Here is a 114,352-nt window from a genome sequence, read left to right as displayed (position 1 = left end):
GGCGATTCGTCATGCGCTGAACATCGCGGCGCTGCCGCAGTTCGAGGGGGACGACAGGCATGACCGGACTGACCAACTCCACCCGAGCGATCCTCAAAGCGACCTACACCCAACCCGTCCCGTCGGCCGTGCCGACCGAGCCCGCCGAACCCGGTGCGGCCATCGAGCGGGGAACATCGATGTCGGTGTTCGCGAAGCTGAACTTCATGCGGTCTCTGGGGCTGACGCGTTCCGAGACCGAAGCCTTGGGCGAACGGCTGCGCGGACGGAGCACCAGCGGCACAACCACCACCAGCGGCACCGAGCTGGCCGAGGCGTTCGAGACCGTCCTGCCCTCCCTGGTCGGCAACGACCCGGCCACCGCCGCGAACACCGCCCGGTTGTACGCCGGTGTCGCGCCCGGGACGCTGGCCGCCCTCGGCCGGGAGGTCGCGGCGCTGCGTACGCCGGACGGCACGGAGACGGCCGACGCGGGACCGGCAACCGTACGGCCCGGCGCGACCGACGTCACCCTGCTCGTCGACCGCTTCGTCGAGGAGGCCGACATCCAGCCGGTCGGCTGGCTGCACCTGGAGCGGATCGAGATGCAGCCGGTGGGCCTGGAGCGCGGCGAGCTCGTGTCGACCATCCCGATGGCCCCGGGCGAAACCGTGCGCGTGAGCCACAAGGAATGGTCGACACAGAGCGAGGAGCTGTCCCGCATCGTCACGGACGAACTGGAGACGTACGCGGAGAAGGGCGTGGCCGAGAAGACGGACGTGGCCATGTCCACCAGCAACGAATCCAAGCGCGACACCAACCTGAACTTCGGCGTCACCGCCAGCGGCAGCTACGGCACGGTGTCGGTCACGAGCACGTTCAACTACGGCGTCTCCACCTCCGACCACGAGTCGCGGCAGGCCAGCAACAAGCACGCCACGGAGATCACGTCGAAGGCATCCTCCCGCTCACGCAAGGAACACAAGGTCTCCTTCCGTACCGAGACCCGGCGCGGCGAGGAGGACGAGGCCGCTCGCGTGATCACCAACAATTCCCCCCGTGTCATGCGCGTCGACTACTACCGGATCATGCGCAAGTGGCGCGTGGACCTCATGCGTTACGGCCTGCGCATGACGTACGACCTGGTCGTCCCCGACCCCGGCGGCGCGCTGCGGCGCCAGCTCATGGAACTGGCCGAGATCGACAGGACCCTCGCCACCCCCTACGCGTTCGCCTTCGGCATCGACCAGATCGACCGGACCAACTGGATGACCCTCGCCGCCCGGTACGGCGCCTCGGTGACCGCACCACCGGAGGAATACCTCAGCCCGCCCGACTACACCTACGAGTTCCCCTCCATCATCAGTGAGGACGACGCCACGACCACCCGGTACCAGTCCTGGCAGATCGACCTGCCGGAGGGCTACGAACTCGTGCCGATCCTCTTCGAGGTCAACTACTACGGCTGGCGGCCCGCCGAGCTGGCCCGCTTCGACGTGATCGGTGACGAGGCCCTGGAGGTCACCGCGACGCCGGTCGGCGCGGAGATCAAGGGCCGGTACCAGTCCCAGCTCCTGCACCTGAACGGCAAGACCGGGCACCTCTCCATCCAGTACACGCACCGCAACATCAGCTGGGCCGGGTTCCGGCTCGCCGCCACCCTGCGCCTGGCGGACCAGGCGTACCTGGCCTGGCAGGTCGCCACCTGGCAGAAGCTGCGCGAGGCCGCCGAGCAGCAGTACTACACGCTCCAGCAGCGGGTGCGGGACCGGCGCGAACAACTCCTCGCCGAGCTGAACCGCGACGACACCCTCACACTGCGCCGCGCCGAGCGCGAGGAGCTGATGAAGAGGTCCTTGCAGTGGCTCTTCGGCACCGACTTCGACACGGCGCCCGACGAGATCGACACCTTGCTCGCCGCCCTGGGCACCGGCGGGACCCCGACCTGGACCGACGACATCGACCCCTCCACCCTTCCCGTCACCGCCGAGTCCTGGCTGCAGGTCCGGAAGTTCGGCGAGTTCGTCAAGTTCCTGCACCAGGCCGTCGAATGGGAGAACGTCCTCTACTTCTTCTATCCGTACTTCTGGGGGTCGGAGAGGCTCGCCGAGACCAAGCGGCTGTTGTGGCATCCCGACCCGCTGCGCCGCGAATTCCTGCGGGCGGGCGCCGCGCGCGTCGTCCTGCCCGTCCGACCGGGATTCGAGCGCGCGTTCTCCCGGCTGATGTCCACAGGACGCATCGGCGGCGGCGGGTCGCCGGACCCGAAGGACCCGCCGTACATGTCCATCGCCGAGGAGATCCAGGCGTACGCCCGGACCAACTACCCCGGCATCCCGCCCGCGAACCCCGACATCGCCGCCCGGGCCCGCCCGCTCCTGACGGTGAAGCAGCAGCAGGCATGGCGCGAGATCGAGGCCGTCGTGGACGCACTGGAGGAGTACGCCGAGAAGGCGAAGCAGCGGGTCGACCCGGCGTGGCGCGGCGCGCCGACCGAGCCGGAGTACTACCCCACCACCCGGCAGGGGCTGCGGGTACTGCTCGACACCCGTCCGGACCTGACCCTCACCGACCCCTGGAACCGGCCGTACCTCTACCAGAACCCGGGGCGCACCGCGCCGTTCGTCGTCACCAGCCAGGGCGCGGACGCGTCGGCGGGCGGCACGGACGAGGGACTGGACATCTCCACCGACGCGGAGGGCAATCTCGTGGGCACCTGGTTCGAGTACACGCCGTGCAGCGGCCTCGACATCGAGGTCGGCTCCGACTTCGCCGAGAACGGATAGCGGGAGCCGGGAGCGCCATGGCGGACATCCAACTCATCGACTCCTTCTGCTCGTTGCCGACGCGGAAGGTCGGTGCGGACGGCAACGGGAACGTCGACGGCAGGCGCCGGTACCTGGAGGCGCTCACCGCTGAGTACTACATGGTCGAGTGCTTCACGAAGTACTACACGCAGCGCTATCCGGACTCCGAGGTGATCAGCGAGATCAGCTACCTGAACACCAAACGGTTCCGCGGTGCCACGGAGATCCTCGCCAAGTGGATGCTCGCGGAATACCGCAACGTATTCGGCCGCGACGCCCTCAAGCGCGACATCAAGACGCAGACCTCCGGCCGGCAACTGCGTTCGGACATGCTCGGCGTCCGCACCGAGGGGACGACCATGCTCCTCGAACTGGTCGAGGTGACCACGGTCGACGAGGCCAAGGACGCCGAGGCCGAAGACCTCCAGCACAAGATGGACACCCTGCGGCGCTTCGTCATCGACCCGGCCCTGAAAGAGATGCTCACCCTCCAGCGCGCCGGACGGGTGAGCATCGGCGCCCCTACCCGAATCGAGGTGCGCCGCTCGACCTGGCGGCCGTACTGGAACGAGCTGTACTACCCACTCGTCCCCACCCGGCCCTCCACCGGGGCGCCCGGCAGCGTCACGTACGAGTGGATCTGCTACAAACCCACGTTCCGCCCCGACGGCATCGGCAAGGACGGGCTGGTGCTCTACGAGATCCATACCACCCCCCTTCCGCAGGGCGCCCCTCTTGAGGTGCTCAAAAGGGTCGCCCGCCGCCTGCGGGAACTGGAGAACCAGCATCAGCTCGTGCTGTTGCCCGCGATGCAGCAGTACTGGGACGAGAACACCGCCGACAGCAGGGAGCTGAAGAAGTGGATCGCCGTCGGACTCGGCGCCGCCCTGCTCGTCACGGTCGTGGTGCTGGCATGGCCGACGGCGCTGCCGCTCGCCGCGGCAGCCACCGAGACCGCGGGGGCGGCGGGAGCCGCAGGGGCCGCCGAGGTGGCGGCGGAGGCAGCGGCGGCGGCACGGGCCGCACAGTTGGCGAACGCCGCCCGGTACGCCCAGAGCGCGACGAAGGTCCCCGGCTACTTCGAGCGGGCGCAGGCGGCCTTGCGGCCGCTGGTGGCCGGCGGCCCGGGCCGAGGTCTTGTGGGCAGCCACTGACGCACCAGGAGCGGAGTCACCGCGACGTCACACGCTGAGCCACTCATGGGCGCCGCCGGGGCATGATGCCCACGTGATGTCAGAGAACGTCGAACACACAGAAGACGGCCACTTCGTCATCGTCAAAGGACGACGCTGGCGGGCCACCGACCCGGACCTGGCCGAGGACGTGAAGGAGCGGCTGGTCCATCACCTGATGGCGGCCCGCCGGGCAGTCGCCGCCGCTCGCGACGACGAAGCCGCGCGCAAGCCGGCCCGGGCCCGCGTACAGCTCGCGAAGACGGGGCTGGGGGAACGCGGCACGGCGTGGTGGGAGCTGACCCTCGCCGAACGAAGCGCGCGTGCGGATGACTGCCTGCGTCGACTGGAGGAAGCCTGACGGACGTCCACGACGGCGGAGGAACCTGGTCAAAGGGCTCGGGGCTCGTCGAGGTAGTGCTCGTCGATGCGCGCCCGGTAGCTGGGATCGGTGACGCGCAGGTCCCTGTCGAAGCGAGGGGCGGCCTTGACGCGGTCCTTCGTGCGGGGCACATGGACGGTGCGGTTCGTTTCGTCGACGTCCGCGATGACCCAGAGGGGCAGCAGGACCTTCTTGCTCAGCAGCGCCCCACCGGTGTCGATGACGATGTGGTCGGGCGCCACTTCTTCGGAGGTGACGTCGACCTGCCCGATCGGACCGTCGCTCGCCTCCACCGCGCAACCGATGAGACGGGTGGCGGTCACGCGCCCGTTCGGGTTTTCGGAGACCTGGAAGTCGTCGGACATGCGCTTGGATCCTCTCCCTCGTCGATGGGGTGAAAATCTGATGTCCGCGCCGACTCGGACGAAACGTGGCAGGAGCCGGGCGGCGAGCGACGGCGCGGCACGGCGGCATGGTGAGCGTGTCCTGGGGCGCCGTGCGCCCCAGGACACGCAGACTGGTCACGGTGGCACACGACGCCGGCCCGGCGGCGCCCCGACGAGCACCGCTCACCGAAGATTCCCGCCGAAAGAACCACCGGAGGCACGACGTGGACCACGGAGAACGCCCCATCGACCCGGCCCGCGACCGATGAGGTCGGTGAGGCCCGCGGGCACGGTACGCCGCATGCGTTTCGACGGCTGGATCGCGGGGCTGGGTACGAGCGCTGGCGTGCGCATCGTCGTCGGGTACTGGCCGTCGTCCCCGCTGGGGCCCTTCGCCGATGTCATGGTGGAGCGGGCCGACGGGCACCGGATGCTGCTGGCGCCCTCGGAGGAAGTGGCGCGCTTCGTCACCGCCACGTACCGGTTCGACGAGGTCGTCGTCTGCCCCGTCACCGTCGCTCCCGCGCGTGACCGGTGGGAGGTGACAGCCGGCCCGCTGCGGCTCACCTTTGCCCCCGGCCGGTCCACCGCGCTGGGGCGCCTGCTGCGGCTGGCGCCCGCCCGCCTCGCGGGCAGCCCGGTATGGGCCGCGCTGTGCGACGCTCCGGCCCGGGTGCTGATGCGTGGTGTGCGGACACGTGGCAGCGCGGTGGCGGGACGCCGTGAGTGGTACGCCGCCAGGGATCTGCGACTGATCACCGCGGCGGACGCGGCCTGGGACGGGCAGTGGCTGGGTGCGCTGAGCGACGTACGCCCTCCGGTCCGCTTCGGCTTCGGCTCCGTACCCCGCCGCCCTTCCCTGACCCGTGTCGTCACCACGGTGGAGGTCTCCGGCGGCGCGTGAGGTTCCCGGACGTGAAGGCGCGGCGGAGCTGCCACACCGGCCGGAGCCACGTTCCACGGGCCCCGGCGGCATGGCCGCCGTCGCGGCCTCGGCCACGCTCGTCGGCCGTCGCCACCGGTGCCGTCGCCCTGGCCGCGAGCGGCCGGCCCGTGCTGCTCCCCGGGTGACTCCTCGCTCGTCCGGACCGCTCCCGGGGGCAGGCCGGGGGCTAACCCCCCAGGGAGCCCGGCGGACAGCACCAGCGCGCCCCGCGGCCCGTTCGGGTCAAGATCATTCCACTGTCCCGGGGGACCACGAAGCGAGGAGAGATCCGGATGACCGTGCACAGGCAATCCGTGGGACGACGGAGGCTGCTGGCCACGACGGCCGGGTTCGCCGCCACCGCCCTCCTGGCCCCGGCGGCCCACGCGGCACCCGCCGCCGGCCCGATGCGTCCCGTCTCCTCCGGCGCGGCGGGGAGGAACGCACGGGCCGCCGCGGTCCGCGGGCTGGAGCGCGCCGCGCATCGCCTCAGGTCGACGGAGCCGGGCGGGCGTACCGCCGACCTGCGGGCGCTGGGCGCGATGATCGGTGCCGCGGAGGTGGTCGGCCTGGGGGAGGCCACCCACGGTTCGCACGAGTTCTTCACCATGAAGGAACGCGTCTTCCGGTACCTCGTCGAGGAGAAGGGCTTCACCACCTTCGCCCTGGAGATGAGCTGGACGGCCGGCCTGCGCATCGACGAGTACCTTCAGGGAGGCCCCGGCACCGCCCGCCAGGTGGCCAAGGAGGCGCTGGCCGGATCGCCGTGGGAACGCGCGGAGTTCGTCAGCCTCCTCGCCTGGATGCGGGGACACAACGACCGGCACCCCGGCCGCCGCGTCCACTTCATGGGCAACGACGTCGGCGCGCCCGAGCTCGGCGGCGCGATCTTCGAGCGGGTCCTCTCGTACATACGCGCACACCGACCCGAAGACCTCGACCGCCTCCGGACGCTGTACGCCCAGCTGCCGCCGCTAGACGACATCTTCGCCTACCTGGGCAGGCCCCTCGCCGAACGGCGCCGCAACGCCGCCACCGCCCAGCAGGCGTACGACCTCGTCGTCGCGGACGAGAGCGCGGGTAGCGGCGATGCCCACGAGTGGGCCGCACAGCACGCCCGCAACATCCAGCAGACCTTCGTGTTCGCCTCGCTCGACCTGGCCGACCCGCGGTCCGTCTCCGAGGCGGAGCACTTCCGGGACAAGGCCATGGCCGCCAACACCGCCTGGTGGCACCGCCGTACCGGCGACAAGATGCTGTTGTCGGCGCACAACGGGCACGTGGGCTACCTGTCCACCGACCCGGTGATGTACCCGACGACACAGGGCGTCCATCTGCGTGACGCCCTGGGCAGCCGCTACGCCGCCATCGGTTTCACCTTCAACCGGGGCTCCTTCCTCACCGCCACCACCCTCGGCAGCCCGTGGAACAAGGTCACTGTCCCCGCCGCCACCGCCGACATGCACGAGTACGTCCTCGACCGGGTCCACCACCGCGACTACTACGTCGACCTGCGCACGCTTCCGGCCGCGGCCCGCGACTGGCTCGACGCACCGCGTCCTGTGTACGACGCCGGCTCGTCCTTCAAGACCGACCCGCTCCCCGTCCTCGCCGTCAAGAAAGCCTATGACGTGCTCATCCACCTCCACCGCGTCCACGAGGCGGTTCCCGTCCGACCTGCCGGGCGCCGCCCGGCGGAGGGGGCGCCCGACGAGCCGCCGGCCGCGCTGACGGCGTTCCCGACCCGGTAGGGCGCCTCGGCCGGCAGGTGCGCCCGCGTCACGCCGGCTGCCAGATCCGGGCGAGGGCCGTCGGGGTGAGCACCTGGCCGGGCGAGCCCCGCCCCACCAGCCGTCCGTCGCCGAGGAGCAGGCAGGCGTCCGCCGAGCGGGCGGCCTCCAGGTCGTGCGTGGCCTGGACGACGGTCGTCCCGCCGGCGACCAGCTCCGTCAGCAGGGCCGAGATCCGGTCCCGGGCCTCGGGGTCGAGTCCCGTGGTCGGCTCGTCGAGGAGCAGGAGGTCGGACTCCTGGGCCAGGCCCTGGGCGATCAGGACGCGCTGGCGCTGCCCGCCCGACAACTCGCCGAGCTGGCGGGCGGCCAGGCCGGCGACGCCCAGTCGTTCCATGGCGGCATCGACCGCGGACCGGTCGTGCCGGTTCAGCCGCCGCCACGGCCCGCGCTCGCCCCAGCGCCCCATCTCCACGGTCTGCCGCACCGTGAGGGGGAGCGTGTCGCCGACGGCGCCGCGCTGCGGCACGAAAGCCGGCGGGCGCCCCGCGGAGAACCGCAGCTCTCCCGACGTCGCGTCGATCACACCGGCGAGCACGCCGAGCAGGGTGGACTTCCCGCTGCCGTTCGGTCCGACGAGCGCCGTCATGGCCAACGCGGGTATTCCCGCCGTGAGTTGGCGGAGCACCGGTCTGCCCGGATAGCCCGCGTGCAGGTCGGTGAATCGGACGCGCTGGTTCCCGGACTCGGCGGCGACGGGATGGGGGTGTTTGTTGAACATGATTGTCATTGTATGGTCATCGCATGGAGTGGTTGACGGCCCCCTTCGAGGCGGCCTTCGTGCAACGGGCCCTGTGGGCCGGGATTCTGGTGTCGGCGATATGCGCCCTCGCGGGGACCTGGGTGGTGCTCAGAGGGATGGCCTTCCTCGGCGACGCCATGTCCCACGGACTGCTGCCCGGCGTCGCGGTCGCCGCCCTGCTCGGAGGCAACCTGCTGGTGGGGGCGGTGGTCAGCGCGGCCGTCATGACGGCCGGAGTCACCGCGCTCGGCCGTACACCGAGGCTGTCCCAGGACACCGGTATCGGCCTGCTGTTCGTCGGGATGCTGTCGCTCGGCGTCATCATCGTGTCGCGCTCGCAGTCCTTCGCGGTGGACCTCACCGGGTTCCTCTTCGGCGACGTCCTCGCCGTACGGGAGAGTGACCTGCTCCTCCTGGGCGTGGCCCTGCTGCTGGCCCTGACCGTCTCGGCGCTCGGCCACCGGGCCTTCCTGGCCCTGGCGTTCGACGCGCGCAAGGCCCGTACGCTCGGACTGCGTCCCCGGCTCGCGCACGCCGTACTGCTCGGACTGCTGGCCCTGGCCATCGTCGCCTCCTTCCACATCGTGGGCACGCTGCTCGTCCTCGGCCTCCTCATCGCCCCGCCGGCGGCAGCCCTGCCCTGGGCGCGCGGCGTGCGCGGCGTCATGCTCCTCGCGGCGGCCCTCGGCGCGACGGCCACGTTCGGCGGGCTGCTGCTCTCCTGGCACCTCGGCACCGCGGCGGGCGCCACCGTCTCGGCCCTCGCGGTCAGCTTCTTCTTCCTCTCCCACCTGGCGTCCGGAATCCGCCACCGACGCCGTGCGCACCGCGCGGACCTCCCCGAGAAGACCCCCGCGTCCACCACGCACGCCCCCACGCCCCGACCGAACGAATCCTGAGGCGATCTCCTTGCTCGTCCGAAGAAACGCCCTGTCCCTGACACCCGCACTTCTGGCCGTGGCCCTGCTGACCACGGGCTGCGCGGGCCGGGACGACACCGGGCCCACCTCCCAGAAGCCTTCCTCACCCACCACCCCCCACGGATACGTCGAAGGAGCCGCCGAGGCCGCCGAGCAGCAGTCACGGCTCCTCCTCGGTGACCGCGCCACCGGAGACACCCGGGTGCTCGACCTGATCACCGGCAAGGTGCACGAGACCGCACGCCGAGCGGGCGTCACCGGACTCACCACGGACGGCCGCTTCGGCTACTTCCACGGCGCGGACGCCACCCACGTACTCGACAGCGGCACATGGACGGTCGACCACGGGGACCACGTGCACTACTACCGCGCGAAGATCCGGGACGTCGGCGCACTCCCGGCCGGCAGCGGGGCCGGCATCCGCAGCGACACGGGCGTGACCGTCGTGACGGACGCCGACGGCAAGGCGGACGTCCACTCCCGCGCCGAGTGGGAGAAGGGCACGATCGGTACGCCCGCCAGGCTTCCCGGCAGCTACACCGGCGCCGTGCTCCCGTACGCCGACCACCTGATAGCCCTCCGCCGGGACGGGGACGGCCCCGCGAGAGTCGTCGTGCTCGACCGCAAGGGCAAGCGCGTCGCCTCGCCCGAGGCCATGTGCGAGGACCCACGGGGCGACGCCGTCACCCGGCGGGGGACCGTCATCGGCTGCGCCGACGGCGCCCTGCTCGTCCACGAGGACGACGGGGCCTTCACCGTCCGGAGAATCCCCTACGGAGAGGACGTGCCGGCGGCGGAGCGGGCCGCCGAGTTCCGGCACCGCGCGGGCAGCACCACGCTGACCGCACGCGCAGGGAAGAACGCCGTCTGGGTCCTCGACGTGACCGAGCGCGCCTGGACCCGGGTGAAGACCGGCCCCGTCGTCGCCGCCAACACCGCGGGCGAGGGCTCACCCCTGGTCGTCCTGGAGACCGACGGAGCCCTGCACGCCTACGACACCACCGGCGGCAAGGAGACCACGGCCACCGAGCCCCTCCTGAAGGACGCCCCCGAGGCCGCGGCCGGCGGGACCGCGGCACCGGTGATCGAGATCGACCGGAGCCGGGCCTACCTCAACGACCCCGCGGGCAAGCGCGTGCACGAGATCGACTACAACGACGGCCTCCGCGTCGCCCGCACCTTCGATTTGGACATCCGGCCGTCCCTGATGGTGGAGACGGGACGATGAGCGTACGCGTACGGACGGCGCGGGCCCGCGCCCTGCTGCTGACCCTGGTCAGCTTCTGCGTCCTCGCCGGTACGGTGACCGCCTGCGCCGGCGGCGACGACCGGGCCCGGGTCGTCGTGACGACCAACATCCTCGGGGACATCACCCGGGAGATCGTCGGGGAGGAGGCCGACGTCAGTGTCCTGATGAAGCCCAACGCCGACCCGCACTCCTTCGGCCTGTCGGCCGTGCAGGCCGCCGAACTGGAGAACGCCGACCTGGTCGTCTACAACGGGCTCGGCCTCGAAGAGAACGTACTGCGGCACGTGGCCGCCGCCCGCGAGTCAGGGGTCGCCACCTTCGCGGCGGGCGAGGCGGCGGACCCGCTCACCTTCCACACCGGGGACGAGGGCGGCCCCGCCGACGAGGCCGGAGAGCCCGACCCGCACTTCTGGACCGACCCCGGCCGCGTCCGCGAGGCCGCGGGCCTCATCGCCGACCAGGTCGTGGAACACGTCGGGGGAGTGAGCGAGAAGGCCGTCCGGAACAACGCCGAACGCTACGACGGACAACTCGCCGACCTCACCACCTGGATGGAGAAGTCCTTCGCGGCCATCCCCGAGGACCGCCGCGCCCTGGTGACCAACCACCACGTCTTCGGCTACCTGGCCGACCGCTTCGGCTTCCGCGTGATCGGCGCGGTCATCCCCAGCGGCACCACCCTCGCCTCGCCAAGCTCCTCCGACCTGCGCTCCCTCACACGGGCCATGGAGGGCGCCGGGGTACGCACCGTCTTCGCCGACTCCTCACGGCCCACCCGGCTGGCCGAAGTCCTCCGCCAGGAGGTGGGCGGCGACGTGGACGTCGTGGCCCTGTACTCCGAGTCGCTGACCGAGAAGGGCAAGGGGGCCGGCACCTACCTGGAGATGATGCGCGCCAACACCTCGGCCATGGCCGACGGCCTCACCGGCGACTGACCAGGAGCCTTCCCGCCCTGCCCCGCGGTCCCCGGGCCCCTCACACACCGACCGCCCGAACCACCCCCATACCGCGCCCACCAGGGCCGGAGAGGAATCACAGGACGATGAACAAACCGACACGCGCCCGAACGCTCACCGGCACGGCCCTCGCCCTGGCGGCATCCATGGCGCTGACCGCCTGCGCCGGCAACGACGACGACGCGTTCGGCGCCAAGGCGAAGCAGGCGGCGGCCAGTGCGGCCACACCGGTCAAGGACCCGCTGGTCGCCTCCTTCGACGGGGGACTGTACGTCCTCGACGGCGAGAGCCTGAGGACGGCGAAGACCGTCGAGCTGCCCGGCTTCAACCGCGTCAACCCGGCGGGCGACAAGGACCACGTCGTCATCTCCACCGACAGCGGCTTCCGCCTGTTCGACGCGGCCCGGCAGACCTTCACCGGCGTCGAGTTCAAGGGGGCGAAGCCCGGACACGTCGTGCGGCACGCGGGCAAGACGGTCCTGTTCACCGACGGCACCGGCGAGGTCAACGTCTTCGACCCCGCCGAACTCGGTGACGGAGGCACCCCCCGTACCCGGAAGTACACCTCCGCCGAACCCCACCACGGCGTCGCCATCGAGCTGGCCGACGGCGAACTCCTCACCACCCTCGGCACCGAGGAGAAGCGGACCGGCGCCCTGGTCCTGGACAAGAACGACAAGGAGGTCGAGCGCGCCGAGAACTGCCCCGGCGTGCACGGCGAGGCCGCGGCGAAGGACGAGGCGGTCGCCGTCGGCTGCGAAGACGGCGTGCTGCTCCACAGGGACGGCAAGTTCACCAAGGTCGACGCCCCCGACGACTACGGACGCATCGGCAACCAGGCCGGCAGCGACGTCTCGCCGGTCCTCCTGGGCGACTACAAGACCGACCCCGACGCGGAACTGGAGCGGCCCACCCGCATATCCCTGATCGACACCCGGACGGCGAAGCTGCGCCTGGTCGACCTCGGCACCAGCTACTCCTTCCGCTCACTCGCCCGCGGCCCGCACGGCGAGGCGCTCGTGCTCGGCACCAACGGCATCCTCCACGTCATCGAACCGAAGACCGGAAAGGTGACGAAGAGGATCGACGCGGTGGGCGACTGGCAGGAGCCGCTGGACTGGCAGCAGCCCAGGCCCACCCTCTTCGTCCGCGACCACACGGCGTACGTCTCCGAGCCGGGCAAGCGCCGACTGCACTCCTTCGACCTGGACTCGGGCAAGAAGCTGACCTCCGTGACCCTGCCGAAGGCCACCAACGAACTGTCCGGAGTGGTGGCCGGCCACTGAGACCGACCGGTTCACGGAGAGGACGGGCGGATCTCCGGGTAGCGCACCGGCAAGGACAGCACGCCGCGGATGATCCCGGAGCCGATCCAGTCGAGTGCATCCGGCTCGGTGGCCAGTTCCAGTCCGGGGACGCGGTCGAGCAGGATGCACAGCGCGATCGTGGCTTCCAGGCGGGCCAGCGGGGCGCCGAGGCAGTAGTGGATGCCGTGGCCGAAGGCCAGGTGGCGCGCGCCGGACCGCGTCACGTCGAGTACGGCGCTACCGTCACCGTCCGGCTGCGGGGCGTCGTGCCCGGCGGAGCCGAGGGCGACGACGACCATGCTTCCGCGGGGGATCGGCACGCCGGCCAGTTCGAGGTCGCGTGCGGCGTAGCGGCTGGTGGAGCGCTCGACGGAGGTGTCGTGGCGCAGGAACTCCTCCACCGCGCCGGGCAGCAGCTCGGGCCGCCGGCGCAGGAGGGCGAGCTGGTCGGGATGGCGCAGCAGGGCCAGGACGGAGTTGCCCAGCAGATGCACGGTGCTCTCGTGTCCGGCCACGATGAGCATCATGGCGGTGCCGACCAGCTCCTCCTCGGAGAGCCGGCCGTCCTCCTGGTCGCGCACGGCCACCAGGGCGGTCAGCAGGTCGTCCTGGGGGTGGCGGCGCTTGTCCGCGATCAGCCGTGCCAGCAGCTCGTGGAGAGAGGCCAGGGCGGTGCGGTGTTCGGGCGAGGCCACGCGCAGGGCCTGGCCCGCCCAGCGGCGGAAGTCGTGGTGGTGCTGGTGCGGGATGCCGAGGAGTTCGGCGATGACGGTCGCGGGCAGCGGGGCGTTGAACGCCTCGACGAGGTCGATCTCACCGGTCGACGGCATGGCGTCGATGAGCTGGTGGGCGATCTGCTCGATGCGTGGCGCCATGTCGGTCGTGCGGCGCGGGGTGAACGCGGCGGCGGCCAGGCGGCGCAGTCGCGTGTGCTCGGGCGGATCGGCCTCCATCATCTGGGCGCCGAGGCCGACCGAGGGCTTGTTGAGGACGTAGCCGGCGGCTGCCAGGGCCTCGGCGGCCGGGGTCGAGTCCTTGAGCAGGTCGGGGTGGGTCAGTGCCTCACGGGCCAGGTCGTAGCCGACGACCAGCCAGCCCTTCAGGCCGAGGTGGAACTCGGCGGGGTGGATGGGGCCGAGCTGCCTCAGCTCGGCGTAGCGCGCGGGTGCGTCGGCCTTGAAGGCGGGATCGATGACCACCCTGGGCCTCTGCCCCGGGCACTGCTCGTGTGGGCTCATGGCGTGTCTCCCGTTTCCGCTGTCTCGGCCGTGCGCTCGTACCGACTATGCCCGACACCGGGGCGGAACAGGGGAGTTGACCTGACCGGGTCAGGACGCTCCCGGCCCGTGGGGCGTGCGCTGCGTACGTTGGCCGTTCCGGTCAGTTCCGGTCAGTTCGTGGTCAGTTCGCGTACATGAGGATCAGGCACAGAGCCGCGAACGGCACGATGGACGCGCCGAGCGACGTCAGCGCCGCGGGGACCGCCGCCGTCAGCCGCTCCTTGCCTCTGCGCCGGCCCGAACGGAACACCACGTGGGCCAGGACGAGCGGCAGGGCCACGAGGGCGAGGAAGATCAACGGAGCCAGGAACCGGCTGAACCCGGTGGTCCCGCTGTCGGTGAGCAGATGCCAGGAGGTCGTGGCGAAGACGACTGCCGTGCTGCCCAGCAGGCCGAACGAGAGAGCCGACGCCACGGCGACGGTCGCCCCTTCGGTCACCCGCTCGGCACGCGCGCGCTCCCGGCGCACTTCCGTTGTCCCGCTGTTCCCCATGCCCGCATCCCCTCAGCTGCCGCTGCGGAGACGATGATCTCACGGGCGTAACGGCTGCTGCGTCCTCACCCGCAGGGTCCGGTTCTGTGGCCCGGCGCTCGAAAGCGAGGTCGGCCCTGCTCGCTCGGAGAGGCTCCCTCTGAGGGTTAATCCTTTTGCGTATGCCGTCGGCCGGATGCTGAGGTGGCCCGGTGACCCATCACGATGGAGCAGAGGCTGTCCGACCGTTGACACTCGCCTGGGTGCACCGGCACCTCGAACCCGGCGAACGGATCGTCAGGGCCGACGCGCTGCACGGCGGCATCACCGCCGAAATGCGGAGGCTGACCATCGGCACGCGCGACGGAGACACCCGTGCCCTGGTCCTGCGGACCTTCGTCGACCCGTTCTACGTGGAGCACGCCGACGACTCGCTGAACAGGGAGGCCGGCGCCCTCACCCAGCTCGCGGACACCGACGTGCCCGCCCCTGAACTGGTCGCGTTCGATCCGACCGCCGCGCACTGCGAGTATCCGTCGCTCCTGATGACACATCTGACAGGTCGGACGGTCCTCGACGGCGAGGGACTGGAGACGCGCCTCCACCTGCTGGCCCGCCAACTCGTGGCGATCCACGCACGGCGACTGCGACCCGCCGAACGGCCCCCGAAGTACGTGACGCTGACGACCGCCGACACGGTCGTCACTCCGCAGGGTGCCGACGCGGCAGCCTGGGCCGCGGCGATCGACGTGATCCGCGGACCGGCGCCGCCTTACGTGGGGCGGTTTCTCCACCGGGACTTCCAGCCCGGGAACGTGCTGTTCACCGAGCCATCCCTCGGAGGGGCGGCAGCCCGTATCACGGGGGTCGTCGACTGGGCGGCGGCCTCCTGGGGCCCGGCGGACCTCGACGTGGCGCACTGCTCGACCAGCCTCGCGCTGCTGCATGGCCCGGAATGGGGTCTGCGTTTCCCCGCGGCGTACGAGGCGGCCGGCGGTGTGCTGGCCGCGACCGCGAGCGACCGGCTGTACTGGCAGGTGCGGGACGGGCTGGCGAGCTCGGAAGAGGTGCAGCCGGTGGCGCGGGCATGGCGGAATGCGGGCAGGACAGAGCTGACGACGCCGGTCGTGGAGGGGCGGCTGGATGCCTATGTCACCGCTCTGATGTCCGCGCTGGACTGACTCGGGCTCACCAGCACTGCTGCCGGCGCACGCGAGCTCGCGGGGGGCGGCGGAGGTCGCCGTACATCCGTCGAAATGTCGCAGGGTTTCTGTGGAACGCCTTCGCTCAACGGGGTCTCTCACTACCTGTACAGCTTGTACCCCCTGAGAGGAGTTGTTCTGCATGGTGCGTCGCGTTCGTGTATTGCTGCTGACCGCCTTGGCACTGGTCATGGCTTCGGTGATGTCGTCCGCTCCGGCCTCCGCCGTGATCGGCGGGTCGAAGGCCACGTACGGCCCGTGGGCGGTCCGCATGCTCGTCGACGGCAAACCGGCCTGCACGGGGACAGCGGTCGCCCGGCAGTGGATTCTCACGGCATCGCACTGCTTCTACGAGCAGGCGCAGCCGGTGGCCGACAGGCGGATCTCCTTCCGTGTGGGCGATCTCGACATGCGCAGGGGCACCAAGGTCCGCCCCATTCCCGGCAAGCGCGTGGGCAGCGCGCACGCCGACATGATGCTCGTCAAGGTCGACCCCATGCGGATCCGCTACGCGCGCCTGTCCAAGGCGGGCGTCCACCGCGGCCAGGCCGTGCGGCAGTACGGGTGGGGCGCCACCTGCACCACCGACGAGAGCGCCTGCCAGTCGCCCGTCCTCAAGCAGTCCGACCTGGAGGTCGTACGGCCGAACGACCCCCTGTGCGCCGGTCACACCGCGCCCGGCGGCCCTGACTTCTGCATGAAGAAGGTGCACGGGATTCCCGCCGGGGGCGACTCCGGAGGCCCCGTGATGACCGTCGGCCCGCGTGGCACCGAACAGCTCGTCGGCGTCTTCAACGGCTCCGACCGGGAGACGAGCGCCGAGGCCGGGGAGGTCTCCCAGCAGCTCTCCTGGATCCGCTCGGTCATCCGCCGCTAGGGCCCGGCCGCACTCACTCCGCGAGGCTCGATCAGCCGCGTCGCCGCCTCGGCTGAGCCTGCTCCGACCACGCTCGGGCGAACCGCTCGTGCACGGGTATCGGGACGGCTACCGCCCCGGTGCCGTCCGTGCCGGCCGCCGGGGCGGACGGCGTGGGGCGGGGGGCCTTCGCGGCGGTGAGCTCCTTGCGGACGGCGCGGTGGTGGTCGAGCGTCCAGGTGTTCCAGCGGCGGACGGTGCGATCGGCCGGGCGGTCGAGGGCGTGCAGTTGCAGGTGGAGGGCCGCCGCGTCACGGCCGACGCCGAGCGCCGCCGCGGCCTCCGCCACCAGGGCCGGGACGCTGAACAGCGGGTTCATCTCGTACTGCCCCGGCGGGACCGGGGTGACGGCGGACCGGTCCGCCAGCCGGCGCAGGGCGGTGACGAGTGCGGCGGGAGCGTCCGTGAGCCGGTCGATGAGGGCGCGTGCGCCTGCCGCGGCCGGATCGCCGACCGGGCGTTCGGCGAGGGCCCAGGCGGCGGCGGTCGCAGCGGCCCGCACCCCGTCCGCGTCCAGGGGCTCCGGGGCGCGACCGGTGAGCAGAGCGGTGGCCCAGGCCGCGGGCAGGCCGCGGTCCACGGCGAGGGCGGCGGCGTGGCTGCCGTCGTCGGTGTACGGGCCGGCACCCAGGATTCCGGCCCAGGCCGTGGCCATCCGGTCCGCGGCGGCGGTCGTACCGCCGGGTGCCCACAGTTCGGCCGGGTCCGGGGGCACGGCCGCCGCGAGCACGGTGCGCCGGCCGACGGGGCCGAGCCGCCCCTGGAGCTTCTGGTACTCCCGGACGACGTCCTGGCCCGCCTTGTACGGCTTGGTGCGGAGCATCTTGCGGTGCTCGTCGTAGTCGTCCCTGCCGGGGAAGCCGTCGAGGACCAGCGCGGCGATCGGGCGGGGCACCCCAGTGCGCCAGCGGAACAGGTCCACCGCCTCGTCCGGCACCGGCAACGGGCCGTGCTCGGCGATCAGGGCCAACAGGCCGGGCAGCCGGGTGGTGTCGTCGGTGGTGACGGTGTGGGTCTCGCACTCCTCGGCGTCGGCGGGCACCGGGTCGGCGGCGCGGTGGAGGAAGGGGACGAGGCCGCTGCGGACCGGACCGGAGGCGATCAGAGCGCCGTCCGCGCGGAGTTCGGCGATGCGCTGCTCGGGAGCGCGGCCGGTCCGCCATCCGCTGCCGGCGTCGGCGAACGGCTGTCGGCTCCACACGTCGAGCAGGGCGATGAGGGCCCGCCGTTCCTCGTCGGGGGTGACGGCCGTGGTGGCGCGCCAGGCAGCCGCGCCGATCCGGCCGGTCAGCACCGCCCACTCGGGCGGGGCGGCCGGCAGGGCGAGCACCCGGACCTCGTCCTCGATCTCGCCACGCAGATACCGGCCGTCGGCGGCGACCGCCGTGAGGAGCGCGGGCTGCGGCCGTGGCGGCTGCTCCTCGTAGGGCCGCGGTTGGGGCAGCAGGCCGCGCAGGGCGGAGGTGAGGCAGGTGTCGGGCACCGGGTCGGGCAGGTCGACGACCGGCCCGGACCGCATGACGGCGACCCGGCGGGAGACCTCCCGCCGGCGGCGCAGTACGTCGGCGGCGAGCCGGACGGCGCGCTCGACGCCGGCCCGCACCCGCGGGTCACTCACACCGGGCAGGGAGCGGGGAGCGTCGTCACCGCGCCCGGCGCCGGGGTGCAGCAGCCGGCACACGTCGCTGTCGGTGACGGTCCGCAGGGCTTCGGAGGACGCCTGGTCACGGGGGACGAGGAAGTGCCAGTAGGCGGGCGGCGGCATCGGCCCGGCCTGGTCACCGAGCGTGGCGCGGACCGGGGAGCGGTCACGGCTGCCGGGGAATCCCCGCACCTGCCAGAGCAGGGAGTTGTCCTCGGCGGCGTGGCCGCGGATGGTGGTCCCGCCGGTCATGACGGCGTCCTCCCCGCCGAGCGGCAGGGCGAGGATGCCCCAGGGGCGGCGCCCCCAGGTGCGGCTGCGGTAGGAGGCGGTGCGGCCGTCCATGGTTTCCAGCACGAATTCGCGGGGCGAAGGCCCGCCGTACGGTGTGCGGTAGTGGACCCGGCAGCCGGTGAGCCGCCCGTCCTGGCCCAGCGGAGAGGGTGGGGCGCCCGGCGGCAGCGCGGCGAGAATGCGGTGGTCGGGGAAGGGCTCGGTCCCGGGCGGGGGAGCGGTGGGACGGTGGAACGCGGGCAGCGTGCGGTCGTCGGTGAGGGTGCCCGTGTCCGGGTCGAAGCGGGCCCAGCCGTTCCTCCTCTCACCGAATACCGCGGAACTCCACAGGGCTCGGCCGTCGTTCATCTGGTAGTCGCGGTGGCCGATGCCCTCGTGGCCCCCGGGGCTCAGGACGCGTTCACCGTCGAAGCGCCCACCACCGTCCGGCGTTTCGAACTGATAGCCGAGGCCGCCCTGGATGCTGCCGCCGTAGGGGGCGAGTCCATACGTCTCCTCCGGCACGAAGGTCTCGTCGGGCCGCTCGGACCAGTAGGCGCTGTGGGGCCGCCAGTCGTTCTCATTCTCACTCCACGCGACGTGGAACTGACCGCCCACCCAGTGCACGGTGTGGGAACGGGCGGTGCCGGGGAGCTCCAGGGTGTGATCGCCGCGCCGGACGGCGTGGTCGACCGCGATGGCACGCGCTTCCCCGTACACGGTGAGCACCGGCCAGGTGCAGGTGACGTGCACGACCTCGTCCGGCCGGAACTCTGCGAGGGTCTGCTCAAGCGCGGGCCAGCCCAGCTCCTCGGGCAGTCCGGCGCGCAGGGCGCGGGCCAGCGGGCCGGTGAGGTCGAGGGCGTCGAGGGCTTCCTCGATGCCGTCCAGGGCGACGGCGGTGGGCCGGTCGAGGAGGTCGCGCAGTTCGTCGACGGCTTCGTCGGCGGCGGCGAGGCCACCGCCGCGCAGGGCGTCGAGCAGCTTCTCGACCCGGGAGTGCACCTCGGCGGCGACGCCCGGATTCCCCGGGAGCCGGCTGATGGCGGTGCCCGTACGAGGCCGGTGGGCAAGGGGTCCGAAGCGGGGCCCGGCGTGCACGGTGCCCTCCAGACGCGGCCCGAACACCGGGTCGGCGGCGAGCGCCTTGAGGTCCCGCCGTGAGCTCTCGTCCCAGAGTTCCAGGCCGACGGCGGCGCCAGGGTCCTCGACGGGGATGCTCTCGGCGAGGCAGAGGTCGAGCAGGTCCGCGTCCAGATGGGGCCAGCGGTAGCGGTCCTCGTGCAGCTGGACCGGGGTGCCGGCCGCCCGCAACAGCGGTGCGAACCGTGTGACCAGGTCGAGGAGTTCGGCCGGCATCTGCTGCCTGGTCACCCCGCCACCGGCGACAAGGCGGTGTGAGTAGCCGGCGGAATAGCGGCGCAGCCAGTCGCCGAGACCGCCCTCGGGGGCGATCCGGCCGGCCGCCGCGGCGTCGGCGGCCCCACAGCGGATGAGCAGCCGCAGCCAGGCAGCCGCGTCGCTCCTCGACTCGGGGAAAAGGTCGAGCAGCGCGGTGGCCTGGGCGTCCGTCGGAGGGTACGAGGCGAGCGGCCCGGCGGCGGCGTCGAACAGCCGGTCGGGCACGGCCTTGCCCCGGGCCGCGGCCAGCAGCTCGCCCAGCACGCGGGCCTCCTCCTCGGTGCCGAGCCCGGCGGCGCGAGCCGAGTCGCGGACCCGGCGGGCCAGGTCGGCGGGGAGCTCGCCGGGCGAGGCCACCCAGATGGCCAGCAGGCGGACGAACTCGCGGTGGGCCTCGCCGGATTCGAGAAACCCGGCCAACCAGGCGTGGTGACCGCTGAGTTCGACGGCGGGCAGGGCGCCGAACCGGGCGAAGAGCAGCACGTTCGCCCGTCGCCAGTCGGGGTCGACGGGCAACCGGTGATCGCGTTCGGCAGCACGCGCCCGGCCGTAGGCCCGGGTGGCCGAGCGGCGGTGCGTCTCCAGCAGCCAGTGGCCGATGGTGTCCCAGAACCAGGGCAGATGGTCCGCCGGCAGACCTCGGGCCAGCCGCTCCATGTCGTCCACGAACCGGCCGGGCTTCTCATGGACCCGATTCCGCTTCCGGCCGGCCTCGTCGAGCACGGCGCGCGCGGTGGACCCGGCATCCGCAGCCTGGGCGCGCGCCCAGTCGACGTAGGTCTCGGAGACGCGGTGGTTGGCGGGGAGTGGTACGGAGGTGCCGGTACGACTGGTCATACCCTGATCGTGCCAGTCGGCACTGACAACGCGGCTGCGGCCCGGTCTCCCGGCCTGGACCGTGGGAATTGTGGGGTGGCCGGCGGGGTTGCCCGACTGGGGGCCGACACCGCGGGGGAGTGCGCCAGTTGGTGAATCGATGCGTAGATCTCGTAGATCACGTAGACGTACAGAGCATATGGATACCGGATACCGCAGGAGGACTGTTTCATGACTGAACGTCGGCCGCTGACCCTGATGGCAGTGCACGCCCACCCCGACGACGAGGCGACCAGTACCGGAGGAGTCCTGGCCCGCTATGCGGCGGAAGGCATGCGCACGGTGCTCGTGACCTGTACCGACGGCGGTTGCGGTGACGGGCCGGGTGGCGTCAAGCCGGGCGACCCCGGACACGACCCGGCCGCGGTCGCCGTGCTGCGCCGCAAGGAACTCGAAGAGAGCTGCGAGGTCCTGAAGATCAGCGATCTGGAGACGCTCGACTACGCCGATTCAGGGATGATGGGCTGGCCCGGCAACAACGCCCCCGGCGCCTTCTGGCAGACCCCGGTGGAGGAAGGCGCGGCCCGCCTCGCCGCACTCATGCGGCGCTACCGGCCCGATGTCGTCGTCACCTACGACGAGAACGGCTTCTACGGCCACCCCGACCACATCCAGGCCAACCGCATCACGATGGCGGCACTGGAGATGACCGAGCTGACACCGAAGGTCTACTGGACCACGATGCCGCGCTCGGCGATGCGGCGGTTCGGTGAGGTCATGCGCGAATTCGGCGAAGAGATGCCGGAGCCGGACCCCGCCGAGGCCGCCGCACTGGCCGAGATCGGCCTTCCCGACGACGAGATCACCACGTGGGTGGACACCACCGCGTTCAGCGGTCAGAAGTACGACTCGTTGGCCGCGCACGCCAGTCAGGGCGAGAACATCTTCTTCCTCAAGATGGGCAAGGAGCGTTTCGGTGAGCTGATGGGGAGGGAGACGTTCGTACGCGTGAAGGACACCACCGGCGCGTCGCTGCCCGAGGACGACCTCTTCGCCGGCCTGCGCTGACCGCCCCCCCACGAGGGGAAACGCGGGGCCCGCCGCCGTCGCGCGGCGGGCCCCGCCGCGGTCGTGCCCCCGGCAGCCGGTTCGGCAGGCAGGCGGGCCGGTCAGGCGGGTGTGCGCCGGTCAGACGGGTGTGGGCCGGGCTCGGTCGAGCGTGGGTTCGAGGCGGACGACGATGCCCTTCGACGTCGGCTGGTTGCTGATGTCGGCGACGCTGTCCAGCGGCACCAGCACGTTCGTCTCCGGGTAGTAGGCGGCGGCCGAACCCTTCGCGGCGGGGTACGGCACGATCTCGAAGTCCTCGGCCCGGCGCTCGGTGCCGTCCGCCCAGACGCTCACCAGGTCGACCCGGTCACCCTGGGCGAGGCCGAGTTCGGTCAGGTCGGCGGGGTTGACGAGCACGACGTGACGACTGCCGTGGATACCGCGGTAGCGGTCGTTGTTGGTGTACGGAATGGTGTTCCACTGGTCGTGCGAGCGCAGCGTCTGCAACAGCAGGTGGCCCTTCGGAGCCCGGGGGACGACTCGCTCGTTGCGGGTGAACAGGGCCTTGCCGACCTTGTTGTTGAACACACCCTCGTTGACGGGGTTGGGCAGTTGGAAGCCACCCGGGCGGGACACCCGTGCGTTGTAGTCGTGGAAGCCCGGCACGACGCGGGAGATGCGGTCGCGGATGGTGCCGTAGTCACCCTCGAAATTGACCCAGGGGATGTCCGCCTTGCCGTCCAGGGTAAGGCGGGCGAGCCGGCACAGGATGGCGACTTCGCTGAGCAGCAGTGGCGAGGCCGGCTCCAGACGGCCCTGGGAGGTGTGCACCTCGCTCATGGAGTTCTCGACGGTGACGAACTGCTCGCCGTCGGCCTGCACGTCACGCTCCGTACGCCCCAGGGTGGGCAGGATCAGCGCGGTGTCGCCGCAGACGGTGTGCGAGCGATTCAGCTTGGTGGAGATATGGGCGGTCAGCCGGCACGAGCGCATCGCCTCCTCGGTGACCTCGCTGTCGGGAGCGGCCCGGACGAAGTTGCCGGCCAGCGCGAGGAAGACCTTGACGCGCCCCTCGCGCATCGCCCTGATCGAATTGACCGAGTCGAGGCCGTGCGGGCGCGGCGGATCGAACCCGAACTCCTTCTGCAGGGCGTCGAGGAAGCTGTCGGGCATCTGCTCCCAGATGCCCATGGTGCGGTCGCCCTGGACGTTGCTGTGACCGCGCACCGGGCAGGCGCCGGTACCGGCGCGGCCCAGGTTGCCGCGCAGCATCAGGAAGTTGACGATCTCGCGGATGGTGGGCACGCCGTGCTTGTGCTGGGTGATACCCATCGCCCAGCAGACGATGACACGCTCGCTGCGCAGGACCTCGTCGCGGACCTTCTCGATCTCCTCGCGGGTCAGCCCGGTCGCGGCACGCACGTCGTCCCAGTCGACGGTGCGGGCGTACTGGGCGAACTCCTCGAAACCAGTGGTGTGTGCGTCGATGAAGTCGTGGTCGAGGACGGTGCCGGGCCGGGCGTCCTCGGCCTCGATCAGCAGACGGTTGAGGGCCTGGAACAGGGCGAGGTCACCGCCGGGCTTGATGTGCAGGAAGCGGTCGGCGATCTGGGTGCCGCGGCCGATGACACCGCGGGGCTTCTGCGGGTTCTTGAAGCGCCGCAGCCCCGCCTCCGGCAGCGGATTGACCGCCACGATCCGGCCACCGTTGCGCTTGGCCTCCTCCAGGGCGGAGAGCTGACGGGGATGGTTGGTGCCCGGGTTCTGCCCGACCAGGAAGATGAGGTCGGCGTGGTGCAGGTCGTCGAGACCGACGGTGCCCTTGCCGGTGCCCAGGGTCTCGCTCAGGGCGAAGCCGCTGGACTCATGGCACATGTTGCTGCAGTCGGGCAGGTTGTTGGTGCCGAAGGCACGGGCGAAGAGCTGCAGGACGAAGGCGGCCTCGTTGCTGGCACGGCCGGAGGTGTAGAAGACGGCCTCGTCGGGAGAGGCCAGCGCCTTCAGTTCCCGCGCGAGGACGCCCAGGGCGTCGTTCCAGCCGATCGGCTCGTAGTGATCGGAGCCGGGCCGCTTGATCATCGGCTCGGTGAGCCGTCCCTGCTGGTTGAGCCACATGTCGGAACGGGCGGCGAGGTCGGAGACGCTGTGCTCACGGAAGAAGTCGGCGGTGATCCGGCGTGTGGTGGCCTCGTCGTTGATGTGCTTGGCGCCGTTCTCGCAGTACTCGTTGCGATGGCGCTTCCCCGGGGCCGGGTCCGCCCATGCGCAGCCGGGGCAGTCGATCCCGCCCACCTGGTTCATGGTCAGCAGGTCCACCCCGGTCTTCCTCGGGGAGGTCTGCTCCAGGGAGTACTCCAGCGCGTGCACGACGGCGGGGACCCCGGCGGCCCACTTCTTCGGCGGTGTCACGGAGAGGGTGGACTCCGGCTCCTCGCCGGACGGGTTCTGCATCGGTTCGCCTTTCTCGTTCCGTTCCGTGTGCGGCACGTCCGTGTACGGCACGTCCGTGTTCGGCACGCCGCTCAGCCGACGGGCCACTGGGCCACGCGGCTCCTGGGCGGTTCCGGGTGATCGTGCTGCACGCGGCCGTTGCGGATGGTGCTGCGCCAGGCCCCGCCCTCCTGGCCGAGGCCCTCGATGAACCGCTTGAAGTTCAGCAGCTCGCCGCGCACCAGCCGGGCGGTCAGCCGCGTCGCCCCGGACGAGCGGGTGAGGAGCCTCGCGCCCCCGCGCGGTTCCAGGAACATGCGGACGGTGACGGCGGTGGCCGCCGTACCGCCGGCCCCCGCCACCGGCCGGAACTCGACCTCGCCCTGGTGGGAGGGGTTCTGCTCCAGACCGCGCCAGACCAGGTAGGCGTCGGGGTCCTGCTCCACGATCTCGACCGCGAAACGGTGGCGCAGAGGGCCGTAGCCGATGGTCCAGGCGGTCACGGTGGGCCGGATCTGCTCGACTTCCTGTACGACGGCCGAGAAGCGCGGAAAGGTCTTGAACTGCGTCCACTGGTTGTACGCCGTCCGCACCGGCACCGCGACCTCCACCGTCTCCTCGACGTGCTGCTCCCGCAGTGGCCGCCGCCGCGTGACGCGGTCATCGTCGGTGCGAGCCTCCGGCGCGCCCGACGACGTCCTCGGTGCGTCCGGTGCGTTTGCCGCATTCGCCGCATTCGCCGCATCCGTTGTGTCCGGCGTGTCCGGCCTGTCGGGTACGGTCGGCCGGTCGTCGTCTTCGTGCGCCATCGTGGTCTCTCCTCCGGGCAGGGAGCCGGGCATCCGGCCGCCCGGCCTCCGCTCGCGCGTCAGCCTCGTCTTCCGGTACCCACATCGTGAACTTCGAGTCACCGTGTCGCGTCCGCGTCCCGCGCGATCGGCCTATCCGGGGGCGACCGGCCCGGTCCGTCGTGGTGCGGCGCCGCGCGGTGGCAGGCGGCGGCCACGCTCCGGCCGGTCGGCGGTCGGCGACCGGGACCGCCGACAGCCCCTCTGCCACGCCGGGCAGCGGGGTACATCCAGTTTCACCCGCGGCATGTCCACCCGCCACTCACAGTGACCCATGTGACGCCACCGCGGCGGGGACGTAGGGCATCTCGGGCTCGTTCGAGTACAAGGGACGCGACGCGACCATGGGCAGCTCGTCCGGCCGACCGTCGACGTCCAGGGGCAGGGTCAACGGGGGCTGGCCGCACCCGGGAGAGGCCGACCGGTGGCCGCGCTGCTCTGCCAGCAGCAGAACATCGGCCGGACCGAGCCCGACGATCACTACAGTCCCGCCTCATGACGACGATCACGACGCATACGGTCGAGTATCCGGCCGACGGTTTGACGATGATCGGGCACCTCGCGCTCCCGGCCGGTACCGGCCGCAGGCCCGCGGTGCTGCTCGGACCGGAGGGCACGGGGCTCAGCGACGTCGAGCGCCGCCGCGCCGATGCTCTTGCCGAACTGGGTTATGTCGCGCTGGCCTTCGACCTCCACGGCGGGCGCTATGTGAGCGACCCCGAGGAGATGCTGGCCCGTTGCCTGCCGCTGCTCGATGACCCCGACCGGATGCGGGGCATCGGCCATGCGGCGCTCGACGTGCTGCGCGCCGAGCCGCGGACCGACCCCGACCGGATCGCCGCCGTCGGCTACGGCACCGGGGGCGCCATCGGGCTGGAACTCGGGCGCGACGGCGTCGACCTGCGCGCCATCGCCACAGTCAACGCCACTGTCGCGGGCCGACCGGGCGAGGCGGCGCGTATCCGCTGCCCGGTGTGGGCCGGGGTCGGATCGGAGGACCCGATCATGTCGCCCGCGCAACGGGAAGCGTTCACCGCCGAGATGCAGGCCGCGGGCGTCGACTGGCGCCTCACGGTCTACGGCGGCGCCCTGCACGCCTTCCACCATCCGCCGGTCGACCATCCCACGGTCCCCGGCGTCGGCCATCACCCGCAGCACGCGCAGCGAGCGTGGCGCGACATCGTCGGCCTGCTCGCCGAGTGCCTGCCCGTGCCGGAGGAGCAGAGGGCGTGACCCGGGCGAACAGGCCGGCTCCGAGCTTGGACGGCGTCATGCGCTGACCCGGGCGGGCGCGGTGGGGTCCTGAACGCCGCGATGGCCGGCGGAGTGGCGCAGGTCCGCCGTGGTGGCGCCCACCACGGCGACGGCACCGAGGCAGAGCAGACCACCGCTGACGAGGGCCGCAGCCCCCGACGTGGCGTCTGCGACGAGGCCGCCGCGCAGGTTGCCGATGTCGGGCCCGGCCTGCCCGACGATCTGCTCGGCAGCGCTGACGCGGCCGAGCAGTTCCTGGGGGGTGTGCGTCTGGACGACGGTGCTCCGGGAGACGACGGAGACGGTGTCGGCGGCGCCGACTACGACGAGGAGGACCGGGCCCACCCAGGGGCCGGGTGCCATGCCGAACAGCGTCAACGCCACTCCCCAGGTCGCGGCTCCGCCGAGCACGACCAGGCCGGGGCGGGGCAGCCGGGTGAAGGCTCCCGAGAAGAGGGATGCCACGACGCCGCCGACGGCTATGGCGGTGAGGAACAGTCCGAGTGTCCGCGGGTTGCCGCCGAACCGTTCGGCGTTGACCAGGGGGAACAGGCTGATGGGCATCGACAGCACGGTGGTGGCAAGGTCGATGAGGAGGGCCCCGCGGATGACGGGAGTGCGGCCCAGGAAGGCCAGACCGTCCAGCACTCCGCGCAGGCCGGGCCGTGCGGGCTCCTGCCCGGGGTTCATCTGCGGCAGGCGGAACGCACCGTAGAGCGCGGCGAGGAACGTGAGGGCGTCGATCAGGTAGCAGGCGCCGACTCCGAGTCCGCCCACGATGACTCCGCCCAGAGCGGGACCGAGCAGCATGGCGCCCTGGAAGGCGATGCGCCCCAGTGCCAGTCCCGCTGCCAGTTGATGCTCGGGCAGGAGATACGGAACGAAGGTGCGCGAGGCCGGGCCGCCGCCCGCGACGAAGCAGGACTGGAGTGCGACCGGCCCCAGGACACCGGCGACGGGAAGGCTCCCGAGGAAGCCCTGGAGCGCGAGGAGGAGCGAGCACACGGCTTGTCCGCCGGTCATGAGCAAGGAGAACTTCCGGCGGTCCACCCGGTCGACGAGTGATCCGGCGAACAGTCCGAGCGCGACGAGCGGAATCGCCTGCGCCAGCCCGACGGCGCCCGTCCATGTGGGGCTCTCCGTCATCTGCCAGACCTGGAACATGACGGCGACGAGTGTCATCTGACTGCCGAACCCGGACAGGACCTGGCCGATCCATAAGCGCCGGAACGGCGGTGACGACCGTAGCGGAGTCACGTCGATCAGCGTGTGCCTCAGCCCCACGCGGGATCCTCGGCCAGCTTCTCGGCGATCCGGTCGTGGAAACTCCTGTGCTCAAGAGCCCGCTCGATATCGGTGACGACCTGGGAGAGCGGATAGGGGATCTCGGCTTCGAGATCTGCGAGGGCGGCCTCGGTGGCCCGCCATTCCGCCGCCAGACGATCGACGACGTCGCGTGCTTTGTCGGTGAGCGTCACCTTCTTGGTACGCGCGTCATCACCCACGACGGTCCGAACCCAGCCGGCCGTGCGCATGGCGGCGACCTTCTGGCTGAGTGCCGAATGCGTACGGTGCACCGACTCGGCCAGTTCCGCGATGGTCATGGGCCCCCGGGCGTGGAGCTGCAGCAACTCCATGACGAAGCTGGGCTTGAGCCCGTCGATCTGTTGCTCGGAGTAGATCCGGGCGATGTCGGCGTCCATCGATGCCTGGAGCAGCCGCAGGGGCCGCCAGAGGCTCTGCTGCGTCGGGTCGAGCGCACGGGGGTCAGCCATGAGCGCATCGTAACAGTGCTTATGTAAGTGCTGTTGCTTTTGGCTGCCCAGCCTGCGAGCAGCGCGCGCACCCACTCGTCCTCGCGTTGCACGGATTTCACGTCACGGTGGTCGAACGCGCCCCGCAGGTCCGTGGCGATGGTGGACGCCGAGGGCAGGCAGTACGCAGCCGCGCAGGACAGTGCGGAGTACCTCTTCGGCGACTCCATCTCCGCGGTGGAACAGGACTGACCCGACTGCCCGACTACGCACCACGCTGACCTGCTCGGCGCTGGGGCGAAGGAGGGAGCGCGGCGCCCCAGCGGCAGTGTCAGCGCCAGTGGTTGTCGCTGGTGTGGTCGCTGCCGAGCCAGCGGGAGAGATCGGCGTGCGCCGTCGCGCACGGCTGCCGGGCACGGCGACACCGACCGAGACCGACGCCTCGGCGGGTGGGGCTTTGGTACGGGAGGCGCTTGGGGGCCAGGAGGGGACCGGGGTCCGGAAGGCTCGCACGGGAGGCCGCCGATCAAGGCGTCACATCGGTATCGGCATCCAGGCGCCGTGTCCTGAGCCGGGCGCGATCACGGGGCGATCGGACTGCCGGCCGTCCGGACGTCCGGTGGCTGAGAATTACCTGTCCTCGACCGCCGTTCCGCGTCACCGGTGCCACCTCCACAGAATGCAGTCTCGGCGGCGGCGTCCTCCAGGCGCTGCTCGCCCCAGTCACCATTGCGGTTGATGGTCATGACGTGCCGACCGTCCGCCGTGGCGAGAGTCCGGGTCGCGGACCCGGGGATCATGCCGCCGTGGCCCCACGCCCAGCAGCCCTCCGCAAGCTGGAATCGTCGTATGCCGAGGCCGTAGACATCGCTCGGACCGCCGTGCCCCTTGTCCCCGTCGACGGCGACCGCGTCGAGCAGCTGCCGTTGCTGGGCGGGCGGCAGCAGCTCACCGGCCAGCAGGGCGGAAAGGAAGGTGTTGACGTCTTCCGTGGTCGAGATCATCTGTCCGGCGGCGAAGGCCACCGAAGGGCTGAACTCCGTGACATCGTGCACCCGTGCCTTCGGCCCGTCCTCGAACAGTGTGGAGTAGTGCACTGCGTGCGGTGAGGGCAGTTCGGGCGACAGGCCCGGGACGCTTGTGCCATGCAGGCCGAGGGGGTTGATGACGAGGCGCTCCATGGCTTGTCTGTAGGTGCCGCCCGTGGCCTTCTCAATGATCATGCCGGCGAGGATGTAGTTGGTGTCGGAGTAGTCCCACCGGCCGGGCTTGCCGGGTCTGCTGCCCTGCTCCGGCTGGAAGTCGGGCGGATGGGCAAGCGCGATCTCCACCAGTTGGCGAGGGGTCCACACGACGTGGCGGTTCCGCTCGAACCCCTTGGCCGCGTAGCGGGCGCGAAAGCCCTGGTCCGTGTTGTAGTCGAAGATGCCGCTCGTGTGGTTGAGCAGGTGCCGCAGGGTGATGTTCCCGGGCCGGTAGCCCTTGCCGCGCACCACGCCGGGCAGCCATTTCGCCACGCTGTCGTCCAACGACAGCTTCCTCTCCGCTTCCAGTCCGAGCAGCACCGCGGCCGTGAACGTCTTGGTCACGCTGGCGACGCGGAACCTCTCACGCGCGTTTCGTGGTCGTTCGGAAGCGAGGTCCGCGACACCGGCCCGGCCGTTCCACACCCCGTGTGCGTCTCGCACCTGGGCGATGACACCCGGCGTACCCTGGGCGACGATCTCGTTCAGCACGGTCTGTGTCGGCGCGTGCGTGGCCTGGCGGGCCGGACGTAACGGGTGCGCGGGCCGTTCGCGTGGACCAGCCGATGGGGCGGTGGCCGCGAGTGCTGTCACGCCGATGATGACGACAATGGCGGCGGTCAGACGGTGTACCAACTTTCCATGGCTCATGCGAACAGCTCATCAAGCAGCCCACACCCTGCACTATCGGGAATCACCCGGAAACGGGTGGGGGACATGCCCTAGGGGTGGGGGACGTGGCCTGGGGGGCAGCACCGCGGCCCGACCCGTCAGTCTGGACAGCACTGCGAGCAGGGCCTCACGCCGCTGGTGGGGCCCACCCGAGCGCGGCTACGCAAGCTCTGACGCAAAGCGCCTTGGAATCGGTCAGCTCGTGGCGGTCCGGTCGAGGAATTCGCTGATGAGCTTCAGCCAGTGCTGCGGCTGCTCGACGAACGGCAGGTGCCCCGTGGCGATTTCGGCGGTCTCGGCGCCGGGGATGGCGACGGCCAGTTCACGCTGCAGGGCCGGGGAGACGAGCGGGTCCGCGGTGGTGACGATGGCGAGGGTCGGTGCCGTGATGAGCGGAAGGTCGCTGCGGACGTCGATCCTGCGCACCAGGTCCACCTGACCCGGAGTTCCGGCCGGCAGGGTGTGGGCGAGCTGCTCGGTGGCGGTGCGGACCTGATCGGGGGTCAGTGCGTTGAGGGCCGGTTCGCCGAACGTCATCAGGTTCAGATAGGCGGCGAGCGCGGTGTGCTGGCCCGCCTCGTAGAGCTGCTGCCAGATGGAGGCGGCCAGCTCGGTGCGGGTATCGGCGTACGCGAACGTCGCACTCAGTACGAGTGCGCTGACGCGCTCCGGGTGGCGCGCGGCGAGGCGGATCGCGAGCGGGCCACCGAGTGAGTACCCGCTGACGGCGAAGGTGTCGAGCCCTTCGGCGTCGGCAGCCGCGATGAGCTGGTCCACAACGTCATCGGCGTCGAGTTGCCCCTGTGCCGCCGGCGTGGCGCCGGAGCCGGGGTAGTCGACACCGACCACGGTGTGCCGCGCGGCGAGCCCGTCCATGATCGGTCCGTAGTTGGCTTCGATGCCGCCGCCGGCGCCGTGGGCGAGCAGGAGGCCGGGCCCCTTGCCTCGGACGATACGAGCGAAGGCGGCCGGGGTCGACGTGGTCATCACAAGGTTCCTTCCAGAAGTGGAGCGCTGACTGCCGCGCCCAGCATCTTTATCGATCGCTAAAGCTGGGCGAGGTGACGAACGTACCAGAGTTGCTTTATCGATCGCTACAGCTGAGCGGTACGCTGTGGTCATGAGCCGCGCGAAAACGCCACCCACGGCCGCCACCCCGGCCGATGCCTCCACCCGGCCCGAGGTCACCTCGGCCGAGGCCGTCGCCTCACTCAAGGCCGCCGCCAAGGGGGCCAGGCCCACCCGGCGAGCCTTCGACCGCGACCAGGCCCTGGCCGCGGCCTTGCGGGAGTTCTGGACGAACGGGTACGACACGACGTCCATCGCCGCACTCACCGCGGCCATGGGGATCAGGCCGCCGAGCCTGTACGCCGCCTTCGGCGACAAGCGGCAGCTGTTCGACGAGGCCGTCGACCTCTACACGCGCACCTACGGCGCCGCCCCGCCGCACGGTCCGGATGCCCGCTCTGCCGTCGCCGGCCTGCTGCGACACCTCGCGGCCGACTACACCGACCCCAGCCATCCGCCCGGCTGCCTCATCATCAGCGCGGCGACCAACTGCGGCCCCGACTCCCAGGACGTCAAGGCCAAGCTGCGCGCCATGCGCGAGGACACCAAGGCCGCGATCGCCTCCCGCATCCGCGGCGACATCGCGGCGGAGAGGCTCCCCGCCGACACGGATGCCGACCGGCTTGCCGCCTTCTACGCGGCGGTCGTGCAGGGTATGCACCAGCAAGCCTGCGACGGGGCCGACCACGCGACGCTTCAGCACATCGCGGACACCGCGATGGCGGCCTGGCCGACACCCCCGTCCAGCGCCCCCATCGGCGCGAGCGTCTAGCCAAGGCCCATCGGCCCTGCTGTCAGGGCCCGGTCGACCCTGCCTGCGTCAACGCCGTGCGGAAGATCATGTGGACGACTGCTGGTGGGCCGCGTCGTCGCATCCGTACATCGATACCTCCGTACACCCGGTACATCGGGACCCTCGTACAGCAATACCCATGTACATCGATACATCGACATACATACGCGGCCACATCCCGCAGAGCACATCGAAGCCGAACGAAGGACGCAGACCGTGGATGTGGTGGGTACTCAGGGACGGGCGGCGGCGCACGCTCCCCGCGGCACAGGGGAGGGGGAGCCGGGACAGGTTCGACGGCCGTCGTGGGTGTCCTGGCTGACGACCACCGACCACAAGCAGATTGGGACGATGTACCTGGTCTCCGCGTTCGCCTTCTTCATCATCGGCGGCGTCATGGCCTTGCTGATGCGCGCCGAACTGGCCCGCCCCGGCACGCAGATCCTGTCCAACGAACAGTTCAACCAGGCGTTCACCATGCACGGCTCGGTGATGCTGCTGCTGTTCGCGATGCCGCTCTTCACCGGTTTCGCCAACTGGATCATGCCGCTGCAGATCGGGACACCGGATGTCGCCTTCCCGCGCCTGAACATGCTGGCCTACTGGCTGTTCCTGTTCGGCTCGCTCATCGCCGCCGGTGGATTCCTCACCCCGGGCGGCGCCGCCGACTTCGGGTGGTTCCTCTATGTGCCGCTGTCCGACGCGACCCACTCACCAGGTGTGGGCGCCGACATGTGGATCATGGGTGTGGCACTGTCCGGCTTCGGCTCCATCCTCGGAGCGGTCAACTTCATCACCACCATCGTGTGTATGCGCGCGCCGGGTATGACCATGTTCCGGATGCCGATCTTCACCTGGAACGTGCTGCTCACCGCCGTCCTCATCCTGATGGTCTTCCCGGTCCTCGCCGCCGCCCTCCTCGCCCTCGAATGCGACCGCAAGTTCGGCTCGCACATCTTCGACCCGGCGAACGGCGGCGCGCTGCTGTGGCAGCACCTGTTCTGGTTCTTCGGTCATCCCGAGGTCTACGTCCTCGCCCTGCCGTTCTTCGGGATCATCTCCGAGGTCATCCCGGTCTTCTCCCGCAAGCCGATGTTCGGCTACATGGGCCTGGTCGGCGCCACCATCGCCATCGCCGGCCTGTCGGTGACCGTGTGGGCACACCACATGTACGTCACCGGTGGCGTGTTGCTGCCGTTCTTCGCGTTCATGACGTTCCTCATCGCCGTACCGACGGGTGTGAAGTTCTTCAACTGGATCGGCACGATGTGGAGGGGCTCGCTCAGTTTCGAGACACCGATGCTGTGGGCGACCGGCTTCCTGCTCACCTTCGTCTTCGGCGGCCTGACGGGGGTCATCCTGGCGGCCCCGCCGCTCGACTTCCATGTCTCCGACTCGTACTTCGTCGTGGCGCACTTCCACTACACGCTGTTCGGTACGGTCGTGTACGCGATGTTCGCCGGATTCCACTTCTGGTGGCCGAAGTTCACCGGAAAGCTGCTCGACGAGCGCCTCGGCAAGATCACCTTCTGGACGCTCACCGTCGGCTTCCACCTCACCTTCCTCGTCCAGCACTGGCTCGGCGCCGAGGGCATGCCGCGCCGGTACGCCGACTACCTCGCCGCCGACGGCTTCACCACCCTCAACACCCTCTCCACCATCGGTTCGTTCCTCCTCGGGCTCTCCCTCCTGCCGTTCTTCTACAACGTCTGGAAGACCGCCAAGTACGGCGAACGGGTCCACGTCGACGACCCCTGGGGCTACGGCCGCTCCCTGGAATGGGCCACCTCCTGCCCGCCCCCGCGGCACAACTTCACCACCCTGCCCCGCATCCGCTCCGAGTCCCCGGCGTTCGACCTGCACCATCCCGAGGTGGCGGAGCTCGAAGCGGCCCGGCGCTGAGGCGCGGCAGTCAGACCGAGGAGACACAGATGTCCCACACAGTCCTGGCCCTGGGCGCGGCGGTCCTCTTCGCCTCTGGCTGCGTCTGGTACGTCCCCGCCACGCTCGACCTGCGTGCCGGAGCCGACCGTCCCGACTCGCGCCGCGCCTCCTCCTGGGCCGCTCTGGCCGGATGGGGCACGGCGGCCCTGCTCATCCCCCTCCTGCTGCTCACCTCGACCTGGCCGGTGCCCGGTGTCACCGTCGCGACGGGCGCGCTCGTCACCGCGGTCCTGGCCGTACGTGCCCGAAGAGTGCGCCGACGTGAGGAGAGCGATGACCTGCGCCGATGGGCGACGCTGTCGCGTGCCCCCGCTCCGGCCCCGGCCCCGGTCGCCGTCCCTGTCCTTGTCCCTGCCCCTGTTTCCGCCCCGGCCCCTGCCGCGCGCCACGCCCACCACACCGTGCTGGCCTGGCTCCTCACCGGAACAGCGACCGCCACAGCGACGGCCGCCACCCTTCTGGCGTCCCGGAACGGCAGCGTCTCCGCCCGTATGACGACGGCAGGCGCGGCCTCCACGGCTGTGGCCCTGCTGTTCCTGGCGGGCGGCTACGCCTGGTCACGCATCGCACGCGAGCCCCGGGGGTGATGGCCGCTCCGAACGTCCTCGTCTCCGCGCTCAGGCGGGACTTTCCTTCGCCCGGTTGGGGTTACCCCTTCGGTAGGATACCCAAGGGGGTATCTCGAAGGAGTGTGGGTCGTGGAATTGGCAATGGCGGCTGAGGAACTGAAGACGGTGGTCAACCGGCTGCGCCGGGCGCAGGGTCAGATCGCCGGTGTGATCAAGATGATCGAGGAGGGACGGGACTGCGAGGACGTCGTCACCCAGCTCGCCGCGGCGTCCAGGGCTCTGGACAAGGCCGGTTTCGCGATCATCGCCACGGGGCTGCAGCACTGCCTGACCGATGAGGACATGGCGGCTTCCGGCGACCGGGAGCAGATGCGTAACCGGCTGGAGAAGCTGTTCCTTTCCCTGGCCTGAGCCGTGGGGCCGCGACGCCGGATCACCCGCCCGGGCCGGAGCGGTTGGCCCATGGCCCGGCCTACGAAAGGGGAGGGGCCGGCGGCAGCGCCCCTCCCCTCAGCGATGTGGTTCAGCGGTTGCGCAGTGCGGCCAGCGTGCTGTCGAGGTCTGCGGCGCGGGGTCGGTTGTGGGGGAGCCTGGCGAGCATGGCGGCCATTCCGCAGGTGTTGGTGAGGGCGGAGAAGACCAGACCGCCCGCGATGCCCGCGGAGAGGAGCTGGAAGGCGGGGTGGACGACGAGCCCCAGCAGCAGGCCGAGCAGCACGATCAGTCCCGCGGTGAGCCGCACCTGACGCTCCATGCCCCAGGTGGCACGGGAGGCACCCTGGGGGCGGTGGAGCTCGTGGCCGTCGGCCGCCCAGGCGCCGGTGCCTCCTGACAGGGTGGCGGCGGTGACGCCGTTCCGCGCGAGGATCTCGCAGGCGTTCGCGGAGCGGGCGCCCGAGGCGCAGACGACCAGGACGCCGCCGCGGCCGGCGGCGTGACGGATGTCGGGCAGCGCGCGCCGGATCTGGTCGAGGGGGATGTTGAGCGCGCCGGGGAGATGGCCGCCGGCGTATTCGCCCGGCGTACGCACGTCGATGATGGTCAGTTCGTGCAGGCGCGTGCGCGCCTCGGCGGTGGCGAGGGCCGTGGGGGTGGTCATGGCGGATGTCGTCCTTGCGGGTCGGAGCGTGCGGGGCTTGATCTGACGGGAGCCGACCGAAAGCGGTCCCAAGGTGCGCGTGATGCGCGATCGGCTGAAGTGCTCACCTCATCCCTGGTCTGAGCCGTTGGCGGCCCTCGTGTTCAGACAATGAGCACGTCGAGGAGCGCGTCGCTGAGCACACCGCCCAGCGCGTCGCTGAGCGCGTCGACGAGCATGAAAGCCGCCACCGCCAGCAGGACACCGGCGAAGACCTTCTGAAGTGTGGTGCCGGAGATCTTCGTCGCGAGGCGTTTGCCGTCCCAGGCGCCGAGGATCGCGGCTCCGGTGAAGGGGCCGATGACGGCCCAGTGCAGCCCGCCCGTGGTGCCGGTGCGAGCGGCGAGCGCGGCGAATGAGTTCACGGTGATGACGAGCAGACTGGTGCCCACCGCCCTGCGCATGGCCAGCCCCAGGACGCTCACCAGGGCGGGCACGGCGAGAAATCCCCCGCCGACCCCCAGGAAGCCCGTCACGGCGCCGAGTCCGGCACCCGCACCGGCCGCCTTGCCGGGGCGGGCTCGGCCCGACGGCTCGGAGACGGCTGTACGCAGCATGCGCACGGCCGCCAGCGCGGCGATGACCGCGAACGCCGCCGTCAGCACCGCTTCGGGCAGGTGCCCGGCGACAGCACCGGCGAGGAAGGCGGGGACAATGCCCGCCGCGGCGAACAGCGCCCCTGTCTTCCAGGCCACGTTCCCGTCGCGGGCATGGGCGTACAGGGCGGTGGCGGAGGTGGCGATGACAATGATCAGGCCCGCGGTGGTGGCGGCGGCCGGTGTGAAGCCGAGCAGGTAGATCAGTGCCGGTACGGCGAGGACGCTGCCACCGCCGCCGAGGGCTCCGAGGGCGAGTCCGACGACGGCCCCGGCGACGAGGGCGAGAACGAGTACGGTCACGCTGTCTCGCCGCTGTTCCCGCGTTCTTCGACGACCGTGTACCCGGCGGCGGCCCACGCGCTCATGCCGCCCTCGACGTCCACCGCCTGCACGCCGCGCTCGGCCAGGAGCGTCGCCGCCTGCCGGGAGCGGCGACCGCTGCGGCAGATCACCACCAGCGGACGGCCCTGCGCCTCGGCGGGCAGGGCGGCACCGGCGACCAGCTCGGTCAGCGGTACGTGTACGGCGCCCGGGGCGTGACCCGAACTCCACTCGGGCTTCTCGCGGACGTCCAGCAGGACGGCGTCGGGCCGGTCGCCGCTGGTACGGCTGCGCGCCTCGTCGACCGTGACGCGGGGCCCGGATCGGCGAAAGGGGAACATCACATGCTTCTTTCCTTGCGGGGAACGGCCGGACTCAGGCGGACGCCAGAGGCAGGCCGGCGTCCGTCGCGGCGTCGAAGCCGTCGTCGACGGCGACCACATCGCGGCCGGCGGCATCGAGCAGGGAGGCGGCGATCGCCGCGCGCATCCCGCCCGCGCAGTGCACCCACACCGTCCCGTCCGGCACCTCGCCGATGCGGCCGTGCAGCTCGTGGAGGGGGATGTGGACCGAGCCGTCGATGTAGCCGCGTACGCGCTCCGAGTCCCGGCGCACATCCAGGACGACCACCTCGTCGCCGCGCTCGCGCACCTGGGCGAGGTCGGCGAAACGGGCACGCGGGAACGAAGCGAGCTGCTCACCCTCATGGACCCAACCGGCCGGGTCGCCGGTGGCGGCGGCGGCCGGGCGGTCGATGCCCACCCGCGCCAGCTCCCGCTGCGCGTCGGCGATCCGCGCGGGGGTGTCGGCGAGCAGGGTGACGGGCTTGCCCCACGGGACCAGCCAGGCCAGGTAGGTGGCGAGCTTGCCCTCGCCCTCGAAGTTGAACGACCCGGCCACATGCCCCTCGGCGAAGGCCATACGGCTCCGCAGGTCCACCACCCACTCACCGGCGGCCAGCCGGGAGGCGATCTCATCTGCGTCCGCACGCTTCGGCGGGGTGAGGTCGACGGGGGCGGGTCCTGCGGCGTTGGCCGGGCCCATGTGCGCGTAATAGGCGGGCACGTCCTCCAGCCCGGCGAGTATCCGCTGGACGAAGGTGTCCACGTCCAGGGTGAACGCGTCGTTGCCGGCGCGTTCCCTGCCGATCGTGGTCGCGTCCCCCTCGGCCTGGGCGGAGGAGCAGAAGCTGCCGAACCCGTGGGTGGGCAGCACCGGCACCTCGTCGTCCAGCTCGGCGGCCAGGCGGTGGGCGGAGGCGTGCTGGGCCCGGGCCAGCCGCTCGGTCAGCCGAGGCTCCACCAGGTCGGGTCGGCCCACCGTGCCGATCAGCAGCGATCCGCCGGTGAACGCCGCCACGCCGCGCCCCTCCTGCTCCAGGACGTACGAGGTGTGGTGCGGGGTGTGCCCGGGCGTGGCGATCGCGCGCAGGACCAGATCCGTGTCCACGTCCACGGTGTCGCCGTCGGCGACCGGGGTGCGGGCGAAGGACACGTGCGCCGCGGACGGCACCAGGTAGGAGGCGCCGGTGACGCGCGCCAGCTCCAGGCCACCGGTGACGTAGTCGTTGTGCACGTGGGTCTCCGCCACGTACGCGATGCGCACTCCGCGCCTGGCAGCGGCGGCGATCACCTGGTCGATGTCGCGCGGCGGATCGATCACCACCGCGGCGGCGGCCCCGCCGGCCAGGTAGCTGCGGTTGCCCAGACCCTCGAACTCAAGGGTGTCGACGAAGTACACGACTGCGGCTCCTCTCCAGGAAACGGTTTACCCCCGGGGGTATTCGGTATCTACCCTAACAGGGGTACCCCGGGGGGTATTCCTGTGGTCCTGGGGCGCCCCTATGCCCCCATATGCGCCGCCACCGTGCTCGCTGTCGGCTCGATTCGGCTACGCGTCGCGCCTGTGCAGCCGGAGGCCGCCGGCCGGAGCGCGGCCGCGGCCTACGCGGCGAGCACGCCCAGGCCGGCCCATAGCCGATGGGCGGCTCGTGCGGACGGACGGTGGCTTGGACCGCGAGTCCGGCGGACATGGGCGAGATCCGCTGGAGGTGGCGCTGCCACTCCGGATCGGTGACCGCCTGGGTGGCGACCGGGAAGAGGCAGAGCAGCCCGAGCGCGATCCCGCTGGCGGTCGCCGCCTCCCGTACCGCCGTCGCCACGCCGAGGCCGAGCAGCGCGACGAGGGCGAGGCAGAGGGACCGAGCCCACCTGGGCGCCGACGAACTACCTCGCCGAGCCCTTCCACTTTCCCGAACTCGTCCTGCGCATCCGCCCCCTGGCCCGCCGGCGCCCGGCCGCCCGGTCCCGCACCCCGAGCGCGGCGGGCATCGAACTCGACCCGGTGCGCCGCACCGCCAGCCGCGACGGCCGCCAACACGCCCTATCCGCCCAGGAATTCGCGGTACTCGAAGCCCTCCTGGGCGCGAGCCCCGACGTCGCGGGCCGCGTCACGATCACCCGGCGATGCCTCGCGCGTCCCGCCCCGGGTCCGCTTCTCCGCGTGATCCGCTGCCCGTGGCCGTCCCGAGGAACCGGCGCTGGTCGGCCAGGAACCCGTCCGCGAACAGTGAGCGGGGGGAGAAGAGCGCGGTCAAGGTGAGCTTCAGGTCTGACTGCTCAAGGGACCGCTTGACCAGGGAGTGAGCCGCATCCGGGTAGCGCTCGACCGTCAGCGCGCCACCCGCGTCCAGCACCTTGCGGTAGACACGCTCCGTGTCGGCGGTGTCCACGTTGAGGTCATGGTCCGCGAGGGTCAACAGCACCGGTATGCCGCGCAGGGCGCGGAGATCGTGCGTGGCGTCCGCGGTGTAGTTCTTGGAGATGAAACCCCAGCGATCTGCGGTCATGCCGTCCGCATCGCCGCCCATCGCCCTGACGTACTCCTGGAAGGTGGCGTGACGTCGGAGCAGCCGGCGGGTCGTGTCGCTCTTGTCGGTCTCCTTCTCGACGCGCTCTGCTGACGCGCCGTCGGCGCGCAGTTCGGCGAGGAGGTTGTAGCGGCCCTGCTGGAGCCAGTTGACCGCCGGCGAGACGGCGATGACGAAGCTCACCGGCGTCTTGGTGGCGACCTTCGGCAGGACCCAGCCCGCCTGGCTGGCACCCCAGAGCCCGATCCGGTCGCCGTCGATGTCCGGACGGGCACGGGCCCAGGCGATCGCGGCGGCCGTCTCGTCCGCCCGGTCGTCCATCGACTGGTCGAGCCAGTCGCCGGCCGCGCCCGCGACACCCGGCTTGTCCCAGGACAGAGAGGCGTACCCCGCCTTGGCGTTCGCCTCCCACATGGGCTGGTAACCGCCGTCGTGAGTGGCGTCGATGGGGCCGTCGCCGTGGACGTACACGACCAGGCCGTGCTGCTCGCGGCCGTCCCGTGGGGTGGTCAGAACACCGTTGAGGACATGGCCGCCGTGGCGGATCGAGACCCGCTGTTCATCCATGTCGTACGAGTTCTGCCACAGCGCCACGCCGACGAGGCCGGCGGCCACGACGAGGACGGCGACGAGTGACCACACGGCTGCGCGGACCCCGCGCCGACGGGGCCGGGGCTGAGTTTTCGGGCACATGAGGGCTGCCTCTGTTCGAGTTCGAGTTCGAGTTCGAGTAGACATCAAAACTATCGTGAGTGAAACGATCGTACGTGGAACGATCGTATGTTTCTGATAGTTTGATGTCTCGGCCGCGCGAACCATGACCACACGAACGCGGCGCAGCGAGACAGGGGGTGTGGCGTGGAACCGCAACCGAACGTGGACACGACGGATGAGGGAGCCGGGCCGGTGACAGTGCGGCGCGGCCTTCCGGCAGGAGCCGAGCGACGGGCGGCCGAGCTGTACTGGGAGGCCTTCGGCCGAAAGCTCGGCCCCGCACTCGATCCGCCGGACAAGGCGGTGCCCTTCATCGCCGCCCACGTGAACCCCGACCGCGCGATCTGCGCGCTGCTCGACGGGCGGCTCGTCGGGCTCGCCGGGTACCAGCACGACGGGCGGGCGTTCACCGGGGGATCGGTTCACGCCGTGCTGCGCGCATACGGACATCTGCGGGGGCTGCACAGACTCCTGCTCCTCGCCCTGTTCGAACGCCGGCCGGCCCCCGGGCAGCTCGTCATGGACGGCATCGCCGTGGACCCGGCCCTGCGCGGCCGGGGCGTCGGAGGTCTGCTCATCGAGGAAGTGGCCGCCGTCGCGGCGGAACGGGGCTGCCGGCAGATCAGACTGGACGTGATCGACACCAACCCGCGTGCCAGGGCCCTGTACGAACGGCGCGGATTCACGGCCGTACGGACCGAGCGCACACCCTACCTGCGCCGGCTGCTCGGATTCGGGGCGGTGACCACGATGCACCGCCCAGTCGCGACGAGGCGGTGACCACGATGCACCGCCCAGTCGCGACGGAGAAGGTGAGAGAGCCGTGAACACCGGAAATGACCACGTAGAAGTCCCCACCCGCATGCTCGTCCACGCGCTGATCCGCGAGGACGGCACGGTCGACGCGGACGAGCTGTACACCGTCGCCAACGCCCTGGGCATGAGCGACCAGCAGGTACGTCTGTGCCTCAAACGCCTGGTGGGCGAGGGCCGGTTCACCCACGAGGGCCGCGGCCGCAAGGCGCGGCTGCACGCCACCGCGGAGACCACCCGTGCCCTCGCTCCCAACGCGGACTTCCTGCGGCACGCGTTCCAGCAGGACGCCGGGAGCGCGCCTTGGGACGGCATCTGGCACCTGGTCGCCTTCGCGGTGCCCGAATCGGCGCGCACGGCGCGGGACACGCTGCGTGAGACGCTCGTGCACCTCGGCGGCGCGCCGCTCCAGGGCGGCTTGTACGTCTGCGCCAACGCATGGGAACCGTACGTCGAAGAAGCGGCCCACCGCCTCGGCGCCCACGGCGCGCTCACCCTCCTCACGACGACGGACCTGCGCAGAGGCGACGTACGGGAACCCGCGGAACTGGCCGCAGGTCTGTGGCCCCTACAGGAGATCGCCGACCGCTACCACCGCCTGAGCCGCGTCGCCCGGCCCCGCCTCACCCGCTTGACCGGCCCTGACGAACTCTCCTCGTCCGCCCTCCTCACCATCGCTGTCGAGCTGGCCGCCGAACTCTCCCGTGCCATGGACCCCGACCCGCTGCTGCCGCCCGAACTCCTGCCACGGCCCTGGCCCGGCACGCGGGCCCGGGAGCTCGTCGCCCGATGCTGGGCGGCCCTGTACGCGCGCGACGAGGGCGAGACCCGCCCGACCCTCTTCCGCCGCTACGCCGACATCACCCGCGAAGCGGCGGGCCGGACCACGCGCTGACATCGGGAGATATACGTCGGCGAGGTGCGTCGGCGAGGTGCGTCGACGAGGTACGCCAACGGGCCGTGCCGCGCCCGCTCGGGGCCCCGGCGACCGAGGGCCGACTGTCTCGATATCGCCCGGCCCCACCGATGCCACTCACGGCGGCTGAGACGCCTCAGCCCCGCGCGGGCACACCGACGGCCGAAAAATGCGTATACGCCGCAAGTGAGTCGTCGCCACCATGAACAAGCTATCCCCGCCGCACCGCGAAGCGAGTTCTGTGACACCGCCAACGGCTTCACCCGGAACGGGCAGAGATCTTCATGCTTGCGTCAGGATAGGAGGACGCCGTCTTGCGTGTGCAGGAAGCGTCGAACTGGCTGCTCGGAGAGCTCACGAACCATGGCCGCATCCCATTTCGGCTCGCCTGCCGGAGACTGACGCCCTGGGAGTCGCTCCTGGTCCAGCATGTCCTCGGCCGGACCGACGTCGAGATCGTCACGGACCCGGCCCTCGGCGCCGGCCTGATCCCGATCACCCGCTCCGCGCTCTGCGGCCTGTCCTTCTGGAAACCCGATGAGCTGCCGGAACCCCGTACGGAGCCGCTCGCCAGGATGCGCGTACCGCCCGAGATCCTCGACATGGTCGACGAGGAGGAAAGGTCGTGGCAGGCGCGGGAGGCCGCCGAATTCCACGAGGTCGACGCCGTTCTCCGCGGCTGGGAGAGCACCGGCGAGCTCGACCGCCGACTGGTCCAGCTCGCCGACTGGGTGGAACGGGTGGAGACGGTCTACGTGTTCGTGGGACGCGAGGTCTTCTCGAAGTCCGACGCCGGCAGCAACACCCTGACCCGCGACGGCCGCCTCGCGGATCTGCGGCAACGCCCCCTCGAAACCTGGGCCGCGGCCGACCGGCTGTTCGTGGTCCTCGCGCACTGCCTGTTCAGCAGCGGCAGATCGGTCCGCTTCGAGGAATTCAACGGGGTACAGCTCTCGGCCACCGGGCTGCGCCACTTCCTGCTGGAGCGGCACGCCAACTACTGCGCCGCGGTCGGACGCCTCCCGCACAACCCGGGCGGAATGCCGCTGCCTCAACTGGCGGAAGAGGTCCGTGCCCTGCAGAACCAGGTCGACCGGTGTTCGCCCCTCATGCGCTACCGCCGGATCAACGGCCTGACCTTCGCCAAGAACGAGTACCTGGCCGATTTCCCGCTTCCTCGCGACCCCGACGTCCTGCCCGACCTGATCGCCCACCACGGCCGTGTGCACCTCGGCGTCAAGCCCACCGGGCGGGTGCGGCCGGACCTGCGCTCCCTGGCCACCGCGGCCGTCCTGCTCGACGCCGAGGCGGGCGCGGGCGACGGTGACCGGGCCAAGCACGGTGCCGTCGGGGAACTCCTCGCCGCCATCGTGCTCTCCGCCGTCCACGCCACCGAGTCGGACTACGGCATGAGCAGCTCGGTCCGTGATCTCACGCGGTTGCGCGGCGCCCGCCCCGGCGGCCCCGAGGGCGTCCTGACGCTCAAGAAGGGCGACTTCTTCTGCTGCTGTCTGCCCCACACCACCCGCATGGCCGCGACCGGCGAGGAACCCGGCTCCACCCTGTGGCGGGCCGCCCAGCGCATGATGTACAACCGCTGGCACTTCGCCCCCGGCGAATTCGACCGCGAGGACATTCCAGACAAGCGGCACTACTTCTTTCCGCCGCAGGTGCCCGACATCGCCGAGCACGCCGAACACCACCACGGCGGTCACATCGCCTCGCAGGTGCGATTCTCCATCCGTGCCCCCGGGGCCCAGGTGTGGCATCCGCCGTTCACCGTCTTCGGGCACGGCTTCCGCGGCTGCTACGACATCCGGCTGGTGCGCATGGAGGGCCCGGCCTACACCCTGCGGGAGCTGCGTGAAGCCGTACGCCACTGCTCCCTCGTGGACGAGCTGTGGCGGACGCTCGCCGACGGCGTGCAGGACGCCACCCTGCCCGTGCGGGCGGTGGGCGGCTTCGACCGCGACTGGTACATGTCGAAGGGCTGGCAGCGGCTGAGCGCCCACGCCCTGGCCGCCGACGCACTGCCCGTCCCCGGCTGATCACCACCCCGCGCACGGTGACGGCACCGACAACGACGCCGCACCCGCCGACGCGGCCACGCCCGCCCTTCAGCCGCCACGAGCTTCCGACCAGGAGGAAACGCCCCGTATGACCGAGCAGACCAGCGACCCGCCGCAGCGCCCTCCCGCCCCGGTCACCGACGTCATCGACCGCATCGCGCGGACCGTGTGCCGGGACACCCGGCACCGCATCCACTACCGCGACGCCGACGGTGTCCGCTCACTGAGCCTGGCCGAACTCGACGCGGGCGCCGTGCGAGTGGCCGCTCGGCTCAGCGCGCTCGGCCTGCGCCCTCGCGACCGGCTCGGCGTCATGGCGTCCAACCGAATCGAATGGGTGCTGCTCGACCTCGCTGCCCTCAAGCTCGGCGCCGTGACCGCCGCGATCGAGCCGGGCCGCCACCAGCCGGCCGCCATGGCCGCGGAACTCGGTCTGCGCCTGCTGTTCACCAGCGACCCGCGGCACTCGCGCGAGGCCGGTGCCGGGGCCGGAGCCGATGCGGTGGTGCGGGACATCGGGCAGATCCACACCTGGGCCTTCGATCCCGCAGGCCCCAGCGAGCTGCCGCCCCACCCCGGCTACGACCTGGCCGACATATGCGCGATCAAGCAGACCTCCGGGAGCACCGGGCCGCCCAAGAGCATCGAGGCCACGGTCGCCAGCACCAACCGCTCGATGGCGGCCGTCCAGGAGATGTTCGAGCACCGGGACGGCGACAACCTGCTGGTCTTCCTGCCGCTGTACTTCCTGCAACAGCGCTTCTGGATCTACTCGGCCCTCACTTACGGCCATGACGTCACCCTCGCCGACCGGGGGACCGCCGCGCAGACCGCACGCGAGGTCTCCCCGACCGTGATCATGGGGGTGCCGGGCTTCTACGAGCAGGTCATGACCCGACTGGAGGCCGAAGGAGAGTCCCTCGCCCCGACGGACCGGGGCGCGGCGATCCAGCGTGCGCTCGGAGGCCGCATCCGCTACCTGTGGACCGGGTCCGCCCCGGCGGGGCGCAAGATGCTGCACTTCTTCAACGACGCCGGTGTTCCTCTCTACGAGGGCTACGGCCTCACCGAGACCTGCATCGTCTCCAAGAACCACCCGGGAGCCTTCCGGATCGGCAGCGTGGGCCGGGTCCTGCCGCACAAGCGAATCCGCTTCGACAAGGACGGCGTCCTCATCGTCGGCAGCACCGACCCCCTCAACACCCGCTACACCTCGGGCCCGCCCGGCGCGAGCGAGCGGACGTTCCTGCCCACCGGCGAGGTCAAGACCTACGACGTGGGCCACGTCGACGAAGACGGCTTCCTGTACATCGACGGCCGGGTCGACGACATCGTCTCCCTGAGCACAGCGCTGAACATCTTGGTGCCCGCCGTCGAGGAACGTATCCGCGAACTCCCCGGGGTCCACGACTGCGCCGTCTTCGGCGACGGCAGGCCCTACCTCGCGGTGGTCGTCTCTCCCGCCGCCCCGGGACTCGACGGGGAAGCGCTCGCCCGCGACCTGACCAAACTCAACCGGGACCTGCGCTTCGACCAGCGCGTCTGGGCGGCCGTCGTCGCGAACGAGCCGTTCTCCATCCGGAACGGTCTGCTGAACGCCCAGGACAAACTGGTGCGGTCCCGGATCGGCGCGCGCTACGCCGCGGACCTGGACCGCGCCTATGCCGAGCACCCCCTCTGCAACGACGGCACCATCGACGAGGCGCCCGTACTGGTGACATCCGCGGCCACCCAGCCGCCCGAGGAACAAGCGGAGGAACGGGAAAAGTGAGCTGGGACAAGCTGGCCGGAGTCGAACTGGCCAACGACCGGGTAACCCTGCGGCGTGTTCGCGTCACCGACACCGAGGCGTTCGCACGCATCGTGTACGAGCCGGAGATCTGGCGCTACTTCGTGCAGCGCATCGAGACACCGGACGATTTGCACCTCTTCATGGAGAGCGCCATCCGGGACACCCTGACCGGTACGCGCATCGTATTCGCCGTCATCGACAACGCCACCGGCCGAATCGTCGGCAGCACGGCCTACGGCAATCTGGCCCCGCTCGACCGACGGCTGGAGATCGGCTGGTCCTGGCTGTACGCGGGGGCCCGCAGGACGGGCGTCAACCGGGCGACCAAGCTGGCCCTCCTCGATCACGCCTTCGGCGAACTCGGCTGTGAGCGCGTCGAGTTCAAGACAGACGTACTCAACGAGGGCGCACGCACCGGACTGGCGGGCATCGGAGCCGTCGAGGAGGGAGTCCTGCGCAGCTTCAACTACATGCCGGGCGGCCGCCGCCGCGACGTCGTCTACTACAGCATCCTGCGCGACGAGTGGCCCGCCGTACGCAAAGACCGGTTCCAGGAGGCGGGCGCAGGCACGTGAACCCCATCCCGCGGCACCACATCCACCGGGAGGACCACACGGTGCACCGCGATTTCGTCTTCGAAGCCGCCGGTGAGCGTCTGGCGGCGACCACGATCACGGGCGGCGAGGAGACCGAACCGGACATCCTGGCCCTGCACGGCCTGGGCCCCACCACGACCCGGCACCGGACGCGCTATCTGCTCGACGCGCTGGCGGAACACGGACACTCCTCGCTCACCTTCGAGTTCTCCGGAAACGGCGAAAGCACCGGGGAACTCACCCGGTCCACCCTCCGCAGGCGCCGCGCCGAGACCCTCGCCGCAGCCGGCCGGCTCGACCGGACCAGACCGCCCGTGATCATCGGCACGAGCATGGGCGCCCACCTCGCCGCCTGGACCATGCCGGAACTGCGCCCGCGCGCCCTGGCCCTGTTCTGCCCCGCCACGTACCCCGCACATGCGGCCGACCTGCCCTTCGACGGCAGCCTGGTGCGCCCCGCCTACCACCCCGACTCACCCGCGTACGCCGCTCTGGGCCAGTTCGAAGGCGATCTGCTGATCTTCGGCGCCCGACAGGACGAGGTGTGCCCGCCCGAGGTCATCGAGGGGTATCGCGCGCACGCCCGCCGCGCCCGGTCCGTCGAGATCGTCTGGCTCGAAGGCTGTGGCCACTTCGTCCACGACTGGCTGCCCGGCCAGGAGTCCTTGCGCCGGCAGGCCGTGCACAGGTTGCTGCGCCTGCTCGCCACCTGACGCGAACCCGCGATCCGAGAGAGGCATCGCCATGCAGAACGAGCCGAACCTCCTGAAACGGCAGGACATCGACGCCCTCAACACGGTGGAGGCGGCCTTCCGCTCCGGCCCGCTCGCCGAGGCGCTGAACTCCGCCCCGGAACTGGAGCGCCGCCGCGGCCTGACCCGGGAGCAGTTCGACCGGGAGTACCGGTCCCCGCAACGCCCGGTCGTCCTGGAGGGCTACGCCGCCCACTGGCCCTCCGTACGCGAATGGACCTTCGAGAACCTGGCCGTCCGCTGCGCCGACGTCCCGGTCATGGTGGACAGCTACACCAGCAGGTCCGCCCGGCGGACCACCTTCGGCGAGTTCGTCCGCCTCCTGGACAAGAACGCCGACAGCGACAGTGCCCCGCTCTACCTCCAGGAGTGGTACTACCAGACCATCGCTCCGGAACTCGCGCCGGACATGCCCGAACTGGACATCGCACAGTACGACTTCCGGCGCGACCTCTACGGCGAGGCCGCCTCGACCAACCATCAGCTCTGGATCGGCCAGCGCGGCGGCATCACACGCCTGCACCAGGACTCGTACTCTGTCGACGTGATGCATGTGCAGATCGTCGGCGAGAAGCGCTGGCACATCATGGGCCCCGACGCCGAGCTCCTGGTGGGCACCGACGGCGAGCCCCGGCTGGAGGAACTGTGCGCCGCACCGGGCACCCGGCTCATGCGCTTCGTCCTGCGGCCCGGCGACGTGCTCTACCTCCCCTCGCGATGGTTCCACCGCATCGAACTCCTCAACGACTCCATCGGGCTCGGCCGCAAGGCCCTGGACAGCGGCAACCTGCGTGCCCACATCCGCCAGCGTGTCGGGGAACTGCTCGCCCTGGCACTGAACCCCGACGAGCTGCGGACCACGCACTCGGAGTTGTTCGACGTCGTCATCGCCAGGGCCCGTGCCCTGGCCAACCGGATGGACATCGACCTGTCCCGCCTGCGTCAGTGAGGTAGAGAACGTCCATGAGGCAGCGACACATCCTGTTGGTCGGCGGCATCGGCGGCCAGGGCCACGAACTGGCCAAGGCGACGGCGCTGGGGCTGCGCCACTCGATGGTTCAGGTCCCCGAATGGGCAAGCGCGGAACAGGCGGCGAACACCGGGCGGTACGCCGTCCTCGACTACCGCGACCCGGACGAATTCCTCCCCCTGGTACGCGACTGGCACGCGGCGGACCCCTTCGACGCCGTGCTCTCCTTCACCGAGTACGGGCTGGAACCCGCGTCCAGGGCGGCCGTCGAGCTGGACATCCCGGGGGAGAACCTGGCCGCCGTCCTCGTAACCCGCGACAAGACGAGAACCCGCGCGCTGCTCGACCGACACGGCCTCAGCCCCGTACGGCACCGGGTGTGCCGGTCCGAGCGGGACGCGGTCGCCTTCCTGGCCGACGTCGCAGGCCCGATCGTCCTGAAGCCCCCGGCGGGCGGCCTCAGCGAGGGCGTCTACGTCGTCGAGTCCGCCCGGCAGCTCACCGAGCGCTGGGCCTGGACCACGTCGGTGTCGGGCCGGCAACCGGTACTGGCGGAGGAGTACCTGACCGGGCCCGAGTACAGCGTCGAGTCGATGTCCCGGCACGGCACGCACGAAGTCGTCATGATCACCGAGAAGCTGACGACCGACTTCCCGGGATTCGTGGAGCTGGGCCACCAGAGCCCCGCCTGCCTCGACCCCGGTGAGCGGGAGGCCGTCGAGGAACTGACCCTGTCGTTCCTCGACGTCATCGGCCAGCGGACGGGCCCGGTCCACAGCGAGGTACGCCTCACCCCGCACGGCCCGCGCCTCATCGAGGCCCAGACCCGCGTCGGCGGCGACCAGATCTGGGAGATGTGCCAGATGGTCAGCGGGTCGGACCAGATCACCGAGACCATGTGCGCGCTGCTGGACCTGCCGGACCCGCCGCGCATCCCGCAGGCCCGCGCCGCCGCCATCCGCTTCTTCTCCTACGAAAAGGTCCGCGTCCGGCACGTCGAGGGCGTCCCCGACGCCGAGCGGGCCCCCGGCGTCGTCCGCGTGGAGTGCACCCTGCGGCCCGGCCAGGAGCTAGGCCCTCTCTTGTCCTCCGCCGACCGCCAGGGATACGTACTGTGCGCCGGCGACAGCACGAAGGACGCCGTCGCGAAGGCCGAGGCGGCTCGGGAGCGGGTCCGCGTGGACTGCGCACCGCTCACCGCCGAGTCGGCGCCGCGCAGCGGCACATGAGTGCCGCGGGTGGCCGTCGGGCCACGCTCGGCCCCCGCACCGAACAAGTGAGGAAACATGCGAATTCTCGTGTCCGGCACCAACAGGATGTGCCATGACCGCCTTCGCGCCCAGGGACACGAGCTGGTGCTCTTCGTCCCCCGGGGGAGAGCGCGGCGGGAGGACGCGGTGGGCCTCTACACCCACGTGGTGATCCTCGACGACAGTGCCGGCTCCGACCTGTGGGCCGACGTCGCCGAGTCCCTGCACCGCCGCACCCCCTTCGCCGCCGTCGCCGCGTACAACGAACACACGTATCCCATCGTGCGCGCCATCAGCGAACGGCTGGACATCCCCACCACCGTCGATCTCGACCTGTTCGAGAAGGTGCTCGACAAGGCGAGGATGCGGGCCGTCCTCGACGAACACGACCTCCCGAGCTGCCGGTACGCCTTCGCCCGCGGGCGGCAGGCCGTGCTGGAGGCCGTCGAGGAGATCGGCCTGCCGTGCATCGTCAAACCGGTGGACACCGAGGCCAGCGTGGGCGTGTCGCACATCGACACGGCCGAGGACATCGAGGCCGCCCTGCGCCGGATCGGCCCCCACCACATGGAGCGCGGTGTGGTGGTGGAGGAGTTCCTGGACGGCGAGGAGTACAGCGTTGAGGGGATCTCCATCGGCCGCGACCACCGCATCATCGCTGTGACCCGCAAGTTCACCGACCCCGAGACGTTCGTCTCGCGGGGCCACGTCGTGCCGGCCCCACTCACCTCCGCGGAGCACGAGGCCGTGACCGCCTACGTCACCCGGGTCCTGGACGCCTTCGGCTTCCACGACTGCCCCTCGCACACCGAGGTCATGCTCACCTCGCGCGGACCCCGGATCATCGAGATGCACAACCGGGTCGCCGGGGACGCCATCATGGACCTCGTCCGTCTCGCCACCGAGGTGGACCTGTACGACCTGATCGCGCGGCAGAGCATCGGCGAGGACGTCGGCGCCCTGCTGCCCGACCGGATCGTCCCCGTGCGCAGCGCCGCGGTCTGGTACGCGGCTCCCACCGGGCCGCCGACACACACCCTGGTACAGGTGCGGGGAGTCGACGAGGTCAGCGAACTTCCTTACGTCGACACCGTCACGCTGTTGCGGGAACCGGGAAGCCCGCAACCGACGGTCACGCAGAACTTCGACCGTTCCGGCTGCGTCATCGCCGTCGGCGACTCGCCGCAGCAGGCGCTGGCCCGCGCCCGCGAGGCGACCGGAATGCTGTCCTTCGTCTATACGTGGAGCAGCCGGGAGGGGTGAGCGCCTCAGGCCTCCGGACGTGCCGCAAGGCCGAGCAGTGCTGGTGCCTGGCGGTCGCTTGAAGGTGCTGCGAGCTGGGGGACAAGGGGGTGGGTCTGATCAGTCGGCGCCCCGAAGCGCCTCGCGCGGCCACCACCGGGCCGCGGAAACCGGCGCCGGCCAACGCAACGGCTGAACACCCTCCGCCGAGTCGTCAGCTCGGCGGGGCCCCGGGTGCCGCGACGAGCGCGGCACCCGGGCGACCAGATCATTGCCGCCGTCGGAACGCAGACAGCCGACGGTCTGTGGACTGCTCGGGTCTCCGCTGCGTGATCAGGCGCACAGGCCGTTGCAGTCATACGCCCAGAACGACCCGCAGTCCGAGGGAATTATGGTGCAGCCCCCGCGTCGGCAGGAGCCGCTGCAGTAGTCGCTCTCCGTCGCGCACGAGCAGTAGGCCAGTGGTCCGAGCCCGGCGTCCACAGGTCCCAGCCGAGCGAGCAGGCCGGCGGCTCCCTCACGGCCGAACTCACGCTTCGCCACGTCCTCCAGACGCCGTACCTTCTGGGAGACGTCCTCACCGGACAGGAGCACCTTGGGTGCCAGTTCGCGAGCCTGGTCGATGACCTGCCGCTGAAGGGCCGACAGGCCGGGGTGTGCCGCGCGGTAGTGGTCGAGGTGGTCCAGCCAGAGTTGTGTTCGGTCCCGCGGCGACAGCGCACGCAGAATCGCCTTGCGGTACGGCTCCGAGTGTTTGGTTATCTCCGCGTAGGTGCGCGGCAGGTTGCCCTTGTTGGCCTCGACCCATGCCCGAGCCTGGGTTTGGGCCGACTGCGCGAAGGCAGGTGTCTTGCCCGTCACCGTCAGGGCGGTTGCCGCGGCGACCCCGCCGCACAGTTGCAGGAACCGCTTGCGACCGATCGACATGCCGTCGGCCCGCGACGAGCCGTGCTTGGCCTCGTAGCGCAAACGGCCCAGAGCGCGCAGGACCCGGACGGTCGCGCCGGGCCCGAGCCGCCGCACCAGGGGAACGGTCATGGCGGGTCCGGTCCATGCGCGGACGGCGAGTCCGTCGACGCGGAGCAACGTCGGCGTCCACTCAGGATCGAGGCCCATACTCTGGTGCCGCCACCCCTGTACGTCGGGGTCGGTCAGCGGAAGCACCTCCAGCTTGCCGCCGCTCGCCTCGGCCACGGCTGAGGAGATCGCCGTACACGTGCCGCAGGTGGCGTCGAACGCCATGATCCACCGCTTCTGTTCCTTCGCAGGTGTCACTGATGTTCCGCCTTTCGGTTGCTCGGACTGCTCCGATCGATGAATGACGAGAGCATGTCACCGGGTGGCTGGGGCGTCGTTGACCGTCCTCGCACAGCGGTTGACGGTTCCCGCACGCCCTGCCCGTGAGCTGCCGAGTGGCGGTAGTCCCGGGGAGACATGCCATGAGCGGCACGGAAGACTCGGCTGAAGTGAGCCTTGTCGGGGAAGCCCCAGCGGCTCGCGATGGCCTGGATGGAGCGCGAGGAAAGGCTCGGATCGGTGAGATCGCGACAGCAACGCGCCAGGCGGCATTCACGGATCCAGCCGGCCACCGTGAGGCCTTGCTCGTGGAAGAGTTTGTACAGGTATCGGGTGGAAATGCCGTGTGTGGCCGCAATGGCTTCGGGGGACAGGTCCGGGTCGGCGAGCCGCTGCTGGATGAAGTCGTGGATACGTACCTCCAGGGCCCGTCGGCGGGCCTCCGGGCTCATCGCGTCCTCGGCGTCAAGACAGCGCGCGATGACGGACCCGAGCAGGTCCAAGGTGACCGAGACGAGGACGGGGATGTCGGCCGAGGTGAACTCGTCGGCGCGTACGTTGAGATCGGTCAGCCAGCGGGTGAACGTCCCGCCCATGCCTCTGCGCCCGTCGACCGGGGCACCGAGCACAGCTTGCACCGCCTTGTTCGGCAGCGGCAGCAGCCGGCGAGGAAACTGCACGGTCACGTGTGACCAACTGTCCAGAACGGGGTGGACCACTCCGCAGTAGGGACGGCTGCTGTCCATCACGACTACGTCTCCGGCACGTAGCGCCGTATCGACCCCAGCCGTGGAGAGAGCTCCCTCCTGACGGAGGAAGTAGTTGATCTGGTACGCCTCGGGGTCGGACTGCCGGATCAACTTCGCGGTCCGCGTGATCTCCAGATGCGGAACGGACATGGTGGAGACCTGCACATCCCCCAAATCCAGAACGCGCATCCTGGCACGGAAGTCGTCCTGATCGTCGCTGCGCAGCCGGTTGCGCATGTGCGAGCGATCAGTGATGTCGGTGAACAGGTCGAACCTCTCCGGCGCCGCCACGACCTCCGTGCTGAACTCCGTCACCAGCATTCCCACCCCCTTGTAACAGCTTCCCTTCGCGGTTTCGAAAGTGGCACGGGAAACGTACGCAGTACAGCAGCACTTCGGTCACTTGCACCGCCAGGCGCCTCCTTGCGGGCAACAAAGCCGCGATCAAGGAACATCGGGGCTAGACACGGCCGATTTGGCGCTGAATCCACGATGCTCGTGGGCATCGTGACGGGCATCGTGGCGGGATGTCATCAGTTTGCGAGGCAGGTGACGACGCATCGCCAAGCGAACGAATTCCGCAGTGGCTCGACGCCGTCCGCCAGGACGGCCTTCCCAGCCTCCGCACTCTCGCGGCCGGCATCGACCGAAACCGCGACGCGGTCATCACCGGCCTGAGCCTGCCCCAGCCTGGAACTCCGAGCGACTTCGCCGCCGACTTCGTCGTTGAACTTGAGGGACTCGCCCAACAGCAGATCATCGACGTGCTTCTCCAAGACGGATCAGGTATGGCAACCGTCCGGGTGGTCGGCGCCGACGCCGACCAGTGGCGCCAGGAAGTGCGACAGATTTCCGACAGCGTTTGTTGTTCGGGACCAACAGCGGTTGATGCCAGCCTGGAGTGGTGTCGCTGAGTTTTGACAGCGGCTGGGGGCTTGCAGTGGGAGCATGGGTGTGCTTTGCGTCATGAGGGGGTTTCGAGACCACGACAGACCAAGGTCGACCTGTACGCGGCGATCCGTAGTGGTGCCCGTGCGGTCATGTCGATGCGCTCGTTGCAGCGCAAGTACGACGCAGGGATTCGGGCCGGCAAGGAAACATCGGCCTCGGCGCGTCCGGAGCCGCGGACGCAACTTTCGCCTCGCAGGACGCGGCTGGACCCTACAAGGGTTTGGTCGACGAGATGCTTCGGGCGGATCTGAGGGCACTGCCCAAGAAGCGGCACGCTGCGAAGCGCGTCTTCGACCGCCTGGTGGAGGAGTATCGGGACACCGACATCTCTTACGGGATGGTCCGCGCCCATGTCGACGAGCGGCGTGAGGAGATCCGGCTTGCGGCGGGTCTCGGTGTCGCGCGAGCGTTCGTGCGTCGAAGCCGCTCAGCGCGCTGACAACCCCTCGAAGCGCTGTCAAAACCCACCGACATCCCCGGACCATCGATCCCTCGACTTACCGACATGCCCTCGGGTGTCAGGGTTCTGGCTCGACTTATGTGGTGCTGCTGGTGCGGTTGCCGGTGCTGGAAAACGGCTCGCCGCAGACAGGGCGATCCTCTACGTTGTGCCGAAGCGGGATGGCGCGCATTCTCGCAGGCTGCGGTGCCGTGGCAGAGCGGCCCATTGCGATCGCCGTGGGTGAGGTCCCCCCACGGCGACTGACGGAGACGGGGCGGGCCTGCCCCCATCTGTCCGCGGGTTCGAATCCCGTCGGCACCGCAGCCGACCTGGAACTTTGACTCGCGTCCCGGTGGTCGCGGGCGGTGGCACTGTGTGGTGAGGGGAGACGGAGTCTGCCGGTGTGCCGTTCTCCGACTCCTGAGTGGTGCTGGGGAATGGACCTGCTACCACCGGCTGCTTCCTCAACTTCCTGCGCCACGGCCTCACCGCCGACCAGAGCCGCGTCCGCACCGCCTACACCTCGGAAGACCACCGGCGGCTGAGTGCGCTGAAAAAAGCGGCGCATGACCCGCACAACGCCTCCGGGTTGTCTTGCCCGGCTCGGCCACACCACCACTCTCTGGCGGAGCCCGCCCCGAGGCTGTTCTGGAGCTTCTGCCCCGGGGAGGCTGCCTCGCCCGTTCGACGAGCGTGGCGCAGGTGACCTCAAGCCGCCATGGTTCCTGCTCAGCCCTTGCCCCAGTAGGAACTGGACCCGGCCTCGTCAGGCGCTCAGCCGTGGACAGCGCGGCAGCGGGAGTCTCCCGGCCCGTCGCCGCAGAACAGTCCGTGCTCTGTCTTACCGACAGCCACGGCCACCGCGTCGTAGGGGCGCAGGGCGACCTTGACCCGTGCGCCTTTGCGGAGTTGGCCGTCGGCCGGTGTGTTGATGGCGGTGATCAAGCCGCGCAGTTCTCGTCCATCGGGTGTCGGTTTCAGCGTGCCGGTGGCCTTCCCGCCCCAGCGCTCGGCGCTGTCACAGGGCTGGGGAGAGGTCTCGCAGTCGTTGAACAGCCGCCACCGGTAGGTGAACCGGCCGACTTCGTCGACGGTGAGTGATCCGTGCCCCCATGACCAGGTGCCGGTGAAGACCTCCGGGCCCGTCGACTTCACCACGGCGGGAGCTGAGCCGTAGCGCCCCTGCCAGAGCTGGACGGCGGGCGGAGGCGACGCCGTACTCTCCTCGTCGCTGCCGGACTCCGTGTCGGTGGGCGGGGGTGCCTCGGCCAGGAGGATCAGCGTGCCGTCGAGTTCCGCGGCGCCGAGCAGGTCCTCCACGGCGTCGAAGTGATTCTTCTTCGTGGGCGCTTTGCTCCACTTCGCGCCGTCCTTCGACGTCCACAGTGCTCCGACCGGGCCGTCTGCCCGTGGGTCCAGGGATCTACCGGCAGCGAGGTATCCGCCGCGCACCGCAGCGAGAGCGTTCACCGACTGATCGTGTCTGGGAGCGACCCCCAGGTCAGGAAGCCGTCCCACGTCCAGGGGCCGACCAGGTGTCCACTCGGCGGAGTCCTTGCGATGCCAGAGAGTGCTGACATAGCGACCGGGGTGCTCGCTGCTGCTCTCCGGGTGTGTCACCAGCACACTGGCGCGCCCGTCGGATGTGCCCGTTCCCACGACTTGGCCCCTGAAGGCACGGGGTTCGTTCTGCCATCTCGCCCCGTCCTTCGAGGTGAGGAGAACTCGCTTTGATCGGAACGCGCTGTCCGTGCACCGTGCCGCGACCACGAATCCGTGGCGGTCGGCCAGCACGGTGGCCTGCGGCTGCGAGCTCATGCGTGAAGGGCACGTCACTTCATGCGGCTGCCCGAAGCGTCCCCCGGGCGGCGCGCTCCAGAGCCTGAGCGATGTGCCGCGGAAGGAACCGTCATCCGTGACGCTCTCGCCGAACGGTCCGCCGTCGTGCGTCACCACCACTGTCCCGCGGTCGCCGCGTGCCACTCCCAGCACGGTGTCCGAAGGCCCTCCGCCCGCTGGATACTGCGGTTTCCCCCAGTGCTTGGGTGTGGTGGATGTCCAGACCGCGGGAACGGTCGTTCCGTCGTTCGTCGCCCGGCCGGCCGCCGTCACCCCGCCGGCGACGGCAGCGATGTCTGCGATCTGGCCTCCGCTCTGCGAACTCGGGTACCAGCGCCGGCCGTCCTTCGACCCGTACAGGCTCAGACTTCCGTGCTCCGTCCGCCCGAGGACGAGGAACTCCTTCGCAGTCGCGGTCACCCGCACCGGGGCGAGATCGTGGAACGCTCCCGGCAAGCGGGTGCGTGGGACCTCACGCCAACGGATGGCGGAGGATGCCGGTCGGCTGTCGTCGTCCGACCGGTCTGTCGGGCCCTGGCAGGCACCGGCCGACAGTGCAAGGAAGAGTGCCGACGCCGCCACGACGCCCGGGTACCGGCGCCCAGTCCTGCTGCGCACCGCCCGCTGTGCCGGCACACGAGTCGTCATGAGGCCGACTCCCGGCACCGGGGTGACGCCGCAGGGAACAGTCGGAAGGGGTGGGCGGCGGTTGATGCGACGCAGAGTGATTCGGCAGCCGACGTCGCGGTGAAGCGGAACGGCTTTCCGTCCTTGTCCTTGAGGGTGAGGGAGTCATCTTTCCCGCCGTTGTTCCAGGAGATCACAATCTGGAATTCGACATCGTGGGCCTTCGAACGTGGGCGGATCGCGAACGTTTCGGCGTCGCCGAGCTTGACGGCGTACTTCCAGCGGTCTCGCGGCACCTGGCTGGACGAGGAGCGGCCGTCCGAGACGAGAGTCAGCGGCGCGTTCTCCTTGTCGAGGTCGACATCGAACACCCGGATCGGTGCATCGGAGCCGCAGGGGGTGATCACGTGGGTTCCCCGGACCGGGGCTCGTCGCTGCACGATCTCGGCCCGCGCGCCCGTGATGATCAGCTCCTCGTCGGTGGTTCCCTGCAGGACGACTTCGATGGTGCCGCCACTGGCGTGCACGCCTGTACGGGGAAAACCTTTGAGGGGCGCCATTCCCTCCGTCCCCACCTTCAGACCCGGTACCACAGCGGAGTCCCCGCATCCCCAGTTCGTCAGGCTCGCCTGCGCCTGCAGCTGCGTCTTCGCCGGTTTCCGCTCGGAGCCCTTGGACTCGGCGGTGAGGGAAGGGCCAAGCGCCAGGTATAGGGCTGCCGCCGCGATCACCACCAGGGCTGCAGTCGCGAAGACCGGGGCCTTGCCTCGTGCGGCGGAATGGAAGATGTTTCCGACCACTGTGAGGTCGCCGTGGATATCGGAATTGTCAACTACGTTGCGTGTGCTGGCGGGCGGATCCTGCGGCGAGCCGTTTTGCCGCGCCGGATCCTGCCGCTGCCCCTGTGGCATGAACCGTCCCCCTCGACTGGCCATTGATGGAATCTGAGCGCGCCCGTGGATCTCCACTTACGGTGCAACAGCACAACACAGCACAGCACAACGTGATGATCGTGACCGCATTCGTGCGGGAAGCCGCATATCACCGGGTGGCCGCAGGCGGTGGAGCGCCGGGCTCTTCGCCGTGCGGACGCGTAAAGGGCTGAGGTGTCTGAGGGGCGATCACCTCACGTGCCTGAGCCAGATCGCCGATGACGACGCTGTCTTCAAGAGTGTTCGAGGTCGGCTCGTCTCCCGCCGCAACGCTCGATCTGGCCGGTTCGGACGCCACGGTGCCAGCCATCACGGCATTACCGCCGATGGCGGAGCCGCGGACGACGTTGACGACACCCTGGCTCTGGGGGGAGGAGGCAGCGGGAGTCGTAGCGGGCGACGTGGGTCCGTTGCGCGCCCGCACTACTCCGTAGACGGCCAGGGCTAAGCCGATGAGGCCAGCGAAACCCCCTAGCACACTGCTCAGTTGGTCGGCCCGCTCCAAGCCGACCTGTACGAAGATCACCCCCAGTGCCAGCAGAACCGCTCCACCCAATGCGATCCCGATCGCCATCCGCGTACGCCTCGACACCTTGCCCCCTCTGCATTACATTCAGCGATTTTTGCATCCCCTCACCGGAAGAGCGCGGGGTTCGGCAATATTGCACGGGTGGCACACTGCAGTGCGGCGTTTTCACCCTGACGGGTGATCGTCACGACATCGCCACGGCATCGGTCGGACCGAACACAAGATTTTCGTGAATCTTCCTGTGACCTGGGCATGAGAAACTCGGCCTCTTGTCTCGCCTGCCGTCTGTGGGTGGCGATCAGAGTTTGACAGGAATGTTTGTTCTGATTGTCGCCCAGGGCCTGGTCGGGCGGCAGCGGTGGCTGGTCGAGACGCCTGTCCCGCCGCATGGCGGCCAGATGGGGTCCGGCCCGGTCCGCTACCGGTCGCGGGGGACGGCGAACGCGGTCACGACGGTGGTGGGGGAGCTTCTGCGGTACGGCGCTGTGCGCGGCTGGGTCGGTTGCAGGAGTGGTGGTCAGCTGTGGCGGTTCGGAAGGCGCAGCCGGACCTGCCAACCGCCGTCCTTGGACGGCCCTGACTCCAGGTTGCCGTCCAGTAGTTCGGCGCGTTCGCGGAGGCCGACGAGGCCGTGGTGCGCGCTGGGCAGTGAAAGGGCGGGGCGGGTCGGGGGGCTGTTGGTGATGGTGACACCGTATGCCGTCCCGTCGTGCCAGAGTTCGACGGTAGCGGCGGCGCCAGGGGCGTGCTTGCGTACGTTGGTCAACGCCTCCTGGACGGTGCGGTAGAGGGCGCGCTGGGCCGGCGCCGGTACGGCTTCCGCGGCCGGGAGTTCGCCGGTCAGCTCTACGTCCAGGCCGCTGTTGCCGACGAGGCGGCGGAGGTCCGCGAGGGTGGGCTGGGGGGCCAGATCCGTGGTGTCGCCGCCGGAGACACGGAGCAGGGTGACCATGGTGCGGAGCTCGTCGAGGGTGCCGACGCTGAGCGTGCGGATGGTCCGGGCCGCCTCGCGGGCCTCGTTGTCGGGGGCAGCGACCTGGAGGGCTCCCGCCTGTACGGCGATGAGGCTCACCTGGTGCGAGACGACGTCATGCATCTCCCTGGCCAGCTGGGCCCGTTCGCGGGCGAGGACGGCCTGCGCGTGCAGCTCCCGCTCGTGCTCCTTGACCGCCTCGGTCTCCGCCAGCTGTCGTCCCAAATCCCGCCGGGTCTGGACGAGCTGGCCCAGCAGCACGGGGGCGGTGGCCGTCGCGAGCATGTAGACGAAGGTGACCAGCGTCCAGGTGCGCTCCTCACCGGTGAAGTCCGTCAACGGCCAGGGAGCGGCGGTGACGAGGGCGAAGAGGGCCGCGTACAGGACGAGCAGGTACCGGTCGCGGGTGTGCGCGGCGAGGGTGTACAGCGCGGCGATCGGCGCGATGAGGACGTCCTGGACGAGGGAGCCGGGCAGACAGAGCAGGAAGGCGGGCAGGGGGAGACGGTGGCGCACGGGCAGCACCGCGCAGGACAGAGCGCCGAGGGCAAGGCCGTAGGGGGTGTCGTCCTCCAGGTTGAGGCAGAGGTCGAGGCCGGCGATGGTGACCAGGGCCAGGTCGGCGAGGGCGATCAGGGCCAGGTCGGCGAGCGCGGCGGGGATTCTGTTCATCGCTCTTCCAGCAGCCCTGCCCGCTGCGCGAGCAGCGCCGCCTGGACGCGCCCGTCGACCCGAAGCTTGGCCAGGATCGCGCTGACGTGGTCCTTGACCGTCCCGCCGCTCAGATGGAGCCGGCCCCCGATCTCGGTGTTCGAGAGCCCTTCGGCAACCAGCACGAGCACATCCCGCTCCCGCGCGGAGAGCCGCTCGACCCGCACGGTGGCCTGCTCGGCCTTCCCTGTGCCGGGATGGCGGCTGAGCAGGGAACGGGTTGCCTTCGGCGACATCACGACACCGCCCGCGGCGAGCATCCGTACCGCCTGCGCGAGCTGGGTGGGCTCGGTGTCCTTGAGCAGGAAGCCGGCGGCCCCGGCATCGAGGGCGCTCAGGACGTACTCGTCGGTGTCGAAGGTGGTCAGCATCGCGACGACGGGCCGCTTCGGGGCGGGCAGCGCACACAGTTCACCCAGGACCGTGAGGCCGTCCACGTCCGGCATCCGGATGTCGAGGAGGACGACGCCGGGCTCGTACTCCCGGACGGCCGCGAGGGCCTGGCCACCAGTGACCGTGGCGACCACCTCGATGTCGTGGGCGGCGTTGAGGATGAGCCGGAAGCCGGAACGCACGAGCGCCTCGTCGTCGACCACCACGGTCCGGATCATGAGCGGCTACCCCTGTATGTCGTCACACCCCCAACCCTATGACCCCCGCGGCACCAGTGGTCGCACGGGCGGAGGGCTCCCGCCGGCCGGGGGAGTCCTCCCCGCCGACCGGCGGGTACCGGGCACGAGCCGCAGAGCGGGAGGGTGAGGCCATGACCGACACGCGCCCCACTCGTAGCCCTCTCGTCCTCATCGCCGCTCTCGTGGCCGCCGCCTTGTCGGCTGCGGGCTGCGCCCCCTCCTCCTCGGCCGGGGAACCACGTCCCGCCGAGCGCCCCCTGGCAGTGATCTACGACGGCCCGCAGGGCTGCCCCGACTGCGCGCCGGCGGTGGCCAAGGTGCTGCGCAAGGCGCCGCGGCATTACCGGATCAGATTCGTGAAGGCTCCTGTGAAGGCCTCCGACCTCGCCGGGGCGAAGCTGTACGTGCAGCCGGGTGGCGGCGCTGACCTGGAGCGGACCTGGCGGGACCTGAAGGAATCCGCTGACGTCCTTCGCACCTGGGTGCGGGAAGGCGGCAGCTACCTGGGGCTGTGCTTCGGCGCCTACCTGGCGGGCCGTAATCCGGGGTTCGGCCTGCTGCCCGGCGATGCGGGCGGCTATACCGACTCCCGCGGCGCCGTGGTCGATGACGATCGCGACACCGTCCTGAAAGTCATGTGGCGGGGCAAGCCGCGCCACATGTACTTCCAGGACGGCCCGGTTTTCCACTTCGGCCGGGGCGCTGACGCCACCAGTGTCGAAGTTTTGGCGACCTACCCTGGCAACGGTCTGCCCGCCGCGGCCGTCGCCCGCTACGGAAAGGGCCGTGTCGGGGTGAGCGGACCGCACCCGGAGGCCGACGCCTCCTGGTACGAGGGCGCAGGGCTGAAGAACCCCGACGGCGTCCGCCCCGACCTGGCGTACGACCTGATCGAGGCGACCGCCGACTGACTCGGGCGGAGGAGGGGAGAGGCCACGTCTTCTCTTCGACGCCCGCGCAGTGGCCCGGGGCGCTGCCGTCGTGGATCTCGGTCGTGGATCTCGACGGGGCGACGCCTGGGCGTCTTTCGGCGAAGGCTCACCGGACGACCGCCGGCGGCGGAGCGTCAGGGCTCCGAACGGTTCTCCGCGGCCCGCATCGCGTTGATCGCCTCGTCCAGCGAGTCATGCACGGTCAGTACCGCGTCCAGGTCGAGCACCTCGAAGACCCTGTGGATCGAGCTGCTCTCGATGACCACCCGCATCGAGCCGCTGAGAGCCATGACCGCCACGCGGTGAGAGAGGAACACGTTGAGTCCGGCAGAGTCCAAGGCAGCCGTCTCCTCGAAGAGGACCACGTAGTGCAGATAGCCCTGCCTCCTCAAACGGTGCAGCAGTTCGGCGACGGATCCGACGCTCGCGTAGTCGAGCTCCCCACCGACCCTCACGACGGCGCTGTGTCCCGCGACCTGGGTGGACAGGGTGATCCTGTCGGCGAGTCCGGGGCCGGCTTCGAACTCGCTGTCGCCGCTGGACGACGCGGGTCCCACGACCGGTCGTCCGGTGGCTGTCCCGACCCGGCCGCCGAGGTGGTCCTCCACGTCAAGACGCATTTCGGCGGCCGACTGGCAGCGGTTGTTCGGTTCCTTGGCCAGGGCCTTGAGGACCATGGCGTCCAGCGCGGGCGAGATCCCGGGTCCGAAAGCGCTCGGCGGCTGTGGCTCCTCGCTCATGTGCCGGTACGCGACGGTGACCGGCGAGTCCCCGATGAAGGGCGGTCGGTTCGTCAGGAGTTCATAGAGCAGGCAGCCCGTCGCGTAGATATCGGAGCGGGTGTCGATCTGCTCACCCTTCGCCTGCTCGGGTGAGGGATACCGCACCGTTCCGATCATCACGGCGGTCTGTCTCGTCGTCCCACCCACGCTGCCGGTCGCGCGAGCGATTCCGAAGTCCATCACCTTGACCCGGTCGTTGCGCGTGAGCATGACGCTCGCCGGCTGGACGTCACGGTGGACGACGCCCTTGCGGTGTGCGTACTCCAGGGCCCGCAGGACTTCCACGACGATCTCCAGGGAGCGTTCGGGCACCGGCCGCGCCTCGAAGCGCAGCAGATCCCGCAGCGTGGATCCGTCGATGTACTCCATCACGATGTATGGGCCCGAGACGCCCTTGAGTGAGCCCGTACCGACGTCGTACACGGCGACGATCGCGGGATGGTTGAGCAGGGCGGCCGACCGTGCCTCCCGCCGGAACCGGGCCACGAGAGAGGCGTCGTTCGCGAGAGGGAAGCGGAGTGTCTTCACGGCGACGGTGCGGCCCAGCATGGTGTCGTGAGCTCGATGGACCTCGGTCGAGCTGCCTCGGCCGAGCATGTGGTCCAACCTGTACCGCTCACCCAGATACTGCGGCTCCATCGTGCTCGGCGGTGCTGGTTCGTCCGCCGACGAGACGGCGGCAGGCGGGTCCGGACCCGAGGCGTTGTGGCTCTGCGCTGCGCGGCCACCGGGAACCGAGCGTGCGATGACTACACGGTGCTCCAGTTCGGCCCACATCTGGCGCCGCTGCTTCACCCCGGCGCCCTGCATGTGCTTGTAGACGTAGTCGTACAGGTCGTTGACGGTCACCAGACCGTCCCGATCGAGGTCCGCCTCGCCGGACAGCAGCCCTTGGATCACCATGCCGGTGAATCGGGAGGGCGCGGGCGCCAGTTCGTTGAGGACATCTCCCTCCCAGGCGTACTCGGTACGACTCGTCGCCGTGAGGATCGCCCGGCCGCGCCCGGCCAGCTCATCTCCGAGATGAACCGTCTCGTCGCCCTTGGCGCCGGGCAGGAATGCGCCGCTGTAGCAGCAGTCGAGAAGCAGCACGATCGATCTGGCACGGCAGCCGCGCATCTGAGCGTGCAGAAAGGACGACGACACAGCAGTGGAAGCGAGCAGTTCCCGGTCGGTGTCACTCGCAGCGAAGAAGAGTTCTCCGCTGTCGTTCTTGATGCCGTGGCAGGAGATGTGCAGCAGCAGCACGGTGTTCAAGCTCCGGCCGCGGAAGAAGACTTCAATGGCTCGGTTCACCTCGTGGTGCCGGCCGTCGACGACCCTGTCGACCTCGAATCCGCCGATCTGCGGGTCCAGGAGCACCTCTCCCAAGCCGTCGACGTCACACAGGGGAGAGCGGAGTTGCTGGAGGCCTGGTTGATCATAACGGCCTGCAGCGATGAGCAGCGCGAAGCGATCTCCGGGCACGGCGGTTGCCTTCAGGTGCTCTCGTCTGCGGCGGAATCGGACAACGGCCGACGGTCGGTGCGAGCGGTGAGCGGTGGCGACTCGTGGCCGGCGACGAAGGCATCGATCAATCGACGTTGGTCCGCAGAGGAGACGACCTGCAGTTCAAGGCTGTCGTCACCGATGGTGAGGCTGACCGTGCGGACAGGCCGGTGCTCGATCCACTGCTCGACCAGGCGCACCACGGACCGCAGGACGAACGGGGCCATGGTGATGGTGAGAGCGCCAAGGGAAACCAGGTCGCCCGACTTGGCGCCTGCCGGAGGCGTGCCCCCGCGAAGCAGCTCCACACTGTCGACGTCCAACTCCAGGAGGCGTTCGCGCAACTGCCGGACGAGATCGTCCAGTTCGTCCCGGTCGCCGTCCTGGACACCCTCCACAAGGACGCCGACCCTGCATGCCGTGTCACCGCTCACCGTGCCCCCTGCCCCCGACTGCAGCGTATGGGCGACCAGCTTATTCACTTTGCGCGAGCCTGGCACCGACCAGCGAGGCGCGAGCCTGACACCGCCCAGCGAGTGCATGGCGCTGGCGTGGGCCCAGGGAGCCGCGCGAAGCCGCGCTGGGGGCGTAGTAGGCCCGGGCAGGTATCCCGGTTGGTGCAGCGGCCGTCTCGACCAAGATGACCGCGAGTCACGGAGAAGGCCGCCCGGAAACCAGACTCCGTGTGGCTGCCTACGTGATCCGGCACCGCGCCGTTCCCGGGCTGCTGGTGTTCGATCACGTGGCATGCCGCATGCCGGCACCCAGGTCCCAGCGGGAGGAGTCGAGCTTCTTCCACCTCCGGGTGCCTGGCGACACTCCCGATGGATGGGAGCACGACGTACACGCGGCGGCGGAGAGGACATGGGCCTCACGTTCGCCTGCCGGTTCCTCCCGCTTCCCCCGAACCGGCCCCTGGCTGACGATCAGGGCGCGTGGCTTGGCAGCGTTGCCCCGCAGTGGACCACCTGAGCCGGACCCGCAGCTGACGAGACTGCAACGAAGTAGCTAGGAGGCACCGTTCTTCTCGATGTTGGCAATCATGGTGCGCAGTACCTTGAGTGCGGCCACGTACTCCTCGTCGCTGATGCCCTGGTGGACCTCCGTGCGCAGCTCCGTAGCCAACCCGCGCAGCCGGATTCTGGCAGCTTCGCCTGCATCAGTGAGGTGCAGGTTCTGTCCGGCGTCGATACTCAGCCAACCGCGGTGCAGCAACTGGTCGATGACCCGAGGGATCTCGTGCTGGCCGCCCGCGAGAGGCGTCAGCTGGGTGACCACCTCTTCACGACTGGGCGCCGTGGGGCCGCCGGTCGCTCGGTTGAGTACCCAGTACTGCGGCTGGGTGACATCGATCTTGGCCATGGCGTCACGCAGACGCCGTGTCACCGTCTCGTGGACGAGGCCGGCCCAGTAGCCGATGGGCTGGCTGGCCAACATGTCGTCCGTGGCACCTGGATCAGCCGGGGCCTGGTCGGTGATGCTGTCGTTCAACGGTTTCATGATCGCGACGTTATACCCCCGTTGTCTCCGTGAGTACGGCCTCGGGGAACATCGGTGCAGCGGTTGGGTCGGCACACCGGCTTCGCTGAGGAGCCGACCCGCCCGGAGCCGCCGGCAGGTGGCAGGTGGCAGGTGGCAGGTAGGTAGCAGGTGTCGGAGTCGCGGAAGGTCGCGGAGAAGCGGCTGCACGCCACTGTCACGGGCGCCGCCCGCCGCGCTGGAATCAAACGCCGCTGTGGGAGCGGGCGGCGGAACCGAAGCGCACGGCGATGCGCACCGCGGTGATGCGACACCTGGAGGCGAAGGCGATCGATGAGGCCCCGTGCTCGCGAACCGGTACGCCACGGTGCACCCGTTCCCTCGCGTTGCTGGGCGAGTCGAAGACACCGGACGCGGCGAGCGCGGGCAAGCGGGTCCTGGCCGGGGTGTGCGGCCTTCCAGCGCTGACCCGGCGGCAGGTGGGGACCCCGGATACGCAGGAGCTGGACGAGGACGAGGCCGAGGACGAGGCCGAGGATGACGAGGGGGCCCGGACCGATTTCCGACTGCTCCCGCACGATCGAGACCGGCCCCGCCCTTTCGGCCGGGGCCGGTCTCGGTGCGTCAACCGGCGACAGTGGCCAGGTTGCCGGGCACGTAGGACCCGCCCTGGTTGTTGAGGATCACGCCGAGCCGGTTGGTCGCGTTGATCATGGCGACGAGGGAGACGAGAGCGATAGCCTGCTCCTCGTCGTAGTGCTTGCGCACCCGGGCCCAGGTCTCGTCAGTGACCCCTGCGTATCCGTCGATGATGCGGGTGCCTTCCTCGGTGAGGGCCAGCGCGGCTCGCTCGGCGTCGGTGAACACGGCGGAATGCCGCCAGGCGACGACGAGGCTGAGCCGGGCCGCGTCCTCGCCGGCCGCGGCGGCGTCCTTGCTGTGGATGTCGACGCAGAAGCCGCAGCCGTTGATCTGGCTGGCTCGCAGCTGCACCAACTCCTGGGTGGATTTGGGCAGCGGCGACTCCTGGATGACCTGGCTGACGGCGTAGATCCGCTTGCCGACCTTCGTGCCGAGCGCGGTGTCGAACAGGTTCATACGGGTTTCCATCGGGGCTTCCTCACTCATGGAATCGTGTGGCTGATGCCCATGAGGCGCCGGTCGCCGCGTTCCTGTGACACGGGGCAGATGTGACATGAGTCACGGGGCGCGGCTGTCACAGAACCGAGGGCACCGGTGTCCCGTGTACGACATGCACCACACGGAGCGAGACAGAAGTCGGGATGGCGATGGTGGACAGGGACGTCGGTGTTGACGCGGGGGCGACCACGGGCGCGGCCACGGCAACGGATAGCTTCATTTCCCACCGTAATCTGCTGTTCACCGTGGCCTACGAGATGCTGGGCTCGGCGGCCGACGCCGAGGACGTCCTCCAGGAGACATGGCTGCGCTGGTCGGGCGTCGAGCATGCCACGGTCCGCGACCCGCGCGCCTTCCTGGTCCGCATCACCACCCGCCAGTCCCTGACCCGCCTTCGCACACTCCGCCGCCGCAAGGAGTCCTATGTCGGCCCGTGGCTGCCCGAGCCGCTGCTCACCGCGCCCGACGTGGCCGAGGACGTCGAGCTCGCGGACAGCGTCTCCATGGCGATGCTCCTCGTACTGGAGACCCTCGCGCCGACCGAGCGTGCCGTGTTCGTGCTGCGGGACGTCTTCGAGCTGGATTACGACGAGATCGCGCAGGCCGTAGGCAAGACCCCGCCCGCCGTCCGTCAGATCGCGCACCGCGCCCGCGCCCACGTCGCCGCGCGCCGCCCTCGCGAGACGGTCTCCCCGTCCCAGACCCGCGACGCGCTCGCCGCCTTCCAACAAGCGGTCGAAACGGGAGACTTGACGAGACTCCTCGACATGATCGCCCCGGACGTCGTCCTCCTGACGGATGGCGGCGGAGTCGTCCGTGCCGCCGTGGAACCGGTGGTGGGCGTGGCCGACGTGACTGAGGTCCTGGCCAGGCTCAGCGGCGCCCTGCTGCAACCGACCCTGGTCAACGGCCACCCGGCCCTGATCATCCGTCGTGACGGCCGGATCGACACGATCGTGGCCCTCCGCCTGGACGCCGGCCTCATCACCGGCCTCTACGCCGTCCGCAATCCCGAGAAGCTGTCACGCATGGACCGCGAGACGGCGATGGGCCGCTGACGCCGGGACCGCCGCCTGGGCCAACGCCGCGAATGACCTGGCCGCCCGGAACTCGTGACGGTCACAACCGCTGATGGGGATACGCGGCTTGATCGCTGTGCAGACCATCCGTCCCCACAGGTGCTGGCTGCGCTGGGGACGGCGCTGTGCCTTACCGCTGCGGAGCGCGAACACCTGGCGCGGCTGGCCGGGCAGGCCCCGCCCGGCACGGACGCCGATCGGGCGCCGGTGCCCGCCGACGCCCACCGGCTGCTGGACCGGATCGGACCGATACCCGCCTACCTGACCGACGAGCGCCAGGACATCGTGGCCTGGAACGGAACGGCAGCCGCGTTGATCACCGACTTCGGGCTGCTGCCCGCCGAGGAGCGCAACACCGTACGGCTGTCCATCTGGCTGAATGGCACCCTCTGCACGGCACCAGCAGGCGCGGAGGGCGAGTTCGCCCGGCAGTCCGCCGCCCAGCTACGCACGGCCACCGCTCGCTACCCGGCCAACCGCGTACCCGGCCAACCGCGTACTCGGCGAGCGCATCAACGAGTTCGCCGCGCACAGCCCGGACTTCGCCGCAGGCTGGCGCAGCCACGACGTACGCCCCATACCGACGCTGTGCAAACACACGCGCCACCCCCGAGTGGGCGACCTCGACCTGGATTGCCAGACCCTGCTGCTGCCCGGCACAGACCTGCGGCTGGTGATGTACACGGCGGAGCCGGGCAGCCCAAGTGCCGCCACCCTCACCCGTCTCGGTACTCGCAGGATCTGACTCCAGCTCACCGGCGGTGGCAGAGGCGTCCAGCGGGAAACGGCGCGAGCCGTGCTGGGACTGCGGCATGCGGGATGCGTTCCGACCTCCTCGGACAAACGACGAGCCAAGCGTCCTCGCAACGTCCACTGACAACGGGTCTGATCCGCATCCCCCAGGGCGAACGCCTGGGTCATTGCGTGACGTTCGCCCTGGGGACTCGCGCGACCGTCGACAGACAAGGCCGCGGACGGTTCCTTCGCCACTCCCAATCTGCCACCGGGTCAGCTACTTCCGCGCCCCGTCTGGTCAGGCTTGGGTGACTTGCTGCGAAGGGCGTGCGTGTGGCCGTACCCAGTCGACACGGACACGGACACGGGTTTGGGGGAGGGGGGCAGAGCGGGTGTGGTGGGGGAGCGGTAGAGGTAGCCCATCCCGCGGACCGAGACGATGGAACCGCCGCCCACCGGTGTCGCGTCGAGCTTGCCACGCAAGCGGGAGACGGTGAACTTGACCCGGTCACGCGCACCGGGATTCGCGGCACCCCAGCCGGCCTCAAGCAGGGTCCCGAAGTGCTGTACCGCTCCGGCATGGCGTGCCAGGCGGTTGAGCACGCGGAACTCGGTTCCGGAGAGCGGCAGCGGGCCTCCCGCGGTCCACGCCTGTTGCTGCAGGGAGTCCAGCCGCAGCAGCCCGTCGTCGTACACATTCCCTTCCCGGCGCTCGGCTGCCCGGTAGCGGTACAGCACACGTCTGATCCGAGCGTTGATCTCCCTGGGCGGGCACGGCTTGACGATGTAGTCGTCCGCGCCGGTCTCCAGGCCCACGATTACATCGATGGGGTCGCTGCGTGCTGTGAGGTAGATGACGGGAACGTCGCTGACGGTACGCAGTCTGCGCAGCACCTCCATGCCGTCGATGTCGGGAAGCATGACATCGAGCAGGACCAGGTCGGGGCGCTGCAGATAGGCGCTGCGCAGCCCGGCGCGTCCTGTGGCCTCGGCCAGGACTTCGTAGCCCTGGCGCGTAAGCGCGATCCGCAGTGCTTCCCGGACCGCGTCGTCGTCCTCGACCAGCAGCAGCCGGGCCGACTGCGCCGGCTCTTCGCTCTTCCTGCCCGTCGTTCCTGGGACCGGCGCAGGGGGCTCCGCCGGGTCCGCGAGCCCGACTGTCACGAGTTCGGAGGCGGGTATGCGCTGATCCAGCAGGTACTGGGCCGTCACGGTGTAGCAGGCGGAGCAGAACGGGAACGGCGCCCCGCTGACGAACAGCGTGTACTCGGCGGGCTTCGGACATCGCCGGCCGGCCAGTTCCGCAGTGCAGAGCCCGCCGCGCCGGGAGAGAAGAGCGGCATCGCGCGCACGGGCACGCCGCCCTGCCGAACGGCAGGTGCTCGAACAGTACTGGCGCGGGCGTCCTGCTTTGCGCGCAGGAGGCAGAGCCCGGCCACAGGCACGACACGAACCTGCGCCCTCGGTCACGGGCCGCCTCCTTCCCTCTCGGCACGAAATGCATTTCGTGCCGCTGGTCTCACATCCGGACCGACACTTCTTGGCTCCTACCGCCAAATGCGGTTACCTGGAAGGGCCGTAACGAAGAAGGGGCCCGGCCGCCGCGCTGGCGGCCGGACCCAGGTGTCATGGTCGCTCAGGCTTGCCGGCGTTGACGACCACGTCACCCACCGCGGTGAGGGCCCTCGCCGTAGAGGCGAGGGCCTGCGTGTCGGTCAGGAACGCGACTGCCTCGACTGCACACAGCACAGTACGCACCCCTTCCCACCACCTACGCTGTGAAGCGCCCACCAACGGCCACCACCTCCGCGACAACGCGGGCCGGCCCGACCCGGAACCACCTTCCGGCCCAGCGGCCTCCTCGCTGTCCCCACACCGACCGTCGCGCATCGAGGTCCTCCTTCCGACGGTGCTCGCGACCTTCGCGGGCCGTCGCGACACGCACGCGCGGTCGGGCCGCCCAAGGCGGGTCCCGGTGCATCGTGATCGGTGTAACGGGCTGGTGCTCGCTTACGGTCTCGCGATGAACGGCGGGTCGGCAAGCACACGCAATCAAGGTAGTAACCAGAGGCAAGGAGACGCCCGGCGCCGCTGCATCCAGTGCTGGTGCTGGTGCTGGTGCTGGTGCTGTCAGTATCTGCCACCGTCCGCGCTCCCAGTCCCTGGTAGCCGGCATCGGTGAGGATCTCTACCGCAGGCCCATCAGCCAGGAGCCTGACCTGCCCTGACCGGCGGGCGTGGGTGATGTTCAGCGCAGCTTGCCGGCCGTGCTGGGCAGCACGTCATGGGTGACCCCGTGACGAAGATGGACGAGTGTGGCCAGGAGCCGGTCGACGAACACAAGGCGTCTCGCTCAGCTTCTGCACCGCCGCCGCTGCATCACCTACAACGCGGTCTTCGGCCGCGCCGTCATGGAGCACGGCTGAACCGGTACTTCCGCAGTACAGCGAGGGCCCGGTCCTGGCTGGAGCAGTGCACATGGGTAGACGCGATGCAACCGTACGCCGCGTGGAAGGACCTATGGTCAGTCGGCCGGTGCCGGTGCCGGTGCCGGTGCCGGTGACGGTGCCGGTGACGATGGCGGCGGCCACGGTGTTCTGCCCAGGTCGTGCGGGGCGGACCGCTCACCGTATGAGCCGAGCTGAGGCGGGGCCGCTGTCCCGGCGCCGGTCCGGGACGGTCATGGCGTATGGCTCATGTGCCTGGGTCAGCGGGAAGCCGATGCTCTTGTTGTCCGCATCAGACGGGCGGCGGATGGACGGCACACCTCGTCCACCGTGCACAACGAAAAGAAAGAGGTACTCCCATGCAGTCCGAGAAGCTCGGGTACGACATGCCGCTGATCGTGGAGGTCGGCGGTTTCCGTGAGCTGACCCGTTCCGTTCGCCCTGGCCACTGGATCGACTTCTTCGGTGGCTGGTGGCTGTGATCGAGACCGCGCTCTGATGCGACGGTCCGGCACGTAGCAGAACACCGGGCGATCGGCGCGAGGCTTCGCGTCGATCGCCCCTCTGGGACAAGGAACCCCATGGAATTCATCGTTCTCCCGGATCACCCCGCTGCCGCTGCCGTGTTCGCTCTGTTGCCGCACAGGGACGGGAACAAGGTGGTCAGGCACCCCTCGGGCCGGCCCTGGGTCATCGGGAGCTGGCACGACGAGGAACTCACCGCAGCCTCCGCCGGCTCCAATGCGGTGGTCCTGCTCGGTCGTACCCGCATCGACGAAACCGAACTCGCCCGCAAGCTCGCGGCGATGCGCTCAGTGACCGACATCGACTCGTTGAGCCGCTCGTTGCACGGATGCTTCCACCTGCTCGCCTCCATCGGGGGACAGGTCAGGGCTCAAGGCAGCCTGACCACGGTGTGCCAGGTCTTCTACGGGTCCGTGGCCGGGGTGGCGGTGGCCGCCGACCGGCCGCAGAGTGTGGCCGCGCTGAGCGGAGCCGCCACCGATGAGGAACTCGTGGCACTTCGCCTCCTCTCTCCCACCGCACCGCACCCTTTGTCCCAGGCATGCCTGTGGCGAGGGGTCACCTCCTTGCCACAGGGCCACTACCTGCTGATGTCCGCCAACAGCGCTGCCCGCGCTGTGCGTTGGTGGACGCCACCCGAACCGAGCGTTCCGCTGGCCCAAGGCGCCGACAATCTGCGCCGGGCGCTCGAAGCGGCAGTCGAGACGCGGACCGCCCACTCCGCCACGGTGAGCACCGATCTCTCCGGCGGCATGGACTCCACCAGCCTGTGCTTTCTCGCCGCTCCACGAGCTGCCCGGCTGGTCACCTACCACCACGTGCCCTTGGACCCTTCCAACGACGACGGCATCTGGGCCGCTCGCTGCGCGGTCGACTTGCCTGACGCACGGCATGTCACAGAGCATTCCGGCATGGCACCGGCCTGGTATGCCGGGTGTCTGTCCACCGACGAGGACGTGGAGGGGCCTTTCCCTCTCATCCGGACCCGGGCGAAACTGGACCATCTGGCGCAAACGATGGCCGCGCTGGGTTCGACGGCGCACCTCCAGGGCATCGGAGGGGACGAGCTGTTCCATGCCCGTGCCACATGTGCGCACGCGCTGGCTCGCGCACACCCGCTCCGATCGGTACGGCAGGTGCGAGTCGTCAGGAGTGTGAGCCGCTGGACGACGCCCGCCACCATCGGCTACCTCCTGTCCGGCGGCACCTACGCCCGCTGGCTCCGGTCCTCCGCCGCCCACCTGGGCCCGGAGCCGAGGAAGCAGGCGACGGGGCCCGCGTGGGAAAGCCCGCCCGCCATGCCGGTGTGGGCGACGCCCCGAGCGGTCAGCGCCGTACGCAGCCTCATCCGCGCGGCGGCGGACGGGGAGCCGGACCCGCTCGCCCCGCTGCCGGTGCACCACGACATGCTGAGCGTCGCTCAGCTCTGCGGCGAGATGACACGCCGGGCCTCCCGCTTCACCGCACGTCACGGGATTTCCTACGAAGCCCCCTACCTCGACGACCGTGTCATCGAGGCCGCGATGTCCGTCCGGCTGCAGGACCGGATCGCGGCCGGACGCTACAAACCGGTGCTCGCGACCGCCATGCGAGACGTTCTTCCGGCGTACGCGCGAGGCCGCGCAACCAAGGGCGACTACAGCGGTGAGCTGTACGGCGGCTTGCGTCAGCACCGGGCCGACCTCCTCGAACTGTGCGAGGAGTCCGTGCTCGTAGGAATGGGTCTGGTCGACCGCGTGGCACTGAGGCGACTGCTCCTCGGCCTGCACCCTGACACCAGCCCTTTCATGGCCTTCGATTCGACGCTGGCCTGCGAACTCTGGCTGCGATCCCTGCACCGGGACAACCGGAGTGGCACAACGGCGCCCCACCCACCGCACCGCGAGGAGATCTGATGCGCTTCGCCCTTCCCCCTCATGTCACCAACACGGAGACCGAGCACGGCGCGGTGCTCCTCAACGAGAAGACCGGCCGGTACTGGCAGGCCAACGACGCCGGTGCGCGGGTGCTGCGGTGCCTGCTCGACGGCGGCACGGCCGAAACCGCCGCGGCCGCCCTGCGCCCCGGCGACCCCAAGGCATACGAGCGGGCACTGCGCGACGTACAGGCCATGATCGACGGCCTGCGCGATGCCGGCCTGGTGATCTCATGAGTGGCCTGGTCACCACCGAAGTGTCCGAGCGCCCGCCCTTCGGTCTCCTCATCACCGCACGGTGCGCAGTCGTCGTGGCGTTTGCTCTCGCCCGTCTCTCGCCCGGCGGCCTGCGGAGGGTCTTGCGCTTCGTCAGCGCCCGGGCCCGTCCCGCAGGACATGAGCAGGCGCTGCGTGCCCGCAAGGCGGTGGTTGCCGCCAGTGTGCGCTGCGCCGGCCCGTGGTGCTTGCCTCGCTCCATCGCCACAGCCCTGCTGTGCCGTGTCGGCGGGACATGGCCGGACTGGCACACCGGGGTGTGCGCGGAGCCCTTCCGCGCACACGCGTGGGTGGTCGCGGACGGCGAACCGGTCGGAGAGAGCAAGGCTTCTCTCGCTCCCTTTCACTCCGTCATCATCGTGCGGGCCGGCCACTGAGCGGGTTCCGGCCCACGCGCCGCCCTTGTGGGCCAACACGTGAAACACAACGGCCGATCAGTCGTTCATCCTCATGCGGAACGCAAACGCGTACCGAAGGTGAAGGTGGAGGAACGAGCGTGATGATGGGGAATTCCATGAGGTCGATCGCTGCTGTGCTGGGCGTCGTCCTCGCCATGACAGCGTTCTCGGCAGCCCCTGCCCAGGCTGCGGCCGAGGAGAGGCTGATCGCTCACTACCACTCCAAGTCGGGGTGTCTTGACGCGGGGGCGCAGGGCAAGCGCCAGGGCAAGTGGGCCAATTACAGGTGCCTGCCCTCCTGGGACGGGCCAGGACCGTGGGGCCTGTGGGTGTCTTGAGGCCGGGACCGGGACTGGGACCGAAGCCGGGACTGGGGCCGGTCGCCGTCGTCGGTCACCCTCGCACCAAGCCCGTGGCACGCGTGGCCGGAACGGCGCTGGGGCTGCTCGCGGCAGTGCTGGTGGTGAAGCTGACGGTGCTGTCCGTGTCCGGAGAGCAGTGGCGTGCTGTCCACTACTCACCGCCGCAGACCCTCGCTGAGGTCATACGGCTGGCGGTGGGACTTCCGGTGTGGGTGATCGGGGTGCTGCTCCTCGCAGATCGTTCCGGTCAAGGCATGGGGGCGCTGCTGCTCGCCGCAGGCGCCGTGCTGGTCGTGCCGCGTACGGTGTCCGACCTGCTCGCCTTCATCGGCGACTGGTCGGCGCCGGTGGATGCGGCGATTCTCGCGCTGGCGGCTGTCGCTCTCGCCGGCCACCCCTTGAGCGTCCTCGTCTTTCCCGTGTGTTTCCTGCGCGAACCCGCCGTGCGACGGTGTCGCTGGTACGTGATCGCGCCGGCCACCGCCGTCCATGCCGGCCATGGGGCCCTGTGGTTCCTCGGGGTGCCGGGGGCGCCGCCCTTCTTCAGCCCGTGGTCGGGGACCGCGACGGCGCAGTGGGCCATGCGGCACATCGGCCCGGTGAGCCATCTGGTGGACTGGGTGAGTGGCGCGGCGGCGCTCGCCGTGACGGCCGCCGTGGCCCACTGCTCGCTGTCCGGGAACGACGCGGCGGAGCGCCGTCGCTGGCTGCTGCTTGCCGTCGCCTACGCCGTCTGCGTGTCCTTGCTGCTCGGCCAGTGGTGGCCAGAACGCTGGACCATGGCCGCCCGTGCCGGAGGAGGCACGGTCTGGGTCGCCGTCATCTGCCTCACCGTCGCCAGAAGCGATCTCTGGCGACTGCAACGTACGACTGTCCACCGATTGTCCGTGGCGTTCGTCCTCACCGTCTTCGGCACCGCGGCGGTCAGCGCGGCCTTGGTCGCCTGGGCGGCTCTTCCGGCCGTGCGCGGTACGGCGTCCCTGACCGTCGCGGGTTGTGCGCTACTGGCCGGCTGGGTCACCCGGCCCGTGGTGGTGCAGTCGTCTCTCCGGGTCGAGCGCTTCTTCTACGGTTCGAGAGCCCGGCCCCACCACGCCATGAGGAAACTGGTGACGCGACTGCAGGAGGCCCCCGACCCCTGGGATGTACCGGAGCAGATCTGCCGCAGTGCGGTGGAGGACCTGGGTGTGTCAGGGGCAGCGGTCGAGGTCGACACCCGGTCAGGTGTACGTCGGCTCGGCGCGGTAGGAGTGCCGGTCATCGACCCTAAACAAGTGTTCGCCCTCCGCCACCACGGCCAAGTAGTGGGGCGCCTGGAAGTCGCGCGCGACGGCACGAGCACGCCGGTGGAGAGGGACAGCGACCTGCTGTCCCTGCTTGCCGACCAGGCGGGGCCCGCCCTGGCGGCGCTGCGGCTGGTCGAGGAGACCCAGGCCGCCCGAGAAAGCCTCGTACTGGCCCGTGAAGAGGAACGCCGTCGGCTGCGCCGCGAGATCCATGACGGCCTGGGCCCCCAACTGGCGGCCGTGCAATTGAGGCTGGGCACTGCTCAGGCGTGCGTCGATACGCAGTCGTCGGCGCCGCAGCATCTGCGGGCAGCCGCCGAGGGACTCAGCGAGGCACTGACCGAAGTACGCCGCATCACCGCCGGCCTGACACCGGCCGTCCTGGTGGAGCGTGGCCTCCTCGAAGCGATCCGGATTCTGGCGCACCGGTTGAGTACCGAGGCGGTTCAGGTGGTCGTGTCCGACTCCGCGACGACCGTGCCCGCTCTGGCCCCCGCGGTGGAGACGGCCGCCTACCGCATCGCCGCCGAGGCGATGACCAACGCCGTACGTCATTCCGGAGCCCGCCGCGTACTCGTCGGTCTGGTCGTCACACCCGCGTCGCTGACCGTCAGGGTCAGTGACGACGGCAACGGCCTGCCTGGCGGGGGCGTACCGGGTACGGGCCTCGCCTCGTTCACAGAACGGGCCGAGGAGATCGGCGGTACAACTGGCGTGCGCACGGGCCCTCATGGCACCACCGTGCACGCCACCTTGCCGCTCACCCGGCAGGGCCGAGGACTTGAGGAGGGTCATGAGCGACCAGAACGAACCGGCCGGCCAGGACCATGCGACACCGACACCGACACCGACTCGACGAGTACTGCTGGTGGATGACCACCCCCTGTTCCGGGAAGGTCTCGCAGCCGCGATCGACCTGGACGACCACTTCATGGTGGTCGCGGAGGCGGCCAGCGGCGAAGCAGCACTGGCCGAAGCCGCACGCACCGATCCCGACCTGGTGGTCATGGATCTCGGCCTTCCTGGTCTCTCCGGCATCGAGGCCACCCGTCGGTTGCTCATGGCCCACCCGCACATGCGCATCATGGTGATGACGATGTCCGAGGACGACGACAACCTCCTGGCGGCGATGCGTGCTGGTGCTCGTGGCTACCTGCTGAAGGGAGCGCCGCGTGAGGACGTCCTGCAAGCCCTGCACACGGTCGCGCGGGGCGGCGCGGTCTTCGGCCCGCAGATGACGGAACGGTTGAGCGCACTTTTCGCTGCTTTCGGCAGTGCACCGGCGAAGGAGGCGTTCCCGACGCTCACGGCCCGAGAACGCGAGATCCTCGATCTGCTCGCGGCCGGCCTCCCCTACCGACAGATCGCGCAGCGGCTCTGCCTCGTGGAGAAGACAGTGCGCAATCACGTCGGTGCCATCTTCTCCAAGCTCCAGGTCCACGACCGTGCCGCGGCGATCGTCCGGGCCCGCAACGCGGGCCTTGGACCGCAGCCGTAGTGAACCCCCGGTGGCGGCGCTCGATACCTCCCGGCCGACCACCCGCCCGTCGACGGTGGTGCCGGCCGCGGAGAAACTCGTCGCCCGGACGGACAGTCGCATCAGCCTGGCCCGCCTTGCAGGGGCGCGGCAGCAAGCCACCCTTCACCCGTGAAGACGGCTGGGGGGGGCAGCAACCAGCATCTCAAGCTAGATCACAGCCATGAACGAGCACCCCGAGGGCCACGGACAGCTCCTACGCGACAGATGACTTATTGAGGCTCCGAACGGAAGAAGTGAGTCCCAACCGCTGCCCGATCACCGTCGACGGCACGGCAAACAGGTCGCCAGAGATCCCGGCGGCTCCAAGGGCAAGCACGCCTGCAAGTACACCCCGCGCCTCACGCCGGCCCGCAGCGGCTGCGCAGCAGCTCCACACCGTCGCCGTCGAGGTCGTCGCAGTACGTCGCGCGTCCGGTCATGGCCATCACCAACGCCAAGGTGGGGCCGGACACACGAGGTCCGGAACCGGTCGTGAACGGGCCGTCGTCCGCGACGAGTTCCAGTCCACTGATACGTCCCTTGGCAACAACTACGAGATCCGAGCCCTGGTAATACTCGGCCACCAGCGTGACGACCTCGATCGGATAGTCACGACGGACGCCCAGCGGGCGCCGGATGTCTTCTCCGTGCACGATCGTCTCGCCCAGCATGGCAATGGCAGGCAGGGGAGGTTTGGTCATGCTCGGGACGATATGCCGGAACCGCTCGAGGGTCTCAGCCGGAGTCGTGCCCAGCTGCTCGGCCAGCCGCATGGCCACCTGCTTGTCGAAGTCGAACCGGCAGCGGATCACTCCGGCCAGCCAGCGCACGGTGTTCAGGCTCGCGCCCGCGGTGAGATGCGCCAGCACCTCACGCACCGTCAAACCAGAGCACAACGAAGGCGTCACCCACTGCTCGGCCGTCAGATCCCCGACGTCGGCCGCCAGCGCCGCTCGCTCGGTGCGGATCAAGGGCCAGACCCCGGTTCCACGGCTGCGGGCAGCTATCAGCTTCGGATCAGTCATACGGGCAGGTCTCCTGTCACGGATCGTGGACTCCATCTCCCGGGCCGGAACAGGTGGGCGTCCGGCACGGGTGTTCAGTGTTCATGGGGAAGACTCCTGCTCCGAAGCAAAGTCATCGCCCGTGCGTGACCTTTCCTCCGGCGCCCGCAACCGGATCGCACAGGCCCCGCTCCTGCGGTCGGCGTGACAAGTCCTTGCAGCGAATTCTCGGCGCCGTCTGTTCTCATCGATACGTTCGAGACGTCTAACCGCAGCCCTTTGGCCCTTCCAGCCCCGGTCGGGTGGTGAGGCACTGCGGGTGTGCCGTTGGTGAATCTACCCTTCTCTGTCCGAGACCGGCTGGACCAGGAGGAGCGGGAGGCCGCACTGTCCCACGAAGTAGCGTGCAGCGCGGTGGCAGCGCCCACGACTTGGCCGGGCAGGTGCGAGTGCGTCTGCCCGGCTCGGCTGCTTGCAGGCGGTGGAGTGCAAGCGGTGGCTGCTGGACCGGTATGAGGGCCTGATCTGGTACTCCGGCCATGAGGCAGCAGACTGGCCCTGGCCGGCGCTGACTGCCTCGGTCGACCTGATGGCTTTGGCGCTGCCCTACGACCGCCGACGGTGGATCGCAGTGAGGATCTCCATCCGGCGATGCGTCGGCTGACTGGCGGCAGGAGGCGAGATACTCCGCCGGGACGCGGGTGAGTTGCCGAGTGACGGCCATGACGGCAGTATCCCGAGGACGTCCACCGGTTTTCCTACTTAGTCTTGTCGGTGGGGGCATGGACCGCTTATTCGGGCGGCAGCTGGGTCCGTTCATGATGACCTGGTGGCTGGTGTTGATGAGCCGGTCCAGGAGGGACTCGGACTCGGCGACAACGGGAGCGGTGAAGAGGGGATACCAGTCGCTGGGCGCCCTGTTGCTGGTGATGATCAGCGATCGTCCCTGCCACTCGGAGACGAGTCCATAGAGGTGCCCGTTGCTTCCGAACCATGCGGGCGGCAGCAGGCCGACCTCGTCGTCATGCCGTAGCGTCCGCGATGTCACCTTGGACATGCGCGCCACCTCCGCGATCGACCAGGCCATTGCCGGTGCCTCCCTCGCCGGGCCGGTCTTTCGCCCAGCGAAAACCGTCTGATCCGTTGGGTGAAGCCACGGAACTTTCGTACAAGACAGGGCTACCGAAGTCGGCAACGGTAGGGGCATGCGCAGAAACGAAGTGGGGGCCACCTCCATGGATCGCGATGCCGAGAACGGCTGGGAGGTCGCCCGCCCCCTCGGCGGCACAGCGCTCGGCGGCGTTCGGATGACCGGATTCCGTGACCGCGTCGCCGCCGGGCTGGATATGCAGGTCCTGCCCCAGCCCACCGTGATCGTCGTCATCGGGCTCGGGGGCAACCTGGTCACGGTGGAGAGCGCCACAGGGCACCAGCCCATGCGGAGCCTCGTTGCCTCGTTGTCGCCCGGTCCGGCCCGCGTCCGTGGCGAGCGCGTCGAGTGTGTCGAAGTGTCCCTGTCACCCCGGGCCGCGTATGCACTGCTGGGCGTCTCCCCGCGTGAACTGGACGGGTCTGTCACCGCCCTTGAAGACCTGTGGGGGAGGCACGAGCGACGCCTCCGCGAGCAATTGACCGACGCCACGACATGGCAGGAACGCCTAGCGCTGACGGACGAGTTCCTTGCAAAGCGGGCTGCGGGGGCGCCGTCGATGTCGCCTGAGGTCGCCGCCGCCTGGAACACCATCGTGGCCCGTCGAGGCCGGATACGGGTCGGTGACCTCGCCGCGTCCTGCGGATGGAGCCGCAAGCGACTGTGCTCCAGGTTCAGTGCCCAGATCGGCCTCACCCCCAAGCGTGCCGCCATGCTGGTCCGTTTCGACCACGCTGCCCGAGCACTCTGCGCGGGCGAGAGCGCCAGCAACGTCGCCCTGGCCTGCGGTTACGCCGACCAGCCCCATCTCCATCGCGACGTGCTGGCCTTCGCCGGGTGCACGCCTATCGCTCTGGCCAACAGCACGACGTCCGCCGACTGACCCGTGCCCACACCGAGGAGACCGGCCACACGCCCGAGTGCCCAGGCCGGTTCATGCACGTACCACCATACGAAGATAGGAAAGCACCTGTGGCGAACACCGATGTCCAAGCAGCAGGCGTGGCCGACCGCGACCTGATCGTCCGGCTCGCGTTCGGGAACATGGCCGCGCAAACCCTGCGCGCCGCGGTCCGGTTGAAGGTGGTGGAGCTGTTGGGCGATACGCCACGCCGGGCCGCCGATGTGGCTGTCGACGCCGGAGCTGAATCCCAGTCCATGACGCGGCTGCTGCGCGCCCTGACCGGGCTCGGCCTGCTGCGGGAGCACGCCCCCGGTACCTTCTCGGTGACCCCCGCGGGCGCACTCCTCGACCCCGGGAGCCCCGACTCGCTCACCTCGTTCGTGAGGATGTTCACCGACCCGGCGATCGTACGCGCCTGGGAGCACCTGGACGGCAGCATCCGCACCGGCGAGGCCGCGTTCGACGCCGTCTTCGGCACGGACTTCTTCAGCCACCTCGCCCAGCACCCCGAGCTGTCCGCGGATTTTAACGCGGCGATGAGCCAAGCCGTCGCGGAGACCGCCGCCGCGCTGCCGTACGCCTTCGACTTCGACCGGTTCACGGCGGTCACGGACGTCGGCGGGGGCGACGGAACCCTCCTGGCCGGCGTACTCGCCGCGCATCCGGGCCTCACCGGTGCGGTCTTCGACACAGCGCAGGGCCTGGCCGAGGCGCCGAAGACGATGGCGTTGCACGGGCTGAAGGAGCGCTGCTCTCTGATCGCCGGGGACTTCTTCCGTTCGGTCCCGGAGGGATCGGACCTCTACATGATGAAGAGCATCCTGCACGATTGGACGGACGACCAGGCGGTCACGATCCTGAGCCACTGCCGCAAGGCGCTGCCGCCCGGCGGCCTCGTCCTGATCGTGGAGCCCGTCCTTCCCGAAGTCGTCGACACCAGCGTGGAAGCCGACGTCACCGACGGCGGAATCACCTATCTGAGCGACCTCAACATGCTGGTGAACCTGGGTGGCAGAGAGCGTACCCGCAAGGACTTCGAGCAAGTGTGCCACCGCGCGGGCCTGTCCCTCACCTCGGTCACTCCACTCACGGACGCGGCACCGTTCTCCGTCATCGAGGCCGTGGCCGGCTGACGGCAGGCTGCGTGCCGCAGGTTCCCGTATGACGTTAGTCCTGCGGATCACGAGCGGAGTCGGAGTCGGAGCCGGAGCCGGATCGAAGCGACGGTGACGGAGCCGTGGAAGAGGTAAGCGCGCTTGTCGGTTCCCGTGGGCTGGCCGCCGCAGCTACCGCGTCGCTTGCGGCGGGCCCGGTGGTTCTTCGGCTCGGGGAGGGCGTGCTTGATCAGCCGGGCCCATTCCTCGTTCGTGAAATCTCCCCGGCCCAAGACCATGCCAACGACTCAAGACCAAGTGGCTCGCCGAGCAGCGCAACGCGCCGAGGCCGGCCACCTCCTCTTCGCCATGCCGTTCTTCGTGACCCTCGCTTCCGCGTAGTGCTTGCTTCGAATATCCACCTACCCAGGTCAGACGACCACCCGATGGCCACGCGGGCAGCGGGCGTTCGGCGCCGTGGGTCAGTTCAGCGGGGCCTTGGGCGGCGTCCCGTAGAAGGTGATGCGCGGCCAGCCGCGTCGGGCGGCGAGTTCGTTGAGGGCCTCTGCGACCTCCGCAGGGGTGATCTCCTGCTGGCCGGAGGTCTCCTCGTGCCGGATGCTGAAGGTCATCGACACCTCCGCATACCCCGAGGTGTGCTGGGCTCGCCCGGAGAACTGGGTGCCCGGCTCGAACGCCACCGCCGCCGCCCGGGCAGGCTCGGCCTCGGTGCTCTGTGCGCCATTGTCCCCCTTGGCGCCGGTGCTGATGCCGCCGCTGTCGCTGTCCGCATGAGCCGTACCCGCCGAGGCGAGCACCGCGCCTGCCGCCGCCGAGCCCGAGTAGCCCAGCAGTGACCGCCTGGAAACGTCAGACATGTTCCCTCCCTGGTGAGACTGGTCCCTCCCCTGGAGACCCGCAGTGATCATAAAGGCCAACGCGGGCCCCCGGGACGGAACTTGATCCCCCACTTCACCCGCCGAGCCCACTGCCCACCCTCTGGTGCGTGCCGCCCTGCGGGAGCACGGCATTGCCGGTGACGTGGTCGAGCTTGCGGCTCCGCACCCACTGCCGCACAGCCGTCCAGCTCGGCTGTGCGCGGTGGGGTGATCGCCGGGGGCCCGGTATTCCCCGTCGAGGATGAACCCCCTCTCGTCCTGGACAGCGGAGCCCACCGAGTGGCGACCCGCCTGGTGGCCCGTCTCTGGGGATGGGCCGCGGCAAGATCTGCCGCTCGTCGTCCGCGTTCCTCCGCGCGGTGACAGGCCAGGAATCCGAGGGGGGCGGGGCTCCCGTGGGCCATCCCCGACCCGCACGCTGGTCTTCCGTGAAGGATCTTGGAGCGGCCTGGCCCGGCAGCAGGGGCGAGCGGAAAACCTCGGTTTCCACATCTCCACGCGACTACTGTGCTGCTGGTAGATCGTCCCGCCCGACGAAGGGAGCTGGGTGCTGACCACTACGCACACTACGCACCCGCCGTAGGTACCTCTGGAAAGCCCAGAGCTACCTTACGGAGGCTCCCTGATGTCCCGAACTGTCCGCACGACTCCCAGTCGGCTCCGTCGCCGAGAGGGCGCCTCGGAGTCCACGTTCCTGTATGACCTGCGCTACGCGAGCGCTGGACTGGCCCAAGCAGCCCGTGAAGGCCGTCGCCCCGCCCCGGCGAAGACGCTGCACCGGACCACCTCTTGGCAATGGATGGTGCTGTACTGCAGGAAGGGATCGTTCTCCGGCGAGATCGCTTCAGCCGAGGGCCGCGCCCGGCTCCAGGGGCGACTCGAAGCCCAGCGGGTCCGCGGGCTGCACCGAGCTGGCCACGACCTTGGCGACGCAGATATCCCGCCGGTCCGCCACCGTCATGGTGTGCTCTGGGACGCCTGGTAGAGGCGAAGCACCCAGACCTGACCGAGGAAGTACGTACCGGCGACGATCCTCCGCCCTCCGGCGCGGAGGACCACCGAGCAAGAGCCCGCGATGGTCAGACGGCCTTGACTGGTTCTTCGGCCCGGACGCGGGCGCTGGCGAGGCAGTAGGAGCCGGTGCTGGTCTCGCTGGATGATGCCGTTGAAGGTGCGCAGAGGCGAGGGTCGGTGAAGGTCTTGGTCCAGCCGTCGAAGGAAACAAGTAGCAGGTCACCAGCTCGTCGGCCAGACGCACCCTCACCTCGCCGACGTCGACCTCCGCCCCCTTGAGCCCGCAGACGATGCGCGGCCCGCCAATCGACGACTTGATGGCTAGCCAGGCGCCGCACTGCATAGACCTATGGGGGCAAGAGCACTGCACCGTTCGATTTCAGTCACAGTCAGAACGCACGTGAATGCGAACAGCATGGATGGCGACATGCGTAGCCAATCCATTCCATAGGATTTGTCCGTGATCGCCCGGTCGGAGGGATGGGCTGATTCCGGGCCGTGTGACGCAAATGTTCGAGGGCACTGCGGCGTTTCCTGTGCGGATCGTGTGGCACCTTGTGTGCGCCTCGTGACCACTGGGGTCTGCGAGATGCGTCTTCCTGTGGGGGGAAGCCTTGATGCAACGCACCGCCGGTGCGCGCGTCCAGCGTGCCCGGAAGAGAACCCGCCTTGCCACCACCGCGGCCCTGGCCGCCGGCGCCCTGACCCTGTCCCTGCTGCCAACCGCGGGCGCGATGGCGGCGGATGAACCGGGCTCGGCGTGGGGCAAGGACGCCCCGAGTTTCACGATGCCCGAGGTGAAGGTCGGCTCCAACGAGCCGGCCAAGCCCGAGGCGGAGGCCGAGCCCTCCGAAGAGGTCGCCCGGTGGCGGGCGGCGCAGCAGATGCGCGCCCAGGGCGGCGAGACCGCCACGAAACGCGCGGCCCGCGCCGCGACGCCCGCGACTACGACGTATGTGCCCGAGGGCCAGGGGAACGTGCCCTGGCACAAGATCAGCGACTTCGCGATCACGGACGCCCTCACGGCCCGGATCGACTACTCCACCGGCAACCTGATGCTCACCGCGACGGACTTCTCCATCGCGGGCGTGGGCCAGCAGCTCACTCTGGCGCGCACCTACAACTCCCTCGACGCCCCCTGGGGCAAGGTCTCCCAGCGCTGGTGGCAGCAGTACGAGCGCTACCTGCAGATCCTCGACGACGAGGTTGTCCTCTACGACGCCTCCGGTGACACCCTGCGCTTCGACAAGGCCGCCGACGGCTCCTTCACCACGCCCAAGGGCTACTCCAAGGAGCTGAAGAAGAACGCCGACGGCACCTACACCGTCACCAACTGGAAGTCCCACACCAAGGACACCTACAACGAGCACGGCACCCTGACCAAGGTCACCGACAAGAACAAAGGCACCATCACCGTCACCCAGCACGACCAGGGCAGCGAGCACAAGGGCTTCAAGCTGACCGAGACCCGCTCCGGCCGCTGGATCGACCTGCTCAAGACCGACGCCTCACAGTGGCAGGCCAAGGACAACTCCGGCCGCACCGCCGTCTTCGACCTCGACCCGGCAGGCAACCTGCACAAGACCACCGACGCCGAAGGCAAGACCACCACCTTCGGCTACGACTCCTCCCGCCGCCTCACCAAGATCACCACGCCCGAGGGCCGCGTCACCGTCTTTACCTACGACCAAGCCAACCGCGTCACCTCCATGCTGCGCGCCACCGAGCTCAACGGCTCCGGCCACACCGGCCCCACCTGGACCTACGCCTACAGCGCGGACACGCCCACGACAGCGGGCACGACGACCGTCACCGACCCGGAGAAGCACGCCACGAAGTACCAGCACGACGGCGACGGCCAGGTCACCGACGTCACCGACGCCCTGGAACGCAACCGCAAGACGGAGTTCGACGCCAACCACAACATCGACACGGCCACGGACGCGATGGGCACCGGCACCACGCCCGGCAACGTCACCGACTACGGCTTCAATACCCGCAACAACCTTGAGTCCATGAAGTCGCCCACCGGCGGGAAGTCGGTCACCAGCTGGCAGACGATCGCCGGCGGTGACAAGCCCAAGGACTCCACGAACGCCGACGGCGAGAAAACCTCGTACACGTATGACACGGCCGGCAACACCAAGTCGGTTGCGCAGACCGGCACGGGCGGCGGCAGCGTCTCCTACACCTACAACCCGGCCGACCCCACCTGCGGAGGCTTCGAGGGTCAGCGGTGCACGGCGGAGACGAAGATGTCCGCCTCGAAGACGGTGAAGACAGCCTTCACCTACGACGACCGGGGCAACCTCACCAAGGTGAGTCCGCCCAAGCCGCTGGGGGAGACCACCTACACCTACGACAGCCTGGGCCGCACCGAGACCCTCACCGACGGCCGCGGGATCAAGAAGGTCTTCACCTACGACAACCTGGACCGCATCACGGCCGTCTCGACCACCAATGACACGGTCCGCTACCACTACGACGGCGACGGCAACCTGCGCCAGCGCGACGACTCCACCGGCACCGTCAAGTACCAGTTCGACCCGCTCCAGCGCGAGACGGTCCGCACCCTGCAGGACGGCTCCCAGACCCTGCTCGCCTACACCCCGGCGGGCAACGTGGACTACTACCAGGACCCGGCGGGCAAGACCGACTACACCTGGAACGAGGTCAACAAGCTCAAGGAGTTCAAGGACCCGCAGGGCCGGGTGACGACGTACCAGTACAACCGCAATGACGTGCGCACCGAGACCGCCTACCCCGGCGGCACGGTGCAGACGGTCGCCGTCGACAAGTCCGGCCGCCCCGAGAAGATCACCGCCAAGTCGTCCAAGGGCACCCTGGTGGACCTGGCCTACACCTACGGTTACGGCACCGACGCCAAGACCGACGGCGCCAAGATCCGCACCAAGACGGACACAGTGGCGGGCACGAAGACCACCTACACCTACGACGGCGCGGGCCGCTTCTCCTACGCGGCGGAGAACAAGGGCACGGCCCTCAACTCCTCCTGGCAGTACTGCTACGACCTGGCCGGAAACCTGACCAGCCAGGGCACCGAGAAGGGCTGCCCGCGCGGCACCACCTACAGCATCAACGACGCCCAGCAGATCACCGCCAAGAACGGCTCCTCCACGAACTGGTCCTACGACGCCGAGGGGAACGAGACGGCGGGTGCCTCGACGCCGGAGGGCACCCGCACGAGCGAGAAGTGGTCGGATCACAGCCAGCTGACCTCGCTGACGGTGGGCGGCACAACCTACGCGGGCCAGTACGGCTCCACCGACCAGAGCGAGCGGATCAAGCTCGGTGACACCTACTTCCACAACGGGCCGCTGGGCCTGTCGGCCACCTCGATTGCCGGGAAAGACACCGGCTTCAACCGTGAACCCGGGGGCACACTCAATTCCATGACCCGGGACGGGAAGACGTACTTCTACCTCACTGACGCGATCGGCTCCGTCGTCGCCATCACGGACGAGTCCGGCACCAAGGTCAACGACTACTCCTACAGCCCCCGCGGCGTCACCCGCGCGGCCGGCAGTGAGAAGATCACCCAGCCCTACCGGTTCGCCGGCGGCTACCAGGACCCGACGGGCCTGTACCACTTCGCGGCCCGGTACTACGACCCCAACGTCGGCCGGTTCAACAGCCCCGACCCTTCCGGCCAGGAACAGAACCCCTACCTCTACGCCGAAGGCGACCCGGTCAACCGGATCGACCCGAGCGGGCTGATCACGGGTTCGATCTCGGGCGAAGTCTGCTTCGGGGTCTGCATCGGAGTGGGCGGCAAGACCGACGGCAAGGAGGCCAAGCCCACGCTCAGCCTCGGTTTTGGAACCCCGGGAGTGAGCGGGGGCCTGTCCGCCGACACCGGTGACATGGAAAGCGGCGGATCGGTCGGTGTCTCGTGCGGTGTCGGTCCCGGCAGCGTCACCGCCTCGACCGACGGGAAGAGCGTGGACGCCGGGGTGGAGACCGGCGGCAGCACCGGAAAGTGCTCGGGCACAGCCGAGTACACCTTCTAAAGGCAACGTTTCAGAGATCGGGTCGGCAAAGGCACCCGGCAGGAGGCGAGATGAGGGTAGCGGTCGGAGTATTCGTGGCCGTTTTCGGCCTGTGCTTCGCGGTCTTCGCGAAGAGGCTGAGCAGGGGAAGCGCCGCGAGTTCCAGGGAAATCTTCGGCACAACGGGCGGCTCAGCCATGCGCCGCTACAACCGCGGCGTCTTCGCCGTGGTCGGAAGCCTCCTGGCAGTCTTCGGCATCGCGTATGCCGCGGGACTGATCGGCTCGTAAGGCGGTGCCGCCAACGGAGCGGCACCGCTGAAGGTACGGAACACGGAAGCCCGGCCGGAGCGGCACTCCGGCCGGGCTCCACGAAGGAGAGGGAAACATGCACCAGGACTCGGAATCGTCGATCGAACTGGCCAAGATGTGGGCTTCGGGCGGAGGCGCGACGGTCTTCGTCATCCTCTTCGTCATCTTCGCGATCGTCCTCGTAGCGCTGCTGATGCGAAGCAAGAATCGACGATGAGAGATGGCTCCACCGAGTCGGAGTGCAGACCTGCGCCACCCCCGAACACTGGCGAGAACCGTCCCTATCGGGAACCGGATGTGTTGAGGAGCGGCCTGCGCACACTTGCTGATCGTTGTGGTCTGCCCCGGTGACCGCACACCTTGTATCTCATCGCCAGCACCGCCCGCCCGCATAGGGTGCGGTGCATCCGTCCCGGAGCCACCACACCCGGCCGCGTGGTGGCCCGGTCACCATCGGCATCCCATACTCACCGGGCCTGTCGCCACCCAGTGGCACGGAGCCGTGCTGGTGGGTCTGGTGCTACAGAGCGAGTGGCGAGTGTGGTCGCAGTGGTCGTACTCCCACTGCCACTCCTCCTCAAGAGGGAAGGATTGGCCGGGCAGGCGTACGGCGGCGCCATCGAACGGCTCTGGACTCATCAAGCAGTCCGCTTTCCAGACGGCGCAACTGTCCGGGTTCTTCTCCCAGGGGCAGCAGACCGGACATGGCGGCGCCCCGACCCGGTTGGGAGCTACAGGGAGCTGCGCACCGGCCGGTGACCGGTCGGTGCGGGCTCGGTCTACCGGTTCGCGGCTTCGCGAGAGGCGATCCGGTTCGTGCGACCGACCGCGCGGCCCACCGCGTTGCGCACCGCGAGGCCCGGCCCGGTGCGGGGCACCATGAGCCGGGAGAGCAGACCGACGCGTCGCTGCCGCGGGCCTACCTCGCGGCGGAGCCGCGACTCGTAGGCGGCGAAGGCGCGGGCGTGGTCACCGGGATGGGCGGCGAGCTCTCCTGCGAGGGCGTACGCGCCCGTCATCGCCATGCTGGACCCGTCACCCAGCAGAGCTGTCGCCGCCGCCGCGTCCCCGAGCAGTACGACCCGTCCGCGGGACCACGAGGGCACCCGGACGGTGGTCAGGGGGTCGAAGAACGGAGCTGGGTGGTCGAGGAACGCCGCCACGAGTTCCGGTGCCCGCCACCGCACGTCGGCATAGGCGTCGGCCACGGCCTGCTTGTGAAGGGCGATGTTCTTGCGGTCGTGGGGCGCTGTCTGTGCGGCCCGGAAGGTGAAGATCGCGAGTGGGGTGGTCCGCGAGGGGTGGAGGACCAGCATCCGGTTCGGCACGGTCAGCATCGTCATCTCGGTCGGGTCCTCAATGGCGTCGGGTTCCAGCGGGACAGTCGCGCCGTACAGGCCCAGGTCGCTCGCGAACTGCCGCTCGGGGCCGAACACCAGGCGCCGTACGGTGGAGTGCATCCCGTCGGCACCGACCACCAAGTCGAAGCGTCGTGGCGCGGACCGTCGGAAGGTGACGTCCACCCCGCCTTCGTCCTGGTCGAGAGCGGTGACCGTGTCGTCGAACAAGAACTCGGTCTCGGTCTGCGCCCACTGGTGGAGCACCTCGGACAGGTCGGCTCGGGTCACCTCGACCGTCGGCGCCTTGTCCGAGGTGAGCGGGAGTTGCAGGATTCGCCTGCCGTCGGGGTCGAGCAGGGTCAGCGACCGATTGCGGGTGGCGAGCTCGCGGAGCCGCGGGAGGACGCCCATGCGCTCGGCGACCGGGATCGCGGGCCCCTTCACGACGATCGCGCTACCACCGGAGCGCAGCTGCCGGGCGTGCTCGACGACTGTCGGCCGGTATCCATTCCGGGAGAGCCAGTACGCGAGTGCGGGCCCTGCGATTCCGGCACCGACTATCAGCACCTCGGGCTTCTTCATGACGGTGACCTCTCGGAGTGTCGATGACCAGGTCCCCGGCGAGTGCCGGGCCGGGTCTGAGGGAGCGGCGGCACGGGGCGGTGCAACCGGACCAAGGTACGATCAATTTCGTACCTCATCAGAGAAGCACGCCTTTCAGGTACGATGCAAGTCATACCTAAAGGGGGTGCCGCGTGGCCGGGAGAAACCTGGTCGGCCCGGAGGCCGATGCGCTCGATCTGGGTGCGGTGTTTCGCGCCCTCGCCGACGAGCACCGTCGGTCGGTGATGACGGCGTTGGCCGCCGACCACAGCGACAGCGAGCGGGGCTGCAACTCGTTCGATCTTCCGATCTCGAAGCAGACCCAGACCCACCACTTCCGGGTCCTGCGCGAGGCAGGTCTCATTGACGAGATCGATTACGGCAACCGCAAGGGCATCCGACTACGACGCGCGGACATCGAGAAGAGATTCCCCGGGCTGCTCACGCTCCTGGGTGCAGAGTTTCCGGGCGGTACTGCTCCTCGCTGAACATGGCTGGACACAGCTGAGCACGCCGGAGGGGAGTCCGAGTCGGCCCTGAGCCGCGAGCTCGACCGGATCCAGCTCGCGCCCGGCTGGCAGATAGCCGAGCACGACGCGGACACGAATAGATTCGGTTCCGCTTCGACCACCGCCCCGCGCTCGTGATCGGCGCCGAACTCTTCCGCACACTCCCTCAGCCCACACCCACTGAGGTCCCCTCAGCCTGCGTGCGGAGCAGGACCACTGCGTGTCGGGTCCAAGCCATCCTGCCAGAAGCTTTCCGCATGCTCGTCTACCCAGCCGGGGACGATCTGGCCACCTCCGCTCTGCGCTTCCTCGCCCGTGAGGTGACCGCACGGCGTCTCGCGCAAGGGGGGCACGATGGCGCCGGCTCGCCGCCGGGTCCGGTGTGGGCACCACCACCGCCTACCGGTACATCACCGAGGCCGTCGACATCCTGGCCGCTCTGGCTCCAACCCTCCCCTCGCCGAGGCGGTGAGGACAGCCTCCGGCAAGGCGTTCGTGATCCTGGACGGCACGTTGCTGCCGATCGGCACCGCCTGCGCGGCCTCCAGTCGCTGCTGCCGTGACAAGGTTGCCCGTTGCAGCTCCCACCGTTTCCCGGAGCAGAAGGATCGGTCGGCGGCGATCCGGTCTGCCATCAGCGGAGAACTCCTCAAAGGGATCGGAGCCTGAACCTCACACACACTGGTCACGACAACGGGACACGAAAGAGGAGTGCGACCCTGCATCGATTTTTCTACATCATCGGAGTGATCTCGGTGGTAGCCATAATCGCTATAGCGCGCGGTCCGTCTGAGCTTGCCGTGCTCGTCATGGACGAGAGGCGCCGCATCGCCGTACATCCGAGCGCGGATGCCGTCCTCGCCGGGCACCCGGTACGTTTCTGAATGGTCAAATTGCACCGCCGGGCGACACTCGCCACCTGATCAAGATGGGAAGGGCTCCCTGCGCCCGCCGGCGGCGACGACGGCTGGCCGGCACGGTGACGGTCCGCTCGCAGGATGCTCGTAGGCTTGCATGCCATGACGACGCGCATAGCGGGGGACCAGGTGCTCAACCCGTGGACCCGCACGACCAGGAGCGCACCGTACGCGGTTCCCGAAGACCTGCCGCACCTGCAAGCCCTTGCCAGCGCCCAAGTCCACCCCTCGCACGCGCGGTACCGGCTCAACCTGACACTCCCGCCGGAACCGTTCATCGGCCTCCATGACGCGCCCCTGGTCATGCTGCTGGCCAACCCAGGCGTGCGGGACGCAGACCCGGCCGCCTACGCCCGGCCGGCGTGACCGAGCGAACCCTGCAACACATCGCGAACGCCGGTGGGACTCCCAACCACTTCCTGACGCACCCCGACAAGGACCATCCAGGACTGCTGTGGTGGTCCCGAGCTCTGAACGGCCTGACGGAGCAGGGGTACAGCCACGACGAACTCGCCCGGCAGATCCTTGCCGTGCAGTTCCACGGCTATCATTCGCAATCGTGGCGGCCGATCCCGTACACGCTGCCCTCTCAGTCCTTCGCCTTCCACCTGGTGCGCCGCGCCATATCCCGTGACGCGGTGATCGTCCTCGGACGCATCGCGGCCATGTGGAAGATCGCCGTGCCGGAGCTGGCGTCATATCCGCATGTGGTGACGCCGAAACAGAACCGGAGCGTGCAGATCAGCCGGGGAAACTTCAATCCTGAGGACTTCGAGCGGATCGAGCAAGCCCTCAAGGGCTGAGCGCGCACGGCGATGCGGTGCGCGCCCAGCGGGAAGGGCTGGGGCCTCTTGCGGCACCTTCGCTGCGGCACCAACCGGAGCACCGTCTTCGTGAAGGCAGTCCTCGTCCTACACCGCGCCTCGGCGTGAGGTTGGAAGAGGCTCACTGCCCAAGAGCCTGTGTCATAACCCCGGCCGGCCGGCGGCGTCAGGAGCGCGCCGGATAGGGCAGCAGCTCCCTGTCCGTCCGCTCCCAGGCCGTACGCAGCTCGGCCAGCAGTTCCGGCCTCGCGGCCGCCCGGTCGGCCTGCTCCCGCTGATCGTCGGCCAGGTTGAACAACTGGTCGGCGCCGCCCTTGCCCCGGTAGTACTTCCACTCCCCGCGCCGCAGCGCCCGCTCACCCCTGACCCGCCAGAACAGCTCCCGCTCGGTGAGTTCCGCGCCCTTCAGCAGGTACGGGGCGAGGCTCGTGCCGTCCAGTGGGTGCGCGGCGTCCGGCCGAGCCCCGCCGACCTCCAGGAGCGTCGCCGTCCAGTCAGGGGTGAAGACGGGCTCGTGGCTGACCTGGCCGCCGTTGATCCGCGCGGGCCAGCGCACGAGGGTCGGCACGCGGATACCGCCCTCCTTCAGCGAACCCTTGCCGCCGGAGAGCGGCCAGTTGTACGAGAAGCGCTCACCGCCGTTGTCCGAGGCGAAGAAGACGAGGGTGTCCCGTTCCTGCCCGGACGCCTTCAACACCCGCAGCACCTCACCGACGGATCGGTCCAGGTCCTGGACCAGCTGCGTGTACTTCGCCACGGAACCGCCGTCCTGGTGCCACAGCGCTCCCTTGTCACCCGCCTTGATCCGCCGTACCACCTCGGCGCTCTCCGCCTCGTCCCCCTCGGCGATCCACGGCCAGTGCGGAGTGGTGAAGTTGAGGTTGAGCAGCCACGGCCGGCCGTGGTCGCGCCGGATGTACTCCCCGGCCCGCTCGGTCAGGATCCGCGTGTAGTACCGCAGGTCCTTGTACGCGACGTCACCTTCGTAGAGGTCGTACTCACCGCCGAGCCCCAGTTTCGAGTAGTACTCCAGGGCCCCGCCGAAGTTCCCGAAGAACTCGTCCCAGCCCGACTTCGTGGGGGAGTGGTCCGGCAGGTAGCCGCAGTGCCACTTGCCGATCAGCGCGGTCGCGTACCCCGCGTCGCGCAGCAGCGAGGCGAGCGTGGGGTGGGTCGGTTCGAGGCCCGTGGACCTGTCCGCGATGGGCTCGGCGAGGCCGCCCTCGGTACGTCCGGGGAAGCGTCCGGTGTAGAGGCTGAAGCGGGTGGGGGAGCACGTCGCCGAACCGGCGTAGGCGTCCGTGAACCGCACACCCTGGCGTGCCAGGCGGTCCAGGTTCGGGGTCTTGATGTGCGGCGAGCCGTAGACGGAGAGATCGGCCCAGCCGAGGTCGTCACCGAGTACGAAGAGGATGTTGGGGCGCCGGGAACGGCGGTGCGAGGCGGCGCGGAACGGCTGTTCCCGGCGCCCGTCCGCGGCTTCGGCCCCGGCGGCCGGAAGCCCGACGGCCGCGGCGGTGGCACCGACGACGCCGCCGAAGGCACGCCGGGACAGCTTGGATTCGTACGAGGACACAGGCGCTCCTGAACGGGGCACGGCGCGCCGAGGCGTCACGTGCCCGCAGATGACGAGAAGAGACGAGAAGAGACGAGAAGACCAGAAGAGGCGATGGGGTTCAGGAAGCGCGGCGACAGATGGCGCTCGCCACACGGACCAGGTCGACGTGGCGGCGCGCCACGAGCATGACCGTCGGGTCGGCGAGGGGCTGCATGGCGGGGAGCCTGGCCGAGGACTCATGTACGTGTCAACAAAAGGGCCGGCTTGTTCACAGGGGCTTCGCAATGGCGGGCCCGGGCCGGGCACGTGGTCAGGGGTGGGGCCCCGGACGGTGGGTCCCGGACGGTGGGTCCGCCGCCGGTGTCACCTGGGGACGACGCCGACAACGAGCCCGTGTCGCGCGGCAGGCCATGCGGGAAGACATCCCGCGGCGCGCCGTCGACCGGGCCCGTCTCGACGGCTCCGGAGGTTCAGGCGAGAGGAGGGGCGGGGCGGGATCCCGCCCGCAACCGCCCCCGCTCACTTCCCCCGGCCGGGCGTGTACTGGGACGGTGAGTGCCTGCGGACGTGGGGCGCCGCGTTCCTCGTGCTCCTCCTCTGCGCAGGTCAGGGCAGCGGCCCTGCGCAAGTGGGGAAGGCCGTCAGGGCCCGCCTGCACGGTCTCGGGGCTCACCGGCCGAGCGGCCGTGCCCAGGGGCGATGCGGCCCGGCTGCTTCGGCCTCTCCGGGCAGGGTGACTCGCGCAGGCCGCCTGGAGACGCGGATACGCCGGGGCGCGCGCCCCATCGAGCTAGAGCCTGTCTCCCCGATCACGTGCGGTTTGTGGGGTTTGTTTCAGCACGTGTGATGTGACTGGTATCAGGATGCGGAGCGGCCGATTGAATCGAGGAGCTGGAGTTCGTCCGCCGCGAGTCGGAGTGCGCCCGCTGCCACATTGTCGACGAGGTGTGCCGGGTTGCCCGTCCCGGGGATGGCCAGCACATGGGCACCTTGCTGCAGAATCCATGCCAGGCGGACCTGCGCAGGTGAGACGCCGTGCGCGCGGGCCACAGCTTGGACCTCGTCGTGCTCGGCCCGGACGGCTCCGGCCTCGCGTCCCTGACCGGCGATGGAGAAGAAGGGCACGAAAGCGATGCCGCGCTCTGCGCATGCCCGGAGCATGTCCTTTCCGCCGGATGCGTCGATGCCGTAGCGGTTCTGGACGCAGACCACCGGTGCGATCTGCTGGGCCTGGGCCAGGTGTTCTGGGCGAGCGCCGGAGAGGCCGAGGTGGCGGATGAGCCCGGCGTCGCGTAGTTCAGCGAGAGCTCCGAAGTGCTCGCTGATGGAGTCCTGGCCCATGAGGCGCAGGTTGACCAGGTCGAGGTGGTCGCGGCCGAGTTGGCGCAGATTTTCCTCGACCTGGCCGCGCAGTTGGTCGGGCCGCGCCGAGGTGGCCCACTCGCCGCCAGCATCCCTGGCCGGGCCGACTTTGGTGGCGATGACGAGATCGTCCGCATAGGGCGCCAGCGCCGAGTTGATCAGCTCATTGGCGGAGCGCAGCCGGGAGAAGTAGAAGGCCGCGGTGTCGATGTGGTTGACGCCGAGCTCGACCGCGCGGCGCAGTGCGTCGAGCGCCTGGCTGCGGTCTCTGGGAGTGCCCTGGTGGAAAGCGGCACTGCCGGTCAGGCGCATGGCGCCGAAACCGATCCGGTTGACCTTGAGATCACCGAGCATCCACGTGCCAGCGGCTGCCGCAGAGACCGTTTGGGACGTCATCTATTCCATCAGCTCCCATCTGATCGGCCATCGCCCTTCGACAGTTCAAGGCGCGGCGGTCCTGGAGTATGCGCAGGTGACAGGTGCAGCGGGAAGGTGCGGAGTGTTGGGGGAATGTCACAGCGTGACCGGGAATCCTGGCTCCGCATGCCGAGTTGTAACTGGTGATGCTTCCACTCCGTGGGCTCGTCCGTCAGGAGCGGAGCCAGATGAGGAGTGCGGCAGCTGTGACGGTGCCGAGGTAGACATATCCGCGCTTGTCGTAACGAGTGGCCACGGCTCTGAACTGTTTTAGCTTTCCGATGGCCCGCTCCACCGTGTTGCGATCTTTGTATCGGGCCTTGTCGAATCCCGGGGGCCGTCCGCCGCGTGAACCGCGGTGCAGGCGGGCGGCCTTGTGATCCTTCTTCTCCGGAATCACGTGCCGGATGCCGCGCTTGTGGAGGTAGCCTCGGATCTTGCGGTTGCTGTATGCCTTGTCGGCGCTCACGCTGTCCGGCGTGCGACGAGGGCGGCCGCGCCTCTTCCTGGGAACGCGGATCTTGTCCATGACCGGCTCAAGCTGGGTGCAGTCCGCCCGCTGTCCCGGCGTGATGAGCAGGGTCAGCGGACGGCAGTTGCCTTCCGCAGCGACATGGATCTTCGTGGTCAAGCCGCCGCGGGACCGGCCGATCCCTTCACCAGCCTCACCGCCCCCTCCAGCAGGTCGCGCAAGCTCACCGCCATCGTCAGGTGCTGAACCGATCTTCGCGGGGCCCCTTTTGAGGAGCCCCGCGGAGGCGGCGGTGGATCTTTGGGCGCGCCCGCTGCGTGCTGGTGAGCACGCACGACGGTGGAGTCGACGTTGATGTTCCAGTTGATGTCGCCCTCGGCGTCGGCGGCGGCCTGGACGTGCCGCAGGAGCATCTCCCATGTCCCGTCGGCCGACCACAGCGCATGCCGTTTATGGACGGTCTTCCACGGACCGAAGCGTTCCGGCAGTTCGCGCCACTGCACTCCGGTGCCCAGCCGGTGAATGATCCCGTTGATCACCTGCCGGTGATCCCGCCACCGGCCGCACCATTTGTTGCTCACCGGCAACAACGGCTCCAGCACAGGTCACTCACCGTCAGTCAGATCCCCTCGACTCATCATGCTCAGAACAACGAGCTACTTGATCGAAGAGACACGACATAAGGGTAGGGCTCACCTGCGCGTGAACGCCGTAAGCGGCCTGCCGCGTTGACGGCTGCGACGAGGATGCTGAGGGCGGCGCCCCACCGGGCCCTGATCCGAACCGGGTCGCGAGGCGCTCAAGGCGGCTGTCGGCCCCGGGAGGTACGAGAAGCGCTCGCACCGCGTGAGCCCCGCAGCTAGGATCCCGTCGGGATCACCACTCGCCGAAGTCGACGCGACACGGGGGAAGTTCAGTCATGGCCGATGTCAGGGTCGAGACCGTCGCGCTCGACACAGCCGGCAACAGGCAGATCGCCAGCAGAACACGGGCGACGTCGTCCCTCGGTGAGCGTGCCCCCGAGATAGAGGAGGCGATCGTCCAGGCCTCCTCCATCGCCCAGCAGTCCCTGGCGCAGGTCCCCGAGCGCGACGGCTGGCGCATCACCAGCCTGGACGTCACCTTCGGTCTGACCCTCGCTGCCGAAGCAGGAGTCATCCTGTCCAAGGCATCGGCGGAGGCATCCTTCGAGGTCACTCTCACCGTGGAGCGCACGCCGGGGACCCCGTGAAGGGCACGGGCTACTGGGTCGACCTCTACCAGGCCCAGCAGCGGCTGGGCGGCGGCTTCCTGCTGACCCGCCGGTTCGTGCTGACCGCCCTGCACTGCCTGCGCGGCCTGGCCATCGACGAGAGCGTCGGTATCGAACTGGCCGACGGGAACCGGGTGTCGGGCCGCGTCTGCCGCGAGGACAAGGAAGCGGACCTGGCCCTTGTCGAGATCGGTGCCGGTCACCAGGTCACCCTGCCGATCCCCACGGCCGATGTCGCCCGCGACGGAGACCGATGGCGTGGCCCCTACCGGCCCGCCGCGCACGAAGCGCGTCTCAGCGGGCGGGTCAGCGCCGGATCCGCACCGTATCTCTGCGTCGGGGGCGCGACCATCGAAGCGTTGCAACTCACGGCGGAACAGCATCTCGGTGACTACTCCGGCTACTCCGGAGGGCCGGTCGAGGGCGTGGGGAACAGGGGCACCCAGCCACCCGCCGTCGTCGGGATCCTCATCGAGCAGGCCCCTGACCGGGCAGCCGAGGCCCGCGCCGCCAACGTGCTCTTCGCCGCCACCATCAGGGAAGCGATCCGCCGCTTCGACCACCTGGATGTCGTCCACCTCATCGACGTACTCAGGCCACCATCCCTCGACGACCACCAGGAACCGGCCTCCGGCCCCGCTCACCCGGACCCTCGCGGAGACCACCCACCGGCCCCGACCCGGGACCGAGGTCCGGAGCAGCCTGCCCGGGCCAGTGTGACGCCCGCTCGATTCGTGGGCACGGAAGCGTTGTTGCTCCAACTCGACGCCTGGGCGCAGCGCAGCCTCATCGACCCGTCCCAGATCGCCGAGCTCAAGTTCATGGCCGTCAAGGCGCTCATCGACGGCGAGGGAAGCGGGGGCGGCGCATGAACGAGGCATGGCAGGACGCCGTCCACTACGCGACGCTCGCGGTGCAAGGTGAGGAAAATGCGACCACGCAGGCCCTGCACGCGGTCGGCCGCCTGCGGACGGACCCCTACGTACTGCGCCATCCGGCCCTCAGCCACGACCTGGCCCTTCTCACGGCGCTGCTGGACCACCTCGGTCGGCAGGACTCGTCGCGGGAACTCCTCCAGCACGTGGTGTCCCGACTGGCCTGGGACACCGACGGACTGAACCTCGACACCGTCTCGCGCAACCAGCTGGCCGTCACCCTGGCCGACCGCGGACATCTGGCCGCGGCCGCAACCGTCCTGTCCTCCGCCCTCCAGTTCGACCCGGACCGCGGCGCGACGGACGCGCGTACGCTCGCCAACCTGGCGGCGCTCAAGATGCGGTTGCGAGACGCGGAAGGGGCCGACAGAGCGGCCAGGCGGGCCCAGCAGCTCCTGGCCGCGGACGGAGACGCCGAGGAGGACCCGGACGTACGACTCCTGGTCTTCGCCGTTCTGACGGAGACGGCGCGAGGACAGGGCCGCCACGAAGACGCCGATCAGCTGTTGCACGGCTTGGAACGTGCCGTCCGCCGCCTGGTCGCTGTGCGGGGCGCCGAGCACCCCCAGTCCCTCTCGGCGCTGGTGACGCTGGCCACCGCCGAGTTCGAGTCGGCGCGGGCCGCAGGAGACGGTGACCGCATGCGCCGAGCCGCACATGTCCTGGCCGTTGCGGCCCAGAAGGCCGCGGCGACCATGGGAGCCCACCACCCGCAGTCGGTCGCCACGCTGCTCAGCCTCGCGGCCGTGGAGGGCGAAACGCCCCGAGCGGCGGAGAGCGGCCCCGGGATCGAGGAAGTGAGGGCCCTGGTCGCGGAGGCCACGCGGAGATGGAGCGTCATGCGGCGGGGTACGGACCCTGCTCAGCGAACCGCCGTTCCAGCCCCCGAGGCCCAACGGCGCCGGGAAACCGAATCCCGGGGCCTGGCGCCTGCGCCCCAGAGGCCCCTGATGCCCAAACCCCGGGAGCTCGTTCCGAGGCAGCCCGGCGCGGCTGCCGACCAGGACAGGACATCGGACCGGGGCGACGAGGGCACACCGAGGCTGCGCTTCAGCGTGCTCGGCCCGGTCCGGGCATGGCGCGGCGCGGAGCCCCTGCCCACCGGCTCGCCACAGCAAAGGGCCCTGCTCGCCGCCCTGCTGCTGCGCAACGGCCGAACCGCCACGGCCGCGGAGCTGATCGACGCCCTGTGGGGCGACGACCCGCCCTCGCAGGCCATGGCCGCTCTTCGTACGTACGCGTCCCGCCTCCGCAAGCTGCTCGATCCTGGCGTACTGGCCACCGAGTCCGGCGGGTACGCGCTGCGCACCGAAACCGGAACCGTCGACGTGGCCGTCGCGGAGGAGCTGTGGGAAGCCGCGGAGACTCTCCGATCGGCCGATGAGCAAGCGCAGGCGCGCGAACTGTTGAACAGGGCCCTCTCGCTCTGGGACGGCGAGGCACTGGCCGGTGTGCCCGGCCCATACGCCGCGGCCCAGCGCGTCAAACTGCAGGAGTGGCGGCTGCGACTCCTGGAGGCGCGGCTGGACGTGGACCTGGAACTCGGCCACCATGCCGAAGCGGTGTCGGAACTCACCGCCGTCATCACCGCCCACCCCCTGCGCGAGCGTCCGCGCGAGTTGCTCATGCTCGCTCTGTACCGAAGCGGCCGCCAAGCCGAGGCCCTGGCCGTGTACGCGGACACCCGGCGCCTGCTCGCCGACGCGCTGGGCGTGCCCCCCAGCCGCGGCCTGCGCGAACTGCACCAGCGGATCCTCACCGCCGACCGGAGCCTCGGGGACGTGACCGCACCGCGCCGCGAACCGAGGTCGAGTACCGTACGGCCGTCCCAACTGCCCGCGACCGTACCCGACTTCACCGGCCGCGCGGCCTTCGTGCGCGAACTCGGCGACCTGCTGGCCGACTCGGCCGGCGCCGTCGTGGCGATCTCCGCCCTGGCGGGAATCGGAGGCGTCGGCAAGACCACCCTTGCCGTGCACGTCGCCCAGCAGGCACGCCACAGCTTTCCCGACGGACAGCTGTACGCGGATCTCCAGGGAAGCGGGGCCCGGCCGACGGAGCCCGAGACGGCACTCGGGTCCTTCCTGCGCGCTCTGGGCGTGGAGGACTCGGCGATCCCCGACTCGCTGGAGGAACGCTCGGCGCTGTACCGCTCGGCCCTCGACGGCCGCCGGATGCTGGTGCTCCTGGACAACGCCCGCGACGCCGCACAAGTACGGCCGCTCATCCCCAGCGCCGAAGGCTGCGCCACGCTCGTCACCAGCCGCGTCCGCATGGTGGATCTGGCGGGGGCCCACCTGGTGGACCTCGATGTGATGAGCCCCGAGGAGGCGCTGCAACTGTTCACCAGGATCGTGGGGAGCGACCGTGTCCGGACCGAACGCGGTGCCGCCCTCGACGTGGTCGCCGCTTGCGGGTTCCTTCCGCTGGCGATCCGGATCGCGGCCTCGCGCCTCGCGGCCCGCCGCACGTGGACCGTGTCCGTCCTCGCCGCCAAACTCTCCGACGAGCGTCGCCGTCTCGACGAACTGCAGGCCGGTGATCTCGCGGTCAAGGCGACCTTCGAAATGGGGTACGGGCAACTGGATCCGGCGCAGGCGCGCGCCTTCCGTCTCGTCGGCCTCGCCGACGGGCCGGACATCTCCCTCGCCGCCGCCGCCGCGATGCTCGCCCAGCCGGCCGAGGACACGGAGGACATCTTCGAGGCGCTCGTGGACACCGGCTTCCTGGAGGCGTCGGCGCCGGGACGCTATCGGTACCACGACCTCACGAGGCTGTACGCCCGCGTCTGCGCCGAACGGGACGAACACCCGGCACGTGAGCGGCAGGCGGCGCTGACCCGCCTCCTCGACTTCTACCTCGCCACCGCGACCGGGGTGTACGCCGTGGAGCATCCCGGTGACCGGAGCGTGGAGCACCTGGAACCCGTCCGGTATCCCGGGGTCGAGTTCTCGTACCTGGAGGACGCCCGGCGCTGGCTGGCGTCCGAGGCGCAGTGCATCCTGTCCTGTGCCCGCCAGCTCATCCACGGCCCCGAACTGCGCAGGGCGATCGATCTGCTGTGGAGCGTGAAGGACATCGTCGGTTCAGGGAACTTCCGGCAGTACCAGGACACGGCGGCTGTGGCGCAGCGCGCCGCACACGAGGCACACGACGCCCGGGCCGAGGGGCGCGCCTGTGCCGCGCTCACCGCGGTCCACCTGACGGCGGGGAACTTGCGGGAGGCCGATGCGCAGGCGCAGCGTGCCCTGGCACTGGCCGTGGCGATCGACGACCCGGTGACCAGCGCCTGGGTGCCGTACGACCGCGGTGTCATCGCGCTCCAGGAGCACCGCTACACGGCGGCGGACCGTTCCCTTCGGGAGGCCCTGTCACGGTTCCGCGAGGACGACAATCCGTTCGGCGTGGCCAGCGCACTGTGCCAGCTCTCCCACGTCGAGGCCAGCCTGGGCAACGTCCGCAGCGCGATCGCGCTCGCCGAGGAGGCCATCGAGCGGCTCGGCCCCGAAGCCGCCACCCTCGCCCTCGCCGAATCGCGATACGCGCTGGGGCTCGCCCTGTCCGCCGCCGGACAGATCCCCGAAGCACTGGAACAACTGGACCAGGCGCTGGGGATCTACGAGGACTGCACGCAGGCACTGGGGGAGGGCATGGTGCATCACCGGCGCGCCGAGATACACCTCGGCGCGGGCCGGCCCGCTCGGGCGGCCGCGGAAGCCGAACAGGCGCTCGCGGTCCTGGGACGAGTGGGGGGCGACCGGCGCAGAGCGGATGTTCTCGTCGTGCTCGGTGACGCCATGGAGGAGCGAGGGGAGTCGGCGCGGGCCCGTACCTGCTGGGCCGAGGCCCTCGCGGTGTACGAGCAGGTGTCCGGCGCGGAGGGGTACGAACTGCGGGACCGCCTGAACGCCCGTCTGGAAGGCCGGGTCGCGGACAGGGGAGCGGGTCGCCTCACCGGGACGTGATCCGCGCCCGGTTGCCGAAAGCTGTTCCCGACAGCCGTTCCCGGAGGCGCGCGGCTGCTGAGCGCCGCCGTGGCGCTCCGGCATCGGCGGCCCGCCGCGGCGCATCGCGGACATCACCGCGACACCGCGGGCCACGCACGGCATGTCGGGCGCCCCGGCAGCCGGCTCACCCGCGATGCTCTCGGGGAACGTGACGTCGAGAGCGCACTCCTTACATTTCGCGGGACCGACCCCGCCCCGCCCTCTGTGTCGGTGGAGGACGGCACGAACGGCAGGAGAAGTGTCAAGTGCGGCCTGCCTCTTGCCCCCCATGGGCCGGGGGGGGGCGGGTTGCCGGGGGGCGTACAACAGCCAACGCGGACGGCGGGGGCCCGAGCGGACAGAGGCGATCCGCCCCGCGCGCTTGTTCCGGACGCCATCGCATCGCACCGCACCGCACCGCGCCTTAGACATCGTTGTCAAAGGCGCGGCGCACGCGGTTCATGCCCGCGTGTGGATGTGACAAGACCCCGAAGCCCCGAAGGCCCCAAATGCCCCGAAGACCCCGAAGACCCCCAAGAGAGGACGTGCCTTCGGGCGTGCGTTCGCCCTACGGCGTGTACGTGGCGCCGCTGCCGTACAGCTCCCTGGTGAACGCGGAGACGTCGGCGCTGCGATCGGTGCCGTCGAGGTTGTACGTCAGGTACACGCCGTACCCGTCACGGACGGTGCGGCGGGCGAGGCCGGCGGCCGTGCTCTGCGAGGTCCGGCCGATCTCGACGGCCGCCGGCGACAGCTTCGACTTGGGAAGCGCGATCCCGGGGACCTGCCAGCTGCCGTAGTACGGGTTCCAGGCGTAGTCGAACTTTGAGGAGATGTCGACGCCGCCGTAGGAGAGGCGCGACGCGGACGGACCGATGTTGTAGAGGCTGATGATCTTGTCCGGCATGTTCGCGCGGAGCGCCGTCACCAGGTGGACGAACGAGCTGCTGTTGGGCTGACCGGTGCCGTTCCTCCCGTACTCGGCGTACTCGTCGTCGAAGTCGATGCCGTCGAGGCCGTACTTGGTGACGGTGCCGGACAGTTGCTTCGCGAACGCCGAGGCAGCCTGCTGCGACGGGAAGTTGGCGAAGCCCGCGCCTTGGTGGTTCCCGAGCACCGAGAGGACGACCTTGATGCCCTTGGCCGGAGCGGCCGTATCTCTGTGACAGCGTTGTCAAGGACGCGCTGCACGTTCTCGTTGAAGTGCAGGTACGCCGCCTTCGTGGTCGTGTCGTAGTTGATGTTGGCCGCGAAGATCACGGCGACGTCGAAGACGTTCCCGCCGCCGTTGGTGAGGGTGTACTTGCCCACGTTGCGCATGCTGTTGTCGTTCACCTCGACGTACGCCACCGAGGTCGGTCCTTGTTTCGCGGGCGCGGGCGCGGGCGCGGGCGTGGGAGCGGGGGCCGCTGCCGCGCCGGTCGTTGCGGTCGCGGCGGTCGTGAGGGCCGCGACGGTCGAGAGCGCGAGCGCGGCCATCCGCAGTCTGCTCCGTACCAGAGTGAACATCGTTGATCGGTCTCCCGTCGTAGGGGCGGCGCCCGACCTGTTCGAAGCGCCGAGTGAGCCCTGCGAGTTTTCCACTTCCGCCACCGAACCCCCAGAGGCGTGCGTGAACTTCTCGGGACTCACGCGCCTCCGGAGGCTCATGACGCGGCCGGGCGGGAGCCGGCGCCGAGGAGATGACGTGACTCGCCCACGCGGTGGCGCCGCGGTCATCGGCGCGAGGCCCCGACGTCCGCCTAGTGGACGATCCGGCAGTGGGAGCGGGCCGCGCGCGGAAGGCCAGCAGTGCCCAGGGCACTGGCGGCGGCGGTCCAGGTGAACGAGAGGAGGCGGTGGGCCAGGAGGTGAAGGACGTGAAGACCGCGGCCAGCGTGAACTGGCACGTGCCGTACAGAGGAAGCGCGTGCAGGCCGGCCATGTCGACGACGTTGAGGACCGGGTCCTGGAGTCCGGTGTCGACCAGACTGAGGATGATGACGAGGAAGAAGCCCTCCAACTCGCCGCGTACCGCCATGACGAGGCAGCAGGCCGATGCCGCCGTACACAAGACCGGCGCCGAGGACGGCCAGGGCCTGTGCGCGGACAACCATCCAGCGGAAGGCGTCCCCGATGATCACCAGGCAAACGCCGTCGAAGTCCGGCAACTCGCGCGAACTGCCCTGCCACCACTCGACGTTCGTGACGTCGCGCCCGGCGGCGATACGCTGGGCCTCGTCCAGCATCTCCGCACGGGGGTCGACGGCCAGGACGTCCACTCCCCGCTCGGCCAGGGCGATAACCACCGCGCCGGTACCGGTGGCCAGGTCCAGGACGCGCCGGCCAGGGAAGGCGGCGGCGAACCGACGGCGACGCGGTACGGCGGCCGACGCCCCGCCCTGCTTGCTACCGCCCGCCGAGGACGTGACGCGTTCGTCGACGCCGCGGGCCCCGAGGTGGAGTTCGAGTGGGTCGTAATCACCCCAGCGCAGACCGCGCCTACCACCTGCCGACCGCACTGCCGAAAGTCCCGGATTCTTCTGACTCCTTCCGGCGGCCCGGAGGGGGAGCGGGAGGCTGTCAGCCCGTGCCCGCGTCGAGGAGTACCTGTCCGGCCGGTGTGAGCGTATGCAGGACGCTCTTGCCGTCGCGGGTCTGTGCGGTGAGTCCGGCGCGGCGCAGGACCGTGGCGTGTTCACTGGCGCTCGCGAGGGCGATACAGGCGTGTGCCGCGAGCTGGCCCGTGGTGCAGGCGGGGTGGTCGCCGATCACGCGCAGCACGGTCGCACGGGTGCGGCCCAGGAGCGCGGTCAGGGCGGGCGGGACGGCGGAGCCGGTCAGCGCTTCGGCGGTGAACACGGCGGACACCGCGCCCGGCCGGTCGTCGTGCAGGGGATAGGTGATCCACGGCTGGGGTTCGGCGGTGTCGTCCAGAGCGGGATAGTGCGAGCCGAACAGGGTCGGGATCAGGAGGAGCCCGCGCCCGCCGAGACGGACGTCGGCGTCGCGCCCGGAAGCCATGGTCAGATGCAGGACGGGCGGATGCCAGGCGATGTAGCGGGGGTTGAGCCCGCTCAGGAGACGCTCGACGCCGTGCCCGGCCAGTTGCCGGAGTCTGCGGGTCCGGTCTACCTGGGCGAGCCTGTCGATGCGTGACCAGTAGGGCGCGATGAAGTGCTGATGGGCATGGGCGACCGTGTCCGCCAACACACTGACCAGGGAGGGGTCGTCGCCGAGCGAGCGGACGTCGGACGAGAAGCCCGCGGGGCGGTCGGTGGCCCACTGCTGCAGATCCTTCCGGACCCGGCCGGCAGGTGTGCCGCGCAGCCGGTCGACCAGGTCGTCCGGGTGACCCTCACCGCTCAGGTCCAGGAAGTCCACCGCCGCGCCGGTGGCGGGGATCAACTCGCACAACGTCCGCATCCGGGGCGCCATGTGCCGGGCCGCCCGGCTGCGCCAGGCGTCGAACCGGACCGGGTGGGAGCGTTCTTGCAGCAACCGGACGGCGATCTCCAGTTCGAGCAAGGGCCGTGGCGCCGAGGCCAGTCGGGTGCGGGCCAGGTCCTCGGCGGTGAAGTGGATGCGCAGCGTCACCCGGGCGATCCTCCCCGCGACTTTCGTTTCGGGCCAGTCCGAAACGAGTCGATCAATGACAGTCGGCGGCCAACACTGGCAGGGCCGGGAGAACGCACCAGCATCCCGGCTCATGGGGGGAGGGGGCGGCGCCGCCGGACACCTCGCTGTCCGCGGCGCCGGCCCCCGCTCCCGTTCTGCCACAGCTCCACTCCGACGAAGGGAAGACCTGTGCGTCACGTGAAGCAGGCCGCCCTGCTCGTGTCCGCGACGGCTCTGACCACCGCGCTCGCGGCGACGCCCGCGGTGTCCGACATGCACTGGACCGGCACCGCGAAGGCCACCGCGTCTTCCGGCACGAGCGAGGCCGCCGACAAGATCGCCGACAAGGCCGCGGGCGAGTTCGGCGCGATGTCGTGGATCTATGTGGGCACCTACCGCACCCTGTCCGCGTGCCAGGCCGACGGCCGGAACTCCATCTACTCCGAGTGGGACTGCAAGAAGAACCCCAGCAGCGGCAAGTGGCAGCTGTGGGTGAACGACGAGTCGTGATCGACTGCCGGAGGCGCTGAGGCCTTTGAGCGGGGGCGTACGCGGTGGTGGTGCGCGCTGGGATGTGCCACCTCCGCGGTCGCCGTGCAAGTTTTCAGGCAGATCTATGCGCACTAGGGTCCGTCTTCGTACGGATCTTGCCCAGAGCAGGGCTGATGCGAGGGTGACCGCCGCTTCGTAGAAAGTGGCCGTCTTTTCGTATCCGGTGACGATCCCGCGAAAGCCCTTGAGCCGGTTATGACACAGGCTCTGAGGCAGCGCTCGATGATGTTGCGCCGCCGGTAGGTCTCTCAGTCGAACCCTGGCGGTCGGCCCACGTAGCCACCGCGCCTCAGCCGGTGCCGATGACCTGGTCGGGCCTGCACCGCGGCCGGCCCAGGCCGGTGCGGGGAACACGGATTCGTTCCAGCAGAGGGCGTGCTCGTCCGCTTTGTCCTGCCGACCCTGCCCCCTTTTCGGCCGGTGGCGGCGGCGTGCTGGTGGGCGCGGACGATGGCGGAATCGATCTGTACCAGCCAGTCGATGCCGCCGGCCGCGTCGGCGTGGGCCTGGATCTGCTGCAAGGCTCGGGGGAACACTCCGTCGAGGGCGTGGCGGCGGAAGCGGGTGTACACGGCTTCCACGACCCGTAGCGTTCCGGCAGGTCACGCCAGGAGGCCCCGGTGTGGATCTTGTGGACCATCCTGTTGATGCCCCTGCCGGTCCTCCGCGCGAGGCCGCCCGGTCGCGGCCCGGGGTATCAGCGGAGCGAGTAACTCCCGCTCACGATGAGTCAGTTCGTGAAGACGTACTACGGCACCATGATCTACCACCCCGGATGATCTTTGAAGACGGACCCTAGTACGTCGTGGTGATGGCGGGGGAGTTGAGGACTTGGACGGCTGCGCCGCGCTCGGTGAGCCACGACTCAAGTGTCAGGCCGACCAGTTCGTGTTGGGTGCCGTCTGGGGTGGTGACGTAGGTCGGCCCGAAGAGGGTGCCGTTCATTCCGGTGATGCGGGCGGCGTCGTCGAGGGTGGCGTGGAAGCTGGTGTTCGCAACGGTGACGTCTGTCAGGTCGGCGCGTTCAGGCGGGTGTTGCCGAGCAGCGTTGCACCGTTCAGTCGGGCTGTGCGAAGGCAAGCCCCACGCGCGTCGACGTCGTAGAGGTCCCCGCTGCCAAGGTTGACGCCGGTCAGATCGGCGTCGCGCAGGATGGTCTCGGTGAGCTCGGCCTTAACCAGCACTGCCCGCGTCAGATCCGCGCCTTCCATATCCGCCCACCCGAGATTCGCCCGGTACAGATCCGCTTCCCGCAGCCGGACGCCTCGCGCCACAGATGGGCAGAACAGGGCAAGACCGAGATCGGCGCCGGAGAGATCGGCACCTGAAAGGTCCAGATGCGTGGCGTCGAGGGTGCTCTCGCCCGTGGCAGCCGCCCAGGCCGTCAGGACGGCGGCTGCCCTTCGGTCCACCGGCAGCCGGTGGATTCGGCGTACGTCCTGGTCGTCGACAGTCATGACGGCTGCGCGTCCTCGTCGGCGTCGACCGCAGCGGTATCGGCCATGTCTTGATGCTAGTGCCCCGGAATGGCAGGCCTTCGCGGTGCAGGCCGGCCTTGACGTCCTGCTGGCCTGGCTGACCCCCAAGGCCGGCCCACAGCCGTGCCGGGTAGCTGATCGTTCCGGACGACGTCGCTGACGCCGAGGTCCTGCAGGGTATTTGGCCGCTGGACAGCTCGTTCCCGGCGTGGACATGGTGCCGATACGGGGCTTGGAGGCAGGTTCCGACAGTTAGGGCTTTGGTAGTGCTGGGCTGCCGCGTCTACGCGCTGCTCCCGGTGCATGAATCACCGTCAGGTGAGGCTACGTTCCGGCAAGCCGCCAACTCCGCACGGGCTGGCCGTTCGCGTCCCATGTGAACTCTTCCCTGAGTGCCGTGCCATCGTCGTCGAACACTTTGCGGCGCGCCAGCGCGCCGTTGGGGTGCCATTCTTTGACCTCGCCGCATGGTAGGCCCATGCGCACGGTCCCCTCGGATCGCAATGTTCCGTCCTCATACCATTCGAGCGACAGGCCGTTCTGTATTCCGTCGGTGTAGTTATCCAAGCTGATTAATATTTCGCCGAGATATTCCACTGCCTCCCCTGTGAAGAGTCCGCCCCGGTAGAGCAGGCGCTGAGCCTCATCCATATCCACTTCCGGATCGTCGATATCGATTCGTTCTCTATCAAGCATTACGGAACCCGGTTCTCGTCACTCGGCGGGCAGCCTGTGTACTGCCCCTGGCTGCTCTTCAAGCCCTTTGCTCAGGCCAGGCGTCGATGATCTCCTCGTCGGCGTCCCGCGGCCAGGGCAAACGCCGCTCAACCAAGGCGCTCAACCAAGACCGCGGACTGCTTGCGACGGACCAACGCCACGCAGTCTTCCTCCCCCCGTGTCATCGCTTCCCCGTGTCATCGCTCTGACGGCGAAGTCGTGTCACTCGTAGATGCGGCCAGCCATGACCATCTGAGCCAGCAAGGTCCAACGTGGGCTGCCCGGTACGGGCTCACTGCGATGGCACACCATCCAGGCATGGCTTGCGGCCAGGCGCCCCGGCCCTCCAGGAAGTGGACCGGAGTTACGTTATCCCGAGCCGATTCGTTGTCCGACAGGTCTGAAACGGCCTCCTGGAGAAACCCGGCCAGGGCCTTTCGACTGTCCCCCTCCCGCGCTATCTCGAAGAGGTCGTTGTAAGCACCGACTCGCCCTTTCCCTTGACGTTGTGCCCCACCCTCGTGGCAGGGGCCTGGCCGCCACGTCTATCCATCCGCTGCCCCTGTGCGCAAACCGTTTTCGATCATCCCGCATATGGTCATGTCCGCGCGTGGAAGGCGCGACGCAGGAGGTCCCACACGAGCCGGGCGCCTCCCTGTGGGCTAAGGGCTCGCAGAGACCCGGCCAGGAGGGGTCAACGTGATCGGGGGGGGGGGACTGGCTCCCAGCCTCGGTGCACCCCTGAACCGCCCATGACCCGCCGGTCGAGCCTCAGCCGGGCTGCTTGATGCTCTCGATGATCCGGGCGAAGCCTTCCGCTCCGTGGCCCGCGTCGATCTGGCGCTGGATGAGCCGTTGCAGCATGGCGACCACCTCGGTGCTGATGCCCTGATCGGCGCTGGCGGCCAGGAGGTCGCTCTGGTCGGAGAAGACGAGGCTCTGCTGCCCTTCGACGGTGTAGTCCCCGCCGTCGATCACCGCGGCGAAGCCCTGGAAGGAGCCGGTCATGGCGGTCAACCAGGGTGTGGCCATGGTGGCGAACTCGCCCGCCGTCACCCCGGCAGGCGCCACCATGGCCACACCGTGCAGAAAACCGGCGAACATGACGTACATGCCCGCGAGCAGGGCGAGGTCGTACAGGGACGCCAGCCCGGCGTCGTCACCGAAGTAGGTACTGGCTCCCCACAGGTCGAGGAGCGGCTTGTACTGGTCGAAGGCCGCGGCCGATCCGCTGTAGAGGAGCGATGACCCAGGCCGGCCGATCATCTGCGGCACGGCCATGATGCCGGCGTCCAGATACGTGATGCCGGCACGGGCGGCCCAGTCGGACAGCTCCCGCGCCTGCGCCGGGGACGTCGTCGTCACGTTGACCAGAGTGCGCCCGGTCAGCTCCTCGCAGAGCGGATCGAGCACCTCGTGGACCGACGCGTGGTCCAGCAGACAAGCGATCACCAGTTCGCCGGCGCGGACCGCGTCACCGGCCGTGGCCGCCACCGACGCGCCCTGCGCGAGGAGGTCGTCCGCCTTCCCCGGCGAACGGTTCCAGACCGTGGTCGCGTACCCGGCCCTCACCAGGGCGCCCGCGAGGGCACTGCCCATCGCCCCCAGTCCGAGCACGCTCACCTGGGCATGGTCATGGGTCGTCATTTCCGGGCTTCCTCTCGTGTGCGACGTTCGGTTCACATCCTCAGCGCCGCTTGTAGAGTTGGCCAGTACGGACTAATTAGTGGGGTACTCACCTTTGGGTAAGCACCTCTTGAAGCGGAGGCGCAGACAGCAGATGGCAACAACAGCACGGCGGGGTCCCTACTTCTGCGGCATCGACGCGGCGATGGACGTGGTCGCCGGCAAGTGGAAGTCGCTGATCCTGTGGGAACTGCAGCACCACGGGACCCGCCGGTTCGCCGAGCTCCGCCGTGGTCTGCCGGGCGTCAGCGAGAAGATGCTGATCCAGCACCTGCGGGAGATGGAGGAGGACGGGCTCGTGCATCGGGAGGTGTACCGCGAGGTGCCGCCCAAGGTCGAGTACTCCCTCACGGAACACGGAATCTCGCTCAATGCCGCCCTGGCCTCCCTGGGAGCATGGGGGGCCGCGCGCATGCGGCGGATCGGGGCCGAGAAGGTTGCGGTCGAGGTTGCCGCGCCGGCGCGCCGCTGACGCCACCCACCACCGCACCCCGTAGGCCCAGACGCCGCGGAGGCAAGCCGTCAGCGACCCGTCAGCAGTCCGCCCTACGCTGCGCCTCCGTCCTGCACTGAGCTGAGCTGACGGAAAGGGCGGGCCGATGCACCGGCAGACGCACCAGCGAGATGAGCCGTCGTCCCGAAGCCCCGGGAGGGCGGCGAGGAGCAGATGGGTCGTGTGGGCCGCCTGGATCGCCGCCGCGGTGCTGGCAGCGATGACGAGCACGGCGTACGCGGCCCCGGCGGACGTCCCGGACGGCACGGCCAAGGTCTCCGTCCGAGGTGCCGCGTCCGAGACCAACATCGTCGCCTTGCACAGCGGGATGTGCCTGGAAGCGGCCTCGACCGCGAGCGGGGAGCCGGTCCGGCAGCGTCACTGCGTGGGCAAGCGCGGCTCCCTGTGGATCCTGCGCCAGTCCTCCCTGGGCTCGGACCTGGTCCAGGTGGTCAACGCCGCCAGCGGGTTGTGCCTGGCGGTGGCGGAGTCGAGTTCCGCCGACGGTGCTCCGGTGCGTCAGGAACGCTGCGGTGCCCAGCCCGGTGCGAACTTCCGTACGGCGGACAGCGGTGATGGCGCGTGGCTGCATCCGATGACGGCGAGCCCGCACAAGTGCGTCGGCGTCGCGGCCGCGTCGGTGGCCGACCGCGCCGAACTGCAGCAGTGGCCCTGCAACGGCTCGGCAGGGGTCCGTTTCGAGCAGCGCCGGCCACCGCACGAGTGGCGCACCACGATCGTGAACACCACGAGCGGCAAGTGTCTGGGCATACGAAACGCGAGCCGCGCGGAACTGGAGTGGGCGCTGCAACGCACCTGTTCGGGCGCCGCCGACGAAAGCTGGCGCATCGTCGTGCTGGAACAGGGCGTGGCCATCGCCAACGTCAACAGCGATAAATGCCTGGTGGCCACCCGCGACATGAACGGAGCCAACGGAAGCCAGGCAAAGCAGGCCACGTGCGAGGGCTACCCGTACCAGAGGTGGACCCTGGAAGAACGGGCTCCGGGGGTGTACGCACTGCGCAACCACCTCCTGACCACCCAATACCTGGGCCTCCGGGCACCGCTCACGGATGAGGCCGCGCTGGCGGAATTCTGGGAGCGCAGCCCCGATCACGCCCAGGAGTGGCGGATCAGCACGGGCTGAACCCTCACCCGTAAACCCGCCCCAGTCACTGATGGTTCCAGAATTGGTTCCAGAATGAGGTCCGCAGTTTCCTCAAGCAGCCCATGCGGCGAACGAGTTGGGCAGCGCCATGCGCCCGGACCACCCGCACTGCAAGTTGCCCTCGGGTGGGGCGCGCTGGCGGCGGGAAGTTCCGTCGTCTCGCAGGCAGAGGCGGCCACCAACAGAGCGCCCTACGGCGGTCCGCACTGGTCCGGCTGCGCCCCGGCCGGCCCGGCGGCAGACTGACGGGCGGGTGTCGGTGTCCGTCGGAGGTCCGGCACCGACGGGCCCCTTACGGACCTCTGAGGGACTCTCGACGGATCGTCCGACGGGCCCGGACGGCCGATCGGGCCCGATCGCGGGTCGATGCCGGGGGCGGATGCCGGCCTGCGCGGGCCGATCGATCCGATCGGTGGGCGGGGCCCCGACCCTGGAACAGCTCCCCGCAGTCCACCCGGCGCGAGGGCCAAGGTGAGCGAGCCGTCGTCGATGGCCGTCCGCTGCAGGTGACACGTATGGCCTCGGTCAGCTCCCACACGGTTCCTGCGCTGGAGCCGAGCGTGTGTGGGCGTGCGGAACAGTGTCCTGCACGGCGCCGAGTCTGGATGACCCAGGCACGTCATGGTTCCGAGGACGTGGCCGGGGGCGAGGCCCACCTCGGCGAGTCCGAGCCCCGCGCCCGCGCCCGCAAGCCGAGCTCGCCGTAGCGACGCCAACGGTTGACCCACTTCGACGCGCACCTCCGGGAGATTCCTGATTCCACTCATGCCCATGAATTGAACTATGGTACAAGTAGTACGTACGTTCAACTATCATGGCGGGGAGATGTAATGAGCGTGGGACAGTCCGCACGTGCCGGGTGGCGAGAATGGGGCGGTCTCGCGCTGCTGGCGTTGCCGACCATGCTGTTAGGGCTCGACGTGACGGCGCTCTACCTCGTCGTTCCGAGCCTGTCCGCTGACCTGAGTCCCACCGCGACAGAAACGCTGTGGATCATGGACGCCTACGGCTTCCTCATCGCGGCGTTCCTGATCACCATGGGAACGCTGGGCGATCGGGTCGGACGACGGCGCCTGCTGATGATCGGTGCAGCAGCGTTCGGCGCGGCCTCGGTGCTCGCGGCGTTCGCCCCCACCGCCCTGTGGCTGATCGTGGCGCGGGCACTGCTTGGAGTAGCCGGAGCAACACTCATGCCCTCGACGCTGTCGTTGATCAGCAACATGTTCCACGACGTCCGGCAACGGGCGCTGGCGATCGGCGTATGGGCCACGATGTTCGCCCTCGGCATGGCCGCGGGCCCGATCGTGGGCGGTGTGCTGGTCGCCGGCTTCTGGTGGGGCGCAGTCTTCCTCATCGCCGTACCGGTTGCCCTCCTCGTGCTGGCTGGTGCGCCGACGCTACTGCCCGAGTTCCAGACCCGCGCCGGTCGGCCCGACCTGCTGAGTATTGGTCTGTCCCTGGCCGCGCTCCTGCCGACCATCTACACGATCAAGCACGCGGCCGCCCATAGCATCGACACCCAGGCGCTGGTCGCCTTTCTTCTCGGCGGCGCCTCGACGGTCGCCTTCGTGCGTCGCCAGCTGAGCCTGGAAGAGCCACTGCTGGACATGAATCTCTTCACCAGCCGGATCTTTTCCGCCGCGCTGACCGTCCTGTTGATCGGCTTGGTCGGCTTCGGTGGAGTGATGTTCCTGGTCACCCAGTACCTACAGCTCGTCGAGGGCCTTTCACCGACCACGGCTGGGCTGTGGATGGGGCCGCCCGCACTGGCCATGCTCATCGGGGCCATCGGTGCACCGCTGCTGGCACGTCGTGTGTCACCGGGCATCGTCATGTCGGCGACCTTGGCGCTGTCACTGTTCGGATACGCCCTGCTTGCACTTGCTGGGGCTGACAGCAAGCCGAGCGTGGTCGGCGGATTCGCGCTCGTCTACCTCGGCCTCGGGGTCATCGCCGCATTGGGTACTGACATCGTCGTGGGTGCGGCACCCCCGGAGAAGTCCGGATCAGCCGCCGCTCTGTCGGAGACCGTTCAAGAGCTCGGCATCGCGACAGGGGTCGCACTCCTGGGCAGCCTGACCACGGCGATCTATCGCACCGACATCGAGGTACCAGCAGAGCTTTCCCCACCCGCGGTCGACACTTACAGCAACAGTCTCTCCGGAGCATCGTCCCTCGCGGACCAGCTGCCGGACTGGGCTTTGGAACCCGCACGAGCCGCCTTCACCGGCGGACTCAACACCACCGCCGTCGCAGCCGGCATTGCGGTAGCCGCAGCTTCCCTGGCCTGCTACACAACACTGCGGCACATCCGCCCCCTCGGCGACGCAACCCTGAAGGCGGCGGATAACCTCGACGCCCCGGATCGGCAATGAAGGTGGAGATGATGGCGGCTGAAGAAGACACGGTCGATGGGCGCAAACTGCGCGGTCAACGCCGCCGGGCCCAGATCATCGAGGCAACTCTCACGATCGTCCGCCGGGATGGTGCCACCGGAGTCACCCACCGAACCGTCGCCAAAGAGGCCGGGATCACCACCAGCCTGACCCTCTACTACTTCGCCACCCTGGACGACCTGCTGGTAGCGGCTCTCACCAGCGTCACAGACGCGTACACCCAGCGCATCCGCCGGCTCATCGACACCGAGGACGACCCGCTCGATGGCCTCGCCCAGCTCATCGCGGAATCGGCCGGCCCCGGCCGTGAGCGCGCACTCGCCGAACGAGAGCTGTCCACCCTGGCGGCTCGCCGACCCGCCCTACGACCTGTAGCGCGACGCTGGCGCGACAACGTCGCAGAACTCGCCCGAACACAGACCGGCGACGCGAACGCGATCGAAGCCTTCGTTGCCCTGTCCGACGGCCTGTGCACAGCGATCCTTCTCGACGACCACGAGGCCGACCCTGCCCACATCCGGGCGCTGCTCCGCAAGACGCTATCGACAACCACTCCTTAGCCGCGCTAGGCGGACAGGGAAGCGTAGGACCGGTGTCACCAACGTGCCGCCCCGCAACAACTGGGCGGCCAGGCGGTTCAGTCGGTCGAGAGGGCCTCAAGGAGGTCGCCGACCTTCGGGTCGGGCAGCGCGCGGGCGACGTCGGCCTGGGCGACCATGCCGACCAGGTCGTGGCCGTCGATCACCGGCAGGCGGCGTACCTGGTGCGCGGTCATCGTGCGCAGGATCTCCTCCGCGTCGTCGTCCGCTCCGATGGTCACCGCCTCGCCCTGGGCGAGCGAACTCGAACAGGCGGACCTGCTCGACGACCACCTGCGCCTCGTGCTGCCGCTCGCACCGCGGGGAACGGCCGACGGAGCGGACACCGACGCCCCGATGACGGCGCTGTGCTCACTGGCGGACCACGCCTGGGTGAGGGAACCCGAGGGCACGGCAGCGCGGCACTGGGCCGTGGCCCTGTGCCGCGACGCCGGATTCGAACCCGACGTACGGTTCGAGACCACCGACACCCTGCTTCACCTGCGCCTCGTCGAGGAGGCGCACGCCGCCGCCTTCCTCCCTGACCTCGTCTGGGGCCGGCGGCCCCGAGCGTCACCAGGACGCGGAGTCGACGGTGACTTCGAGGCCGCGGGTGGTGACCGGCTGGGCGCTGCCGTCGGCCAGCCGGTAGGACAGGCCCACCACGGCGGCCTGTTCCGCCGCTACGCGGTCGGCCAGCACGCGGGAGCGCTCCAGCAGCAGGTCCACGGTGTGCCGGGTGTGCTCGGCGATGATGTCGCCGTCCTCGGTGAGGCCGCCGGAGCGGGCGGCCAGCAC

General features: G+C 69.8%; 94 protein-coding genes, 1 tRNA gene and 15 pseudogenes. 59 read left to right on the top strand and 51 right to left on the bottom strand.

The window, feature by feature from the left end:
• Positions 1-59: 59 nt before the first annotated feature.
• The 3 genes from AB0I16_RS17515 to AB0I16_RS17505 all read left to right on the top strand — a co-directional run bounded on the left by AB0I16_RS17515 (position 60) and on the right by AB0I16_RS17505 (position 4,319).
• Positions 60-2,765, top strand: a complete 2,706-nt coding sequence (locus AB0I16_RS17515) for a type II secretion system protein GspG (protein ID WP_363250256.1) — start codon at positions 60-62, stop codon at positions 2,763-2,765.
• A 17-nt stretch (positions 2,766-2,782) separates the two neighbouring features.
• On the top strand, positions 2,783-3,940 hold the full coding sequence (locus tag AB0I16_RS17510) for a hypothetical protein (protein WP_363250255.1): 1,158 nt from the start codon (positions 2,783-2,785) through the stop codon (positions 3,938-3,940).
• Between the two features lie 76 nt (positions 3,941-4,016).
• Positions 4,017-4,319, top strand: a complete 303-nt coding sequence (locus AB0I16_RS17505; RefSeq protein ID WP_363250303.1) for a hypothetical protein — start codon at positions 4,017-4,019, stop codon at positions 4,317-4,319.
• 29 nt (positions 4,320-4,348) lie between these two features.
• Here AB0I16_RS17505 and AB0I16_RS17500 read toward each other — a convergent pair whose 3' ends face one another.
• Positions 4,349-4,705: a PRC-barrel domain-containing protein gene (locus AB0I16_RS17500; RefSeq protein WP_363250254.1), complete on the bottom strand. Its 357-nt coding sequence runs from the start codon at positions 4,703-4,705 to the stop codon at positions 4,349-4,351.
• 322 nt (positions 4,706-5,027) lie between these two features.
• Between AB0I16_RS17500 and AB0I16_RS17495 the strand changes: the two genes are divergently transcribed.
• Together AB0I16_RS17495 and AB0I16_RS17490 are read left to right on the top strand one after the other, a co-directional pair.
• Positions 5,028-5,630 (top strand): hypothetical protein, encoded by a 603-nt coding sequence (locus AB0I16_RS17495; RefSeq protein ID WP_363250253.1) that lies wholly within the window; start codon positions 5,028-5,030, stop codon positions 5,628-5,630.
• A gap of 314 nt (positions 5,631-5,944) precedes the next feature.
• Positions 5,945-7,402, top strand: a complete 1,458-nt coding sequence (locus AB0I16_RS17490) for an erythromycin esterase family protein (RefSeq protein WP_363250252.1) — start codon at positions 5,945-5,947, stop codon at positions 7,400-7,402.
• 28 nt (positions 7,403-7,430) lie between these two features.
• Here AB0I16_RS17490 and aztA read toward each other — a convergent pair whose 3' ends face one another.
• A complete protein-coding gene (aztA, locus tag AB0I16_RS17485) occupies positions 7,431-8,171 on the bottom strand; it encodes a zinc ABC transporter ATP-binding protein AztA (protein ID WP_363250251.1) in 741 nt (246 codons plus the stop codon).
• Between the two features lie 14 nt (positions 8,172-8,185).
• On the opposite strand from aztA, the gene aztB reads away from it, so the two are divergent.
• The 4 genes from aztB (at position 8,186) to aztD (ending at position 12,594) form a co-directional block, all read left to right on the top strand.
• A complete protein-coding gene (gene aztB, locus AB0I16_RS17480) occupies positions 8,186-9,082 on the top strand; it encodes a zinc ABC transporter permease AztB (RefSeq protein ID WP_363250250.1) in 897 nt (298 codons plus the stop codon).
• Between the two features lie 10 nt (positions 9,083-9,092).
• Positions 9,093-10,331, top strand: a complete 1,239-nt coding sequence (locus AB0I16_RS17475; protein WP_363250249.1) for a hypothetical protein — start codon at positions 9,093-9,095, stop codon at positions 10,329-10,331.
• Positions 10,328-11,287, top strand: coding sequence for a zinc ABC transporter substrate-binding protein AztC (aztC, locus tag AB0I16_RS17470; protein WP_363250248.1), 960 nt, complete (start codon positions 10,328-10,330; stop codon positions 11,285-11,287). The genes AB0I16_RS17475 and aztC overlap by 4 nt, the downstream gene beginning before the upstream one ends.
• A 107-nt stretch (positions 11,288-11,394) precedes the next feature.
• Positions 11,395-12,594, top strand: a complete 1,200-nt coding sequence (gene aztD, locus AB0I16_RS17465; RefSeq protein ID WP_363250247.1) for a zinc metallochaperone AztD — start codon at positions 11,395-11,397, stop codon at positions 12,592-12,594.
• Positions 12,595-12,605: 11 nt separating this feature from the next.
• On the opposite strand, the gene AB0I16_RS17460 is transcribed toward aztD, so the two are convergent.
• Together AB0I16_RS17460 and AB0I16_RS17455 are read right to left on the bottom strand one after the other, a co-directional pair.
• Positions 12,606-13,853 (bottom strand): cytochrome P450, encoded by a 1,248-nt coding sequence (locus AB0I16_RS17460; RefSeq protein WP_363250246.1) that lies wholly within the window; start codon positions 13,851-13,853, stop codon positions 12,606-12,608.
• Between the two features lie 163 nt (positions 13,854-14,016).
• Positions 14,017-14,388, bottom strand: coding sequence for a hypothetical protein (locus tag AB0I16_RS17455; RefSeq protein ID WP_363250245.1), 372 nt, complete (start codon positions 14,386-14,388; stop codon positions 14,017-14,019).
• Positions 14,389-14,630: 242 nt separating this feature from the next.
• Here AB0I16_RS17455 and AB0I16_RS17450 point away from each other — a divergent pair, with 242 nt between their 5' ends.
• Positions 14,631-15,548, top strand: a complete 918-nt coding sequence (locus AB0I16_RS17450) for an aminoglycoside phosphotransferase family protein (protein ID WP_363250244.1) — start codon at positions 14,631-14,633, stop codon at positions 15,546-15,548.
• Positions 15,549-15,711: 163 nt separating this feature from the next.
• Complete coding sequence (locus AB0I16_RS17445; RefSeq protein WP_363250243.1) at positions 15,712-16,446, top strand: trypsin-like serine protease; 735 nt, start codon at positions 15,712-15,714, stop codon at positions 16,444-16,446.
• Between the two features lie 31 nt (positions 16,447-16,477).
• Here the strand turns inward: AB0I16_RS17445 and AB0I16_RS17440 are convergent, their stop codons facing one another.
• The gene (locus tag AB0I16_RS17440) at positions 16,478-20,638 is read right to left on the bottom strand and encodes a hypothetical protein (RefSeq protein ID WP_363250242.1); all 4,161 of its coding nucleotides are present in this window, start codon (positions 20,636-20,638) and stop codon (positions 16,478-16,480) included.
• Positions 20,639-20,848: 210 nt separating this feature from the next.
• Here AB0I16_RS17440 and AB0I16_RS17435 point away from each other — a divergent pair, with 210 nt between their 5' ends.
• On the top strand, positions 20,849-21,685 hold the full coding sequence (locus AB0I16_RS17435; protein ID WP_363250241.1) for a PIG-L family deacetylase: 837 nt from the start codon (positions 20,849-20,851) through the stop codon (positions 21,683-21,685).
• Positions 21,686-21,805: 120 nt separating this feature from the next.
• On the opposite strand, the gene AB0I16_RS17430 is transcribed toward AB0I16_RS17435, so the two are convergent.
• Both AB0I16_RS17430 and AB0I16_RS17425 read right to left on the bottom strand, forming a co-directional pair.
• On the bottom strand, positions 21,806-24,118 hold the full coding sequence (locus AB0I16_RS17430; RefSeq protein WP_363250302.1) for an FdhF/YdeP family oxidoreductase: 2,313 nt from the start codon (positions 24,116-24,118) through the stop codon (positions 21,806-21,808).
• Positions 24,119-24,189: 71 nt separating this feature from the next.
• A complete protein-coding gene (locus AB0I16_RS17425) occupies positions 24,190-24,735 on the bottom strand; it encodes an SRPBCC family protein (protein WP_363250301.1) in 546 nt (181 codons plus the stop codon).
• A gap of 705 nt (positions 24,736-25,440) precedes the next feature.
• Here AB0I16_RS17425 and AB0I16_RS17420 point away from each other — a divergent pair.
• The gene (locus AB0I16_RS17420) at positions 25,441-26,178 is read left to right on the top strand and encodes a dienelactone hydrolase family protein (protein WP_363250240.1); all 738 of its coding nucleotides are present in this window, start codon (positions 25,441-25,443) and stop codon (positions 26,176-26,178) included.
• 36 nt (positions 26,179-26,214) lie between these two features.
• Here the strand turns inward: AB0I16_RS17420 and AB0I16_RS17415 are convergent, their stop codons facing one another.
• From AB0I16_RS17415 to AB0I16_RS17400, 4 genes are all read right to left on the bottom strand, one after another.
• Positions 26,215-27,483: an MFS transporter gene (locus AB0I16_RS17415; protein ID WP_363250239.1), complete on the bottom strand. Its 1,269-nt coding sequence runs from the start codon at positions 27,481-27,483 to the stop codon at positions 26,215-26,217.
• Positions 27,474-27,974 carry a MarR family transcriptional regulator gene (locus AB0I16_RS17410; RefSeq protein ID WP_363250238.1) on the bottom strand — a complete coding sequence of 167 codons (501 nt, stop codon included), beginning with the start codon at positions 27,972-27,974 and terminating at the stop codon, positions 27,474-27,476. Before AB0I16_RS17410 ends, AB0I16_RS17415 begins: the two co-directional genes overlap by 10 nt.
• 560 nt (positions 27,975-28,534) lie before the next feature.
• A complete protein-coding gene (locus tag AB0I16_RS17405; RefSeq protein ID WP_363250237.1) occupies positions 28,535-29,848 on the bottom strand; it encodes a serine hydrolase domain-containing protein in 1,314 nt (437 codons plus the stop codon).
• A gap of 216 nt (positions 29,849-30,064) precedes the next feature.
• Entirely contained in the window at positions 30,065-30,856 is a 792-nt protein-coding gene (locus tag AB0I16_RS17400; protein ID WP_363250236.1) for an alpha/beta fold hydrolase, read from the bottom strand.
• A 133-nt stretch (positions 30,857-30,989) separates the two neighbouring features.
• Between AB0I16_RS17400 and AB0I16_RS17395 the strand changes: the two genes are divergently transcribed.
• The 4 genes from AB0I16_RS17395 (at position 30,990) to AB0I16_RS17380 (ending at position 34,654) form a co-directional block, all read left to right on the top strand.
• Positions 30,990-31,709 carry a TetR/AcrR family transcriptional regulator gene (locus AB0I16_RS17395; protein ID WP_363250235.1) on the top strand — a complete coding sequence of 240 codons (720 nt, stop codon included), beginning with the start codon at positions 30,990-30,992 and terminating at the stop codon, positions 31,707-31,709.
• 330 nt (positions 31,710-32,039) lie between these two features.
• Complete coding sequence (ctaD, locus tag AB0I16_RS17390; RefSeq protein WP_363250234.1) at positions 32,040-33,632, top strand: cytochrome c oxidase subunit I; 1,593 nt, start codon at positions 32,040-32,042, stop codon at positions 33,630-33,632.
• Between the two features lie 29 nt (positions 33,633-33,661).
• Positions 33,662-34,261, top strand: coding sequence for a hypothetical protein (locus AB0I16_RS17385; RefSeq protein ID WP_363250233.1), 600 nt, complete (start codon positions 33,662-33,664; stop codon positions 34,259-34,261).
• Between the two features lie 111 nt (positions 34,262-34,372).
• Positions 34,373-34,654: a metal-sensitive transcriptional regulator gene (locus AB0I16_RS17380; RefSeq protein WP_363250232.1), complete on the top strand. Its 282-nt coding sequence runs from the start codon at positions 34,373-34,375 to the stop codon at positions 34,652-34,654.
• A gap of 112 nt (positions 34,655-34,766) precedes the next feature.
• Here the strand turns inward: AB0I16_RS17380 and AB0I16_RS17375 are convergent, their stop codons facing one another.
• The 5 genes from AB0I16_RS17375 to AB0I16_RS17355 form a co-directional block, all read right to left on the bottom strand.
• Entirely contained in the window at positions 34,767-35,342 is a 576-nt protein-coding gene (locus AB0I16_RS17375; RefSeq protein WP_363250231.1) for a rhodanese-like domain-containing protein, read from the bottom strand.
• A gap of 143 nt (positions 35,343-35,485) precedes the next feature.
• Positions 35,486-36,280 (bottom strand): sulfite exporter TauE/SafE family protein, encoded by a 795-nt coding sequence (locus AB0I16_RS17370; RefSeq protein ID WP_363250230.1) that lies wholly within the window; start codon positions 36,278-36,280, stop codon positions 35,486-35,488.
• Complete coding sequence (locus tag AB0I16_RS17365) at positions 36,277-36,642, bottom strand: rhodanese-like domain-containing protein (protein ID WP_363250229.1); 366 nt, start codon at positions 36,640-36,642, stop codon at positions 36,277-36,279. Before AB0I16_RS17365 ends, AB0I16_RS17370 begins: the two co-directional genes overlap by 4 nt.
• A gap of 34 nt (positions 36,643-36,676) precedes the next feature.
• Entirely contained in the window at positions 36,677-38,041 is a 1,365-nt protein-coding gene (locus AB0I16_RS17360; protein ID WP_363250228.1) for an MBL fold metallo-hydrolase, read from the bottom strand.
• 715 nt (positions 38,042-38,756) lie between these two features.
• Positions 38,757-39,812, bottom strand: a complete 1,056-nt coding sequence (locus AB0I16_RS17355) for an alpha/beta hydrolase (protein WP_363250227.1) — start codon at positions 39,810-39,812, stop codon at positions 38,757-38,759.
• A gap of 264 nt (positions 39,813-40,076) precedes the next feature.
• Here AB0I16_RS17355 and AB0I16_RS17350 point away from each other — a divergent pair, with 264 nt between their 5' ends.
• The 9 genes from AB0I16_RS17350 (at position 40,077) to AB0I16_RS17310 (ending at position 50,305) form a co-directional block, all read left to right on the top strand.
• The gene (locus tag AB0I16_RS17350; RefSeq protein WP_363250226.1) at positions 40,077-40,664 is read left to right on the top strand and encodes a GNAT family N-acetyltransferase; all 588 of its coding nucleotides are present in this window, start codon (positions 40,077-40,079) and stop codon (positions 40,662-40,664) included.
• Positions 40,665-40,746: 82 nt separating this feature from the next.
• Positions 40,747-41,592, top strand: a complete 846-nt coding sequence (locus AB0I16_RS17345) for a PaaX family transcriptional regulator C-terminal domain-containing protein (protein WP_363250300.1) — start codon at positions 40,747-40,749, stop codon at positions 41,590-41,592.
• A 335-nt stretch (positions 41,593-41,927) separates the two neighbouring features.
• Entirely contained in the window at positions 41,928-43,661 is a 1,734-nt protein-coding gene (locus AB0I16_RS17340) for a hypothetical protein (RefSeq protein WP_363250225.1), read from the top strand.
• Between the two features lie 109 nt (positions 43,662-43,770).
• Positions 43,771-45,453, top strand: coding sequence for an AMP-binding protein (locus tag AB0I16_RS17335; RefSeq protein WP_363250224.1), 1,683 nt, complete (start codon positions 43,771-43,773; stop codon positions 45,451-45,453).
• Positions 45,450-46,049, top strand: coding sequence for a GNAT family protein (locus AB0I16_RS17330; RefSeq protein WP_363250223.1), 600 nt, complete (start codon positions 45,450-45,452; stop codon positions 46,047-46,049). The genes AB0I16_RS17335 and AB0I16_RS17330 overlap by 4 nt, the downstream gene beginning before the upstream one ends.
• Positions 46,046-46,783, top strand: coding sequence for an alpha/beta hydrolase (locus tag AB0I16_RS17325; RefSeq protein ID WP_363250222.1), 738 nt, complete (start codon positions 46,046-46,048; stop codon positions 46,781-46,783). Before AB0I16_RS17330 ends, AB0I16_RS17325 begins: the two co-directional genes overlap by 4 nt.
• 31 nt (positions 46,784-46,814) lie before the next feature.
• Positions 46,815-47,771, top strand: coding sequence for a cupin-like domain-containing protein (locus tag AB0I16_RS17320; protein WP_363250221.1), 957 nt, complete (start codon positions 46,815-46,817; stop codon positions 47,769-47,771).
• Between the two features lie 14 nt (positions 47,772-47,785).
• Complete coding sequence (locus AB0I16_RS17315; RefSeq protein ID WP_363250220.1) at positions 47,786-49,021, top strand: ATP-grasp domain-containing protein; 1,236 nt, start codon at positions 47,786-47,788, stop codon at positions 49,019-49,021.
• Positions 49,022-49,078: 57 nt separating this feature from the next.
• Positions 49,079-50,305, top strand: coding sequence for an ATP-grasp domain-containing protein (locus AB0I16_RS17310; protein ID WP_363250219.1), 1,227 nt, complete (start codon positions 49,079-49,081; stop codon positions 50,303-50,305).
• Between the two features lie 312 nt (positions 50,306-50,617).
• Here the strand turns inward: AB0I16_RS17310 and AB0I16_RS17305 are convergent, their stop codons facing one another.
• The gene (locus AB0I16_RS17305; RefSeq protein WP_363250218.1) at positions 50,618-51,526 is read right to left on the bottom strand and encodes a bacteriocin fulvocin C-related protein; all 909 of its coding nucleotides are present in this window, start codon (positions 51,524-51,526) and stop codon (positions 50,618-50,620) included.
• A 29-nt stretch (positions 51,527-51,555) separates the two neighbouring features.
• Positions 51,556-52,650 (bottom strand): helix-turn-helix domain-containing protein, encoded by a 1,095-nt coding sequence (locus AB0I16_RS17300; RefSeq protein WP_363250217.1) that lies wholly within the window; start codon positions 52,648-52,650, stop codon positions 51,556-51,558.
• A gap of 206 nt (positions 52,651-52,856) precedes the next feature.
• On the opposite strand from AB0I16_RS17300, the gene AB0I16_RS17295 reads away from it, so the two are divergent.
• The 3 genes from AB0I16_RS17295 (at position 52,857) to AB0I16_RS17285 (ending at position 54,043) form a co-directional block, all read left to right on the top strand.
• Positions 52,857-53,243, top strand: coding sequence for a hypothetical protein (locus AB0I16_RS17295; protein WP_363250216.1), 387 nt, complete (start codon positions 52,857-52,859; stop codon positions 53,241-53,243).
• A 257-nt stretch (positions 53,244-53,500) separates the two neighbouring features.
• On the top strand, positions 53,501-53,719 hold the full coding sequence (locus AB0I16_RS17290) for a hypothetical protein (protein WP_363250215.1): 219 nt from the start codon (positions 53,501-53,503) through the stop codon (positions 53,717-53,719).
• A 206-nt stretch (positions 53,720-53,925) separates the two neighbouring features.
• Positions 53,926-54,043, top strand: a tRNA-Arg gene (locus tag AB0I16_RS17285).
• 453 nt (positions 54,044-54,496) lie between these two features.
• Here AB0I16_RS17285 and AB0I16_RS17280 read toward each other — a convergent pair.
• From AB0I16_RS17280 to AB0I16_RS17260, 5 genes are all read right to left on the bottom strand, one after another.
• Complete coding sequence (locus AB0I16_RS17280; protein ID WP_363250214.1) at positions 54,497-56,209, bottom strand: hypothetical protein; 1,713 nt, start codon at positions 56,207-56,209, stop codon at positions 54,497-54,499.
• Entirely contained in the window at positions 56,206-57,099 is an 894-nt protein-coding gene (locus AB0I16_RS17275; RefSeq protein WP_363250213.1) for a hypothetical protein, read from the bottom strand. Before AB0I16_RS17275 ends, AB0I16_RS17280 begins: the two co-directional genes overlap by 4 nt.
• Positions 57,100-57,229: 130 nt before the next feature.
• On the bottom strand, positions 57,230-57,694 hold the full coding sequence (locus AB0I16_RS17270; protein WP_363250212.1) for a hypothetical protein: 465 nt from the start codon (positions 57,692-57,694) through the stop codon (positions 57,230-57,232).
• A gap of 472 nt (positions 57,695-58,166) precedes the next feature.
• Positions 58,167-59,294, bottom strand: coding sequence for a histidine kinase (locus tag AB0I16_RS17265; RefSeq protein WP_363250211.1), 1,128 nt, complete (start codon positions 59,292-59,294; stop codon positions 58,167-58,169).
• On the bottom strand, positions 59,291-59,944 hold the full coding sequence (locus AB0I16_RS17260; RefSeq protein WP_363250210.1) for a response regulator transcription factor: 654 nt from the start codon (positions 59,942-59,944) through the stop codon (positions 59,291-59,293). Before AB0I16_RS17260 ends, AB0I16_RS17265 begins: the two co-directional genes overlap by 4 nt.
• A gap of 152 nt (positions 59,945-60,096) precedes the next feature.
• Between AB0I16_RS17260 and AB0I16_RS17255 the strand changes: the two genes are divergently transcribed.
• Positions 60,097-60,876, top strand: coding sequence for a BPL-N domain-containing protein (locus AB0I16_RS17255; protein ID WP_363250209.1), 780 nt, complete (start codon positions 60,097-60,099; stop codon positions 60,874-60,876).
• Between the two features lie 155 nt (positions 60,877-61,031).
• Here AB0I16_RS17255 and AB0I16_RS17250 read toward each other — a convergent pair whose 3' ends face one another.
• The 4 genes and pseudogenes from AB0I16_RS17250 to AB0I16_RS17235 form a co-directional block, all read right to left on the bottom strand.
• Positions 61,032-62,318 (bottom strand): protein kinase, encoded by a 1,287-nt coding sequence (locus AB0I16_RS17250; protein ID WP_363250299.1) that lies wholly within the window; start codon positions 62,316-62,318, stop codon positions 61,032-61,034.
• Between the two features lie 135 nt (positions 62,319-62,453).
• Positions 62,454-63,146 (bottom strand): annotated as a pseudogene (locus AB0I16_RS17245) (caspase family protein); the annotation flags it as partial.
• 11 nt (positions 63,147-63,157) lie between these two features.
• A complete protein-coding gene (locus AB0I16_RS17240; protein ID WP_363250208.1) occupies positions 63,158-63,709 on the bottom strand; it encodes a hypothetical protein in 552 nt (183 codons plus the stop codon).
• 466 nt (positions 63,710-64,175) lie between these two features.
• Positions 64,176-64,667 carry a MarR family winged helix-turn-helix transcriptional regulator gene (locus tag AB0I16_RS17235; protein ID WP_363250207.1) on the bottom strand — a complete coding sequence of 164 codons (492 nt, stop codon included), beginning with the start codon at positions 64,665-64,667 and terminating at the stop codon, positions 64,176-64,178.
• Between the two features lie 221 nt (positions 64,668-64,888).
• On the opposite strand from AB0I16_RS17235, the pseudogene AB0I16_RS17230 reads away from it, so the two are divergent.
• Positions 64,889-65,131, top strand: a pseudogene (locus AB0I16_RS17230) (hypothetical protein); the annotation flags it as partial.
• 139 nt (positions 65,132-65,270) lie between these two features.
• Here the strand turns inward: AB0I16_RS17230 and AB0I16_RS17225 are convergent.
• Positions 65,271-65,756 (bottom strand): carboxymuconolactone decarboxylase family protein, encoded by a 486-nt coding sequence (locus AB0I16_RS17225; protein ID WP_363250206.1) that lies wholly within the window; start codon positions 65,754-65,756, stop codon positions 65,271-65,273.
• Between the two features lie 179 nt (positions 65,757-65,935).
• Between AB0I16_RS17225 and AB0I16_RS17220 the strand changes: the two genes are divergently transcribed.
• The 3 genes and pseudogenes from AB0I16_RS17220 to AB0I16_RS17210 all read left to right on the top strand — a co-directional run bounded on the left by AB0I16_RS17220 (position 65,936) and on the right by AB0I16_RS17210 (position 67,610).
• The gene (locus AB0I16_RS17220; RefSeq protein ID WP_363250298.1) at positions 65,936-66,844 is read left to right on the top strand and encodes an RNA polymerase sigma-70 factor; all 909 of its coding nucleotides are present in this window, start codon (positions 65,936-65,938) and stop codon (positions 66,842-66,844) included.
• Between the two features lie 54 nt (positions 66,845-66,898).
• Positions 66,899-67,393, top strand: a pseudogene (locus AB0I16_RS17215) (hypothetical protein); the annotation flags it as partial.
• Positions 67,394-67,478: 85 nt separating this feature from the next.
• Positions 67,479-67,610 carry a hypothetical protein gene (locus AB0I16_RS17210; RefSeq protein ID WP_363250297.1) on the top strand — a complete coding sequence of 44 codons (132 nt, stop codon included), beginning with the start codon at positions 67,479-67,481 and terminating at the stop codon, positions 67,608-67,610.
• Positions 67,611-67,873: 263 nt separating this feature from the next.
• On the opposite strand, the gene AB0I16_RS17205 is transcribed toward AB0I16_RS17210, so the two are convergent.
• A complete protein-coding gene (locus AB0I16_RS17205; RefSeq protein ID WP_363250205.1) occupies positions 67,874-69,070 on the bottom strand; it encodes a response regulator transcription factor in 1,197 nt (398 codons plus the stop codon).
• A 778-nt stretch (positions 69,071-69,848) separates the two neighbouring features.
• Positions 69,849-69,941 carry a hypothetical protein gene (locus tag AB0I16_RS17200; protein WP_363250204.1) on the bottom strand — a complete coding sequence of 31 codons (93 nt, stop codon included), beginning with the start codon at positions 69,939-69,941 and terminating at the stop codon, positions 69,849-69,851.
• A 465-nt stretch (positions 69,942-70,406) separates the two neighbouring features.
• Between AB0I16_RS17200 and AB0I16_RS17195 the strand changes: the two genes are divergently transcribed.
• The 6 genes from AB0I16_RS17195 (at position 70,407) to AB0I16_RS17170 (ending at position 76,307) form a co-directional block, all read left to right on the top strand.
• Positions 70,407-70,529: a lasso RiPP family leader peptide-containing protein gene (locus tag AB0I16_RS17195; RefSeq protein WP_363250203.1), complete on the top strand. Its 123-nt coding sequence runs from the start codon at positions 70,407-70,409 to the stop codon at positions 70,527-70,529.
• A gap of 99 nt (positions 70,530-70,628) precedes the next feature.
• Complete coding sequence (locus tag AB0I16_RS17190; protein WP_363250202.1) at positions 70,629-72,467, top strand: asparagine synthase-related protein; 1,839 nt, start codon at positions 70,629-70,631, stop codon at positions 72,465-72,467.
• Entirely contained in the window at positions 72,467-72,724 is a 258-nt protein-coding gene (locus tag AB0I16_RS17185; protein WP_363250201.1) for a lasso peptide biosynthesis PqqD family chaperone, read from the top strand. Before AB0I16_RS17190 ends, AB0I16_RS17185 begins: the two co-directional genes overlap by 1 nt.
• Positions 72,721-73,140 carry a lasso peptide biosynthesis B2 protein gene (locus AB0I16_RS17180; RefSeq protein WP_363250200.1) on the top strand — a complete coding sequence of 140 codons (420 nt, stop codon included), beginning with the start codon at positions 72,721-72,723 and terminating at the stop codon, positions 73,138-73,140. The genes AB0I16_RS17185 and AB0I16_RS17180 overlap by 4 nt, the downstream gene beginning before the upstream one ends.
• Positions 73,141-73,582: 442 nt before the next feature.
• On the top strand, positions 73,583-75,685 hold the full coding sequence (locus AB0I16_RS17175) for a histidine kinase (protein WP_363250199.1): 2,103 nt from the start codon (positions 73,583-73,585) through the stop codon (positions 75,683-75,685).
• A complete protein-coding gene (locus AB0I16_RS17170) occupies positions 75,678-76,307 on the top strand; it encodes a response regulator transcription factor (protein WP_363250295.1) in 630 nt (209 codons plus the stop codon). The genes AB0I16_RS17175 and AB0I16_RS17170 overlap by 8 nt, the downstream gene beginning before the upstream one ends.
• A 380-nt stretch (positions 76,308-76,687) precedes the next feature.
• On the opposite strand, the gene AB0I16_RS17165 is transcribed toward AB0I16_RS17170, so the two are convergent.
• Positions 76,688-77,353, bottom strand: coding sequence for a maleylpyruvate isomerase family mycothiol-dependent enzyme (locus AB0I16_RS17165; RefSeq protein WP_363250198.1), 666 nt, complete (start codon positions 77,351-77,353; stop codon positions 76,688-76,690).
• Positions 77,354-78,299: 946 nt separating this feature from the next.
• Positions 78,300-78,419: pseudogene (locus tag AB0I16_RS17160) on the bottom strand (MerR family DNA-binding transcriptional regulator); the annotation flags it as partial.
• A 118-nt stretch (positions 78,420-78,537) separates the two neighbouring features.
• On the opposite strand from AB0I16_RS17160, the gene AB0I16_RS17155 reads away from it, so the two are divergent.
• Both AB0I16_RS17155 and AB0I16_RS17150 read left to right on the top strand, forming a co-directional pair.
• Positions 78,538-79,365 (top strand): AraC family transcriptional regulator, encoded by an 828-nt coding sequence (locus AB0I16_RS17155; protein ID WP_363250197.1) that lies wholly within the window; start codon positions 78,538-78,540, stop codon positions 79,363-79,365.
• A gap of 89 nt (positions 79,366-79,454) precedes the next feature.
• On the top strand, positions 79,455-80,519 hold the full coding sequence (locus tag AB0I16_RS17150) for a methyltransferase (protein WP_363250196.1): 1,065 nt from the start codon (positions 79,455-79,457) through the stop codon (positions 80,517-80,519).
• Positions 80,520-80,566: 47 nt separating this feature from the next.
• On the opposite strand, the pseudogene AB0I16_RS17145 reads toward AB0I16_RS17150, so the two are convergent.
• The 3 genes and pseudogenes from AB0I16_RS17145 to AB0I16_RS17135 all read right to left on the bottom strand — a co-directional run.
• Positions 80,567-80,737: pseudogene (locus AB0I16_RS17145) on the bottom strand (IS5/IS1182 family transposase); the annotation flags it as partial.
• A 225-nt stretch (positions 80,738-80,962) separates the two neighbouring features.
• Positions 80,963-81,358: a hypothetical protein gene (locus AB0I16_RS17140; protein ID WP_363250195.1), complete on the bottom strand. Its 396-nt coding sequence runs from the start codon at positions 81,356-81,358 to the stop codon at positions 80,963-80,965.
• A gap of 1,100 nt (positions 81,359-82,458) precedes the next feature.
• Positions 82,459-82,599: pseudogene (locus AB0I16_RS17135) on the bottom strand (AAA family ATPase); the annotation flags it as partial.
• A 528-nt stretch (positions 82,600-83,127) separates the two neighbouring features.
• Between AB0I16_RS17135 and AB0I16_RS17130 the strand changes: the two are divergent.
• The 3 genes from AB0I16_RS17130 (at position 83,128) to AB0I16_RS17120 (ending at position 86,931) form a co-directional block, all read left to right on the top strand.
• Positions 83,128-86,424 carry an RHS repeat-associated core domain-containing protein gene (locus tag AB0I16_RS17130; protein WP_363250294.1) on the top strand — a complete coding sequence of 1,099 codons (3,297 nt, stop codon included), beginning with the start codon at positions 83,128-83,130 and terminating at the stop codon, positions 86,422-86,424.
• A 74-nt stretch (positions 86,425-86,498) separates the two neighbouring features.
• Entirely contained in the window at positions 86,499-86,693 is a 195-nt protein-coding gene (locus AB0I16_RS17125) for a hypothetical protein (RefSeq protein ID WP_363250194.1), read from the top strand.
• A gap of 97 nt (positions 86,694-86,790) precedes the next feature.
• Entirely contained in the window at positions 86,791-86,931 is a 141-nt protein-coding gene (locus AB0I16_RS17120) for a hypothetical protein (protein ID WP_363250193.1), read from the top strand.
• Positions 86,932-87,493: 562 nt separating this feature from the next.
• On the opposite strand, the gene AB0I16_RS17115 is transcribed toward AB0I16_RS17120, so the two are convergent.
• Positions 87,494-88,636, bottom strand: coding sequence for an FAD-dependent monooxygenase (locus tag AB0I16_RS17115; RefSeq protein ID WP_363250192.1), 1,143 nt, complete (start codon positions 88,634-88,636; stop codon positions 87,494-87,496).
• A gap of 173 nt (positions 88,637-88,809) precedes the next feature.
• On the opposite strand from AB0I16_RS17115, the gene AB0I16_RS17110 reads away from it, so the two are divergent.
• The 5 genes and pseudogenes from AB0I16_RS17110 to AB0I16_RS17090 form a co-directional block, all read left to right on the top strand.
• Positions 88,810-89,145, top strand: coding sequence for a winged helix-turn-helix domain-containing protein (locus AB0I16_RS17110; protein ID WP_363250191.1), 336 nt, complete (start codon positions 88,810-88,812; stop codon positions 89,143-89,145).
• Between the two features lie 278 nt (positions 89,146-89,423).
• Positions 89,424-89,691: pseudogene (locus AB0I16_RS17105) on the top strand (IS5/IS1182 family transposase); the annotation flags it as partial.
• Between the two features lie 494 nt (positions 89,692-90,185).
• On the top strand, positions 90,186-90,449 hold the full coding sequence (locus AB0I16_RS17100; RefSeq protein WP_363250190.1) for a hypothetical protein: 264 nt from the start codon (positions 90,186-90,188) through the stop codon (positions 90,447-90,449).
• Positions 90,446-90,886, top strand: a complete 441-nt coding sequence (locus AB0I16_RS17095) for a hypothetical protein (protein WP_363250189.1) — start codon at positions 90,446-90,448, stop codon at positions 90,884-90,886. Before AB0I16_RS17100 ends, AB0I16_RS17095 begins: the two co-directional genes overlap by 4 nt.
• A 33-nt stretch (positions 90,887-90,919) precedes the next feature.
• Positions 90,920-91,015, top strand: a pseudogene (locus tag AB0I16_RS17090) (IS5/IS1182 family transposase); the annotation flags it as partial.
• Positions 91,016-91,073: 58 nt separating this feature from the next.
• Here AB0I16_RS17090 and AB0I16_RS17085 read toward each other — a convergent pair.
• From AB0I16_RS17085 to AB0I16_RS17070, 4 genes and pseudogenes are all read right to left on the bottom strand, one after another.
• The gene (locus AB0I16_RS17085) at positions 91,074-92,483 is read right to left on the bottom strand and encodes a sulfatase-like hydrolase/transferase (RefSeq protein ID WP_363250188.1); all 1,410 of its coding nucleotides are present in this window, start codon (positions 92,481-92,483) and stop codon (positions 91,074-91,076) included.
• 100 nt (positions 92,484-92,583) lie between these two features.
• A complete protein-coding gene (locus AB0I16_RS17080) occupies positions 92,584-92,679 on the bottom strand; it encodes a putative leader peptide (RefSeq protein ID WP_363250187.1) in 96 nt (31 codons plus the stop codon).
• A 644-nt stretch (positions 92,680-93,323) separates the two neighbouring features.
• Complete coding sequence (locus AB0I16_RS17075; protein WP_363250186.1) at positions 93,324-94,223, bottom strand: oxidoreductase; 900 nt, start codon at positions 94,221-94,223, stop codon at positions 93,324-93,326.
• 193 nt (positions 94,224-94,416) lie between these two features.
• A pseudogene (locus tag AB0I16_RS17070) lies at positions 94,417-95,318 on the bottom strand (IS5 family transposase).
• A 317-nt stretch (positions 95,319-95,635) separates the two neighbouring features.
• On the opposite strand from AB0I16_RS17070, the gene AB0I16_RS17065 reads away from it, so the two are divergent.
• From AB0I16_RS17065 to AB0I16_RS17055, 3 genes are all read left to right on the top strand, one after another.
• On the top strand, positions 95,636-95,947 hold the full coding sequence (locus tag AB0I16_RS17065; RefSeq protein WP_363250185.1) for a CU044_2847 family protein: 312 nt from the start codon (positions 95,636-95,638) through the stop codon (positions 95,945-95,947).
• Positions 95,944-96,840 (top strand): trypsin-like peptidase domain-containing protein, encoded by an 897-nt coding sequence (locus AB0I16_RS17060; RefSeq protein WP_363250184.1) that lies wholly within the window; start codon positions 95,944-95,946, stop codon positions 96,838-96,840. Before AB0I16_RS17065 ends, AB0I16_RS17060 begins: the two co-directional genes overlap by 4 nt.
• A 1,013-nt stretch (positions 96,841-97,853) precedes the next feature.
• The gene (locus AB0I16_RS17055; RefSeq protein WP_363250292.1) at positions 97,854-100,868 is read left to right on the top strand and encodes a BTAD domain-containing putative transcriptional regulator; all 3,015 of its coding nucleotides are present in this window, start codon (positions 97,854-97,856) and stop codon (positions 100,866-100,868) included.
• Positions 100,869-101,457: 589 nt separating this feature from the next.
• Here AB0I16_RS17055 and AB0I16_RS17050 read toward each other — a convergent pair.
• The 3 genes and pseudogenes from AB0I16_RS17050 to AB0I16_RS17040 all read right to left on the bottom strand — a co-directional run bounded on the left by AB0I16_RS17050 (position 101,458) and on the right by AB0I16_RS17040 (position 104,465).
• Positions 101,458-102,398, bottom strand: a pseudogene (locus tag AB0I16_RS17050) (endo-beta-N-acetylglucosaminidase H).
• Between the two features lie 233 nt (positions 102,399-102,631).
• Positions 102,632-103,177, bottom strand: a complete 546-nt coding sequence (locus AB0I16_RS17045) for a class I SAM-dependent methyltransferase (RefSeq protein WP_363250183.1) — start codon at positions 103,175-103,177, stop codon at positions 102,632-102,634.
• A gap of 274 nt (positions 103,178-103,451) precedes the next feature.
• The gene (locus AB0I16_RS17040; protein WP_363250307.1) at positions 103,452-104,465 is read right to left on the bottom strand and encodes a winged helix-turn-helix domain-containing protein; all 1,014 of its coding nucleotides are present in this window, start codon (positions 104,463-104,465) and stop codon (positions 103,452-103,454) included.
• 210 nt (positions 104,466-104,675) lie between these two features.
• Here AB0I16_RS17040 and AB0I16_RS17035 point away from each other — a divergent pair, with 210 nt between their 5' ends.
• Complete coding sequence (locus AB0I16_RS17035; RefSeq protein ID WP_363250306.1) at positions 104,676-104,996, top strand: hypothetical protein; 321 nt, start codon at positions 104,676-104,678, stop codon at positions 104,994-104,996.
• A 135-nt stretch (positions 104,997-105,131) separates the two neighbouring features.
• Here AB0I16_RS17035 and AB0I16_RS17030 read toward each other — a convergent pair.
• From AB0I16_RS17030 to AB0I16_RS17010, 5 genes and pseudogenes are all read right to left on the bottom strand, one after another.
• Positions 105,132-105,808, bottom strand: a pseudogene (locus AB0I16_RS17030) (transposase); the annotation flags it as partial.
• 25 nt (positions 105,809-105,833) lie between these two features.
• Positions 105,834-105,983 carry a hypothetical protein gene (locus tag AB0I16_RS17025; RefSeq protein WP_363250182.1) on the bottom strand — a complete coding sequence of 50 codons (150 nt, stop codon included), beginning with the start codon at positions 105,981-105,983 and terminating at the stop codon, positions 105,834-105,836.
• Between the two features lie 65 nt (positions 105,984-106,048).
• Complete coding sequence (locus AB0I16_RS17020) at positions 106,049-106,495, bottom strand: pentapeptide repeat-containing protein (RefSeq protein WP_363250181.1); 447 nt, start codon at positions 106,493-106,495, stop codon at positions 106,049-106,051.
• A gap of 345 nt (positions 106,496-106,840) precedes the next feature.
• On the bottom strand, positions 106,841-107,212 hold the full coding sequence (locus AB0I16_RS17015; RefSeq protein WP_363250180.1) for a hypothetical protein: 372 nt from the start codon (positions 107,210-107,212) through the stop codon (positions 106,841-106,843).
• 792 nt (positions 107,213-108,004) lie between these two features.
• The gene (locus tag AB0I16_RS17010) at positions 108,005-108,880 is read right to left on the bottom strand and encodes an NAD(P)-binding domain-containing protein (protein ID WP_363250179.1); all 876 of its coding nucleotides are present in this window, start codon (positions 108,878-108,880) and stop codon (positions 108,005-108,007) included.
• Between the two features lie 133 nt (positions 108,881-109,013).
• Between AB0I16_RS17010 and AB0I16_RS17005 the strand changes: the two genes are divergently transcribed.
• Together AB0I16_RS17005 and AB0I16_RS17000 are read left to right on the top strand one after the other, a co-directional pair.
• On the top strand, positions 109,014-109,391 hold the full coding sequence (locus tag AB0I16_RS17005; RefSeq protein ID WP_363250178.1) for a helix-turn-helix domain-containing protein: 378 nt from the start codon (positions 109,014-109,016) through the stop codon (positions 109,389-109,391).
• Between the two features lie 202 nt (positions 109,392-109,593).
• The gene (locus AB0I16_RS17000; RefSeq protein WP_363250177.1) at positions 109,594-110,559 is read left to right on the top strand and encodes an RICIN domain-containing protein; all 966 of its coding nucleotides are present in this window, start codon (positions 109,594-109,596) and stop codon (positions 110,557-110,559) included.
• A gap of 697 nt (positions 110,560-111,256) precedes the next feature.
• On the opposite strand, the pseudogene AB0I16_RS16995 reads toward AB0I16_RS17000, so the two are convergent.
• Positions 111,257-111,340 (bottom strand): annotated as a pseudogene (locus AB0I16_RS16995) (helix-turn-helix domain-containing protein); the annotation flags it as partial.
• A 70-nt stretch (positions 111,341-111,410) separates the two neighbouring features.
• Here AB0I16_RS16995 and AB0I16_RS16990 point away from each other — a divergent pair.
• Both AB0I16_RS16990 and AB0I16_RS16985 read left to right on the top strand, forming a co-directional pair.
• Positions 111,411-112,955 carry an MFS transporter gene (locus tag AB0I16_RS16990; protein WP_363250176.1) on the top strand — a complete coding sequence of 515 codons (1,545 nt, stop codon included), beginning with the start codon at positions 111,411-111,413 and terminating at the stop codon, positions 112,953-112,955.
• The gene (locus AB0I16_RS16985) at positions 112,952-113,536 is read left to right on the top strand and encodes a TetR family transcriptional regulator (RefSeq protein WP_363250175.1); all 585 of its coding nucleotides are present in this window, start codon (positions 112,952-112,954) and stop codon (positions 113,534-113,536) included. Before AB0I16_RS16990 ends, AB0I16_RS16985 begins: the two co-directional genes overlap by 4 nt.
• A 77-nt stretch (positions 113,537-113,613) precedes the next feature.
• On the opposite strand, the pseudogene AB0I16_RS16980 reads toward AB0I16_RS16985, so the two are convergent.
• Positions 113,614-113,814 (bottom strand): annotated as a pseudogene (locus tag AB0I16_RS16980) (CBS domain-containing protein); the annotation flags it as partial.
• Between AB0I16_RS16980 and AB0I16_RS16975 the strand changes: the two are divergent.
• Positions 113,789-114,055 (top strand): annotated as a pseudogene (locus AB0I16_RS16975) (LysR family transcriptional regulator); the annotation flags it as partial. The pseudogenes AB0I16_RS16980 and AB0I16_RS16975 overlap by 26 nt on opposite strands.
• Before the next feature lie 72 nt (positions 114,056-114,127).
• Here AB0I16_RS16975 and AB0I16_RS16970 read toward each other — a convergent pair.
• Positions 114,128-114,352, bottom strand: a pseudogene (locus AB0I16_RS16970) (carbonic anhydrase); the annotation flags it as partial.

This window comes from Streptomyces sp. NPDC050703 (assembly GCF_040654435.1).
Lineage (GTDB): Bacteria > Actinomycetota > Actinomycetes > Streptomycetales > Streptomycetaceae > Streptomyces.
This window is presented reverse-complemented; position numbering and strand designations above follow the sequence as displayed.

Bases quoted from the DNA above. Each gene is read 5' to 3' on its own strand.
- AB0I16_RS17335 (WP_363250224.1), top strand. From the start codon at position 43,771: ATGACCGAGCAGACCAGCGACCCGCCGCAGCGCCCTCCCGCCCCGGTC.
- AB0I16_RS17395 (WP_363250235.1), top strand. From the start codon at position 30,990: ATGAGCCGCGCGAAAACGCCACCCACGGCCGCCACCCCGGCCGATGCC.
- AB0I16_RS17080 (WP_363250187.1), bottom strand. From the start codon at position 92,679: ATGCAGCCCCTCGCCGACCCGACGGTCATGCTCGTGGCGCGCCGCCAC.
- AB0I16_RS17250 (WP_363250299.1), bottom strand. From the start codon at position 62,318: ATGGAGCCGCAGTATCTGGGTGAGCGGTACAGGTTGGACCACATGCTC.
- AB0I16_RS17510 (WP_363250255.1), top strand. From the start codon at position 2,783: ATGGCGGACATCCAACTCATCGACTCCTTCTGCTCGTTGCCGACGCGG.
- AB0I16_RS17410 (WP_363250238.1), bottom strand. From the start codon at position 27,974: ATGGCTGACCCCCGTGCGCTCGACCCGACGCAGCAGAGCCTCTGGCGG.
- AB0I16_RS17240 (WP_363250208.1), bottom strand. From the start codon at position 63,709: ATGCACTCGCTGGGCGGTGTCAGGCTCGCGCCTCGCTGGTCGGTGCCA.
- AB0I16_RS17505 (WP_363250303.1), top strand. From the start codon at position 4,017: ATGTCAGAGAACGTCGAACACACAGAAGACGGCCACTTCGTCATCGTC.
- AB0I16_RS17025 (WP_363250182.1), bottom strand. From the start codon at position 105,983: ATGAACGGCACCCTCTTCGGGCCGACCTACGTCACCACCCCAGACGGC.
- aztC (WP_363250248.1), top strand. From the start codon at position 10,328: ATGAGCGTACGCGTACGGACGGCGCGGGCCCGCGCCCTGCTGCTGACC.
- AB0I16_RS17345 (WP_363250300.1), top strand. From the start codon at position 40,747: ATGCTCGTCCACGCGCTGATCCGCGAGGACGGCACGGTCGACGCGGAC.
- AB0I16_RS17270 (WP_363250212.1), bottom strand. From the start codon at position 57,694: ATGGCGATCGGGATCGCATTGGGTGGAGCGGTTCTGCTGGCACTGGGG.
- AB0I16_RS17280 (WP_363250214.1), bottom strand. From the start codon at position 56,209: ATGACGACTCGTGTGCCGGCACAGCGGGCGGTGCGCAGCAGGACTGGG.
- AB0I16_RS17155 (WP_363250197.1), top strand. From the start codon at position 78,538: ATGCGCAGAAACGAAGTGGGGGCCACCTCCATGGATCGCGATGCCGAG.
- AB0I16_RS17130 (WP_363250294.1), top strand. From the start codon at position 83,128: ATGGCGGCGGATGAACCGGGCTCGGCGTGGGGCAAGGACGCCCCGAGT.
- AB0I16_RS17305 (WP_363250218.1), bottom strand. From the start codon at position 51,526: ATGGCGTTCGACGCCACCTGCGGCACGTGTACGGCGATCTCCTCAGCC.
- AB0I16_RS17065 (WP_363250185.1), top strand. From the start codon at position 95,636: ATGGCCGATGTCAGGGTCGAGACCGTCGCGCTCGACACAGCCGGCAAC.
- AB0I16_RS17255 (WP_363250209.1), top strand. From the start codon at position 60,097: ATGACCGACACGCGCCCCACTCGTAGCCCTCTCGTCCTCATCGCCGCT.
- AB0I16_RS17140 (WP_363250195.1), bottom strand. From the start codon at position 81,358: ATGTCTGACGTTTCCAGGCGGTCACTGCTGGGCTACTCGGGCTCGGCG.
- AB0I16_RS17365 (WP_363250229.1), bottom strand. From the start codon at position 36,642: ATGTTCCCCTTTCGCCGATCCGGGCCCCGCGTCACGGTCGACGAGGCG.
- aztD (WP_363250247.1), top strand. From the start codon at position 11,395: ATGAACAAACCGACACGCGCCCGAACGCTCACCGGCACGGCCCTCGCC.
- AB0I16_RS17315 (WP_363250220.1), top strand. From the start codon at position 47,786: ATGAGGCAGCGACACATCCTGTTGGTCGGCGGCATCGGCGGCCAGGGC.
- AB0I16_RS17405 (WP_363250237.1), bottom strand. From the start codon at position 29,848: ATGAGCCATGGAAAGTTGGTACACCGTCTGACCGCCGCCATTGTCGTC.
- AB0I16_RS17310 (WP_363250219.1), top strand. From the start codon at position 49,079: ATGCGAATTCTCGTGTCCGGCACCAACAGGATGTGCCATGACCGCCTT.
- aztA (WP_363250251.1), bottom strand. From the start codon at position 8,171: ATGACAATCATGTTCAACAAACACCCCCATCCCGTCGCCGCCGAGTCC.
- AB0I16_RS17015 (WP_363250180.1), bottom strand. From the start codon at position 107,212: ATGCTTGATAGAGAACGAATCGATATCGACGATCCGGAAGTGGATATG.
- AB0I16_RS17455 (WP_363250245.1), bottom strand. From the start codon at position 14,388: ATGGGGAACAGCGGGACAACGGAAGTGCGCCGGGAGCGCGCGCGTGCC.
- AB0I16_RS17265 (WP_363250211.1), bottom strand. From the start codon at position 59,294: ATGAACAGAATCCCCGCCGCGCTCGCCGACCTGGCCCTGATCGCCCTC.
- AB0I16_RS17275 (WP_363250213.1), bottom strand. From the start codon at position 57,099: ATGCCACAGGGGCAGCGGCAGGATCCGGCGCGGCAAAACGGCTCGCCG.
- AB0I16_RS17185 (WP_363250201.1), top strand. From the start codon at position 72,467: ATGCGCTTCGCCCTTCCCCCTCATGTCACCAACACGGAGACCGAGCAC.
- AB0I16_RS17320 (WP_363250221.1), top strand. From the start codon at position 46,815: ATGCAGAACGAGCCGAACCTCCTGAAACGGCAGGACATCGACGCCCTC.
- AB0I16_RS17055 (WP_363250292.1), top strand. From the start codon at position 97,854: ATGCCCAAACCCCGGGAGCTCGTTCCGAGGCAGCCCGGCGCGGCTGCC.
- AB0I16_RS16985 (WP_363250175.1), top strand. From the start codon at position 112,952: ATGAAGGTGGAGATGATGGCGGCTGAAGAAGACACGGTCGATGGGCGC.
- AB0I16_RS17195 (WP_363250203.1), top strand. From the start codon at position 70,407: ATGCAGTCCGAGAAGCTCGGGTACGACATGCCGCTGATCGTGGAGGTC.
- AB0I16_RS17120 (WP_363250193.1), top strand. From the start codon at position 86,791: ATGCACCAGGACTCGGAATCGTCGATCGAACTGGCCAAGATGTGGGCT.
- aztB (WP_363250250.1), top strand. From the start codon at position 8,186: ATGGAGTGGTTGACGGCCCCCTTCGAGGCGGCCTTCGTGCAACGGGCC.
- AB0I16_RS17375 (WP_363250231.1), bottom strand. From the start codon at position 35,342: ATGACCACCCCCACGGCCCTCGCCACCGCCGAGGCGCGCACGCGCCTG.
- AB0I16_RS17400 (WP_363250236.1), bottom strand. From the start codon at position 30,856: ATGACCACGTCGACCCCGGCCGCCTTCGCTCGTATCGTCCGAGGCAAG.
- AB0I16_RS17005 (WP_363250178.1), top strand. From the start codon at position 109,014: ATGGCAACAACAGCACGGCGGGGTCCCTACTTCTGCGGCATCGACGCG.
- AB0I16_RS17295 (WP_363250216.1), top strand. From the start codon at position 52,857: ATGTCATCAGTTTGCGAGGCAGGTGACGACGCATCGCCAAGCGAACGA.
- AB0I16_RS17445 (WP_363250243.1), top strand. From the start codon at position 15,712: ATGGTGCGTCGCGTTCGTGTATTGCTGCTGACCGCCTTGGCACTGGTC.
- AB0I16_RS17220 (WP_363250298.1), top strand. From the start codon at position 65,936: ATGGTGGACAGGGACGTCGGTGTTGACGCGGGGGCGACCACGGGCGCG.
- AB0I16_RS17385 (WP_363250233.1), top strand. From the start codon at position 33,662: ATGTCCCACACAGTCCTGGCCCTGGGCGCGGCGGTCCTCTTCGCCTCT.
- AB0I16_RS17225 (WP_363250206.1), bottom strand. From the start codon at position 65,756: ATGGAAACCCGTATGAACCTGTTCGACACCGCGCTCGGCACGAAGGTC.
- AB0I16_RS17100 (WP_363250190.1), top strand. From the start codon at position 90,186: ATGACGACGCGCATAGCGGGGGACCAGGTGCTCAACCCGTGGACCCGC.
- AB0I16_RS17020 (WP_363250181.1), bottom strand. From the start codon at position 106,495: ATGACTGTCGACGACCAGGACGTACGCCGAATCCACCGGCTGCCGGTG.
- AB0I16_RS17300 (WP_363250217.1), bottom strand. From the start codon at position 52,650: ATGCTGGTGACGGAGTTCAGCACGGAGGTCGTGGCGGCGCCGGAGAGG.
- AB0I16_RS17115 (WP_363250192.1), bottom strand. From the start codon at position 88,636: ATGAAGAAGCCCGAGGTGCTGATAGTCGGTGCCGGAATCGCAGGGCCC.
- AB0I16_RS17490 (WP_363250252.1), top strand. From the start codon at position 5,945: ATGACCGTGCACAGGCAATCCGTGGGACGACGGAGGCTGCTGGCCACG.
- AB0I16_RS17420 (WP_363250240.1), top strand. From the start codon at position 25,441: ATGACGACGATCACGACGCATACGGTCGAGTATCCGGCCGACGGTTTG.
- AB0I16_RS17430 (WP_363250302.1), bottom strand. From the start codon at position 24,118: ATGCAGAACCCGTCCGGCGAGGAGCCGGAGTCCACCCTCTCCGTGACA.
- AB0I16_RS17180 (WP_363250200.1), top strand. From the start codon at position 72,721: ATGAGTGGCCTGGTCACCACCGAAGTGTCCGAGCGCCCGCCCTTCGGT.
- AB0I16_RS17165 (WP_363250198.1), bottom strand. From the start codon at position 77,353: ATGACTGATCCGAAGCTGATAGCTGCCCGCAGCCGTGGAACCGGGGTC.
- AB0I16_RS17440 (WP_363250242.1), bottom strand. From the start codon at position 20,638: ATGACCAGTCGTACCGGCACCTCCGTACCACTCCCCGCCAACCACCGC.
- AB0I16_RS17235 (WP_363250207.1), bottom strand. From the start codon at position 64,667: ATGAAACCGTTGAACGACAGCATCACCGACCAGGCCCCGGCTGATCCA.
- AB0I16_RS17495 (WP_363250253.1), top strand. From the start codon at position 5,028: ATGCGTTTCGACGGCTGGATCGCGGGGCTGGGTACGAGCGCTGGCGTG.
- AB0I16_RS17435 (WP_363250241.1), top strand. From the start codon at position 20,849: ATGACTGAACGTCGGCCGCTGACCCTGATGGCAGTGCACGCCCACCCC.
- AB0I16_RS17010 (WP_363250179.1), bottom strand. From the start codon at position 108,880: ATGACGACCCATGACCATGCCCAGGTGAGCGTGCTCGGACTGGGGGCG.
- AB0I16_RS17460 (WP_363250246.1), bottom strand. From the start codon at position 13,853: ATGAGCCCACACGAGCAGTGCCCGGGGCAGAGGCCCAGGGTGGTCATC.
- AB0I16_RS17190 (WP_363250202.1), top strand. From the start codon at position 70,629: ATGGAATTCATCGTTCTCCCGGATCACCCCGCTGCCGCTGCCGTGTTC.
- AB0I16_RS17500 (WP_363250254.1), bottom strand. From the start codon at position 4,705: ATGTCCGACGACTTCCAGGTCTCCGAAAACCCGAACGGGCGCGTGACC.
- AB0I16_RS17260 (WP_363250210.1), bottom strand. From the start codon at position 59,944: ATGATCCGGACCGTGGTGGTCGACGACGAGGCGCTCGTGCGTTCCGGC.
- AB0I16_RS17075 (WP_363250186.1), bottom strand. From the start codon at position 94,223: ATGACGTCCCAAACGGTCTCTGCGGCAGCCGCTGGCACGTGGATGCTC.
- AB0I16_RS17515 (WP_363250256.1), top strand. From the start codon at position 60: ATGACCGGACTGACCAACTCCACCCGAGCGATCCTCAAAGCGACCTAC.
- AB0I16_RS16990 (WP_363250176.1), top strand. From the start codon at position 111,411: ATGAGCGTGGGACAGTCCGCACGTGCCGGGTGGCGAGAATGGGGCGGT.